This is a genomic window from Enhygromyxa salina (assembly GCF_000737335.2).
Classification (GTDB): domain Bacteria; phylum Myxococcota_A; class Polyangia; order Nannocystales; family Nannocystaceae; genus Plesiocystis; species Plesiocystis salina_C.
In genome coordinates, this window is sequence record NZ_JMCC02000004.1 from 1 (window position 1) to 115343 (window position 115343).

General features: G+C 67.6%; 89 protein-coding genes and 1 pseudogene (1 of these 90 running past the window's edge). 51 read left to right on the forward strand and 39 right to left on the reverse strand.

The genetic code is table 11. The features are described 5' to 3' along the window. Nucleotides 1-47: 47 nt before the first annotated feature. A complete protein-coding gene (locus tag DB30_RS02130; protein WP_052546266.1) occupies nt 48-608 on the reverse strand; it encodes a hypothetical protein in 561 nt (186 codons plus the stop codon). Nucleotides 609-1201: 593 nt separating this feature from the next. Here DB30_RS02130 and DB30_RS02135 point away from each other — a divergent pair. The 3 genes from DB30_RS02135 to DB30_RS02145 are packed head-to-tail and all read left to right on the forward strand — an operon-like array spanning nt 1202 to nt 4616. Continuing rightward, nucleotides 1202-3496 (forward strand): xanthine dehydrogenase family protein molybdopterin-binding subunit, encoded by a 2295-nt coding sequence (locus DB30_RS02135; RefSeq protein ID WP_240480147.1) that lies wholly within the window; start codon nt 1202-1204, stop codon nt 3494-3496. Next, nucleotides 3493-3996 (forward strand): (2Fe-2S)-binding protein, encoded by a 504-nt coding sequence (locus DB30_RS02140; protein WP_052546268.1) that lies wholly within the window; start codon nt 3493-3495, stop codon nt 3994-3996. The genes DB30_RS02135 and DB30_RS02140 overlap by 4 nt, the downstream gene beginning before the upstream one ends. Continuing rightward, nucleotides 3993-4616 (forward strand): hypothetical protein, encoded by a 624-nt coding sequence (locus DB30_RS02145; protein ID WP_052546269.1) that lies wholly within the window; start codon nt 3993-3995, stop codon nt 4614-4616. Before DB30_RS02140 ends, DB30_RS02145 begins: the two co-directional genes overlap by 4 nt. A gap of 192 nt (nt 4617-4808) precedes the next feature. Here DB30_RS02145 and DB30_RS02150 read toward each other — a convergent pair whose 3' ends face one another. After that, nucleotides 4809-5447, reverse strand: coding sequence for a hypothetical protein (locus DB30_RS02150; protein WP_052546270.1), 639 nt, complete (start codon nt 5445-5447; stop codon nt 4809-4811). Between the two features lie 164 nt (nt 5448-5611). Beyond that, nucleotides 5612-6232 carry a hypothetical protein gene (locus DB30_RS02155; protein WP_052546271.1) on the reverse strand — a complete coding sequence of 207 codons (621 nt, stop codon included), beginning with the start codon at nt 6230-6232 and terminating at the stop codon, nt 5612-5614. Nucleotides 6233-6623: 391 nt separating this feature from the next. Here DB30_RS02155 and DB30_RS02160 point away from each other — a divergent pair, with 391 nt between their 5' ends. From DB30_RS02160 to DB30_RS02170, 3 genes are all read left to right on the forward strand, one after another. Then, on the forward strand, nt 6624-7013 hold the full coding sequence (locus DB30_RS02160; protein ID WP_146657864.1) for a hypothetical protein: 390 nt from the start codon (nt 6624-6626) through the stop codon (nt 7011-7013). Between the two features lie 421 nt (nt 7014-7434). Beyond that, nucleotides 7435-11130, forward strand: coding sequence for a transcription-repair coupling factor (mfd, locus tag DB30_RS02165; RefSeq protein ID WP_052546273.1), 3696 nt, complete (start codon nt 7435-7437; stop codon nt 11128-11130). Nucleotides 11131-11423: 293 nt separating this feature from the next. Beyond that, the gene (locus tag DB30_RS02170; RefSeq protein WP_052546274.1) at nt 11424-15548 is read left to right on the forward strand and encodes a serine/threonine-protein kinase; all 4125 of its coding nucleotides are present in this window, start codon (nt 11424-11426) and stop codon (nt 15546-15548) included. Nucleotides 15549-15551: 3 nt separating this feature from the next. Here the strand turns inward: DB30_RS02170 and DB30_RS02175 are convergent, their stop codons facing one another. Further along, nucleotides 15552-16229 (reverse strand): hypothetical protein, encoded by a 678-nt coding sequence (locus DB30_RS02175; RefSeq protein WP_146657865.1) that lies wholly within the window; start codon nt 16227-16229, stop codon nt 15552-15554. 77 nt (nt 16230-16306) lie between these two features. Further along, nucleotides 16307-17263, reverse strand: a complete 957-nt coding sequence (locus DB30_RS02180; protein ID WP_240480148.1) for a DUF1152 domain-containing protein — start codon at nt 17261-17263, stop codon at nt 16307-16309. A gap of 172 nt (nt 17264-17435) precedes the next feature. On the opposite strand from DB30_RS02180, the gene DB30_RS02185 reads away from it, so the two are divergent. Beyond that, nucleotides 17436-19088: an IgGFc-binding protein gene (locus DB30_RS02185; protein WP_146657866.1), complete on the forward strand. Its 1653-nt coding sequence runs from the start codon at nt 17436-17438 to the stop codon at nt 19086-19088. 96 nt (nt 19089-19184) lie between these two features. Next, on the forward strand, nt 19185-20351 hold the full coding sequence (locus tag DB30_RS02190; RefSeq protein ID WP_146657867.1) for a hypothetical protein: 1167 nt from the start codon (nt 19185-19187) through the stop codon (nt 20349-20351). A gap of 34 nt (nt 20352-20385) precedes the next feature. On the opposite strand, the gene DB30_RS02195 is transcribed toward DB30_RS02190, so the two are convergent. From DB30_RS02195 to DB30_RS02215, 5 genes are all read right to left on the reverse strand, one after another. Next, the gene (locus DB30_RS02195; protein WP_146657868.1) at nt 20386-20880 is read right to left on the reverse strand and encodes a hypothetical protein; all 495 of its coding nucleotides are present in this window, start codon (nt 20878-20880) and stop codon (nt 20386-20388) included. A 167-nt stretch (nt 20881-21047) separates the two neighbouring features. After that, entirely contained in the window at nt 21048-21863 is an 816-nt protein-coding gene (locus tag DB30_RS02200; protein WP_052546279.1) for a hypothetical protein, read from the reverse strand. Between the two features lie 31 nt (nt 21864-21894). Beyond that, the gene (locus DB30_RS02205) at nt 21895-22737 is read right to left on the reverse strand and encodes a hypothetical protein (RefSeq protein WP_052546280.1); all 843 of its coding nucleotides are present in this window, start codon (nt 22735-22737) and stop codon (nt 21895-21897) included. Then, on the reverse strand, nt 22734-23261 hold the full coding sequence (locus tag DB30_RS02210; protein WP_052546281.1) for an RNA polymerase sigma factor: 528 nt from the start codon (nt 23259-23261) through the stop codon (nt 22734-22736). Before DB30_RS02210 ends, DB30_RS02205 begins: the two co-directional genes overlap by 4 nt. 46 nt (nt 23262-23307) lie before the next feature. Then, nucleotides 23308-24372 (reverse strand): hypothetical protein, encoded by a 1065-nt coding sequence (locus DB30_RS02215; protein WP_052546282.1) that lies wholly within the window; start codon nt 24370-24372, stop codon nt 23308-23310. Between the two features lie 76 nt (nt 24373-24448). Here DB30_RS02215 and DB30_RS02220 point away from each other — a divergent pair, with 76 nt between their 5' ends. After that, a complete protein-coding gene (locus tag DB30_RS02220; RefSeq protein WP_052546283.1) occupies nt 24449-26263 on the forward strand; it encodes a M20/M25/M40 family metallo-hydrolase in 1815 nt (604 codons plus the stop codon). 16 nt (nt 26264-26279) lie between these two features. Here DB30_RS02220 and DB30_RS02225 read toward each other — a convergent pair whose 3' ends face one another. Continuing rightward, a complete protein-coding gene (locus tag DB30_RS02225) occupies nt 26280-27959 on the reverse strand; it encodes an FG-GAP repeat domain-containing protein (RefSeq protein ID WP_153258178.1) in 1680 nt (559 codons plus the stop codon). 161 nt (nt 27960-28120) lie between these two features. On the opposite strand from DB30_RS02225, the gene DB30_RS02230 reads away from it, so the two are divergent. After that, entirely contained in the window at nt 28121-28573 is a 453-nt protein-coding gene (locus DB30_RS02230) for a hypothetical protein (RefSeq protein WP_146657870.1), read from the forward strand. Nucleotides 28574-28666: 93 nt separating this feature from the next. After that, nucleotides 28667-29260, forward strand: coding sequence for a uracil-DNA glycosylase family protein (locus DB30_RS02235; RefSeq protein WP_052546286.1), 594 nt, complete (start codon nt 28667-28669; stop codon nt 29258-29260). A gap of 129 nt (nt 29261-29389) precedes the next feature. Here the strand turns inward: DB30_RS02235 and DB30_RS02240 are convergent, their stop codons facing one another. Next, a complete protein-coding gene (locus DB30_RS02240; RefSeq protein ID WP_052546287.1) occupies nt 29390-29665 on the reverse strand; it encodes a hypothetical protein in 276 nt (91 codons plus the stop codon). A 466-nt stretch (nt 29666-30131) separates the two neighbouring features. Between DB30_RS02240 and DB30_RS02245 the strand changes: the two genes are divergently transcribed. The 11 genes and pseudogenes from DB30_RS02245 (at nt 30132) to DB30_RS02295 (ending at nt 39640) form a co-directional block, all read left to right on the forward strand. Next, nucleotides 30132-30671: a PAAR-like domain-containing protein gene (locus DB30_RS02245; RefSeq protein WP_146657871.1), complete on the forward strand. Its 540-nt coding sequence runs from the start codon at nt 30132-30134 to the stop codon at nt 30669-30671. A 67-nt stretch (nt 30672-30738) separates the two neighbouring features. Continuing rightward, a complete protein-coding gene (locus tag DB30_RS02250; protein WP_146657872.1) occupies nt 30739-31494 on the forward strand; it encodes a hypothetical protein in 756 nt (251 codons plus the stop codon). 112 nt (nt 31495-31606) lie between these two features. After that, on the forward strand, nt 31607-32362 hold the full coding sequence (locus DB30_RS02255; RefSeq protein ID WP_052546289.1) for a hypothetical protein: 756 nt from the start codon (nt 31607-31609) through the stop codon (nt 32360-32362). Further along, nucleotides 32359-33345 (forward strand): DUF2169 family type VI secretion system accessory protein, encoded by a 987-nt coding sequence (locus DB30_RS02260; RefSeq protein ID WP_052546290.1) that lies wholly within the window; start codon nt 32359-32361, stop codon nt 33343-33345. Before DB30_RS02255 ends, DB30_RS02260 begins: the two co-directional genes overlap by 4 nt. Next, nucleotides 33342-35597: a hypothetical protein gene (locus DB30_RS02265; protein WP_052546291.1), complete on the forward strand. Its 2256-nt coding sequence runs from the start codon at nt 33342-33344 to the stop codon at nt 35595-35597. The genes DB30_RS02260 and DB30_RS02265 overlap by 4 nt, the downstream gene beginning before the upstream one ends. A gap of 137 nt (nt 35598-35734) precedes the next feature. After that, nucleotides 35735-36361 carry a hypothetical protein gene (locus DB30_RS02270; protein ID WP_052546292.1) on the forward strand — a complete coding sequence of 209 codons (627 nt, stop codon included), beginning with the start codon at nt 35735-35737 and terminating at the stop codon, nt 36359-36361. Between the two features lie 94 nt (nt 36362-36455). Continuing rightward, nucleotides 36456-36758, forward strand: a complete 303-nt coding sequence (locus DB30_RS02275) for a hypothetical protein (protein ID WP_153258180.1) — start codon at nt 36456-36458, stop codon at nt 36756-36758. Between the two features lie 466 nt (nt 36759-37224). After that, complete coding sequence (locus DB30_RS02280) at nt 37225-38346, forward strand: cytochrome P450 (protein ID WP_052546294.1); 1122 nt, start codon at nt 37225-37227, stop codon at nt 38344-38346. Between the two features lie 77 nt (nt 38347-38423). Next, a pseudogene (locus DB30_RS02285) lies at nt 38424-38552 on the forward strand (ferritin-like domain-containing protein); the annotation flags it as partial. Nucleotides 38553-38804: 252 nt separating this feature from the next. After that, complete coding sequence (locus DB30_RS02290; RefSeq protein ID WP_052546295.1) at nt 38805-39149, forward strand: hypothetical protein; 345 nt, start codon at nt 38805-38807, stop codon at nt 39147-39149. Further along, entirely contained in the window at nt 39149-39640 is a 492-nt protein-coding gene (locus tag DB30_RS02295) for a hypothetical protein (RefSeq protein ID WP_052546296.1), read from the forward strand. The genes DB30_RS02290 and DB30_RS02295 overlap by 1 nt, the downstream gene beginning before the upstream one ends. Nucleotides 39641-39848: 208 nt before the next feature. On the opposite strand, the gene gltB is transcribed toward DB30_RS02295, so the two are convergent. Both gltB and DB30_RS02305 read right to left on the reverse strand, forming a co-directional pair. Further along, on the reverse strand, nt 39849-44312 hold the full coding sequence (gene gltB, locus DB30_RS02300) for a glutamate synthase large subunit (protein WP_146657875.1): 4464 nt from the start codon (nt 44310-44312) through the stop codon (nt 39849-39851). Continuing rightward, nucleotides 44309-45583, reverse strand: coding sequence for an ammonium transporter (locus tag DB30_RS02305; RefSeq protein WP_052546298.1), 1275 nt, complete (start codon nt 45581-45583; stop codon nt 44309-44311). Before DB30_RS02305 ends, gltB begins: the two co-directional genes overlap by 4 nt. Nucleotides 45584-45709: 126 nt before the next feature. Between DB30_RS02305 and DB30_RS02310 the strand changes: the two genes are divergently transcribed. Next, the gene (locus DB30_RS02310) at nt 45710-47233 is read left to right on the forward strand and encodes a sigma-54 interaction domain-containing protein (protein ID WP_052546299.1); all 1524 of its coding nucleotides are present in this window, start codon (nt 45710-45712) and stop codon (nt 47231-47233) included. Between the two features lie 33 nt (nt 47234-47266). Here DB30_RS02310 and DB30_RS02315 read toward each other — a convergent pair whose 3' ends face one another. From DB30_RS02315 to exaC, 4 genes are all read right to left on the reverse strand, one after another. Next, nucleotides 47267-47590: a hypothetical protein gene (locus tag DB30_RS02315; RefSeq protein ID WP_146657876.1), complete on the reverse strand. Its 324-nt coding sequence runs from the start codon at nt 47588-47590 to the stop codon at nt 47267-47269. Between the two features lie 138 nt (nt 47591-47728). After that, on the reverse strand, nt 47729-49081 hold the full coding sequence (locus DB30_RS02320; protein WP_146657877.1) for a leucine-rich repeat domain-containing protein: 1353 nt from the start codon (nt 49079-49081) through the stop codon (nt 47729-47731). Nucleotides 49082-49661: 580 nt separating this feature from the next. Continuing rightward, on the reverse strand, nt 49662-50087 hold the full coding sequence (locus DB30_RS02325; protein ID WP_052546302.1) for a DUF779 domain-containing protein: 426 nt from the start codon (nt 50085-50087) through the stop codon (nt 49662-49664). 6 nt (nt 50088-50093) lie between these two features. After that, nucleotides 50094-51620, reverse strand: coding sequence for an acetaldehyde dehydrogenase ExaC (gene exaC / locus DB30_RS02330; protein WP_052546303.1), 1527 nt, complete (start codon nt 51618-51620; stop codon nt 50094-50096). 410 nt (nt 51621-52030) lie between these two features. Between exaC and DB30_RS02335 the strand changes: the two genes are divergently transcribed. Together DB30_RS02335 and DB30_RS02340 are read left to right on the forward strand one after the other, a co-directional pair. After that, nucleotides 52031-54187, forward strand: coding sequence for a peptidase domain-containing ABC transporter (locus DB30_RS02335; RefSeq protein WP_146657878.1), 2157 nt, complete (start codon nt 52031-52033; stop codon nt 54185-54187). A 1-nt stretch (nt 54188) separates the two neighbouring features. Then, nucleotides 54189-55511, forward strand: coding sequence for a beta-barrel domain-containing protein (locus DB30_RS02340; protein ID WP_052546304.1), 1323 nt, complete (start codon nt 54189-54191; stop codon nt 55509-55511). 53 nt (nt 55512-55564) lie between these two features. Here the strand turns inward: DB30_RS02340 and DB30_RS02345 are convergent, their stop codons facing one another. After that, complete coding sequence (locus DB30_RS02345) at nt 55565-56707, reverse strand: glycosyltransferase (RefSeq protein WP_052546305.1); 1143 nt, start codon at nt 56705-56707, stop codon at nt 55565-55567. Nucleotides 56708-56779: 72 nt separating this feature from the next. Between DB30_RS02345 and DB30_RS02350 the strand changes: the two genes are divergently transcribed. Together DB30_RS02350 and DB30_RS02355 are read left to right on the forward strand one after the other, a co-directional pair. Further along, nucleotides 56780-58894, forward strand: a complete 2115-nt coding sequence (locus tag DB30_RS02350; protein WP_052546306.1) for a B12-binding domain-containing radical SAM protein — start codon at nt 56780-56782, stop codon at nt 58892-58894. A 12-nt stretch (nt 58895-58906) separates the two neighbouring features. Next, nucleotides 58907-59758 (forward strand): radical SAM protein, encoded by an 852-nt coding sequence (locus DB30_RS02355; protein ID WP_052546307.1) that lies wholly within the window; start codon nt 58907-58909, stop codon nt 59756-59758. On the opposite strand, the gene DB30_RS02360 is transcribed toward DB30_RS02355, so the two are convergent. Continuing rightward, nucleotides 59745-61511: a DUF6817 domain-containing protein gene (locus DB30_RS02360; protein ID WP_052546308.1), complete on the reverse strand. Its 1767-nt coding sequence runs from the start codon at nt 61509-61511 to the stop codon at nt 59745-59747. The two genes, DB30_RS02355 and DB30_RS02360, sit on opposite strands and share 14 nt — an antisense overlap. 101 nt (nt 61512-61612) lie before the next feature. Between DB30_RS02360 and DB30_RS02365 the strand changes: the two genes are divergently transcribed. The 9 genes from DB30_RS02365 (at nt 61613) to DB30_RS02405 (ending at nt 72021) form a co-directional block, all read left to right on the forward strand. Further along, nucleotides 61613-62527, forward strand: a complete 915-nt coding sequence (locus tag DB30_RS02365) for a cupin-like domain-containing protein (protein WP_052546309.1) — start codon at nt 61613-61615, stop codon at nt 62525-62527. After that, nucleotides 62524-63708, forward strand: a complete 1185-nt coding sequence (locus tag DB30_RS02370) for a JmjC domain-containing protein (protein WP_052546310.1) — start codon at nt 62524-62526, stop codon at nt 63706-63708. Before DB30_RS02365 ends, DB30_RS02370 begins: the two co-directional genes overlap by 4 nt. A gap of 92 nt (nt 63709-63800) precedes the next feature. After that, entirely contained in the window at nt 63801-63956 is a 156-nt protein-coding gene (locus tag DB30_RS02375; RefSeq protein WP_153258183.1) for a hypothetical protein, read from the forward strand. A gap of 127 nt (nt 63957-64083) precedes the next feature. Then, nucleotides 64084-64926: a DUF6445 family protein gene (locus DB30_RS02380; RefSeq protein WP_276204321.1), complete on the forward strand. Its 843-nt coding sequence runs from the start codon at nt 64084-64086 to the stop codon at nt 64924-64926. 9 nt (nt 64927-64935) lie between these two features. Beyond that, entirely contained in the window at nt 64936-66111 is a 1176-nt protein-coding gene (locus tag DB30_RS02385) for a SagB family peptide dehydrogenase (protein WP_052546312.1), read from the forward strand. Then, nucleotides 66072-68648: a TOMM precursor leader peptide-binding protein gene (locus tag DB30_RS02390; protein WP_052546313.1), complete on the forward strand. Its 2577-nt coding sequence runs from the start codon at nt 66072-66074 to the stop codon at nt 68646-68648. Before DB30_RS02385 ends, DB30_RS02390 begins: the two co-directional genes overlap by 40 nt. A gap of 12 nt (nt 68649-68660) precedes the next feature. Beyond that, nucleotides 68661-69905: a JmjC domain-containing protein gene (locus tag DB30_RS02395; RefSeq protein ID WP_146657879.1), complete on the forward strand. Its 1245-nt coding sequence runs from the start codon at nt 68661-68663 to the stop codon at nt 69903-69905. Between the two features lie 5 nt (nt 69906-69910). Next, nucleotides 69911-70633, forward strand: coding sequence for a TIGR02466 family protein (locus DB30_RS02400; protein ID WP_146657880.1), 723 nt, complete (start codon nt 69911-69913; stop codon nt 70631-70633). After that, on the forward strand, nt 70633-72021 hold the full coding sequence (locus DB30_RS02405) for a JmjC domain-containing protein (protein ID WP_052546316.1): 1389 nt from the start codon (nt 70633-70635) through the stop codon (nt 72019-72021). Before DB30_RS02400 ends, DB30_RS02405 begins: the two co-directional genes overlap by 1 nt. On the opposite strand, the gene DB30_RS02410 is transcribed toward DB30_RS02405, so the two are convergent. Both DB30_RS02410 and DB30_RS02415 read right to left on the reverse strand, forming a co-directional pair. Further along, complete coding sequence (locus DB30_RS02410) at nt 72005-73156, reverse strand: DUF2931 family protein (protein WP_052546317.1); 1152 nt, start codon at nt 73154-73156, stop codon at nt 72005-72007. The genes DB30_RS02405 and DB30_RS02410 overlap by 17 nt on opposite strands. A gap of 357 nt (nt 73157-73513) precedes the next feature. Then, on the reverse strand, nt 73514-73855 hold the full coding sequence (locus DB30_RS02415) for a hypothetical protein (RefSeq protein WP_146657881.1): 342 nt from the start codon (nt 73853-73855) through the stop codon (nt 73514-73516). A gap of 353 nt (nt 73856-74208) precedes the next feature. On the opposite strand from DB30_RS02415, the gene DB30_RS02420 reads away from it, so the two are divergent. Then, nucleotides 74209-75822 carry a hypothetical protein gene (locus tag DB30_RS02420; RefSeq protein WP_052546319.1) on the forward strand — a complete coding sequence of 538 codons (1614 nt, stop codon included), beginning with the start codon at nt 74209-74211 and terminating at the stop codon, nt 75820-75822. 521 nt (nt 75823-76343) lie between these two features. Here the strand turns inward: DB30_RS02420 and DB30_RS02425 are convergent. Then, complete coding sequence (locus tag DB30_RS02425) at nt 76344-78098, reverse strand: hypothetical protein (RefSeq protein WP_052546320.1); 1755 nt, start codon at nt 78096-78098, stop codon at nt 76344-76346. Continuing rightward, nucleotides 78098-78247 carry a hypothetical protein gene (locus DB30_RS02430; RefSeq protein ID WP_153258185.1) on the reverse strand — a complete coding sequence of 50 codons (150 nt, stop codon included), beginning with the start codon at nt 78245-78247 and terminating at the stop codon, nt 78098-78100. The genes DB30_RS02425 and DB30_RS02430 overlap by 1 nt, the downstream gene beginning before the upstream one ends. Before the next feature lie 60 nt (nt 78248-78307). Between DB30_RS02430 and DB30_RS02435 the strand changes: the two genes are divergently transcribed. Both DB30_RS02435 and DB30_RS02440 read left to right on the forward strand, forming a co-directional pair. After that, complete coding sequence (locus DB30_RS02435; RefSeq protein WP_153258187.1) at nt 78308-78457, forward strand: hypothetical protein; 150 nt, start codon at nt 78308-78310, stop codon at nt 78455-78457. 347 nt (nt 78458-78804) lie between these two features. Further along, nucleotides 78805-79524 carry a helix-turn-helix transcriptional regulator gene (locus DB30_RS02440; protein WP_052546397.1) on the forward strand — a complete coding sequence of 240 codons (720 nt, stop codon included), beginning with the start codon at nt 78805-78807 and terminating at the stop codon, nt 79522-79524. Nucleotides 79525-79543: 19 nt separating this feature from the next. On the opposite strand, the gene DB30_RS02445 is transcribed toward DB30_RS02440, so the two are convergent. After that, on the reverse strand, nt 79544-80656 hold the full coding sequence (locus DB30_RS02445; RefSeq protein WP_146657884.1) for an NAD(P)/FAD-dependent oxidoreductase: 1113 nt from the start codon (nt 80654-80656) through the stop codon (nt 79544-79546). A gap of 122 nt (nt 80657-80778) precedes the next feature. On the opposite strand from DB30_RS02445, the gene DB30_RS02450 reads away from it, so the two are divergent. Further along, nucleotides 80779-81636: a metal-dependent hydrolase gene (locus DB30_RS02450; RefSeq protein WP_052546321.1), complete on the forward strand. Its 858-nt coding sequence runs from the start codon at nt 80779-80781 to the stop codon at nt 81634-81636. 215 nt (nt 81637-81851) lie between these two features. Further along, nucleotides 81852-83696: a hypothetical protein gene (locus tag DB30_RS41180; protein ID WP_153258189.1), complete on the forward strand. Its 1845-nt coding sequence runs from the start codon at nt 81852-81854 to the stop codon at nt 83694-83696. Nucleotides 83697-83732: 36 nt separating this feature from the next. Here the strand turns inward: DB30_RS41180 and DB30_RS02460 are convergent, their stop codons facing one another. Together DB30_RS02460 and DB30_RS02465 are read right to left on the reverse strand one after the other, a co-directional pair. After that, a complete protein-coding gene (locus tag DB30_RS02460) occupies nt 83733-84296 on the reverse strand; it encodes a hypothetical protein (RefSeq protein ID WP_146657885.1) in 564 nt (187 codons plus the stop codon). A gap of 119 nt (nt 84297-84415) precedes the next feature. After that, a complete protein-coding gene (locus tag DB30_RS02465; protein WP_052546324.1) occupies nt 84416-85276 on the reverse strand; it encodes a DUF3616 domain-containing protein in 861 nt (286 codons plus the stop codon). A 571-nt stretch (nt 85277-85847) separates the two neighbouring features. Here DB30_RS02465 and DB30_RS02470 point away from each other — a divergent pair. Together DB30_RS02470 and DB30_RS02475 are read left to right on the forward strand one after the other, a co-directional pair. Continuing rightward, nucleotides 85848-86543, forward strand: a complete 696-nt coding sequence (locus DB30_RS02470; RefSeq protein ID WP_052546325.1) for a jacalin family lectin — start codon at nt 85848-85850, stop codon at nt 86541-86543. Nucleotides 86544-87344: 801 nt separating this feature from the next. Further along, on the forward strand, nt 87345-88241 hold the full coding sequence (locus tag DB30_RS02475; protein ID WP_052546328.1) for a hypothetical protein: 897 nt from the start codon (nt 87345-87347) through the stop codon (nt 88239-88241). Between the two features lie 120 nt (nt 88242-88361). Here the strand turns inward: DB30_RS02475 and DB30_RS02480 are convergent, their stop codons facing one another. After that, a complete protein-coding gene (locus tag DB30_RS02480) occupies nt 88362-88847 on the reverse strand; it encodes a hypothetical protein (RefSeq protein ID WP_146657887.1) in 486 nt (161 codons plus the stop codon). A gap of 37 nt (nt 88848-88884) precedes the next feature. Between DB30_RS02480 and DB30_RS02485 the strand changes: the two genes are divergently transcribed. The 4 genes from DB30_RS02485 to DB30_RS02500 all read left to right on the forward strand — a co-directional run bounded on the left by DB30_RS02485 (nt 88885) and on the right by DB30_RS02500 (nt 95905). Beyond that, the gene (locus tag DB30_RS02485) at nt 88885-90246 is read left to right on the forward strand and encodes a hypothetical protein (RefSeq protein ID WP_052546331.1); all 1362 of its coding nucleotides are present in this window, start codon (nt 88885-88887) and stop codon (nt 90244-90246) included. 248 nt (nt 90247-90494) lie between these two features. Beyond that, nucleotides 90495-91466 (forward strand): hypothetical protein, encoded by a 972-nt coding sequence (locus tag DB30_RS02490; RefSeq protein ID WP_052546333.1) that lies wholly within the window; start codon nt 90495-90497, stop codon nt 91464-91466. A 282-nt stretch (nt 91467-91748) separates the two neighbouring features. Then, complete coding sequence (locus DB30_RS02495) at nt 91749-93692, forward strand: c-type cytochrome (RefSeq protein WP_146657888.1); 1944 nt, start codon at nt 91749-91751, stop codon at nt 93690-93692. Continuing rightward, nucleotides 93689-95905 carry a WD40 repeat domain-containing protein gene (locus DB30_RS02500; RefSeq protein ID WP_052546340.1) on the forward strand — a complete coding sequence of 739 codons (2217 nt, stop codon included), beginning with the start codon at nt 93689-93691 and terminating at the stop codon, nt 95903-95905. The genes DB30_RS02495 and DB30_RS02500 overlap by 4 nt, the downstream gene beginning before the upstream one ends. An 18-nt stretch (nt 95906-95923) precedes the next feature. Here the strand turns inward: DB30_RS02500 and DB30_RS02505 are convergent, their stop codons facing one another. After that, nucleotides 95924-99049, reverse strand: a complete 3126-nt coding sequence (locus tag DB30_RS02505) for an Ig-like domain-containing protein (RefSeq protein ID WP_146657889.1) — start codon at nt 99047-99049, stop codon at nt 95924-95926. Nucleotides 99050-99278: 229 nt separating this feature from the next. Beyond that, complete coding sequence (locus tag DB30_RS02510; RefSeq protein WP_052546346.1) at nt 99279-100124, reverse strand: GGDEF domain-containing protein; 846 nt, start codon at nt 100122-100124, stop codon at nt 99279-99281. Nucleotides 100125-100262: 138 nt separating this feature from the next. Between DB30_RS02510 and DB30_RS02515 the strand changes: the two genes are divergently transcribed. Next, a complete protein-coding gene (locus tag DB30_RS02515) occupies nt 100263-101495 on the forward strand; it encodes an SPL family radical SAM protein (RefSeq protein WP_146657890.1) in 1233 nt (410 codons plus the stop codon). 940 nt (nt 101496-102435) lie between these two features. Continuing rightward, nucleotides 102436-104643: a hypothetical protein gene (locus DB30_RS02520; protein ID WP_276204324.1), complete on the forward strand. Its 2208-nt coding sequence runs from the start codon at nt 102436-102438 to the stop codon at nt 104641-104643. Between the two features lie 75 nt (nt 104644-104718). On the opposite strand, the gene DB30_RS02525 is transcribed toward DB30_RS02520, so the two are convergent. Then, nucleotides 104719-105237: a hypothetical protein gene (locus DB30_RS02525; RefSeq protein ID WP_052546349.1), complete on the reverse strand. Its 519-nt coding sequence runs from the start codon at nt 105235-105237 to the stop codon at nt 104719-104721. A 36-nt stretch (nt 105238-105273) separates the two neighbouring features. After that, nucleotides 105274-106167, reverse strand: a complete 894-nt coding sequence (locus DB30_RS02530) for an STAS domain-containing protein (RefSeq protein WP_052546350.1) — start codon at nt 106165-106167, stop codon at nt 105274-105276. A 242-nt stretch (nt 106168-106409) separates the two neighbouring features. Here DB30_RS02530 and rlmN point away from each other — a divergent pair, with 242 nt between their 5' ends. Further along, nucleotides 106410-107495, forward strand: coding sequence for a 23S rRNA (adenine(2503)-C(2))-methyltransferase RlmN (gene rlmN / locus DB30_RS02535; RefSeq protein ID WP_165703598.1), 1086 nt, complete (start codon nt 106410-106412; stop codon nt 107493-107495). 28 nt (nt 107496-107523) lie between these two features. Here the strand turns inward: rlmN and DB30_RS02540 are convergent, their stop codons facing one another. The 7 genes from DB30_RS02540 to DB30_RS02570 form a co-directional block, all read right to left on the reverse strand. Continuing rightward, a complete protein-coding gene (locus tag DB30_RS02540; RefSeq protein WP_052546352.1) occupies nt 107524-109566 on the reverse strand; it encodes a DUF2079 domain-containing protein in 2043 nt (680 codons plus the stop codon). 2 nt (nt 109567-109568) lie between these two features. Beyond that, nucleotides 109569-111032 carry a 4-hydroxyphenylacetate 3-hydroxylase family protein gene (locus DB30_RS02545; RefSeq protein WP_240480149.1) on the reverse strand — a complete coding sequence of 488 codons (1464 nt, stop codon included), beginning with the start codon at nt 111030-111032 and terminating at the stop codon, nt 109569-109571. Nucleotides 111033-111042: 10 nt separating this feature from the next. Continuing rightward, entirely contained in the window at nt 111043-111390 is a 348-nt protein-coding gene (locus DB30_RS02550) for a hypothetical protein (protein WP_146657891.1), read from the reverse strand. Between the two features lie 66 nt (nt 111391-111456). Further along, nucleotides 111457-113511 (reverse strand): vWA domain-containing protein, encoded by a 2055-nt coding sequence (locus tag DB30_RS02555; protein ID WP_052546354.1) that lies wholly within the window; start codon nt 113509-113511, stop codon nt 111457-111459. Between the two features lie 76 nt (nt 113512-113587). After that, nucleotides 113588-113947, reverse strand: a complete 360-nt coding sequence (locus DB30_RS02560; RefSeq protein WP_146657892.1) for a hypothetical protein — start codon at nt 113945-113947, stop codon at nt 113588-113590. Between the two features lie 351 nt (nt 113948-114298). Beyond that, nucleotides 114299-114478 carry a DUF1328 domain-containing protein gene (locus tag DB30_RS02565; protein ID WP_052546356.1) on the reverse strand — a complete coding sequence of 60 codons (180 nt, stop codon included), beginning with the start codon at nt 114476-114478 and terminating at the stop codon, nt 114299-114301. 64 nt (nt 114479-114542) lie between these two features. After that, nucleotides 114543-114983, reverse strand: a complete 441-nt coding sequence (locus DB30_RS02570) for a DUF2383 domain-containing protein (RefSeq protein WP_165703599.1) — start codon at nt 114981-114983, stop codon at nt 114543-114545. 188 nt (nt 114984-115171) lie between these two features. Between DB30_RS02570 and DB30_RS02575 the strand changes: the two genes are divergently transcribed. Then, a protein-coding gene (locus DB30_RS02575; protein WP_052546358.1) for a sigma-54-dependent transcriptional regulator crosses the window boundary here: on the forward strand, nt 115172-115343 show its 5' end (the start). 1235 nt of this gene lie beyond the right edge of the window; 172 of the gene's 1407 nt are visible here — the first part of the coding sequence; the start codon lies at nt 115172-115174; its stop codon lies off the right edge, out of view.

A 115343-nucleotide genomic window follows, 5' to 3' on the forward strand; every position in this document is an offset into this window, starting at 1 on the left:
CGTCCAGGACGTCACCATGAGCAACGGCAACGGCTGGGGGTTGGCCTTCATGTAGGGTCGCCGAGCCCGAGCGCGGTCAGCCCCTGAGCGACCGCGCTGTGTGCACGGCGTGAGTCGGCGAGGCCGCCCTCCCGCAAGCGAGGGCGGCCCAGATCCCCGAGACCTGGCCCTACATCGCCAGCTTGGACGAGATCACGGTGGAGCTCGACGCCCACGCGTGACTCGGAGCAGAGCTTGTGAACCCGAGCACGCAGCGCTTTCGCATGAAGAAGCTGGGGAGAGCGACGCCAGTGAATTTGGCAACGAGCGCGACGCGATCGCGCGGGTTCTCGCGACACTCGGGCTCGGGCCGCGGCCACAACCTCCCGCACGGTCACGACCACCGTCCCTTGCTCGGGCACCCGCGGATCATTGACCACCCGAATGATCAAGGCGTTGACGTTGGCCGCGGTGCCGGGTCCGCTGCGGTAGCGGACCCGGAACTTGGTCTCGTCGCCGGGGATCTGGCCGAACTCGCCATCACCGAAGCGCAGGGTGTCGCCAGCGTTGGCCGCCCAGTCGCGGTGAACCCGATCGCTGTGAACAATGCTGTTTTGCTCTGCGAGCATACTTCGTCTCGAATACCCTGACATTCAAAACTCTGCATTATCCTAATATTACGATCTCGCATCTGCACAGAGTCTCCAGCCTCGACATCCAGCCTCGACATCCAGCCACGACATTTGGTTCAATGGTGGATACGCGTCACGGCCTGTCGTTCAGCTCGAACCTTCACGTAGCCGCGCGGTTGCGCGGCCATGGATAGGGCGAGGACGGCGCCGGCCATGGTTGCGCGTGCGTGCAGGGCGCCCTGTTATCAGGAGGGATACAGTGCTAAGGCACACACTGTGGTGACGCGCCGGCACCGGATCGCACTTGCGAGGATTGAGCATCTTCTTGCCAGGAATCATGCGCATGCGCCCCAGATGACCGGAATGTACTCGCTGGATTCGAGTGTCAACAGTGAGCGTTGGGCTCTGCTTTGGGTTCAGCGCGCGCCGATGACAATGGCCACGGCCACGGCCACCCGAGAGTGCCACGCACGAGCCGGGGCCTGAGCGGCCTGGAAGGACGCAATGGACAGCAACGCCTGCTCTCTTCTCTCTCTCGGCGCCGCCGGGTGGACCCCTGTGCCCAAGGAGCCGCGCACATGCCGGTGACGATGCAACGCCGCGCCTTCTTGGCGGGCTTGGCTGCGGGGGGAAGCTTTGTGCTCGGTCTGACACTCGGGGCAGACGCAGACGCGGCCTCGCCGTCCCTGACCAAGGTCCGAGGTGGCGACGCGACGCCCTCCTTGTTCATCGGGATCACCGCGGCGGGCACGATCGAGCTGACGTGTCACCGATCGGAGATGGGTCAGCAGATCTGGAACGCCATCGCGCAGATCCTCGCGGAGGAGCTGGCCGCCGACTGGGATCGGATCGAGATCATTCAGGCGGAGGGCCACCCCCGCTACGGCGACCAGAACACTGACGGCTCGCGCTCGGTCCGCAACAATTTTCATCGCCTGCGCGTCGCCGGGGCGGCCATGCGCCTGATGCTGATCCGCGCGGCGGCCAAGCAGTGGAAGGTCGGGGCCAAGGGCTGTCGCGCCGAGCTCGGGGAGGTGATCCACGACGCCAGCGGGCGACGCCTGGGCTACGGCGAGCTGGCGGCGGGTGCCGCCGAGCAGCCGATCCCAAGCCTGAAGCAGAGCGAGGCCGCGCTCGTGCCCCGGGACCAGTGGCGCTACATCGGGGCGCCGGTGCCCTCGCTGACGGTCCCCAAGATCGTCCGCGGTCAGGGCACCTTCGGGGTCGACGTGCGCGTGCCGGGCATGCTCTACGCCGTCGTCGCCCGGCCGCCACAGGTGCTCGGCCGCCTGCGCAGCTGCGACGACGCGGCGAGCAAGCAGATCCCCGGCGTGGTCGCCAGCGTCGAGCTCCCGGTGCTCGAGCCACCGGTGCGCTTCAAGCCCTTGGGCGGGGTGGCGATCGTCGCCCGCGACACCTGGGCGGCGATCCGCGGGCGCGCGGCCCTCGAGCTCGAGTGGGAGCCGGGGGAAAACGCCGACTACAACTCGAAGGCATACGCCGAGCTGCTCTTCGAGCAGGTCCGCGAGCCCGGTGAGGTCCGTCGCAAGCGCGGTGACGTCGACGCGGCGCTCGCTGGCGCGGCCACGCGGATCACGGCCGAGTACTACGTCCCCCACCTCGCCCACTCGGTCATGGAGCCGCCGGCCGCGACCGCGCGCTGGAGCGAGTCGGGGGACGCGGTCGAGTGCTGGGCCGCGGTCCAGTCGCCCCAGTCGGCGCGCTCGGCCGTGGCAGCGAGCTGCGGCCTGCCCGAGGACAAGGTGACGATCCACGTGACCTGGCTCGGTGGCGGCTTTGGGCGCAAGGCCAAGCCGGACTTCGTGGTCGAGGCGGCGCTCGTCGCCCGGGCCGTGGGCGCGCCGGTCAAGCTGATGTGGACGCGCGAGGACGAGCTCCAGCACGGCTACTATCACACGGTCAGCGCCCAGCGGCTCGAGGGCGGGCTCGACCAGCAGGGCCGCTGCGTCGCCTTCTTGCATCGGACCGTGTTCCCGCCGATCGGCTCCACGTTCACGGCGGGGGCGAGCAAGCCCGCCTGGGGAGAGCTCCGCCTGGGGGCCTCGGACACGCCCTTCGACGTGCCCAACCTCCAGCTCGAATCTGGTGAGGTCCCGGCCAAGGTCCGCATCGGCTGGCTGCGCTCGGTTGCGAACATCTACCACGCCTTCGCGGTCCAGAGCTTCGCTGCCGAGCTCGCTGCCGCCGCGGGCCGCGATCAAAAAGACTACTTGCTCGAGCTCATCGGTCCACCGCGGACCATCGACCCCAACACCGAGGGTGCCGAATACGACAACTATGGCAGCCCGATGTCCGACTACCCGATCGACGCGGGCCGCCTCGCCCACGTCGTCGAGCTCGCCGCCGACATGGCCGGCTGGGGACGCACGCTGCCGGCCGGCCACGGCCTGGGTATCGCTGCGCACCGCTCCTTCGTGTCCTACGTCGCCACGGTCATCGAGGTCGCCGTCGACGACCAGGGCACGCTGGCGATCCCCGGGGTCTGGTCGGTGATGGACGCGGGGACCGTGGTCAACGTCAACCACGCCGCCTCGCAGCTCGAGGGCGGGACCTTGTTTGGGCTGTCCAACGCGCTCTATGGCGAGATCACGGCCAAAGACGGGGCGATCGAGCAAGACAATTTCCCGCGCTGGCGGGTCATGCGAATGCCCGAGGCGCCGCGTCATATGGAGGTGAAGATCGTCGCCTCCAACGCGCCCCCGGGTGGCGTTGGAGAGCCGCCCACGCCACCCGCCGCGCCGGCCCTGGCCAACGCGATCTTCGCGGCCACTGGCCAGCGAATTCGCCGCTTGCCGGTGTTCGATACGAGCCGCCGCGATCGTCTCGCGGTCGCCGGCTCACGACACGAAGGAGACGAAGGATGAGCGTGAAGCTGCGAGTCAATGGCCAGGCGCACGAGCTCGAGGTCGATCCCGAGACCCCGCTGCTGTGGGTCCTGCGCGATCACCTGGGCCTGAGCGGGACCAAGTACGGCTGCGGCGTCGCGCAGTGTGGCGCGTGCACGGTCCACGTCGACGGCGCGCCGCGGCGGGCCTGCGTGGCCCCGATCGGCTCCCTCGCCGGCCGCCAGGTCACCACCATCGAGGGCGCCTCCGGGCCCCATGCCGAGGCCGTGCGCGCCACCTGGGAGGGCCTCGACGTCCCGCAGTGTGGCTACTGCCAGGCGGGGCAAGTGATGAGCGCCATCGCCTTGCTCGAGCGCGTGCCCACGCCGAGCGACCAGGACATCGACCACGCGATGAGCGGAAACATCTGCCGCTGTGCCACCTACGTCCGCATCCGCCGAGCGATCCACTCGGCCGCCGCGTCGATCGGCGGACAGGCCGGGCAGGCCGAGGCCAGCGAGGCGGAGGAGGAACGATGAGTCGCGCGACCCTGCTCGCGCTCACGCTCGCGCTCACGGCCGGCTGCCGCGAGTCCAGGACGGTCACGAGTCCCTCGCAGGAGCAGGTCCTGCCGGGCGAACGTGGGCTGCGATCGGTCGCCGACTTTGCGGGGATCAGCGAAGAGCGTGAGCGCTCCTTGGCCCTCTTCGGCGAGCTCGGCCAGGTCATCACGCACCCGCGCTGCGTCAACTGCCACCCCGCCGGTGAGCGCCCGCTGCAAGGTGAGGAAGGCTTCCCTCACCAACCCTTGGTGGTGCGCGGCGAGGACAACCACGGGGCCGCGGCGATGCAGTGCGCCACCTGCCACGGCGAGAGCAATTTCCGCAGCATCCCCGGCAACCCCGATTGGCACCTCGCTCCCGCCGAGATGGCCTGGGAAGGCAAGACGCTCGCGGAGATCTGCGCGCAGATCAAAGACCCTGCGCGCAACGGGGACATGAGCCTCGAGCAGCTCGCGGAGCACATGGCTCATGACGATCTCGTGGCCTACGGCTGGAAGCCACCGGCTCAGCTCGAGCCCGCGCCCGGGAACCAGGCGCTCTTCGGTCAGCTGGTCCGGGCCTGGATCGCCTCCGGGGCCCACTGCCCCGAGTCCTGAGTCGCCGAGCTCACTGGTGGGCCAGCCAGATCAACGGCCCACAGGGGCCGGCGGGATCAGCTCGCTCATTCCCTCATCGAGCTGGGCGCGGCCGGGCTCGGCATCGACACCCACGCCAACGCGACCTTGCATGTCATCTCCTTCGGCCTGGCGCTGACGATCGTGACCCTGCTGCACATGGTGCGCGGGCCGCTAAGGCGTCGGGTCGGGGTTGAGCAAGACGGGGAAGGAGTCGATGCGTGCCAGGACGGGGCCCGGGTTGGCCGGATCCTCGAACTCGGTCGCCGCGGCGAGCTGATAGACCTGGCTCACGGGCGGGAACGTGGGGGTCTCGGCGCTCAACTGTGCGAGCCCCTTGCTTCGCAGCGTCTTGCCCGGGAAGAGGCCCGGCGCCCGCAAGGTGAGGTACATGTTCACCTCATGGCGCCCGCCCATGCTGCCGGGGCTCATGCGGTAGGTGCTGGCGGGGGCCGCTTCCTGGCGGGCGTCATCCATCTCCACCCTGAGCTCTCCGATGACGTGCTGGGCCACGGCGACATAATTCCTGACGAGCATCTCGACGAGTGTCGTTCCGTCCGCCAGGATCCTGGGAGCCTGGGACTCGAGAGCAATGTTCCCGTTGAAGGTGACAATGTAGTTGGCCCCCGAAGCGACCAGCTTCACCTCTGCGGCACGGCACGTACAGTTGTTGACTTGATTAAACATGGTGTTGGAAATCTCCCCAGGAAGGCAGGCCCTGTCAACGCTTGTCCCCCCTTCCTCGCGGACGATCTGCCATGATTCGGGGTCGAGTTGGTGCGCTACTACTCCATACTCGTACGGCTCTTTCATCCGTGACGTCGCTCCAGCCTTGCCTGGCGCTTCAGCAGTGGTGCAATCCCTCGACTGCGCCGCACCAAGCTGCCGCGTTGCGCGTCTTCCCCCTCAGTCGGGAAGTTTAGAGCGGCGTGGGGACGGGGCACTTTCGTGTCCGGAAGCTTGATCTCCGTGATGGGTTAGCGTTGGTCTGGCAGCAGCTCGCGCCTGCCAGCGAGGCGCTCCGCGAGCGCCCGCGCGAGCTGGAGCGCGGCCGGAAGCTCGTCCAGTAGGTCGACGCCAGGCCGCCACACCAAAACACGGCCGTCGCTGCGAATTTCTCCGCTGGCGACGACGCCAGCCAGCCGAGCCAGCTCGGCTTGCATCGGCTCGGACAGGATGGAACGGACGATGTCGTGCTCGCTTGTGGGGACCGTGAAGCGCTGTTCGAAGGCGGCGTTGAACCCGGGGGTGCGCGAGCTGTTGGACAACCCCACGCGGGCGGAGAACTTGGGCAGTCCTCCGGGCGCAGCGATCTCGAAGAACTGGGGCAGCCTGGCTGCGTCGTCCGAATTGAAGCGTCGGAGACAGAAGCGAATCGTGACTCCCCAGTGGGTCCACACCATCTGCCAGCCCTGCTCTTGGGGCCACGGGAGCAGCTCGGCCCCGTGCTCGGTCGCCTTGGTTTGAACCTTGCGGTTCCAGGCCGCTTTCCGCACGCCTCGAATCTTGTACACCGCCAGCCCGGCTCCGAGCATGGTCGCCACGCTGAGCAGGAGTCCGAGGTCGTCGTAGGTGAAGGTTGTTAGCGAGCTGAACATCGCGGCACTAGCGAGACCGGACTGGGCCGTCTTCTGGACGATAGCATCGGGCCGAGCATTTTGGTGATATCTCAGGTCTAGATTACTTCTCGGCGTCCTCGAGGTCGCAGCCGGTTCGGGACTTCGGACCTGGGACTTCGGGCGACGCTGGCATGCGTGCGGGTGAGATCCGCGGGCTGCACTGGACCTCGGTGGATCTCTCGTGCCGGACCGGGCTCGGCGTGAGACCCCGCAGGTGGTGCAGGGACCGGAGGGAAGATCGTCGAAGGCCAGCCAATCGGACATCGACCGATGCTACTGTCCTTCGCCGCATCGGGACGCCCCAATGTCGAGTTCCACGAGCACACATCGAGTCCGCCCCGCGCTGCTCTTCCGCGGGACCTTCGCCCTCGTGGTGCTCGCCAGCGCGGGCCTCGGCTTCGGTGTTCTCACCCTCATGGGTGAGCTGGAGCCCTTCACCCTCCTCTTCAGCGGCCTGCTCCTCGCGTTGGCCGGCCTGGCCGCGAGGCACCTCCCCGGGGACTGGAGCCGGACCGTCACGCTGACCCCGGACGGCCTTCGAATGCAATGCCGGGGGGAGCTCACCGAGGTTCGTTGGGAGGACGTGACGAAGCTCAGCTTCGTGAAGCCTCGGGACGAGGTCGTGGGAATGGTCCTCCAGACCACCTCTGGCAAACAGCTCACTTTGGGCGAGGACCTCACCGATTGGGACTCGGTCCAGTCAACCGTCTCGAAGAGGCTCGGGGTCAGCCCGCCTGCTTCGTCGAATGCGTCTACTTGAGATCCCGGGCTGAGATCCCGGGCTGAGACCCCGGGCTGAGACCCCGGGCTGAGACCCCGGGCTGAGTTCGTCGTGGGCTCCGTCACCGCGACATGCTCAGCGCAGCGCCGCGACGGCTACGAGCGCCGACAGCCAGAGCAGACGCTGCTCTACATACGTTGCCTGAGTTCGGATCACGGGCGCGGTGAAACCGGCGCTGTCGGAACTCACCATGCAACCCACCTCGGGCGAAGCGCGCGGAGCACTGACTCGTAGTGCACTGGGTCGCGCCCGTCGTGGGCGCTCGCATCGGCTCAACCCGCGCTGTTGTTAATATTTGAAATTATTGTCCAATTTCGGTTCCAGGAAGCACGAGGTCACGCTCGCAGCCGACCGCGCCCATTGTTCGTGCGCCGCGGGTGGGTTAAGCCCGCCCCGTCGCATGGCACATCAAGCGCTAGAGGCGATCGCGCCGATTCTCTCTGCTCTTCGCAGCGGTCGACGCACGCGGGTGCTTGGCGCCGACGGTGGCTATCGCGGCCTGCTGCTCGCGCGGGCGATGGCCGATCCCGACACGACCGCGCCGCTTTGCTACCTCGCAGCCGACGACGCCAGCGCGCGCGCGGTCGCGGCCGACGTGGGCTTCTTCGCTGGGGTATCCCCGGGCGAGCAGGACCACAGCTCGCGGATTCTGCTGATCCCCGAGATCGACGTCTCGCCCTACGGCGACGTCTCACCCGATCCGCGCGCGGTCGGCAGTCGCCTCGCGGCGCTCGAGCGCCTGCGCGCTGGCGAGGCCGAGCTGATCGTCACCAGCTTGCGAAGCATGCTGCGCATGACGATCCCGGCCGAGGGATTTGCGAGCTTGTGCCAGCAATGGCAGACCGAGGGTGAGCTGGGCCGCGAAGAGGCGGCGGCGTTCTTGCTCGCGGCCGGCTACGAGCGCGTCGACGTCGTCGGTGATCCGGGCAGCTTTGCGATCCGCGGCGGGATCTTGGACGTGTGGGTGCCGATCGAGCGGTTCCCGGCTCGGCTCGAGTGGTGGGGCGATGAGATCGAGCGGATCCGCATGTTCGATCCAGACACCCAGCGCAGCCTTCGAGAAGTGCGAGCGCTGCGGGTCCACCCGGTCCGCGAGACGATCGCCACCAGTGATCGGGATCTGCGGCTCGCGGTGCTCGAGCTCGGCGACAGCATCGAGGTTCCCAGTAGCAAGACCCGGCAGGTGATCGACAACCTTGGGTCGGGCGTGGACTTCTTTGGGATCGACGCGCTCACCCCGATCTTCCACGATCAACTGGTCCCCCTGTGGGAGCACCTGCCGGCGGGCACCCGCTGGTACCTCGACGAACCCGAGGCGCTGATCGGCCTGGGCGAGCGCATGCTCGACGAGATCGACTTCGAGCACCGCCGCGCGCTCGAGGCCAAGCACCTGGTCGCCGCGCCCAGCCAGTTCTTTGTCGAGCGTGAGCGCATGCGGGCCAGGATCCGCGAGACGGCGGTGGTCAGTCAGCGCCTGGATCTCTACGAGCCCGAGGCCAGCGGCAAGGCCCCTGATCGCAAGCTGCTGCGGGTGGATCTGGGCCACAACCTCGAGCTCGAGACCAAGCTCGAGGCCGCGCGTGGGCAAAAAGGGGGGGAGCTGCTGCGGCCGGTGGTCGAGCACATTCGGGCGCTGGGGATCCACGAAGACGCGGTGCTGGGTGGGCAGCTCGATCCAGCGGACCGGGATCCCTGGGATGTGATCCTCGTCGCGCCCAACCTGACCCACGCCGAGCGGCTCACGGCGATGTTGCGCAGCTACGGCGTCCCCGGCCTGTCGCTGGACAAGCCCGAGGCCACCAGCGATCGCGGACCGCTGCAGCAGCTTGGCGGGCACGCGCTCACGCAGCCGCGGGTCCGCGTGCTGCCGGGGCGCCTGAGCAAGGGGTTCACCAGCGTCGGCGATCGCCTGCTGATCGTCTCGGAGTCCGAGATCTTCGGCTCGGTCGCGCGTCGCAAGCAGCAGCGGCGCAAGCGTGGGGCCGGGCTGGCCTCGCTCACCCAGCTGAACGTGGGCGACTATGTCGTGCACCTGCTGCACGGCGTGGGCCGCTACATGGGCCTGACCCAGCTTGCGATGCCGATGCCCAGCGGCGCGAGCGGTCCGACCGGCCTGGACCCGCGCGCCAAGCTAGCCAAGCCGATCACCGGTGACTTCGTGATCGTCGAGTACGCCGGCAAGGACAAGCTGTACCTGCCCGTCCATCGGATCGGCGAGATCGATCGCTTCGTCGCCGCCGACGCCAAGCCGCCCAAGCTCGACAAGATGGGCGGCCAATCGTTCGAGAAGAAGGCCAGCAAGATCCGGGCGGACGTCCGCCAAATGGCCGAGGAGCTGCTGCAGATCTATGCCCAGCGCGAGGCGCTGACCGGCCACGCGTTCCCGGCCAGCGACGAGATGTACGAGGAGTTCGAGCAGACCTTCCCGTTCGAGGAGACCGCCGATCAGGCCGACGCGATCGACAACGTCCAGCGTGATCTGTCCAAGCCCCAGCCAATGGACCGCCTGGTCTGCGGCGACGTTGGATTTGGCAAGACCGAGGTCGCGCTGCGGGCCGCGTTTCGGGTCGCGGCCGCCGGCAAGCAAGTCGCCGTCTTGGCCCCGACCACCGTGTTGGTTCAGCAGCACTTCTTGACCTTCTCCGAGCGCATGGAGTCGTTTCCCATGCGCGTGGGCGTGCTCAACCGCTTCGCCACAGCAGCCGATCGCAAGGACACGATCAAGGCCCTGCGCAGCGGCGAGATCGACGTGGTCGTGGGCACCCACCGCCTGCTTGGCCGCGACGTCCGCTTCAAGGATCTCGGCCTGGTCGTGATCGACGAAGAGCAGCGGTTTGGCGTCAAGCAAAAAGAGCGCTTCAAGCAGCTCAAGACCTCGGTCGACGTGCTGACCCTAACGGCCACGCCGATCCCCCGGACCCTGCACATGTCGCTGCTTGGGCTGCGCGAGGTCAGCATGATCAACACGGCGCCAAGCGACCGGCTCGCGGTGCGGACCTACCTGACCCGGCACTCCGACGTGGTGCTCGACGAGGGCATCCGCCGCGAGCTCGCCCGGGGTGGGCAGATCTTTTATGTGGTCCCGCGGATCATGGGGATCGAGGAGCACGCCGTACGGATCCGCGAGCTGTGCCCCGAGGCCCGGGTGTTGGTCGCCCACGGCCAGATGCCGCCCGAGATGCTCGAGCAGACCATGCTGGACTTCGTCGAGCATCGGGCCGATGTGTTGATCTCGACCACGATCATCGAGAGCGGGCTCGACATTCCTCGGGCCAACACCATGTTCGTTGCCAACGCGGATCAGTTCGGGTTGGCCCAGCTCTACCAGCTGCGCGGGCGGATCGGTCGCTCGAAGCTGCGGGCCTATTGCTACTTGATGGTCAGCTCGCTCGAGCGCCTGTCCGACGACGCGCGGCGCAGGCTCGAGGCGATCCAGCGTCACTCCGAGCTGGGCTCGGGCTTCAACGTTGCCAGCCAGGACCTCGAGATTCGGGGCGCTGGTGATCTGCTGGGTCGGCGCCAAAGTGGCAGCATTCAGGCGATCGGGTTTGAAGCCTACGCCCGGATCCTGGGCGAAGCCGTGGCCGAGCTGCGCGGTGATCCGATCTCGTACGAGACCGACCCCGAGCTGGTCTTTGACGTGCCAGCGTTCCTTCCAGATACCTACGTGGAGGACGTTGGCCAGCGCCTGGATTTCTATCGGCGGCTGAGCACCGCCCGCGACGCCGACGAGGTCCGCGAGGTCATGGAGGAGCTGCACGATCGCTACGGCGAGCTGCCCGTCGAGGCCACCCACTTTGGCCTGATGATGGCGTGCAAGAGCTACGGCCGGCGGCTGCGGGCGATGAGCCTCGAGCTGGGTGGCATGCGCCTCTCGATCCGCCTGGGACCCGAGACCCCGCTTGCGACCGCGGTCGCGCTGGGGCTGGCGGACGCAACTGACGGGCGGGTGCGGCTTGCGAGCGGGGGCGAGCGGATCATTGCGACGATCCCCAATCGCACGGGCAAGGACTGCTCGCGGCAGCTCGAGGTGTGCGAGAACGTGCTCTCGGAGCTGCTGACCTTCGCGCGCCTTGACGCCGCGATCGCCGGTTAGCCGCGTGAGGCCCGCTCGAGCGTGGGCCATGTCAGTCGCCTTCTTTTGGTCTTCGCCAGGTCGCTCGAGTAGATCCTCTGCTTCGTACCGCTCCATCGCTCGCTGAACAGCCGCGAATCATGCGGAGAACAGCTCGCAGATCGTTGGCAAGCGAGCTAACTCGAACAACACGTCGAGCTATCACGAACAGCCTCGCTCGGGCGCGAGGCGCACAGCTCACTGCGCTACCGGCCTCAGGATCGAGGTTGACGAGTTTTACCGCACTCCCCGCGCGCAGCTGATACCCTCTCCCGGTGTCTCTGAGTGACCTCGATGACGCGCGGGCCAATGAGACCCTGGGCTCGCTGGCCGCGCTGGGCGGGGTCGCCAACGTCGACACTGACGAGGCGTTGCCCAAGCAGATCGGCAGGTTTGCCGTGCTCGGAAAGCTGGGCGAGGGCAGCATGGGCGTGGTGTTTCTCGGCCGCGACGCGGAGCTCGAGCGCAAGATCGCGATCAAGCTGATCCGCGCGAACGCGATCGCTATCGCCGGCGTACGTCGGCTGGTCCGGGAGGCCCAGGGGCTGGCAAGACTCTCGCATCCCAACGTCATCCAGGTCCACGAGATCGGTGAACATCGCGGCTCGATGTTCGTGGCAATGGAGTATGTCGAAGGAGCTACGCTGCGGGACTGGATGGACCCCAATCGCCGGTCGTGGCGCGAGACGCTGGACATCTTGCGGCAAGCTGGGCGTGGGCTGGAGGCGGCGCACATTGCCGGACTCGTGCATCGTGACTTCAAGCCGGCCAATATCATGGTTGGGATCGACGGTCGCGCTCGCGTGCTCGACTTTGGCCTGGCGCGCGACTGTCGGGTGATCGACGGCGTCGGCCTCGACACGCTCCGCAGCCTCGACAAGCTCGATGACGACTATGGCCATGGCTCGAGCGATGATCTCGACGGTCCGTCCGACGAAGAATTGGGCGACACCTACGCCGACTGCGGTGGCGCGCTCGACTCGTCGCTGACTCGCAGCGGGGCGATGGTGGGCACGCCAGCCTACATGGCGCCCGAGCAAATGTGGGGAAGCCGGGGGGATCCGCTCTCGGACCAATTCTCGTTTTGTGTGTCCGCCCATGAGGCGCTCGTTGGTCGCCGGCCCTTCGATGGCACGACCTTGACGCAGCTGTCAGACAACATCGCCCGCGGCCTGACGGCGCCGATCTCAGCCGGCAACCCCGGTTCGGGGGTGCCCGAGCGGGTCCAACAGATCTTGGTCCGTGGGCTCGCGTCCGATCCGGCGCAGCGCTGGCCAAGCATGACCGCGCTGCTAGACGAGCTCGACGCGGTGGTGAGCATCGCCGAGATTCACGACTATCTCGCGCGGATCCGCGAGTCCGGGGCCAGCGAGCTGTTCGAACCTCGAGGTCGGGCGCGGCCAGCCACGTTTCGAGTCTCGGAGCGCCTGGTCGGCCGCGAGGCCCAGCTCGAAGCGTTGCAGGCGGCGTTCGAGCGGGCGCGCGGCGTGGGTACGCGCGCGCAGCTGCTGCTGGTGGGCGGGCTCGCGGGGATCGGAAAGTCGTCGCTGGTCAGCGGCCTCAAACCCCACGTTGAAGCGCGCGCGGGCCTGATGATCTCGGGCAGCTTCGACCAGCGCCGGGCGACGCCGCTGGCGGGCATCAACCAGGCGCTCACGGATCTGGTCGCGCAGGTCGATCGACGCGGCCCGGCTGCCCAGACCAAGCTGCGTCAGCGGCTGGTCGCGGCCGCGGGACGCAACGGGCAATTGCTGATCGATCTCGCGCCGGAGCTCGTGCGCCTGCTCGGTCGGCAGCCGCCAGTGCCTGATCTGCCTGGGCCCGAGCGCCTCAACCGTCTGCACTTGGTGGTCGAGCGGTTCATGGCGGCGCTCGCTGGTCCCAAGCGTCCATTGGTGGTGTTCATGGACGACCTGCAGTGGGCGGACCCCGCCTCGCTGGCGCTGCTCGAGCACCTGTTGTCGAGCCCCGCGTTGGGGGCGGTGTTGGTCGTTGGTGCGTGTCGAACCAACGAGCTGGGTCCCGAGCACCCGCTTCGGCACGCGGTCGAGCGGCTCCGGGTCGCGGGCGCAGATGTCTCGAGCGTCGAGGTCGAGGCACTGTCAATTACCGACGTCGAGGCGCTGCTCGTGGCCACGCTTGGGGGGGAGCCAGCCACGGTCCACGAGCTCGCCGCGCTCGCGCTCAACAAGACCGAGGGCAACCCTTTCCATCTGCGCCAGCTGCTGCGCACGATGTATGACGAGGGCCTGTTTCACTACGACGACGAGGCGCAGCGCTGGCGCTGGGAGTTTGAGCGGATCGTGCGGTGCGCGGCGTTTGGTGACCTTGGCGACGTGTTGTTGCGCAACCTCGAGACCCTGCCTCCGGTCGCGCTCGAGCTGATGCAGATCGCGGCCTACGTGGGTCCCCGGGTCGATCTGCTGGTCCTCGCGGCCGTCGCTGATCTCGACCCGGTCGACGTGTTCTCGTACTTGTGGCCAACCTTCGAGCAGGGCTTGTTGGTGCTCGGCGGTGACCTGCTCGACAACTTTGCGCTGATCGAGAGCACCGCCCAAGCCCACAGCCCGGTCGAGGTCGTGGTGAGCTTTCGCCACGCTCGGATCCAGCAGGCAGCGGCGGCCTCGCTAGACGAGCACGAGCGCGCGCAGATGCACCTGAAGATCGGGCGGGTGCTTCGCCGTCGCATGGAGAGCGAAGATCCGGGCCCGGGCGCGTTCGAGCTCGTCAACCACCTGAACACGGCGCGGGCGCTGCTCGATGAGCTCGAGCGGTCGGAGCTGGTCGAGCTCAACATTCGGTGTGGACGTAAAGCGCTGACCTCGGCGGCGTACGCCTCGGCGATCGACTATCTCGTGGTCGCGGCCGAGCTGCTCGCGCCCCACGCAGCCACGACCGAGCACGCGCGCTGGTTCCAAGTCGAGATCGCGCGGGGCCGCGCGCTCTCGCTGGATGGCCGCTACGCCGCGGCTGCGGCCTGCTACGCGCACGCGAGCACCCACGCTGAGTCCGTCGCCGAGCGCCTGCTCGTCAACACGGCGCAGGTCGAGCACGCGCTCTTGGTGGCCGACTTCGAGCAGGGCTACGCGGCGTGCCAGCGGGCGTTCGCGCTCTATGGGATCGCGCTGCCCAAGCACGACGGGGACGCCGAAGCGATGCTCGCGGCCGAGTCTGCGGCGCTAGAGGAGGAGCTTCACACCCGCCCTGTCAGCAGCCTGTTCGAGCTGCCAGAGTTTGGCGACGAGGGGGTTCGGCCGATGTTGGGGCTGCTGCATGGGCTTGGCGCAATCTCGTACTTCTCGGGTCGCCGCAATACCTATGCGTGGGCGACCGCGCGAATGACCAACATCTTCGTGCGCTCGGGCAATTCAAAGCTGTCGAGCGTTGCCTATGCACGCATGGCCCTGCATCTGGCCGAGCGGGGCGAGTACGAGCGCGCGCGGGGCTTTGGCGAGCTGGTCGGCGCGCTGTGTGAACGCTACGATGATCCTTCCGCGGCCGGGCGAGCGCTCATCGTGTATTTGGGCCACGCGGCCTACTACAATTACCCGTTGCGCGAGATCCTACCCAAGTTCCAGGCGGCGTTTGCCAAGAGCCTAGAGGGCGGTGACTTGCTCTACGCTGGCCATCACTTGCTGTTTCCGCAGCACTTTCGGCTGGTCGCGGGGGTCCCGCTGCCCGAGGTTCTCGCGGAGATCCAGGGGCACCTCCCGTTTCTTCAGCGCTCGGTGCCGCGCTTGCTGTCAACGTTTTATGTGCCGCACATCGCCTACCTCTGCTGCACGCTGATGGACATTCCGCTCGCCTCGCTTGGGCTGAGCTTCGATCACGAGTCCCACATTGAGAAGCTCGGGGGATCTACCTTTGCAATGGGTTGGTACTATCCCGCGCTGACCAAGCTCGAGTACCTGCTTGGGCAGCGGCAGGACCCCGCAGAGCTGACGCGGCGGGTCGACATGTTCGAGACCTGCCTGCCCGGCAACTTGCAGGTCCGCGAAATTCGCTACTACGCGATGCTGAGCTTGCTCGATTCGCAGGGGGCGGCGGCGCAACCGTTAATCGCGGGCTGGCGGGCCGACCTCGCCCGTTGTGCGGACCGCTGCCCCGCGAACTTCGAGCACATGCACTTGCTCGTTGGGGCCGAGCTCGAGCACGCCTGCGGGGGCCCGCTCGAGCGGGCGATTGAGCTGTATGAGCAGGCGATCGAGCACGCACGGCAGCAACAGGCCCTGGATCAAGAGGCGCTCGCGTGTCTGCGCTTCGCTAATTTCTGGCGGGCCCGCGGCAGCACGCGGACCGCCAAGGCCTACGTCGAGGACGCCCGCGAGCTGTATCAGACCTGGGGCGCGGCTCGACTCGTGCGCGAGATCGACGAGCGCTACCCCAAGTGGGTCCGCTGACGACTACCAGAGCGCGGCCGGGTCCGTGAGCTTCGAGTCCCAGAAGCTCGAGCCATCCTCGGCGATGAACAGCGTGGTGTCGTTGCCCTCGAAGCACGGGAGTCGGACCGACACGGAGTTCTCGACGGCGCTGACCACGTAGTTCAGCTCGAACGACTGCTGGGTTGTGAACAGCGCGGGTTGGCCACACAGCGCCGGCCCCGGATGCACGACGACCTTGATCGGCGTCAGCACCCCCGAGCCGCCCTTGGCGAACATGCCGCCGCTGGGGTGACGGCCCAAGAAGCTGGTGTTGATGCCGCAGTTGCCCTGTTCGGCGGGGCAGATCGTGATGGAGTAGCAGTTCTGGCGGATCGCGTTGAACTCTGGGGCGCCGTTCATCTCCATGCCCTCGATCCCGTCGAGCTCCAGGACGGCGTAGGGGCCGTTCGGCTCCTCGAGGACGCACGCTTCGGGATCGCCGTCGCCGTCGCCGTCGCCGGTGTCGGTGTCGGTGTTGTCGCCGTCGCCATCGCCGCTATCACCGTCGCCGGTATCTTCAGGATCTCCATCGCCAGGGTCCCCGTCGCCAGGCTCGCCAGAGGTGGAGTCGTCGGCGGCCGTGTCTGGCTCGTTGAAGGCTGGGTTCGGCAGCGTGCACGCCGTCACCAAGACACACGCGAGTGGCAGTGAACGTCGCACGCGGCCATCATACGCAACGCCCGCCAGGCCGTGGGTGGTTTTCACCACAGCCCTTGCTCACGCTTTTCGACCCGGTTCTAGAGCGGAATGGTTCGGCGCGGGCGGCCGCCGTTGGCACCGCGCACCCGCTCGAGCACGGCGCTGATCTCATAGATCGTCTGGGTGTGCTCGAGCGCGTCGAGGTACATGATGCGGAGCGCGAGCGGGGCGAGCTCGAACGCAAACATCAGGCTCATCAGCGGGTTGATGAACAGCTCGCTGCCGCGGGTCCGGGCGGTCCGATGGTGGTCGCCAAATTCGCCATCGATCGCGCTGAGGATCGAGAGGTTGACGATGCTCGGGCGGTCGGGCGTGGCGCTGCACACGTAGTCGCACGCTTCGCGGTAGCGCTGAACCTCGGGCATGCCGCGCAGCAGCGGGAACACGCCCAGGTACCCGCCGGCCTTGTCGATCGCGGCGATGGCCTCGAGCACGTCGGCGTGCGCGACCCCGTGGAAGCTGTCGACGCCAAACCCAACGCTGACCAGCAAGCGGATCGGGGCCAGCGCGCTGTCGAGGCCATGCACGGCGGCGATCGTCGACATGTCCTCGGCGGGGGTCCCCAGACCACACTCATCGCCGCGCATGAGGCTGTCGGTTCCCCCATCGATCAGCACGATCGCGTCGGCGCCCGTCTCGCCAAGGACCCGCTCGTAGGCGCGGCGCAGCGGCTGGACGCCGGACTTGGCGAACGACCAGATCGGGACATCTTCGCCGTGCTCGTTGGCGAACCACTCGCTGAGGCCGCGCTCGGGAAAATAGTCTGGGTTGCCCGCGGTCGTGGGCACCACTTTGTAGACGGGGCAGGGATCCTCGTGATCCAGCGGCAGGCGCGAGAAGCTGAGGTTGGCGAGGTCGACTTTGCAGCCACGTCGACGCAGCGCGAAGTACAGCGGCAGGCCGCAGAAGATGTCGAAGCCCCCGCCAGCGCCAGCGAGAAGGACGCGCTTGCAGTCGCGAAGACGTTCGAAGAAGGGCATGCCGTCGAGCTGCACGGTCCCGATTGTATTGGAAAAACCCGAGGCAACGGTGTCGTGGGACCGCGCGCGCGCGTGCATTCGCGTTATTGCCGCGAAGCTGGAACATGGCGCAGGATCCACCCCAATAATCTGGCCAAGCACAGCCCCTTTGCTGCGCCCGCGCGGGCAGGGCTGGTAGAGTCCCGTCATGCGTCGCGTCTCCGTCCTTGCTTGTGTGACCTTGTCTCTCGCCGCCTGTGCCTCGCCAACGGACACGGCAGAGGTCGACACGGGGGTTGGCCTGACCACCCTCCAACCCGAGACAAGCGGGCCCGACGAGAGCTCGAGCGGCCCGGGCACGATGACCATGGGCGACGGGGACGGCGACGGGGACGACGGCGACAGCGGGGATGGGGACGGCGACCCAACCACCGGCGGCAGCGGCCCCAAGTTCGATCTCAACCCAGTCCCCGACAGCAACGGGGAGACCGGCGGCGGCTTCATGGGGATCCCCGAGGACTGCGACACGGCGGCCCAGGTCGAGAGCGCGGTTGGCTGCCTGTTCTTTGGGCTCGACCTCGACAACCTCTCGTCGGGCGAGACCTCGCAATACGGCATCATCGTCTCGAACGTGCAAGAGGACCAGGTCGCCTCGGCCTTCGTCGAGCAGAAGGTTGGCGGCAACTGGAACATGATCGCCGGGCCCCAAGACATTCAGCCGCTCGACTCGTTCGCGTTCTTCTTGCCCGACAATCACCAAGAGGGCAGCGGGCTCAAGGTCGGCGGCGCCTATCGGGTGACCACGGACGTGCCCACGGTGGCCTACGAATTCAACCCCTACGACGGCCAGGTCTCGTACACCTCCGACGCCTCGCTGCTGTATCCGGTCGCGAGCTGGGATTACATCTACGACATCGTTGGCTATCACGTGACGATTGGCTACGGCAGCTACATCAACGTGGTCGGGGCGGTCGACGGTACCCAGCTCGAGGTCACGGTCTCGGTCCCCACCGTGGCCGGGCCCGGGATCCCCGCTGGGCAGCCAAACGTGCCCTTCATCCTTCAACTCGACGAAGGCGACGTCGCCCAGATCTCAACCGAGGTCGCCAACAGCAGCATGACCGGCACCCGGCTGTTGACCGACGAAGATCACCCGGTTGGCGTGTTCACCGGGACCGAGTGCACGAACACGGGGCAGGGCGCCTGCGATCACATGGAAGAGATGCTGACCGGGCTGCGCCTGTGGGGCACGCAGTTCGTGGCCTCGCGCATGCCGATCCGCCAGGTCAACGACCCCGAGGCGACGATCTGGCAGATCTATGCTTCAGAGGACGACACCACCGTCACCCTCGACGCGAGCGTTGAGGTCACCGGGCTGCCGCCGGGGCCGATCATGCTCAACGCTGGCGACAAGGTCGAGTTCTCGGCGACCGGCTCAATTGCCAACCCCGGTGACTTCTTCGTCGAGGCCGACAAGCCGATCGCCGTGATGTCGTACTTGATTGGGATCAACTCCGGCGACGGCGACCCGGCGATGTTGCAGATGAGCCCGGTCGAGCAGTACTTGCCCCGGTATGTCGTGTTGGTGCCCGAGACTTGGATCAATGACTATCTGGTGATCACCCGGCTCGAGGGCGCGCAGGTCGAGGTCGACGGGGTCGTCGTTCCCGACATGGAATTCATCCCCGTTGGAAATGGGGAGTATGAGGTCGCGCGCTTGTTGACGCCCGATGGGGTCCACGCTGTTGATGGGTTGGGGGATCCAGTCAGCGTGGCGGTGGTCGGGTTTGATTCGTACGACAGCTACGCGTACCTGGGCGGGGTCGGGACCTCGGTCATCAACCCCAGTCCGCAAGGGTAGGGGGCGTCGCACGGCCCGGCGGCGTCAGGCCGGGGAATCTGGTTACCGTCGACACCGCTTGACGCCGGGCCCGGCCGGTGCGCACACTGGTCGGCGATGAGAAACCTGTTCCCGCCGCGCGTCGTGTTCCTGGCAGCCATCTTGCTGTCATCCTGCGTACAAGACGACGAACCGGCCGATAGTCCGGCCCGTGGTCCGGACTTTGAAGTACGCTACCACACCAAATATTTAGACATCGCGCCAGGGTTTAGCCAGCCTGTTTGCCGGGGTTCCCTCGACGAGATGGATCGATATATGGAGGGGGTAGCTGATCTTTTGGGCATCGAGATACAACAGCCCACAACTGTGTTTTTGTACAACGAATTCGCGACGGGGTCCCTGGCAGGACGGGCTGAACTCTGCGACTGGTGTGTCTCGAACTGTGCCGGCTGCTACAAAGGCGTCATTCATTCTGATTTTCCGAGCCTTCATCACGAACTCGTTCATGCGGTAGTGGCGCCTGCGTGGGGTTGGAGTGACACCCTATTTTCGGAAGGGATCGCGGGTGGCCTCGATTGGTACTTGCCGGGCGGGCCGTGGATCTATCCTTTTATGACCAACGAGAATCTCATGGAGATTGTTGGATCCGGCTCACATAACAACGGCCACTTCTCGCGGTGGCTGATCGATCGATTCGGTTCAGAGAAGTTTAGCCAGTTGTTCGAGCCGCGGCTGGACCAGCACTCGACCAAAGAAGAGGTGCTAGATGCCGTCGAGGACATCTACGGGTTGTCGCTTGAGGAGCTCGAAGCCGAGTATGCCGCAACGGCGGCGACCACATATCCGCTTCCGGCTCTGTGCGATGGGCTCCTCGAGGTGCCCCGCAACGGCGATAGGTGGGAGCTCAACGTCACCGCGGACTGCGACGCGCCGCACACCTTCGGGCCGAGCGCGGACGGGACGATGTTCGTCGCCTTCACAATCGACGTCCCCGTCGAGCTCGAGGATGTACCCCTAGCCGCCTGGATTCCGTCTGACATGACAGCCGCGGTAGCGCCGTGCCTCGATGAGGCGCTTTATGGCGCCGAGTTTGAGACCGTCCACAGCACGGTGATGGACAACAACGGACCGACGACGTTGCGCAGGACGGGTCGACACCGAGTCGAGCTTCCGGTGGTCGACTCTGGAGACGTCTACATGCGCCTGTGCCCCGCGAACGACAAGTTCCCAGGCTCCTACCCCGCCGACAAGTCCGTGGACCCGGAGAACTGCGTCGGCGATTGACGAGCGCGCGCGATGTAGCGGGGTAGGGCGTTGCTCACGGGCAGGCGCCCGTGATCTCGCCGGGCGACTCGCAGATCTCCACGTTGTCCGGCACGCAGCCGATTGAGCTCCAGACCGCGTCCTCACTGCACAGGATATTGGGCAGCATCGGACACAGGTCGCCCGCGAACACGCAGCCGATGTACGTCTTTTCGCTCTGCGTGCAGTAGTTGCCCTCGCCATCCTCGACCACCGGGTTGCCAAAGATGGCGCCGCAGCCCGCTTCGGCCATGCAGGCGGCCTGGCTCTCGTGCACGGCGCAACCGGTGAGCTCGCCCGTGGTCTCGGACTCGCTGGTGTCGCCGTCGCCGTCGAGCTTACCGGTGTCGCCATCGCCGTCGCCATCGCCATCGCCGTCGCCGTCGCCGTCGCCCTCGGTCTCGGCCGCCTGCTCGTCGTCGCCATCGTCGCCGTCGTCACAACCGGGGGCGACGAAGAGGGCAAGGCACAGGGACAAGAAGGTGTTCGCTCGTAGTGCTCGATGGGTCATCACGAACACTTGGTCCCACCGCCGGGTCTGCTTGCTTCGAGGGCGCGTCAATGCGCGCGTGAGCTCCAGTCAAAACCACGACGAAACCCCCAACCCCGCGAACGAGTCAACGCCTGCGCGAGCTGGCTTCCCAGCTGCGCAGGCGCTCTTTTTGGTTGCGGCGAGGCTCAACCGGCGTCGACGATCAACATCCGATACCAACTCGCCGGCGTGTCGGTGCAGATCATGTTTGGGTGTTGCTCGAGGGCCTGGGCCCCCTCGACCCACACGTTGGCGCCCGGATCCCCATTGATGCTGCCGTAGTCACCGTCACGCACGATCTGCGTGGGCTCGCCCTCAACGTCGAAGGTCAGCGCGAGGCGGTCGATGATGCCACACTCGGTATCAATCGCGCCGCACTGGGCAGACGCTGCAGTCACCCCAAAGGGATAGTCGAAGGGTCCGTCGGGGGGCGTCAAGCTGGAGCTGTCGACCAACGTGAGCAGGTGGCCGTAGCCGACCAGGTCCAGGCGCAGGTAGGTGTTGGTCCAAAACGGCGTGTGGTTGACGTAGCGGACCCGAACCGAGTCGTTGACGGCAAGCGGGAGCGAGAACACCGGGTTGGCGGTGATGTCGATCGGCACGAGGTTCTCGGTCTCTGGGCACTCGAGCTCGAGGGCCAGGCCGTTGAGGCTGTCGACGCTCGCGACCGTACAGGTCCAGTCGATCTCGGTGTCGAACGGCTCTAAGAGGCCGAAGTCGAACGGTTCGTACCTGAACTCGATGACGTCATCGGGGGGCGCGCAGGCGACGTCGCCGTCGCCGTCGCCGTCGCCGTCACCGTCACCGTCACCGGTGGTGTCGCCATCGCCGTCGCCGTCGCCGGTGGTGTCGGTCTCGCCAGACTCGCCGATGTCCTTGTTGTCGAGATCGCAGCCGGGAGCCGTCACGCCAAGCACGGTCGCGCCGAGCAAGATGAGTAGTTTGTGCAAGTTGTCGTTCATGAGGTTAGTGACCCGTGCGCCGGGTTCAAACTCAGCGATTGCCGGCCGGCTTGGGTTCCGTGGTTGGCAACGAAATTTTGTTGCCACACGCCGCCTGAACCCGCTGGATCAGCAGCGCACCCGGTGAGCGGACCATGAACTGCGCGCCTGCATGCTGGGCGTCGGCGTCTCGCTCGAGCTGGCACAGCGCGATGACCCGCAGACCCTCGCGCTCGCTGCCCAGCTCGCCGTTGGGGAATTGCGTGGCGTGCTGGTCGAGCAGCTCGAGGGCCCGGGCTGGATCCCGGGCGCTGCGTGCTGCGCGAATCAACTTCAGCTCGGCGGCGAGGGCCGGGCCTGGGTTGTCTGGCGGAAGACTGAGGTTTGAGCTCGCGTCCGTCGGTGGGAGCGCGACGGCTGGGGCTTTGGCGCTGACCGGGCCCGAGCTGGATCCCGGGCGCGCGCCGGGTTCGGTGGGGCTCCCGGACTCGGCGTCCGCGGCTGTGTCTGCGGGTGGCCCGGCGAGCTGATCCCCACCGACGAACCCAGCGGCGGACCGCGGCGGCTGTGGGTCTGCGGGCGCGGTGATCGCTGGCACCTCTGCCGCTCGACCGCCCTGCACGGCCTTGCCCACGACCGCCACACCGCCCAACCCGGCCGCGGTCAGACCGACCACCGCGACGACGATCTTGATCGCGTGAACCACCTGGCCGCTCGCTGCCAGCGAGGGCCCAGCCCCCGCGTCAGCGCCCCCCGTGCCGCCATCGGGTGGACCACCCAGCCCCGCGTGAAACTGGGCCAACATGCGATCTTCGGCGCCAGGCGGCGGGCTGTGGCTTCCGTGCCTGAGGCTGCGCCCGATCGAGGCGTGGATCCGCGGATCGAGTTCGGTCATGACGGGCACTCCTGCTGGGCCATCGCCCCGTTGACGTGGGCGCGGGCGGTTCGCAACCGCCAGTAGACAGTGTTGAGCTTGGTATCGAGCTCTTTGGCGATCTCGGGCGCGGTCATGCCCTCGATCTCGGCAAGCACGAACACGGCGGCGAGCTTGGTATCCAACTGCGAGAGGACTTCGGCCAGGCGGCGCAGCGTCTCGCGGTCGGCGGCCTGTTCATCGAGGGCGGCCGTCGGCGCAGGCTCGGGGATCGCCGCGAGCTTTCGTTCGTGCCGGGTGGTCCCGCGGCGGCGGGTCGCGGCGACCCGACGGGCGATGCCAAACAGCCACGAGCGGATCGACTGTTGGTGATCCCAGGCGTCCCAGCGCCGGTGGACGACCATGAACACGTCTTGGACCGCGTCCTCGATCGCCTCGGCGGCCACGCCGTGATAGCGAAGCACCCGCCACACGAACCCGAGCTCGCGCCGGTAGACGAGGTCGAACTCGTCGTTTGGAGCGCGCGCGAGGCCGGGCGAGGTCATTCGAACCACAGCGATTGCCGGAAGCGCCGGTTTCCGTGGTTGCGGATCATGGAAATCGGATCTCGACCCCTGCGAGGGCGCGCACGCCCACTGGGGTCGCGTTGAGGGCCGCGAGGTCGTCGAGCGCGAAGCCCCCGGACGCGAGCCGGACCTGCGCTTGGAGCTCGAGGCCGAGCGCGACCCGCTCGATCGGGGCCCAGCTCAGGCCGGGGCCAAGCATCACGCCAACGTACGGTTGGGCGGCGACTTCGGCGTTTGGAATTGGCGCAAGCGCGCGGCCCCGGATCGCGCCCGCCTCGATCCCGGCGCAGAGCGGGAACTCGACGGGGCCGGCCTGCAGCACGCCGCAGCCCAGCGCGCCGATCAGGAACCCATCGACGCGGGCGCGACCTCGATCACCGAGCGCGGGCCGGACGGGCGGCAGCCAGGCGCCGCGCAGCTCGACGCGCCAGTGTGGGCCGAACGCAGCCAAGCGGCCCATGACCGTTGCGGACCCTGCTTGCAGTGGACCGTAGCCGCCGCCAGCGAGGGCCGCGAGGCCAAAGCCCACGGGTCCCCGCGGTTCGAATTCCACGGTCGTTCGGTCCGCTCGCGTTTCGTTGCTGACGTGCACGCTGGGTTCGCGCCGCACGTCGCTGGTGGTCGCGGGCTCGCTTGGGCGCTCGTCGGTCACCGGTGGTGCTGAGGGCGGCTGTGGGTCTGGCTGTGGGTCTGGCTCGGGCGCCGCCGCCTCTCGGTTGACCCGCGTCGAGACGCCGATTGGATCAATCGACACCGCCAGCACCAGCGCCGTCGCGTCGATCGCCACCGCGCAGGTCTCGGCCACGAAGCTGCGCCGCTCCACACCGAGCGGCCCGACGAGCTCGAGCCCCACCGACCACTGCTGCGCAGGGTCACGGCGAATCGTCACGGTCGCGGTCACGTTGGCTGGGGTGTCCGCTCGCGTGACCGAGATCTCGGGCGCCAGCAGCTCGAGCCGCTCGACCACGCGCTGGCCACCTTGGCACTGCGCCTCCCCAACCCAACGCACCCGCAAGTCGTGGATGACCGGGGCGCTCGCCAGCAGCGAGGCGATCAAGAGCTCCGTGACCACGAACTCGCGCGGTAGCACGCCGGATTTTGCGGATCAAGGTCGCCACAAACCACGCGGCTGGTCTGGGGTGAAGGTGTGGGAGTAAGGTCCGGCCATGCGCGGACGCCTGATCCCTCTGCTCGCTCTGTCATCGCTGCTCGCCTCGTTCACGGGTTGCGCCGAGCCAACCCCGGCGCCCGTCGATCCCGGCCAAGTTGCGATCGACCTGCCCAGCGCCAAGCCGACCGCGCCCTCGCTCTCGGCCGACAGCATCCTCGCTAGCGTTGGGTTCTTGGCCGACGACGCCCAGCAGGGCCGGGCGCCGGGGACGGAAGCCGACGCGCGCGTGCAAGCCTGGATCATCGAGCGCATGCAGGCCGCCGGGCTCGAGCCTGGCGGCGACGATGGGTTCGTGCAGCGCTTCGAGGTTGGCGACGGCGCGCGGCTGCGCGAAGGCCAGACCAGTCGCTTCGTCGCCACCCGCGGCCGGGTCCCCGGGATCACCCACGAGATCGTGCCGTTCGGTCACGACACGGGCGAGTCGGGGGCGATCGGTCGGCTGGTGTTCGTTGGCCACGGCCTGCCGGGCGAGGGCGACGACCCCGGTGACTTCGCGGGGCTCGAGCTCGAGGGGGCGATCGCGGTCGCGCTGCTCGGCGCGGCGGATCCCCACGCGGCCCCGGCCAAGACCCGTCCGCAGAGCAAGCTGATCGCCGCCCGGGATCGCGGCGCCGTTGGCCTGGTCCTGTGGGATCCCGACACCGACACGCCGTGGGCCAACCACGGACAATTCAGCGAGCTCGAGATCCCCGCGGTGTTCGTCGGCAAGGCCGGGACCGAGGCGCTGCGGGTCGCGCTGCGACTTGGCAAGGACGCGGCCCCGAAGCTCGGCGCGAGCAGCCGCGCGCCGCTCGAGCTGCACACGCCGATCGAGCCGGTTGTGCTGACCACGGCCAACCTGCTGGGTGTGCTGCCCGGCAGCGATCCGGCCGAGACCCGCAAGCGCGTGATCATTGGCGCCCACATGGATCACCTTGGGCTTGGGACCTCGAGCTCGCTCGCGCCCGGCGAGCACGCGATCCACAACGGCGCCGACGACAACGCCTCGGGCGTCGCGGTCGTGCTCGAGCTCGCGGCCGGGCTGGCCAAGCTCAGCCCCGAGCAGCGGCCTCACGATCTGGTGTTCGTGACCTTTGGCGCCGAAGAGATGGGCCTGCTCGGCAGCAAGCACATGGTCGAGGCGCTGCCCAAGTCCGAGCGGGCCCGCGTCCTCGCGATGCTCAACTTCGACATGGTGGGGCGCCTGCGCGATCAAGACGCGCTCGCGCTCAACGGCACGGGCAGCGCGAAGGAGTGGCCAGCGCTGGTCGAGATCGCCAACCCAACCGGCGACGCGCAGCTGAAGCTCGCCGGTACCAGCGACGGCTGGGGCCCCTCGGATCACGCCTCGTTCTACGGCGAGGGCGTCCCGGTGCTGCACTTCTTCACGGGCGCCCACGACGACTATCACAAGCCTAGCGACGATCTGGACAAGTTCGACAGCGAGGGCGCGGCCGCGGTCGGCGAGCTCGCGGGGCGCATCGTGTTGGCGCTGCTCGACCGCAGCGAGCCACTGACCTACGTCAAGGTCGAGCGCGCGAGCATGGGCCGGACCGTGTTTCGTGTGTCGCTCGGCACGATGCCCGACTATGGGCGCGAGGTTGATGGCATGGCGCTCTCGGGCGTCAGCGAGGGCGGGCCGGCGGCCGCGGCGGGGCTGCAAAAGGGCGACGTGATCACCCGCATCGGGGATCGGGCGGTTCACAACATTGACGACTACATGGCCTGCTTCGGCGAGCTCGAGCCTGGGGTCGCGGTCGAGATCGAGTGGACCCGCGACGGCGCCACGCAGACGGGCGAGCTGACCCCAGCCGCGCCGCGCACCAAGTAGGCGGAGCGCGGCCGCGCTATCCGGGCGGCGGCGGGATGCAGGCCCCGCCGCCCTCGATCTGCGCGTTGGTCCGGAACGTGTTGAAGGTCTCCCAGTTGGGCGTCTCCCACTGCGGGATTACCCCGTCTTCGCGCACGTTGGTCACGTGGTAGGCGTGCTGGTTCCAGATCCGGCGGGCCTGGATCCAGCGATCTTCGATGTCGCCGATCGCCTGGACCATCGGCGACGCGTTTTGGCCGAAGTTGTTTGAGACGACCACGATCTCGGCCGAGCCGTCGTTGTCGATGTCCGCGACCACGGGATACTCGGTCCCGGTCGCGCTCGAGCGCGGCGTCTGCAGCAGGACCTGGCCGTCGCCGTCGTAGATGTACATGTTGGTCTCGTCGGCGTACATCGCCTCGGCGATGCCGTCGCCCAGGAAGTCGAACGCGGTGCCGGCCGCGACCCCGCTGCTGTCGAGCACTGGCGCGCTCCAGACGATCGACGCGTCGGCCTCGTAGACCGTGTAGTTGGCGCGCGAGCTCATCGCGTACTCGGCCATGAGGTCGCCGTCCATGTCGTGGACCGCGGCCGGCCGGTGCCAGTTGAGCCCGGAGGCCGGGTCGCCGGTTGGGGTCAAGCCGGTATAGACAACGGTTCCGTCGGTCTCGAGCATGCTCAGGCCCGCCGGCGAGGTGATGAGGATCTCGGGCTCACCGTCGTCGTCGAAGTCGGCGACCTGGGGGAACCCTGGCGAGGCCGATGGCGCATACCACATGAGCGCGCCGTCGTGATGATAGGCCGAGTTGCCAAGGATGATCTCGAGGTCGCCGTCGTCATCGAGGTCGGCGGCGGTCGTGACCGGATACTGGGCGATCGGGCTGTTGCTCTCCCACAGCTTGGTGCCGGTGTGATCGTAGACGGCGTTGTCACCGTAGATCTCGACGTCCCCGTCGTTGTCGAGATCCGCGAGGCCGACCCCGCCGATGTACGAGCCGTTCCACTGGCCGCCCGTCCAGAGCAAGGTTCCGTCGCTGTCGAGCGCCACCAGCGCGCCGTTGCTCGAGGTGACGAGCTCCATCTCACCGTCGCCGTCGATGTCGCCGAGGGCAGGGGCCACGGAGAAGTCGACCGTGGTCGGCGAGATGTAGTGCGGCAGCCCGGTCGCGCCGTCGAGCACGTGGATGTGGGCTGGCGCGTTGAGGCCGGTGTAGGCGACGACGACGACGTCGGGGATGTCGCACAGATCGATCACGCCGTTGTCGTCGTCATCGGTCAGGTTGCCGACCATCGGCGTGACCACGCTCTGGGTCTCGTTGCCGTTGCCCATGTACATCCACTCGACGTTGGGCTCGAACGAATCGGGCAGCGCCTGGGCCTCGCACTCGCCCACCGCGTTGCCGTCGTCGTTGACCTTGCACATGTCGACAGGCATCCCCTCGCCAAAGTCGATGTCCTGGCCGATGTCGAACTTGACGCCGCCGGGGTCGCCGTCGCCATCACCACTTGGGTCGCCATCGCCGGCCGGGTCGCCGTCGCCATCGCCGGTTGGGTCACCGTCGCCATCACCGGTCGGATCCCCATCGCCGTCTCCGGTGCTGATCGAGGTCTCGCCCGGGTCGTCGCTGGCTTCGCCGCTGCCCGCGTCGCCGCAACCACCGAGGGCCAAGCTGAACAGCATGACCCCCACACCCCGCGCAATCGCATCATGTTTCACGCGGCTACGATAACAGCTCGGGTGGAGCGTGGGTATGCCGGGCGCTCAGCTCGGACAACGCCGACGCAGGCCCGGGACCAGCAGCAACAACGGGCGCGCGAGCATGCCCCATGGCGGGGGCCCGGGGCCTTCATGGTCCATTGTGGTATCTGCTGACAACCGTGCTCCCCCCGATCGAAGACCGATCGCTGGCCCAGTGGATCGAGGCTACCCTGCTTGGCCTGCTGCAGCCCGAGGGGGCCCCGATCGCGCGGGCGTGCGGCCCCGATCGATCCCTCGAGCTGGTGTGCACGGAGCTCGGCGTCGGGCGCCAGTTCGAGGGCTTCGCAGTGGTCGCAGGCGCGCTCCGCCTCATTGTTCGTCTGCCCGATGAGACCATCTCGGACATCGTCGAACACGAGCTGCTGCTCGGGCGCGACGACCTGGTCGACTGGCGACTCCAACGCGACACAGTGATCCCTGGCGCCGTGTTCTGGCGGTCCGGGATCTACGGGCACACAGCGCAGCGCCAGGCCGAGCTGGCCGCCGGCGTCGAGACCTGGCACCGCTTCTTGCGGGAGGTGATCGACCCGAACTTCGTGGGTCGAACGCCCGACGCTGGCGAGTCGAGCTAGCGCGAAACCGCCGGGGCGGGCTCGGTGGCGCTCGCGCAACTTGGTCGCTGGTGGTGGGGCCACACATGCCGACGGTCCTGATAGTCTGGTGAGGTGGCGTCGAAGCGCGCACTCTCGAAGTTGCTGGCCGAGGTTCGAGCCTGCGAGGTCTGCCGCGAGCACCTGCCCCTGGGCCCGCGACCCGTCCTCTCCGTCGGCTCGAGCGCCCGCCTGGCGATCGTCGGTCAAGCGCCAGGGACCCGCGTGCACGAGAGCGGCACGCCCTGGGACGACGACTCGGGCGATCACCTACGCGCTTGGCTGGGGGTCGACCGTGAGCTGTTCTCGAGCGTCGACCTGTTCGCCATCGTGCCCATGGGGTTTTGCTATCCGGGCAAGCGAGCTGGCGGCGACGCGCCGCCACGACCAGAGTGCGCCCCCTTGTGGCACGCGCGCTTGTTCGAGCAGCTGCCGCAGCTGTCCACGGTCTTGCTCGTCGGCCAGTACGCCCAGGCATACTATCTGGGGAAGTCGCGCAAGAAGACCCTGACCGCGACCGTCCGCGCCTTTGAAGATTACCTGCCGCGCTACTTGCCCTTGCCCCACCCGAGCTGGCGCAGCCGGATCTGGATGAAGAAAAACCCCTGGTTCGAGGCCGAGGTGCTCCCTGCGCTGCGTGAGCGTGTGCAGTTGGCCAGGGGTCTTTAGGAGCCCTTGGTGCAATGCCTCGCGCCGCCTCGCCTTTTTGGCGAGGGCAGCGTTGCCGAAACTTGCGGTGCGCCTGGTACAGCTGCGTCTCGGTGACTTGTGAACCTGGAGCTCGGCCGCTGGCTCAAGTCAGCGGTAGGGCGAGCTCGCGGACGCGCTATCGTGGCGCAGCATCGGCGCCTGCTGGTCGCCGCGGCCCTCGAGCTCGATCGGGGACTCGAGCTCGATCCGCTGGATCTCCAGGACCCAGTCGCCCTCGTGGCTGAAGCAACCGCGCGCGCGCAGGAAGCGGGCGACTCGCTCGCGCGCTTCGGGCTCGAGCTCGGACAGGCGGGTGTGCTCGACCGGGGCGTCGATCTCGACCGCGTCGGCCCCGAAGCTGTGACCGCCAAGCTCGAACGCCACGCTGCGCGAGTCGTCGATGACCAGCTGCTCGTGGCCCGCGTCGATCAGCCGCGCACGAATTCGCCAGGCGAGGCAGGGGCGATCTTCGACCGGTGAGCGCAGCTCCGACTCGGGGTTGACCTGCCCGCGGACGCGGCCGACGAGGCCCTCGGCGGGCGGCAGGGCCAGCCGGCGCCGGGCGGGGTGCTGTGGTCGCTACGTGTTGTTCGGCGAGGGTTTCAGCGTTCGACGGGTGGCCGAGCGCTACCTCGAGCTTCTCGGCACCGGCCCTCACGAAGTCGTGATGAAGCCGCTCATGCGCCGACGCTTCGAAGCGGCGACAAGTTCCGGGAGTTGGTGTTCGGCGCGATGACCCCTGGCTGGCGACGGGCCCGCGCGACGGGCAGGAGCTACTACCGCTCGCTCACCGAGCTCGCGCAGGCCAACGCCAACGCGCGGCTTGGGAGCATTTGAGACCCATTGCGCGGTGAGTGAAGATCGCGGAGGATCTTCATTGATGCCCGACAAGGTCTACGCCAACGGCCGAAGAGTCATCCACGCCGGCGATCGGCAAACCTTCGTGGCGGCGACACCCGATGCCTGCAAGACGCCCAGTCCCAGCGGGCCGGTTCCGGTGCCGTACCCGAACACCGCCAAGAGCAGCGATCTTGGCGGCGGGACCAAGAAGGTGACGATCGGCGGCAGCTCCGTGGCGATTCGTGGCGCCAAGCTCAGGACCAGCACGGGCGACGAAGCCGGGACCGCGGGCGGCGGGTTGATGTCGGCCAAGACCAAGGGCGCGGTGAGCTGGGGGTCATGCAGCCTCGACGTCTGCTTTGAGGGCCAGGGGGTGATCCGGTTCTTCGAGCCGACGCTCCACAACGGCAACATGGCCAACGCCAGCAGCTCGAGCCCCGGCGACAGCTACATGGTGGCGCCGGAGGATCCCGAGACGAAGTGCCTGCATTGTGGGAAACCGTTTGAAGATCATGAGTTTCCGGAATTGAACTCAAGAAAAAGATGCTAGCTCCCTGCTATACCTGCCGTGAAGTCATGATGGCCATGCTGTGCCAGAACGATCCGAAGAAGTGACGATGCGACTCTCAGAACATCGAGCAACACAGGTCCTGGCGCTGCTGGCGGAATTCGCCCCGCAGCAGCACAAAATGGTTCGAGGTCTACCTGACGCAGCGATTTCCGCCGTTCAACGGGATTTGGGGTGTGTGTTGTGCGCGGGGCACATCACCTTCCTCCGGGTGTTTGGCGCAACTCCCAAAGGTGCGATGAACCCCTTCATTTATGATCACGATTTCTCCGTCGACGCCATGCGGGACTACTATCGCAGGTATGAAGAAACGCCTGTCAACCAAATCATGTTCTGGGCGTATACTCATCAATATTGGACCCCGGGCTATCTATTCGCCAGCGGTCCTGATGTCCAGGATCCGGCTACCGGCGCCACGACAGTTCAAATATCAGTGGAATCCTTCTGGAACGTTCTGCTATTCGATGCCTATGTGTTCCTGATCTCTGTTCGCTACGAGCACGAGAGCGTCAGCGGCTGGCTTTGGGAGGGCCACACCATCCCGCTCGATCGCGCCGCCGAGCCCTTCGCAGAGGTCGAGGCTATCCTCACCCAACTTGGCTTCGAGCCGTGGATGGACATGGCGAACGCCAAGACCATGATGCGCCGCGGCGACACGATCGCGTGCTTCGGACGCAGCGGCATGATGCCGAATCCGGATGACTGGTACATGAACCTGAGCGCACCCACCCCCCGGGAGCAACGCGAGCTGTGGGAAGTCTTCGCTGATCACGTTGGCCTCGTCGAACACCCGCGCTACCGATGACCCTCGACAACCTCACCCCGTGGCCCGTCGAGGCGTTCCCGAGCTACGACACCCACGGTCCGGTTCCACGTCATGAGCCCATGCTGTGCCAGAACGACCCGAAGAAGTGACGATGCAACTCTCAGAACATCGAGCAACACAGGTCCTGGCGCTGCTGGCGGAGTTCGGCCCGGAGCAGCGCAAGGTGGTTCGAGGACTACCTGACGCAACGATTGCCGCCGTGCAGCGTGATTTGGGGTGTGTGTTATGCGGGGGGCACATCACCTTCCTCCGGGTGTTTGGCGCTACCCCAAAAGGGGCGATGAACCCGTTCCTGTATGATTACGATTTTTCAGTCGGCGCCATGCGGGACTACTATCGTCGGTTTGAGGAGACGCCCGTCAACCAAGTCATGTTCTGGGCGTATACACACCAACGATGGACGCCCGGATACTTGTTTGCCAGTAGCTCCGATGTCCAAGATCCTGGATCAGGCGCTACGACCGTCAGGGTGTCGGAGGAATCATTCTGGAACACCCTCATGCTCCATTGCTATGTGTTTCTGATATCCGGTCGTTACGAGCACAAGGGCATCAGCGGCTGGCTTTGGGAGGGCCGCACCATCCCGGTCGATCGCGGCGCCGAGCCCTTCGCCAAAGTCGAGGCTATCCTCACCCAACTTGGCTTCGAGCCGTGGATGGACATGGCGAACGCCAAGACCATGATGCGCCGCGGCGACACGATCGCGTGCTTCGGACGCAGCGGCATGATGCCGAATCCGGATGACTGGTACATGAACCTGAGCGCACCCACCCCCCGGGAGCAACGCGAGCTGTGGGAAGTCTTCGCTGATCACGTTGGCCTCGTCGAACACCCGCGCTACCGATGACCCTCGACAACCTCACCCCGTGGCCCGTCGAGGCGTTCCCGAGCTACGACACCGACGGCCGCGACATCCTGGTGATCGTCGCGGCAGCCAGCTTCGACATCCCGGCCCCAGGCAGCACCGCGCTGCGCCCCAGCGCCGAGCAACCCCCGGTTCCGCTCGAGGACCGGTATCATGGCGAGCCAGGCATCTCCGGCCCGGTCCAAGCCGCTCAGACCGCCCCGTTCCGCCCCGGCGCCGACATCCATGTCCGCGGCTGTGTTCGCTGCGCCGTGCCTACCGGCGCGGTCGAGGTCAGCCTCGAAGTCGCGGAGCTCCGGCGCGCCGCGTGGGTTGTCGGCGACCGCCAGTGGCGTCGTCGCGTCGGCGGCTGGGAGGCCAGCGAGGCCGAGCCCTTCGTGACCATGCCGATCGCGTGGGAACGTTGCCACGGCGGCCCCGACGAGGCCCGCAATCGCGTCGGCTGTCACCCGCCGCGCGGGACTTTGGAGGGCTTCGCGCTGCCCAATTTCGAACACCCTGGCGCACTGGTTCAGCACCCACAGACTCGTCTCGCGCCCCTCGGCTTCGGCCCGGTTCCACCGCAATGGTCGCCGCGGCTCGAACACGCCGGCACGTACGACGAAGAATGGCAGCGCGCGCGTGCTCCCTATTGGCCCGAGGACTTCAACCCACGGTTTTTTCATGCTGCGCCCGAAGGCCTTCGCCGCGCTCACTTCATCGGCGATGAGCCGATCACGCTCGTCGGCTTTCTGCCCGGCCAGGCCCGACACTTTCGCTTGCCAAGCTTGCGGTTGCTGCTGAAGTCCCGCTCGAGCAGCGGCGCGGTCGCTCGACAGCTGCTGCGAATCGACGGCGTCGAGCTCGACCTCGACGCCGAGCGCTTGACCCTGTACGCCCGCGCGACGATCGACCTCGCCGATGGCCTTGGTCGCTTTGCTGGCGCGACCCTTCGATCACTGCACGGCTGGGAGTCCTCGCCGTGAGTGGTCTCGTGATCGCCACGATCGGCGCGTGCGCAGCCTTGGCGACCCGCGCGAGCGAGCTGCAGGCGGAGCTAGCGACAGGCGCCGTCGCGTTCGAACAGCAGCCCAGTCCGCGGGGCTTGGTGACTGTCGCCGCGCTCGATTCCCTCGACCGCGATCTCGACCGTCAGCAACGTCGCCGCGCGTTGCTCGACCATGCGCTCGCCGACTTTTTGGCGCGAGCGCCCAAGCTCGACCAGCCGGTCTTGGTCGTCGTGGTCTCGGGCATGGACCAGACGGCTGACACCACCGCGCAGGACCTCGCCCAGCTCGCCGTCGGGAAGCTCCAGCTTGGTCAGATGGAGGCGGTCAGCCACGGTCGCGGGGGCTGGTTTGCCGCCCTGTCCCGAGCCGAAGCGTTGCTGCGAGACATCCGCGTCGAGGCTGTGCTCGTCGTCGCTACCGATAGCCACTGTGACCGCGCCTCGGTCGCGGCACTGGCCAGGGCCAGCGCGATCCTGGGCGAGGACAACCGCGATGGCCTGATCCCGGGCGAAGGTGCCTGCGTCGCGCTGTGCTGCCGCGGTGACTCGCCGCTCGCTCAGCTTGGCGGCGCGACGCGGTGCGAGGTCGTGGGCGTCAGTCGCGAGCCGGCGCCCTTCACCGGCCCGCGGCCCAACCTGTCGCAGGGGTTGAGCGCGCTGTTCGAACAGCTCGGCGCGCGTTCACCCGGCGCGACGGAGCTGGTCGTCGATTGTCAGACAGGCGAATCGCGCTTTACCAAAGAATTCCACGCGGCGTATCTCCGCAACGGCCCGGTGATGCCCGAGCCGCTCGTGACCCAGTCGACCGCGGCGCCCTTTGGTGACGCTGGCGTCGCCACACCTGGCCTCGCGCTGCTCGTCGCCCAACAGTTCACGGGCCCACACGAGCGCGCGCTGATGTATGCCAGCGATGACGCCGGTCACCTCGGCGCGGCGATCATCGTGAGCCCCGCGCGCTCGGTGTTGCGTCAACGGCTGAGCGAGCTGTGGTCCGATCCGGGCCAACGGGACCGGGCGGGCTACGGCGGGCGCGAAGACAGCCTCGACCGTCACCTCGAGGAACTCGGTTATCTGCAGCTCGCCCGCCTCGATGATCTTGGCAGTGGCCAGACACCGTGGCTCGAGCTGTCCCCGATCGAAGCACGCATTGCGGCGCACCTCGACGCGCTCGCGCTCGGTGGGGCGAACACGATCGAGCGCGCGACCCTGGCGTGTAGTGAGGCCACCTTCGATCAGCTTCAAGGTGCGTTGGTGGTGGCCGCATCGTGGTTCACCGCGGCACCCCTGTTGGACGCGGTGTGTCGGCGCGCGGCGGAGATGGACGCCGTGGACCTCGACGAGCTCGCTGGCGCCATCGAGCTCGGCACGAATCCACGCCCCCTGGTATCGGCGCTGCTCGCTCACGAGTCGTCCGATGTGAGGCGCTGCGGCGTCGAGCTGGCGGCCGCGGTGACGGATGTTCCCGAGCCGGAGCTCGCCGCGTTGCTGCATGACAAGTCTGATTGCGTGCGCGCGGAGGCGGCGATTGCTCTGGCTCGTCGCGGCGCCAAGCAACGCACCGAGGACTTGGTCGCGGCAGCGACACGCGCGCCCGAGACCGTGGGCTACGTGGCTGCCCTGGTCTGGCTGGGCCACGCTGGCGCCATGGACCGACTACGCTGGCTGCTACACCAAGGTCCCCAGCTCGCCGAGCAGGCCGCGCGCTGGCTGTCGATGGCGGGCGATCCGGGAGACATGCGGGCGATCCACGATCGCCTGACGCAGCTCGAGGCGACCCCAGCCACCCTCGAAGCGCTCGGCAACGCCGGGTTGGCCGAAAGCCTGCCCGTCTTGCTCGATGGTCTCGACCACGATGACGCCGCTGTCGTCGAAGCGGCCGCCCGCGCCCTCGATCGCATCACCGGCGCCGGGTTGCGCGAAGACCTGCTCGATGAGGATGGCCTGCTCGAAGTTCGTCGCTGTGTGGACGCGACGACCTGGCGAGCGTGGCTCGAGGGTCGACAGTGGCCGCCCGGGCGCTTGCGCGATGGTCATCCATTTAGCGTGGCGGCGTGTTGGAACGAGCTGACCGCAGGCTCGAGTGAGCGTATGCGACGACGATGGGCGGCCGATGAGCTCGCGCTGCGGGGGGGCGCCGCGACGCAGTTTGTTGTGCGGTGGTCGGTCGAGCGGCAACGGAGGACGCTCGAGCGTTGGGGTAGTGAGCTCAGGCGGCTGGGCGTGATCTAGTACCGCACACCCGAAGTCCGTTCGGGCGGCGGTCATGTCGTTCTTGGCTTCGTGGCCTCGGCTTGGGCGACGTTGGTGCGTGCGGCGGGCCGCTTCGATGCTGACGCGCTCGAGCGCGCTACGAGAATGTCGGGTGGGTGTGGCAAGATGGCGGGACCGAAATGATGGACCAGCGCAGGCGATTCTCTTGGTCGGGCGTGCTGCCCACGCTGCTGATGCTGATGCTGTCGGCGAGCGCCTGCAGTGTTAGCGACAGCTCAGCCAAGCCGCCTGATCAACCCGAGACAAAAACCGTGACCAAGCCGCCAACGCCAACCACATCGACCGAGTCGAGCGAAGCGACTGAATCATCGCAGCTGCCCGGGAGCCTGCACGTCGTCGTGTTCTTCGAGGGCCCGCGCGGGCGTGAGCACATCGACGTGCAGCTGCGCTCCGACGACCACGTCACGACGGTGGCGGGCGTGCATGCAGACGAGAGTCGCAGCAACCCTCCTCGCCAGCGGTTTGAGCTCAGCGATGTAGAGCGGCGCGAGTACCAGGCCCGCGTCGCCGCACTCGCCGAGATCCCGCGCTGCGAGCCGCTCGCGCAGCTCGCCGACGAGCCGACCTGGAGCGTGGACTCCGAGCGCTACAACGATCGCGGGCCCTCGCTGTGGTTCCGCGCCGATGGGGCCGAGCTGTTGGCCAGCGCAGATCCTTGCTTGGGCTACGTGCGCCTGACGCACTTCGTGTACACGGCGTGGGTCAGCCACATTGGGCTCTGACCCGCATCCGTCATTCCGCTCGAGGCCGACAAGTCCGGCGAAGGTCAATGGTTGACGGAGCTCGGACGCCAGCCGTTTGGTAGAGTCTAGATCGATGCCCGTCGCTACCGAGCGCTTCAGCCCCCTGCCTGTGTTCTTGCTTGGCCTGCTCGGGCTGCCTTTGCTCGCCTGTGGCGATGAGGGCTCGCAGGACAGCGCCGCGGCGAGCGAGGCCTCGTCGGCCGCGGACGCCGACACGACCAGCACCGACAGCACGGACAGCACCGACGGCACCGCGGACACGGCCACAGACGGCTCGACCGCGCCCGACACTCATGATCCCGCAGCACAAGGGCGGAACACGAGATCGGCCGGTCTCCGAAATCGGCAGCCCATACCCAACGGACTGCTAGGCTAGGGGTCTGGTGGAACCCGCCCCCGTGGGTCGGCGCGGCTGTCGGTTGGGCGGCGACCTGACTCCTGATCGCGGTCCTCGAGGCCTTTGAGCGGCGCAAGTAGGCACGGCCTAGTACTGCCCAGAGGGTCCGGGTTTTTAACGTGCCGAGACGAAGCGGGGAGGAGGGGAGCCGCGGCCGCGATCGCCTCTGGGTAGATCGAGGATAGTCGCGGTGAGCCCTGGATAACGACGTACGAGCATGGCGCTGTCCACAGGGGTCTCGCCACGTCCCGACCCGCGCTCGTCAGCGCGTAGCTGCCCTCCACGGACCCCACCCCCACCAGCGCGTCGAGCAGCGCTGTGGTCGCGCGCTCGCCGACCCCGGCAGGGCGTTGAACACACCGAGCTTGGTCGCGGTACCCGCGTTCGAGGCCTCAACAGGCCCAACCAATTCTCAAACACGGGGTGCATCATGCGATCGTATCGCATGCACCTCAGCGATCCCGATACCTACATCCAGGGCATGCCCCACGATCACTTCGAGTGGCTGCGAACCCGGGATCCGGTCTCCTGGCAGCCAGAGGGCTACTGGGCGGTCACTCGTCACGCCGACGTCGCGGCGGTTCTGCGTACCCCATCTATCTTCTCCTCATGGCGAGGTGGCGTGCGATTCGAGGACCCCGCTGCCGAGTTTCTCGACCGTCTACGTGAGAGCATGCTGAACCAGGATCCCCCTGGCCACACGCGGCTCCGTCAACTCGTGAGCCGGGCGTTCACACCTCGCCGGCTGCGCGAGCTTGATACGCAGATCCAGAATTATGCGCGCAATCTCGTCCAACGAGCGCAGGGAGAGTGTGACTTCGCGCAGATGATTGCAGGAGAGATGCCCCTGACAGTGATCTGCGATGTTCTGGGTGTACCCAAAGAAGATCGCCACGAGCTCTACGGGCTCACGGAACAATTGCTGTCGAGTGAAGAGAGCCCTGAGACGGTTCGGGCCGCGGCCATGACCATGCGCGCGTATTCGGTCAAACTCGCCGGCCAGCGCGGTCGCTCGGAACTCGTCGATGAGCTGCTTGGTGCCGGGCTCACCGACGGAGAATTCCAGGCCTTTTTCATGCTGCTGTTCCTCAGCGGGAGTGATACCACCCGGAGCCTGCTGTGCTACGGGCTCGACCTCCTGCTCGATCGACCCAAAGACATCGAGCGCCTGCGGGCCGACCGGTCGCTCCTCCCCGCCGCTATCGAGGAGATGTTGCGTTACGAACCACCAGTCATTCACTTCCGACGAACCGCCGCCTGTGACACGGTGCTCGGTGGAAAGAGCATCGCCGAGGGCGACAAGGTGCTCGTATTCTTCCCTGCGGCCAATCGTGACGAGGAGGTGTTCCCCCACGCCGAACGTTTTGACATCACACGTTCGCCCAACCCCCAGCTCAGCTTTGGCATGGGTCCCCACCACTGTCTTGGGGCCGCGCTCGCACGGATGGAGGCTCGGCATGTGCTCGACCAGATGTTGAATCGACGTTGGGAGCGACGGGGAAATATCGAGTCGCTGCGCTCCAACTTCGTTCGAGGGGTGCGCAGCCTCACAATTCACATTGCCTAGCACGCTAGCAGCCCGTGGTGCAATTCAGCGCTTGATTTGGGGCTAGGATCCGGCTGCGCTTGCCCGAGCAGACCAGCGCCCGAACCTCGCGCGAGGTGTTCCGCGTCGCCGAGGCTGCCAGCGACCAGCCGACCTGCGACCTGCTCACGCAGCGCATGCAGGTCCACGAGAAGACCGCGTGGATGCTGCGCAGCTTGCTCGAGTAGATCCCCGTCGGGTCTGACTCGGGCTCAGCTGAAGAGGCCCGGGCAGTCGTCATCGGTGCAGATCGACCGCTCGCAGTCGACGGAGATCGACGGCGTCGACCATGTCCTGTGGACCGCCGCATCCCCGGCCCCGCCCTCCCGCGCCTCGCCGGATCTGTCTTTGGTATCGCCATTGGCCATGCTAGGTCACCGGGCAGGCGCGAGATGAAGTCTCGCCGCCCATCCCGCGGCGCGACCGGAGGCGGAGACGGAATGAGCGAGAGCATCGAGGAGATTCAGGCGGCCTATATCGACGAGGTGCGCGCCATCGCGCCCCAGCTCGAGGCCTGGCTGGAGCAGCGGATCGCGGAGGAGGACGAGGACACCGTCCTGCTGCGCTGGGCGACCGGGCTGGGCGGCCATCCGCGGTTCATCGAGATCTACCGTCGCTACTACCTGAAGATCGAAGAGCTGAACGAGGCCGCTCGGCAGGAGCTGCACGATCAGGCCGACGTGTTGATCAGCCAGGTCGAAGAGCTGGCCCCCGACATCGCCGAGATCGTGATCGGCCTCTTCTTCAATCCCATCGGCGTCGACGCCAACGAGGAGACCGTCTGATGGCGGTGATCACCTACTTCGAAGTCGAGGACGGCAAGAGGCGGCTGCTGGAGCAGCCCGGCGACGTGGTGGCCCGCACCCCCGGCGGGATGGCGCGCGAGCTGGACGACGCCGTCGCCCCGGCGCATCGCGCGTTGTTCGACGAATACCTGGGCGACCTCCAGACCGCCCATGACATCGCCGAGCCCTGGTGGGCGGGGACGATCGAGGCGCAGCGGGCGCAGGGCTTGGATGAAGACGACGCGCTGGAGGCCGCCTTCACCAGGCGCGCCGCCGGTGCGGCCTCGCATCCCAAGGTGGTGTGGATCGTCCGCTCGTACTGGCTGCAGTGCGAAGAGGTGAACGGCGCCCTGCCGCCGGAGCAGCGGGTGTACCCGGAGGTCTTCCTGCTGAAGTGGCTGATCGACGCCGGCAAGGACGACCTGGTGACCCTCATCGCCTGCATGCCCTACTGGCCCATGGGGCTGGACGCCGACGGCAACTGGGTCTGAGGCCTCAGGCCGAGGTGGTCGCGGTGAGGAGCAGGGCAGGGCGCGAGCGTCGGCCGCTTCGCGCTGCCAGCCCCGCTCGCGGTGCTGGTCCCGCTGCGCGAGCTGCTTGGCCGAGCAGCTCGCCAAGCAGCTCGCGCTCCCGGTCCTGCTCGACGCTTCGGAGCCGGAACCCGCCCCAAAGACTCGTGTCGGCGGTGCGCTTGCGAACTCAGCCGCGAGCTTCGCAGACGGATCCCGCCCGTAGAAATTCGTGCCGGCTGTCCGCCCAAGCCGACAGCAGCGCGCGCGCGGTCGCGGAGTCGGTACAGGCCAGGTGGCGCTCGAGCATGCCGCGCAGCTCGGCCTCGTCGGCGCCCTCGAGCGGCGCGAGCACGATGTAGTCGGTGTTGATCTGCTCGGCCTGGCTGCGGCGCAGGTACACGGTCCCGCCGGTCATGCCAGCGCCGACGTTGTCGCCGACCTCGCCGAGCAGCGCCACGCGGCCACCGGTCATGTACTCACACGCGTGCAGCCCGGCGCCCTCGACCACGGCCTCGGCCCCGGAGTTGCGCACGGCGAAGCGATCGCCCGCGCGGCCGCGCAGGTACAGCGCGCCGCCGGTCGCTCCGTACAGCGCACCGTTGCCGATCAGCACGTTGTCCTCGGCGATGAAGCGCGCGCGCGCGCTCGGCCGGATCGCCACACACCCGCCGCTCATGCCCTTCGCCACGGCGTCGTTGGCCTCACCGACCAGGCTGACATCGAGGCCACGCACCAAGAAGCACGCGAAGCCCTGCCCAGCGCTGCCCTCGAAGCGCAGGCGCACGCTGCCGGGCTCGGGCAGATACGACTCACGGTTGGGATCGTCGATGCTGCGCGGCCGCTCTTGCACCGCCTGCATGCGCTCGGCGTGGGCACGTCCGGCCAGCTCGCCGGACAGCCGGGCAAGCACGGCCCGGTCGCTGGTGGTGATCGCGTAGCTCAGGACCTCTCGCGGCTCATGAACGCGATCGCCCGTGAGCCGGGGCATCACGTCTTCGACCAGCCGCCGATCGAGTTCACTGAAGCGCTCGCGCCCGGCCAGCAGCGAGGTGCCAACCGGCCACGCGCTGCCAGCGAGCAAGCGCGAGAGATCGATCCCGCGATCGTTGATCAACGCGCGGTGGCGGCGGGCCGGGTGCAGGACGTCGCTGCGTCCGATCAGCTCGGTCAGCGAGCCAGCGCCAAGCGCTGCGAGCTGCTCGCGGACGTCCTCGGCCAGCGCGGTCATGGTTGCGACGATCATGTCCGGCGAGCCGCGATACTTGGCGAGAAATTTGGGGTCGTGGGTGGCGATGCCGCGCGGGCAACGGTTGGTCTCGCACACGCGCGCCATCACGCAGCCCTGGGCGATCAGCATCAGCTTGCCGAAGCCGAACTCCTCAGCCCCGAGCGCCGCCGCAACGACGATGTCGAACCCGCGCCGCAGCCCGCCGTCGACGCGCAGCGTCACGCGCTCGCGTAGACCGTGAGCCGCGAGGGTCTGGTGGACCTCGGCGAGCCCGAGCTCCCACGGCAACCCGGCGTGTTTCATCGAGCTGATCGGCGCGGCCCCGGTCCCGCCGTCGCCACCCGCGACGTGGATGATATCGGCCCCGGCCTTGGTCACGCCCACGGCGATCGTGCCGATGTCGACGCCAGCGACCAACTTCACGCAGATCCGCGCCGACGGGTTGACCGCCCGCAGCTCGTAGATCAGCTGCTTGAGATCCTCGATCGAGTAGATATCGTGCAGCGGCGGCGGTGAGATCAGCGAGACGCCGACGTTGGCGTGGCGCGCCCGAGCGATCGCAGCGTCGACCTTCACACCCATCAGCTGCCCGCCCTCGCCCGGCTTGGCGCCCTGGGCCAGCTTGATCTCCAGCTCCTGGGCGCTGACGAGGTACTCGGCGTCGACGCCAAACCGCCCGGACGCGACCTGCTTGATCGTCGCGGTGGTCCCGTCGACGAAGTACCAGGGGTTCTCGCCGCCCTCGCCCGAATTGCTGCGCCCGCCGATCTGCCGCATGGCCAAGAAGATGTCGCGCTGGGCCTCGGCGCTGATCGCCCCAAACGACATCGCGCCCGCGCCGAAGCGAGCGAGGATCGCCGCGCGATCGCTGACCTCGTCCAGCGCTCGCGCGGGGCCGATCGGGCGCAGCTCGAACAGGTCGCGCAGGTTGATCGGCTCGGCTTGCTCACTCGCGTCGAGCATGGTCCGCCACCCGCTGTGCGAGCCCGAGCCCGAGCCCGTGTCCGACGCTCCTATCTGTGTCAGGCGATGGATCTGCAACGCCTGCGCGGCCGTCATCGAGTGCAGCTCGCCCTGGCTGCCGCGCGGGTGCTCCTTGAGCAGCCAGGTGCTGGGCAGCCGCGCGCCGACGTGCTCGCCCGCGAGCGCGAGTCGAGCCACGAGGTCGCGCCCCAGCTCTGGCAGATCGAGGCCGCCGATCGGGCTCTCCAGCCCGGAGAACAGGCGCGTGAGCAGCCGCTGCGACAGCCCGAGGCTGCTGAACAGCTTCGCGCTCTGGTAGCTGCGCGCGACCGAGATGCCCATCTTGCTCATGATCTTGAGTAGCCCGGCCTCGAGCGCGTCGAGCAGACGTGCCTCATGGGCGTCGGCCTGCTCGGGCGAGTCGGCGGCTTCGCGGGCCAGCGCGCAGGCCAAGTGGGGACACACGGCGGTGGCCCCAAACCCGATCGCGCAGGCGAGCTGATGGGTGGTGCGCACGTCACCGCTGTCGAGCACGATCGACGACTCGAGCCGCAGGCCCTCGCGGTTGAGCGCGACGACGGCCGCGCGCAGGGCCAGCAGGCTGGGGATCGGCGGGCGTGTGTGGCTGGCGGCTCGATCGCTGAGGATCACGATCGCACGCCCGGCCGCGGCTGCGTCCAGGGTCTGGCGCGCGATCGCGTCGAGGGCCGCGTCGAGGGTCGCGCCCGGATCGTCGCGCAGCGCGTCGGCGTCGACACAGATGTCGATCGCGTGCGCGCGGATCCGAGGCTCCTTGGGTCGACGCTCGCGCGTCGCGTCGCTCAGCAACTGCACAAACGCCATGTGCGCTGGGCTCAGCAGCGGGCTGGCCAGGCGCAGGCCCGGCGCAGGCGGCAGCAGCTCCTTGGCCGCGAAGATGTTGGGCCGCTTGCCTAGGTAGGTCGAGAGGTCCGTGACGCTGCGCTCGCGGATGTAGTCGAGCGGTGGGTTGGTGACCTGCGCGAAGGTCTGAAAGAAGTAGTCGTAGAAGCTGCGCGGCACCCGAGACAAGAGCGCCGGGCGGGCCGTGTCGCCCATCGAGCTGATCGGCTCGCGCCCGGTGTCGATCATCGGGCGCAGGACCTTGGCGTACTCCTCTTGGGTCACGCCGAACAGCCCAGACAGGGCGCTCGCGTCGACGCTGGGCGCCGGGGGCAGCTGCGGAAACGCGACCAGGCGCGCGTCGAATTGTGCGTCGAAGTTCTCGCGCGAGACCGAGGGATCACGAAAGTGCACCTCGCCCGTCGCCAGCTCGACCTTGACGCCGGTGCCGGCCGCGAGCGTGCCTTGCTGCTCGATCTCAGCGGGGTCGAGCCCGAAGCTGCCGGCCTCGGAGCCGAGCACAAACAGCGACTCGCTCATGGCCCAGCGCGCGGGACGAAACCCATTGCGATCGAGCCGGGCCCCGAGCGCGCGGCCGTCGGACCAGGCGATCAACGCCGGCCCATCCCACGGCTCCATGGCCCGGCCCCAGAAGCTGTAGAACGAGTTGCGCAGGCCGGCGGTCGGCAGCGTGATAGCGAGGATATCCTCGATCTGCGGGATCGAGCCGCGCACCCGCAGCGCCTCGACGTGCTCGTTGAGGTTGCCCGAGTCCGAGACGTCGCGGTGGCTGAGCAGCTCGTTGGGCGCGAGCCCAAGCGCCTGCTCGCGCGCGTAGGCCCAGCTGCGGTTGCCGGCGATGGTGTTGATCTCGCCGTTGTGGGCGACCAGACGAAAGGGCTGGGCCTTGTCCCAGCTGGTGCGTGTGTTGGTCGAGAATCGGCGATGGACCAGGGCGAAGCGGGTCACGAAGCGCGGGTTGACGAGGTCCGGGTAGAAGCGCGCGAGCTCGTCGGCCACGGTCAGGGCCTTGTAGACGACGGTCCGGCACGACAGCGAAGTGAAGAACAGCGGCTCGCGGGCGTGCGGTCCCACGAGCTCGCGCAGGCGCGTACGCGTGGTCTGCTTGGCCTGGTACAGCCGGGCCTCGAAGCTGACCTCGGTCCGACACGCTCGCGGGCGGCGGATCACGGCCTGGACGATGTGCGGGCGCGTGGCCGTGGCCATCGGGCCGAGCACGCCGAGCCGCAGCGGGACCTCGCGGTAGCGCACCAGCTCGAGGTCGAACACCGCGAAGGTGCGCTCGAACATCCCGAGCACGTCGACGTCGGCCGCGGCGTCGACAAACAAGCTCGCCAGCGCGACCGACTGCGGGGCCTCGCCGAGCAAGGCCCACGGGATGTCGAGCATGATCCCGGCGCCGTCGCTGCTGCGTCCGTCGGCGGCCCCCGCCCCGCGGTGCTCGACCGCGCCCAGAGCCTCGAGTGCGCGCTCGAGGTGCTCGTGACGAGCGACGCCATCGCGGGCAGCGAGCAAGCCGACGCCGCAGCTGGCGTGCTCGCGCGCAGGTCCCAAGCAGAACGGCCGCGCGCCGGTCAACCCAAGCCCCCGAGCCCAACGTACGCCTGCGCTCCGTGCTCCTCGATGTCGAGCCCGCGCTGCTCCTCGTCTGCGCTCACGCGCATGCCGGGCCCGCGATCGAGCGCCTTCATGATCAACATCGCCGAGGGAAACGCGAGCACCGCCACCGCACCCACGCCGATCAGCTGCTCGACAAAGGAGACGTCCGATACAAACAAGCCGAGCGCGAGGGTCCCCCACGCACCACACACGAGGTGGACCGAGATCGCACCCACCGGATCATCGAGCCTCAGGCGGTCGAGTAGCATCACCGAGAACACCACCAGCATCCCGGCCGCGAGCCCGATCCCCAGCGCCGCGCCGATCTCGAGCAGATCGGCGCCGGCCGTGACCGCGACCAGACCCGCGAGCGCGCCGTTGAGCGACATCGACAGATCCGGCTTGCCCTGCACCAACCACGAGGCCCCGACCGCCGTCACGATCCCGCCAGCGGCGGCGATGCACGTGGCCACGAGCACACGCGAGATGACCCCCGGATCGGCCGACAGCACCGAGCCACCGTTGAAGCCGAACCACCCAAACCACAGCAGGAACACGCCGATCGTCGCGAGCGGCATGCTGTGACCGCGCATCGGGATCGTCTTGGTCACCAGCCGAGTCTCGCCGGTCTCATCGCGGACCTGCGTGGTCCGGTACTTGCCGATCCGCGGACCGAGCACGAGCACGCCAGCCAGCGCCCCCCACCCTCCGACGCCGTGGACGATCGTCGAGCCGGCGAAGTCGTGAAAGCCTCGCGCCGCCAGCCAGCCTCCGCCCCACAGCCACATGCCGGCGATCGGATAGACCAGCGCCACGAACACCGTCGAGAACAGCAAGAAGCTGCCCAGCCGCACGCGCTCCGCGACCGCCCCCGACACGATCGTCGCCGCCGTCGCCGCGAACATTCCCTGAAACAGAAAATCCGTCCAGTAAGTATAAGCTCCATTCGCGTAGGAAATCGACTCGGCGTTCGCAGGCGGGTGGAGACCAAATCCCGCAAATCCCCCCAACTGGCCGGCAAATTCGGCACCGGGGTACATCAGCGAGAAACCTACGCCCGCGTAGGTCAACAGCCCGATGGCAACCACGCACAGGTTCTTGAACAGGACGTTGACCGTGTTCTTGGCCTGGCTGAGACCGGCTTCCAGGGTCGCAAACCCGAGGTGCATCGCAAACACCAAGATGGTTGCGAGGATCATCCACACGTTGTTCACGAAAAATAGGGCCTGTTCGCCAGCAGATGGCTCCATGCCCACGTGTCTCGCAAGCTGCGTTCCGGTCGAAGTTAATAAAATATACAATAAAATCAAATACTTACGCTAAGTCTTCTTCCTACATTTGCGTAGGCTCGTTGTGACCGGCTACATTTTTGTAGGATGACCGACGGTCGCGCAGCCCCGAGCGGGCGAGAGTTGTCGGCGGCCCTGGCCGAGCGAATGGAGCTGCGGGCCGTGTTCGACGGGGTCTTGCGCATGCTCGCGGACCGCCCGGGCGTCGCCAACCCCTACCTGACACTCGCGGACCCGCACACGGGAGAGATCCGGATCGAGGAGTCGGCGGGTCTCACACCCGAGCAGCTGCGCACCAGCTACCACCGGTTCGGCGAGGGCATCGTCGGCCAGGTGATCGAGAGCGGTCAGACCTGCGTGGTGCATGGATCGAGTCCGACCTTCCTCAATCGCCTGCGTCGCAGCGAGCCCGAGGGCATCTCGTTTGTGTGTGCGCCAATCAAGCTCTCGGGCGGGCAGGTCGTCGGCACGCTGTCGGTCGATCGTCAGGCTGCCGAGCCGCGCGAGCTGCAAGTCGATGTCGAGCTGGTCGAGGTCGTGGCCGAGATCTTTGGTCGCGCGATCGAGCTGCGTCGCGCGGCGGCCGAGCTGCGCCTGCGCACCGAGGCCGAGAACCGGCGGCTGCAATCCGAGCTGCGCGAGCGCTTCCACATCGCCAACCTGGTCGGGACCGACAAGTCGATGCTCGCTGTCTACGACAAGGTCGCCCGGGTCGCGCCGTCGAACACGACCGTGCTGCTGCGTGGTGAGAGCGGCACGGGCAAGGAGCTGGTTGCGCGCGCGATCCACTTTGCCTCGACCCGGGCGGCCGCGCCCTTTGTGGCGATCAACTGCGCCGCGCTGCCCGAGGCCATGCTCGAGAGCGAGCTGTTCGGCCACGAGCGCGGCGCGTTCACGGGCGCGGTCGTGGCTCGCAAGGGTCGCTTCGAGCTCGCAAGCGGCGGATCGGTGTTCCTCGACGAGATCGGCGAGCTCAGCCCGACCACCCAGGTCAAGCTGTTGCGCGTGCTGCAAGAGCGCAGCTTCGAGCGGCTCGGCGGGACCAAGACGATCGTCTGCGACGTGCGCGTGCTCGCGGCCACCCACGCCAACCTCGAGCAGTCGATCGCCGACGGCCGGTTTCGCGAAGACCTCTACTATCGGCTCAACGTATTCGACATCGTGCTACCGGCGCTGCGAGACCGCCGCTCCGACATCCTCGAGCTCGCCAACTTCTTCGTCGATCGCTACGGTCGCGACTGTCGCCCGCCCGTCACCCGGATCTCGCGTCAGGCCGCCGAGCTGCTGCGCACCTGGGACTGGCCCGGCAACGTCCGCGAGCTGCAAAACTGCATCGAGCGCGCGGTGCTGCTGGCGATCGACGGCGTCATTCGGGTCGAGCACCTGCCGCCGACCCTGCGCGGGCACGAGCCTGCCCTCGGCGTGGACGAGGACACCTCGGTAATCGAGCTCGGCCAGACCAAGCTCGACGCCGCGCTCGAGCTTGTCGAGTCGCGCATGCTCGCCGCCGCGCTCGCTACCCACGGCGGCAACCGGGCCGCGGCCGCGCGCGCGCTCGGGATCAGCGAGCGTCGCATGGGCCTGCGCGTGCGCAAGTACAAGCTCGAGTGAATGCCGTGCCGATCCGGTAGTGCCGGGCCGCGATCAACCGCCGAAGGTCCAGCTGCGCGTCACGTTGGCGTCGCCGCCGTCGCTTGGCTTGGGCCAGCCGCTGGTCGGCACCGCCGCGCGAATACACTTGTCGAGCGGAGCCGAGGCCCCCTTCAGCTTGATGCTGTTGGCGCTGCCGCTCCACCGGATCACCAAGCTGAGCTCGACCTCCATCGGGGCCTTCGCGCCAGCCGTGACCGCTTCGGTCCAGCAGCTCGGCAGCACCGCGTCGACCAGCCCGAGACGAGTCGCCACCGCGTTGCGCGAGACCTTGCCTCGCACCTCCGTCGCCGTGGCCTGGATGTTGGTGCCGGCCACCACCGGGTCGAGCGCTCAGTCGAACTCGGGGCGCGCAGGCGGCAGCTCGCCCAGCCAGCCGATCTTTCGCAGGCACCGCTCGCACAGGTGCGTCTCGCGGTCGATCGTCACCACGCTCCCTTGCGGATCCTCCGCCGCTCACCCAACGAGCGTGAGCGAAGGGAACGCCTCGCGCAGCTCCGGCGTGGCCGTTCCCGGCTGGCAGAACAGGGTAGCGACACCCGCCCACGGCGCCGCCGCCAATGCCTCCAGCGCCTCGTGGCTCGGCGCAACGCCGTGGAGTTCCACCTTCCGTGCCGAACGAATCGAGGCGATCGAACGGTAGCCCGCCGGGGTCAACCCGGAAGCGTCGGCGACACCAAGGTTCTCGAGGTCCGCCACGGAGGGGATCGCCGTGAGCACCTCGTCCGTGACGGGCCCCGTGAGCCGGAGAGTTCGGACGCCCGGGAGGCGAGACACGAGGCCCGCAAGCCCTTGCGGGGTGACCTTGTTCTTCATGGCGAGGAGCTCGAACGACGTCAGGCTCGTCAGGCCATGGAGCGCCTCGAGGCCCGCGTCGGTCAGCTGCTCGGCGCCATGGATCCCAAGGTGCTCGAGCTGGGTCATGACCCCGAGCGGAGCGATCGACTTGTCGGTCATGCGCCGGCCGTTGCGGCCGCCTTCGCCGACATCGAGGTGTGTCAGCGAGAGCTTTGCGATGGCCTTGATGGCGGGCGTCTTCACTGCCTCGCAGTCCACCACGCCGAGCTCGCGCAGGGTCGTCCAGCCCTCGAGGCTCGCGGTGAGCCCCTTGGGGGTGATGACGTGCGGGGGGCTGGCCAGCGGCTGCCCGAGGGAGAGCGCCTGCAGCGTCGGTGACGTCCGGAGGACGGCGAGGTGCGCGTCGGACATCCACTGATCGTTGTCTCGGACGTCGACCGCGCGGAGCCGCGGCATCGACACCAGCGACCGTAGCGCCTCGGGTGCGAGGCTCCACCCGTTCGACAGGTGCACAATCTCCAGCGAGGCTGACGTGGCGAGCTCCGCCAGCGCGGCCTCGGCCTCCTCGCCTTCCGAGAACCCCTCGAGTGAGACGAAGCGGAGCCTGGACGCGCGAGCCAGCGGCCGCAGCCCCTCCACGGTCAATGGCTTGCCCGGGGTCTGCATCGCGAAGTCGACCGCGACCGCTTCGAGGTGGGGGAGGTGCTCGAGTCCGTCGAGCGAGCGGGCCGGATGGTCGTGGCCCGGGTCGACACGAAGTCGGAGCATGCGAAGAGACGGTAGGTCAGCGAGCGCTCCAAGCCCCACCCTCCAGTCAAACAGCGCAAGCGTCGTCACCTGCTTCAGGCGCGACAGCTCGGCCACGCGCGTCTCGGTCAGGGGCTCGTGGAGTTGGACGAACGGGACGTCGGGGATCGGGTCAGCTGCTCGGACATCTCCCGTGGAGGAGAGCGCGTAGGGGATGAACATCCGCGTGAGCTCGGTATGTGCGCTCGACGTTCGGTACAGCATGGGGCCTCATAACACCGCAAGCGCCGGCGCCATAATGGCCGTCGATCGGGACCGACACTGTCTCCGAGCCGGAGGCCGATGAACTCGAACCCCAGGCGGGCTTCGTAGCGGGGACGACGACCGACGAAGAGGACGGACGCGATAGTCTGTACTCCCGACCTCGCAGTCGGCGCTTCGCTCGGGGGTGATCGGCCGATGGCGATGGTCTCGACGTCCTGTCGCGCGCGCGCGAGCAGGGGCATTGATGACGATCACGACCGACCCCGAGCAACAGCGGGACCGGGGGAGGCCGGCGACGACGACGAGCCCATCGGGTCGGGCCGCCCCCCACACAGATCCGAGGGAGCAGAATTACGGCGCTCGGCTCCTACTTCGGGTGTCGGCGGCGACGCGCTCGTCAGGCCAAGGATGAAGGACCGTCTCGCCTCGCACGCGGAGTGGGTGCCGAAGTTCTACATGGCGATGCGTGAGCACTACGTGACCGTGACGAGCGGCTCGTAGCAGACTGGCTGTGAGCGAGTCAGCGGCCCGCCAACGAGCCACCGTGGGTGGCTCGCTAGCGGACCGTCGAGCACCGACATCAACCGGTGCTGGTCTGCGGACCCCGAGCGGGCTCGTCGAGCTCGTTGATCTCCGCCTCACTCAACAGCCGCGAGCTAATCACGAACCGAATCCCGCTTGGGGCCTCGAGCGAGAAGCCAGAGCCGCGCCCCTCGACGACGTCGAGGGTCAGGTGGGTGTGCTTCCACGGCTCGTACTGCTTGCCGCCGATGTACCAGGCAGTCCCGCAGACGTGACCGAGCAGCACGTCACGCTGACCGATCATGAACTCGCCGAGCGGGTAGCACATCGGCGCGCTGCCATCACAGCAGCCACCGCTTTGATGTAACAACAGCGGCCCGTGCTCGGCTTGCAGCCGGCCCAACCACACGGCTGCGGCCGGCGTGACGCTCACGCGCGAGGGGCTGGCGCCATCGCTGACACCGTTACCGTCAACATCGTTCATGGCGGCCTAGAAGAACCCCATCGGGTTCTCGTCGTAGCTCACCAGCAGGTTTTTGACGTTCTGATAGTGCCCGAGCATCATCTTATGGTTCTCGCGTCCGACACCGGATTGTTTGTAGCCCCCAAAGGCCGCATGCGCGGGGTAGAGGTGGTAGCAATTGGTCCACACCCGCCCGGCCTCGATCGCGCGACCGGCCCTGAATGCGGTGTGCATGTTGCGGGTCCAGACCCCGGCGCCGAGCCCATAGAGGGTGTCGTTGGCGATCTTGATGGCGTCGTCGTAGTCCTCGAAGCTGGTACACGAGACGACCGGACCAAAGATCTCCTCTTGGAAGACACGCATGGCGTTGTCACCAGAGAAGATCGTGGGCTGCATGTACCAGCCCTTGGCGAGCGGTCCGCCGAGCTCGGCCCGGGCACCACCGAGCAGCACCTTGGCGCCCTCCTGCTTGCCGATCTCGACGTAGCGCAGGATCTTCTCGAGTTGATCGTTGGACGCCTGCGCGCCGACGGTGGTCGCGGTGTCGAGCGGGTTGCCGGGCTGCGACTTTTGCTTGGCGCGCTCGACCGCCATCTCCATGAATTGCGAGAAGATGCTCGCTTGGATCAGCGCGCGCGACGGGCACGTGCAGACCTCACCCTGGTTGAGCGCAAACAAGCCAAAACCCTCGAGGCTCTTTTGCCGAAACGCGTCATCCTGGTCGAGCACGTCCGCGAAGAACAGGTTGGGGCTCTTGCCGCCGAGCTCGAGCGTGACCGGGATGATGTTCTCCGACGCGTACTGCATGATCAGCCGGCCGGTGGTGGTCTCGCCCGTGAACGCGATCTTGGCCACGCGGTCGCTCGACGCGAGCGGCTTGCCGGCCTCGAAGCCAAACCCCTGGACAATATTGAGCACACCTGGGGGCAGCAGATCTCCGATCAGCTCCATCAATACGCAGATGCTGGCGGGGGTCTGCTCGGCGGGCTTGAGGACCACGGCGTTGCCGGCCGCGAGCGCGGGCGCTAGCTTCCACACGGCCATCAAGATCGGGAAGTTCCAGGGGATGATCTGGCCGACGACGCCGAGCGGCTCATGCAGGTGATACGCGACGGTGTTGGCGTCGATCTCGGCCATCGAGCCCTCTTGCGCACGGATACACCCGGCGAAGTAGCGGAAGTGGTCGATTGCGAGGGGCAGATCCGCGGCCAGGGTCTCGCGCACGGGCTTGCCGTTGTCCCACGCCTCGGCAACGGCGAGCATCTCGATGTTGGCCTCCATGCGATCGGCGATCTTGTTGAGGATCAGCGCTCGCTCAGCCACGCTGGTCTTGCCCCACGCGGACTTGGCCGCATGCGCAGCGTCGAGCGCGAGCTCGATGTCCTCGGCGCTCGAGCGGGCGATCTCGCAGAAGGACTCGCCCGTGACCGGCGATGGGTTCTCGAAGTACTGGCCCTTGCGTGGCTCGGTCCACTTGCCGCCGATGTAGTTGAGGTAGCGTGACGCGAACTTGACGTTGGCGCCGTCGGTGTTGGGGAATTTGTAGATCGTCATCGGGTTCCTATCGGTGACAGGATGATTGCCCAGATCGCGACCGGCTTGGGCCGAGTCGCTTGGCCCAGGCGGTGCGATGGCCAAGCGCTGCCCCGGACCGGCTTCGATGACGCCGCTGGCTCACTTCGCCCTGGGCCAGTGTTCAGCGCTGCCGTTGGCCTGTTTGGGGACCAAGCCGCGCGGCCGGGATGGAGCGACGGATGCGCGAGCCTGGCTCTGCGGCCCTGGGCTGCGCCAACCTCCGGAGCCGAGATGGGCGCGGGGAAAGGGGGACACGCGGCGTCTGATCTCGCTAGCATCTGGGCCACGGCTGCGAGGCCGGAGGTTCGGCCGTCGCCGAGCGGCGCGTCTCGTCGGGCGAGCTCACGATGGTCGACCGCACGCCAAGCTTCCGCTCTTCGTTTCGCGCCATGCGTCAGCACGACGCGATGGACTGCGGGCCGACTTGCCTGCGGATGATCGCCCGGCACTACGGCTGCGACTGGTCGCTGGGGACCCTGCGCGAGCGCTGTGACATCGCCCGAGACGGGGTCTCGCTCGACGGTGTGGCCGCGGCGGCCGAGTCGATCGGCCTGCGCAGCCTCGCGGTCATGGCGAGCTACGACCAGCTCGCGAGCGCGCTGCCGCTGCCGTGCATCCTCCACTGGAATCAAAACCACTTCGTGGTCGTGGTGGCGGCCGACGAGCGACGCGTCCGCGTGGCCGACCCGGCCGCAGGCCTGGTGATTCTCTCGCGCGAGGAGGTCCTGCGCCGCTGGACCGCGGGCGAGGGCCAGGGCGTCGCGCTGGTGCTCGAGCCAACGCCCGCGTTCTTCACCCACGAAGGCGAGCAGCACGCGACCCGCGGGTTCGCCTCGCGCTGGCCCTACTTTCGCCCCTACCGTCGGCTGATCGTCCAGCTGATGCTCGGGATGAGCGTCGCCAGCTTGCTCGGCCTGGTGTTCCCGTTCTTGACCCAAGCGCTGGTCGACGTCGGCATCGGGACCCGCGACATCGGCTTCGTCTACGCGGTGCTCCTCGCCCAGCTGATGTTGTTCGCCGGGCGCACCGCGATCGAGATGATCCGCGCGTGGATCCTGCTCCACGTCGGCCAGCGCGTGTTCATCGCGATGCTGACCGGCTTCCTCGCCCAGCTGCTGCGGCTGCCGATGAGCTTCTTCGACACCCGCACGCTCGGCGACGTGCTCCAGCGGGTCGCCGACCACGATCGCGTCGAGACCTTCCTGACCGCGGGTCCGCTCGAGATCCTGTTCTCGTTCGTCAACGTCGCGGTGCTCTCGGTCGTGATCGCCATCTATAGCCCGACGGTGCTCGCGGTCTTCCTGATCGGGACCGCGCTCGCGGCCGGTTGGATCGTCGCGCTGATGGGCCGGCGCCAGCGCCTCGATCAGGAGCACTTCGAGCACCGCACCGCCAGCCAAAACGCGCTCGTCGAGCTCGTCGAGGGCATCTCCGAGCTGAAGCTCAACGACTGCGAGCGACGCAAGCGCTGGGACTGGGAGAGGATCCAGGTCCGCCTGTTTCGCGTCAACAAGCGCCGGCTCGCGCTCGAGCAGGTGCAGAGCGCGGGCAGCATGGCGATCAACGAGACCAAGAACATCTTCATCACGTTCATCGCCGCGCGCGAGGTCATCGCGGGCGAGATGACCCTCGGCATGATGCTCGCGCTGTCATGGGTCGTCGGTCAGGTCGCCCGCCCGCTCGAGCGCATGCTGGCCTTCGTGTCCGCGGCCCAGGACGCCAAGTTCAGCATCGATCGCCTCGACGAGATCCACGAGTTCCCCGCGGAGCAGCCGGCGGATCGCCCGGCGCTGCGCGAGCTCGGCAGCGCGCGCTCGCTGGTGGCCGAGGGCGTGTCGTTTCGCTACCCCGGCAGCTCGCGCTGGGTCCTGCACGATGTCGACCTCGAGATCCCTGCCGGCAAGACCACCGCGCTGGTCGGCGCGAGCGGCAGCGGCAAGACTACGCTGCTCAAGCTGCTGCTCGGGTTCTATACCGTCGAAGAAGGCCAGCTGACGGTTGGTTCCCTGGCCCTCGACAACCTCGATCGCGGGTTTTGGCGCCGGCAGTGTGGCGTGGTCATGCAAGATGGTCACATCTTCGCGGACACCATCGCCGGCAACGTCGCCGTCGGCTTCGAGGTCGTCGACGTTCCGCGCCTGCTCGACGCGCTCGAGACCGCCAACTTGCGCGAGTTCGTCGAGAGCCTGCCGCTGGCGTGGAAGACCCGGATCGGCAGCGACGGCGTCGGGCTCAGCCAGGGCCAGCGCCAGCGGATCCTGATCGCGCGGGCGGTCTACGCCGATCCCGAGTTCTTGTTCTTCGACGAGGCGACCTCGGCCCTCGACGCGACCAACGAGCGCCAGATCATGGATCGCCTGCGCGAGTTTCAGCGCGGGCGGACCTCTCTGGTTATCGCCCACCGGCTCAGCACCGTGCGCGACGCCGACCAGATCATCGTCCTCGACCGCGGCAAGGTCGTCGAGCGTGGCACTCACGAGCAGCTCACGGCGCTCGCGGGCACCTACTACCAGCTGGTCAAAAACCAGCTCGAGCTCGGGAGCTGAGATGGCGGACGAGAGCCAGGGTGAGACCTCGGAGCGCACGCGCGAGCGGATCGGTGGGGCGGCGTTCGAGGACTTCATCGGCACCGTCCCCGGGGCGGTGCTGCGCTGGGGCAACACGGTGCTGCTCGCCGTGTTCCTCGCCCTGGTCGTCGCCGCGTGGTTGCTCGAGTATCCCGACGTTGTCGCGGCCCCGGTCACGGTCACGAGCCAGACCCCGCCCGCACCCGTGGTCGCGCGGACCAGCGGACGGCTCGCGCAGCTGTGGGTCGAAGACGGCGAGCTCGTCCAGCGCGGGCAGTGGCTGGCGGTGATCGACAACCCGGCGCGGAGTGAAGATCTCCGCGTCGTCGCCGAGCTGCTCGAGGCCCTCGCCGATCAGCTCGAGGCGCCCGAGCGCTTCGACGCCGCCGCCCACTCGCTCGGCGCCCCGCTCGAGCTCGGCGAGCTCGACGTCGAGTACGCCGAGCTCGTGTCCGCCTGGCTCGAGCTGCGCGCGTTCGTCGACGACCCCTACTTCGACGACAGCGACGCGGGCCTGGTCGATCAGCTCGACACCAGCGACGCGCTCGCGGGCCGGATCCGGCGGCAGCGTGGGGCCCTGGTCGAGGACCTCGAGCAGGCCCGACGCGAGGCCAAAGCCGCGACCCGGCTGGCGGAGGAGGGCGTGGTCGCGAGCCGTGAGGTCGAGGCCGCCGAGGCGACCGTGCGCGCGCGCGAGCGAGCGCTCGAGGCCGCCGACGTCGAGATCCTGCGCAGCAAGATCGATCAGGTCGGCTTTGGTCGCAACCGCGCCGAGCTCGGCTTTCACCTCCGCGACCGTCGCCGCGCGCTGATCCGCGAGGTCCACGACAGCTACGCGAACCTGGCCCGGGCTCACGAGCGCTGGCGTCGCGCCTATCTGCTGGTCGCGCCGACGGCGGGCCGGGTCAGCCTCGCGCGGATCTGGGCCACCCAGCAGTGGGTCAGCGCCGACGAAGCGGTGATCAACGTATTGCCCGAGGCCGAGACCCTCGTCGGCCGCGCGACCATGCCTCAGCTCAACTCCGGCAAGGTCGCTGTTGGTCAGCGCGTGTTGCTCAAGCTCGACGGCTATCCCTACCGCGAGCACGGCGTGGTCGAGGGGCGGGTCGGCTCGGTCTCTGCGGTCGCCAGCGAGGGGGTCTACCTCGTCAACGTGGAGCTGCCCGATGGGCTGCGTACGACGCACGGGCAGACGCTCGAGCTGCGCCACGGGATGGGCGGGACGGCCGAGATCGTGACCGCGGAGCGACGCCTGCTCGAGCGCATGTTCATCCAGCTCTACGGCCTGGTGCGATCGGGTTGAGCTTGTGCTCGCGCCGGTGATCAAGAACCGCTCGACGGTTGTGAGACGATCGCTCACGCGAGCAGCTGGTCGAGGGTTCGTGCGGCTGTGCGCGCGCGGTCGAGCTCTCGAAAGCGCTCGCGCAGCGCCTCGACCCGCTCGTCGAACTCGCCGGCTCGGACCCGCCGCAGCGCGGACCCAAGCTGCTCGACCTGGCCGCGCAGATCGAGCCCGAGACCGTGATACGCGACGCGCCTCGCGTTGTCCGGTTGATCGCGCACAAACGGGGTGACGATCGGCGCGAGGCGCCCGGCGATCGCGTCGCGGATGCCCCCGAGCCCGCCGTGGATGACGGTCGCCCGGGCGCTGCGCATGAGCTCGCGCTGGGCGAACCACTGCCGAAGCTCGACGTTGGGGGGGACCTCGCCCGGCGGCGCGCCGGTGACCAAGAACCGCGTGGACGGGTTGGCCCGGGCCTCGTCGAGCAGCGCGTGCAGCAGCGCTCGGGCAGGCGCCGTCTCGCGGACCCGCGTCGAGCCCAGCGAGACGTACACGGTCTCGGTCTCACCGCGCTCCGCAAGCTGCTTGGCCGCGTCGTAGTCGCGCAGGCACGGTCCGACGTAGTGCGCATGGGCGTCGGTGTAGACCAGCTCGGGCAGCTCGAACTCGCGGGCGCACAGGATCAACGCTGGCCAGCGCGCGAGCGCGGCCTCGAGGTCGTCGGGGGTCAGCTGCAGCAGCTCGATGATCCGCCGCTGCAGGGCCGCCGGCTGCAGCTCGAGGTGCATCTTTGCGAGTGGCCCCGGCTCGGAGCCCATCATGGGCAACGCGAAGATCGCCGGTGCCCCGACCAGCTCGGCGGCGATCGCCGTCTCGAGCCCGAGGAAGGGGTTGGCGATCAGCGCGTCGAGCCGAAGCTGGCGCAGCTGGTCGCGCAGGCCAGGGTCGAGCAGACGCTCGAGGTGGGCGTCGAAGCCCCAGTAGCAAGGAAAGTCGAGCGGGGCCTGTTGCCGAATGGCGCGAATGGTCGCGGCTTCGTAGACACCGTCGAGGACCGACACGTAAGCCGACCGCAAGCTCGGGGGCAGGAGCTGGATGCTCTGCGCCAAACCGATGAACACGACCTCGTGGCCGTGCTCCATCAACTGAAGCCCCAGATCCACGAATGGGATCGTGTGGCCGGCCTCGGTGTCGATGATCAGCCCGATGCGCCGCATTGTCACACTTATACCCTCGTCCCGATCCACGCAGAGCGCGAGGTCGGACCTGCCGCGTGATAGGATGGTCGCGTGAGTGGAGCCGTCGACGCGATCTTTGTGTTCCCGCCGCCCGCGTTGACTTCGCTAGCCTGGCCATACCCGGCGCCGCATCACCTCAGCACCTTCGCCAAGGCCCGCGGGTTTCGGGCGGACGTCCTCGACCTCAACCGCGAGGCCGCGCACGCCTATCTCGACAGCCCGCAGTTCGCCGCGCGCCGAGCCCGGGCGCACGCGACCATTGAGAGGCTTGGTGAGAGGCTTGGTGAGAGACTTGGTGAGCACCACGGCGAGCACCACGGCGAACAAGTTGGCGAGCACGTCGGCGGCAGGGCGAGCCTCGACGAGGATCCGCGCGCGAGCTACCGCCGGGCGGTGTTCGACGCGATGCGCGGTGACTACTTCGCGAGCGCCGACGGCCGCCAGGCGCTGCTCGACGGCTCGCGCGAGACCGACTTCGAGTGGCTGCTCAGCGAGGTGTTCCTCTACCAGGGGCGAGACCTCGCCGCGCCGACCCTCGCCCAGCTGCGGGCCAGCCTCGCCGCCGGGGTCGGGGCCGATCTGCTGGCGATCATCGGCCCGCTGTTGCAGCGCGCGGTGGTTGACCCGCGCCCGCGCCTGGTCGGGTTCTCGATCCCGTTCTCGGCCCAGCTGCTGCCGGCGCTGCTGATCGCCCGCGCGCTCGCCGAGCAGCTGCCCGACACCCACCTGTGCTTCGGGGGTCCGGTCGTCTCGCTGCTCGATCAGCGCTTCGTCGAGGGGCTGCTCGGGTTCGAGTTCCTCGACAGCGTCGTGATCAACGAGGGCGAGCGCGTGGTCTGCCAGATGCTCGAGCGGCTCCGCGTCGACGAGCGCGAGATGGCCGGGATCGACAACGTCGTGCACCGTGGCCCGGCCGGGGTCGAGCTGCGCCGATCGCCGCGCTCGGCCGCGCTGCGCCTGCGCAAAGAGGACCACTTTCGCTATGAGCTGCCCGCCGACCAGCGCGAGTCGACGGTGCTCTCGGTCCTCCACAGCAAGGGCTGCTACTGGGGAAAGTGCACGTTCTGCGACTACATCAACCTCAGCGACGATCCGCGCTATCGCCCGCGCAGCAGCGACGACGTCGCCGACGACCTCGCGTATTTTCGTGATCGGGGCTTTCGCCAGTTCGACCTGATCACCGACGCGCTCCCGCCCCGCCACGCGGCCGAGCTCGGCGCCGCGCTCGGCGAGCGCGGGATCGAAGACATCTCGATCTGGTGCTACGCGTACATCGACGAGCGCTTCACCCTCGAGGTCCTGCGCACGATGATCCGCAGCGCCAAGTGGGCGCTGACGATCGGGATGGAGAGCGCCAACGATCGCCTGCTCGACTACATCGCCAAGGGCTACCGGCGCGCCGACATCGAGCGCTTCTTTGCGACCGTGCGCGAGCTCGACGCGGGCGATCGCCTGCAGCTCGTGGTCAACGTCATCATCGACATTCCCACGACGACGCTCGCCGAGGCCGAAGAGGTGCTCGCGTTTTGTAGCCGCTACACCGACGTGGTCAGCTACTTCAACGTCTCGTACTTCACGCTGACGAGCTCGTCCGAGATGGGCCGCGAGCCGGCGCGCTTCGGGCTCACGATCCTCTACGATCGCAGCCCGACCAGCGACAACGACTCGGCCTCGCACCAACAGGTGAACACCGTCGCGTTCACGGCGGCCGGGGGTTTTGGGACCGAGGATCGGGCTCGCCTGACCCGCGGCTACGGCCAGCTCAACGACGAGATCCGCCGTCGTCGGCAGCTCGGCGGCTGGTACGGCCGGATCCTCGCGGGCGACGTGCCCGCGAGCGCCCGGGTGCGCTTTCATCCGCGCGAGGCCTACGAGGTCCACCCGCTGCCCGCGTCGGTCGGGCGCGGCTGCCTGCTGTGGATCCGCGGTCAGGCCAGCGCCAAGCAGGTCAGCGAAGGGTTCGCGGCGATCTACGCCGCGCTCGCTGGGCGCGAGCTGAGCTTGACCGAGCTCGACGCTGCGCTCGCCGAGCTCGTCGATGACAGCGTCGACGCCCTCGGGGTCGTCCAGCAATGCTGCCGGGCGGGTCTCGTCGCCAGCGTCGAGGGCAGCGTCGACACGGCAATTTTTCTCGGACCCAACGAAGAGCCTCACCCGCGTGCCTGAGCGCGAGCCGTCATGACTTCAGCGCCCTTCCTCCGCGTCGCGTCGGTCGAGTTCAACCTCACCGAGCACTGCAACCTCAGCTGCTATGGCTGCGACCACGCCTCGCCGCTGATGGCCAAGGCGTTCCTGGACCACGCCAGCTTCTGCCGCGATCTCGACGCGCTCGCCGGGGTCATGCGGACCCACGAGCTCAAGCTGCTCGGCGGCGAGCCGCTGCTGCACCCAGACCTGCTCGAGTTCATCGCCACCGCCAAGGCCTCGCCGATCGCCGAGTGCGTGACGGTGGTGACCAACGGGGTGCTGCTCGACCGCGTCCCCGAGCCGTTTTGGGCCTTGATCGATCGGCTGTGGTGGAGCGTGTATCCGGGCGTCAAGTATCGGATGAGCCGGGCGCAGGTCGAGGCCCGGGCCGAGGCCCACGGCTTCGAGCTGTTCGTCAAGGACACCCCGAACATGCGGGTCACGCTGCTCAATCACGCGATCGACGACGACGCGAGCGTGCAGATGATCTACGACAATTGCCCCCAGACCCACGAGTGGTCGTGCCACACGGTCCACGCCGGGCGCTACTACAAGTGCTCACCCGCGCCGTGGATGCAGCCACGCCTGCGCCGATCTGGCGTCGAGTTCGACAACCGCGAGGCCGACTCGATCCCGCTCCACGCCAACCCCAGGCTGCGCGAGCAGCTCGAGGCCTACCTGCGCTCGCCCAAGCCGCTGCAGGCGTGCCGCTATTGCCTGTCAAACTTCGGCCGCGAGGTCCCCGGTCGCCAGCTCAACAAGAAGGGCCTGAGGCTGTGGGTCGAGGAGGACCACCGCGACTGGCTCGATCTCGTCCACCCCGAGTTCATCACGACGGAGTAGGATCTCGCCGCAGCGCGTGGGCCAGGGCCCGCCACTGGGTCTCGCCGTAGCGCTTGTCCCACGCGAGCGGCCAGCTCGCGAGCCGCGACTTGGCGGCGTCGAGCAGCTGCGCGCGCGCAGCCAGGTCCGCGCGGCGATCGGCGAGCAGGGCCTGGAGCAGCCACGGCTCGGCGACCCAGGGGTTGTGCTCGGCGCAGCGAATCAGCGCGGACTGGGCCGCGTCGGCGTCGCGCTGGAGGACCTGGATCGCGACGCGGTAGGCCTCGATCGCCGCGCGCTCGTCGGTCTCGGACAGCCGCGCTGTGCCGCGATCGAAGATCGGCAGCGCGGGGCTGAGCCACGGCGTCGCCAATTGGGTCCAGCGCGAGGCCCGGGCCATCCACGCGCTCGGCATGCCGTCGTCGCCACCGGACTGCTCGGCGAGGTTGGCGATCTCGATCAGCAGCAGCGCGACGACGACCCGGGTCGGGACCCACGCACGCTCGCCCGTGTGGCGGTTGCGGACCGGCGTGGCGGCTGCGGGCAGCTCGTCGAGCGCGTCGAGATCGTCGTGGAGGGCGGGGCGATCGATCGTGCAAAACAAGTGGACCAGCGTCGTCGCTTCGAGGCCGATGGCGCGGGCGAGGGCGCGCTGCTCCCACGGTCGGTAGAGCGCGCGCTCGTAGTAGCTGGTCGCGAGGCAGCTGTGAAACAGGCCCGCGCGACAGACGATCCGCGGCTGTCGCCAATGAACCAGCGCGCGCCAGGTGCCCTCGAGGTGGGCGCGGAAGCTTCCGGTCGCGTGGTCGAGATCGTCGGCGTGGCGGACGACCAGCTCGCGCAGCATCGCGGGCACGTCCGGGTCGAGGCGCTCGAGCGGATCTCGGTGATCGGGGCCCGCGAGCGCGAGCTCGAGCGCCTGCAGCCGCGGCGAGAGTTCGGCCCAGGCCAGGCTCGGCTCGACGCTCGCGGACCGGGTGGACGCGGCGTGAGTCGTTGGATCGGTCGCCGCGCGGGCCGGGCGGCAGCTGCAGGCGATGTGGTGACGCTGGCGCTCACCGGTCCACGCGAGCTCGATGACGGTCTCGTCGGACTCGCGGGCCCGGCCCTCGAGCTCGCGCACGGCGAGCGCCGCCGCGGCGCAGGCGACCATCTGCGCCGCGGCGCTGTCGTCGAGGGTGTGGGTGTGCAGCTGCGGCAGCAGCTCGGGGGCGAGCTGCGCGGGGCTCGGCAGCAGCGCGCTGCGACTGCACGCCAGGCACCCGCGCGAGCCAGGGAACACGCGCGGGCCAAAGCTCAAGGCCTGGGCGCCGACGGTGAGGAACACCAGCGGCGAGCTCCCGCGGGCGGCCGCGCGCTCGATCGCAAGCAGGCGCTCGTGAGACGCACCCTCGAGGCAGCAAAACACCAGGTCGACGTCGAGCTCGAGGCTCGCTGGTTCGGGCTCCGCGTCGGGGCTGGTCAGCACCCGAGCGCCCGCGCGGGCGAGCTCGTCAGCCACGCAGCGGGCGAGCCGTCCGTCACCGAGCACGGCGACGCGAGCGGCGTGCAGGACCCCGCGGCGAGCCCCAACCCAGGGCGCGCTGCCCTCGGCGTGCTGCTTGGCCGACACCTCGAACACCGCTCGCAGATCGGGGTCGAGCTCGGCTTCGGGTCGTCGCAGCGCCCGCCGCAGCGCGTCGGCCGATACCCCTTCGACGACGAGCACGCGATCGTCGAAGACGAGGTAGCAGACCCCGTCAATGGAGCAGACTTGCAAGGTGGGATCGAGCATGTGCCGACGACGAGAGTCGACCGAGAGTAGCGGAGAAGCACCGATCGTCGTCGTCGAGTTTGACTCTCCCGACTCGATGCTCGATCATCCGATCAGCTGGCATGCGAGCGTTTCGTGAAACCCGCGCGGTCTCGATCCTCGACATCGAGCAAGCTGGCGAGCGACACGAAGCGTTCGCCGTCGCGGGCGAGCCCTACGTCGTCGAGGTCTCGCGCCGCGACAAAGCGGCGCTGGAATTCGCCCACCTCGAGGCCTGGCTGCGTGACTGGCGAGAAGAGTGCTGGGTCAGCCCGAGCGGCGCCTTCTTGTACCTCAACGACGCGCGCCTCGATCCCCACCGCGCGCCGTCGGAGCGCTCGCAGCCCGAGGGTCGCTACCACTCGTTCGTGCTCCCGCTGCCCGAGATCATCGATCGGATCACCAACCCGGGCGCGCGGGCGCCCCTCGTCGCGGCCGGTGAGGTCGTCTATTGGTATTGCGGTCGGGTCCACGCTGAGCTCCGCGCCCAGCTCGGGTCACTGCCCGCGCCAATGGACGGCTGCGAAGATCAGGGCGCTTGGCTGTCGCAAGCCGGCGCGATCACGACGCTGCACTACGACCAGACCCCGGGTTTCCTGGTCCAGCTCCAGGGTCGCAAGCGGGTCGTGCTCGCGCCGATCACCGCCGATCTCTACCCCTTCCCGGTCACCGACTGGCGCACGCGCAGCTCCCAGGTCATCGACCTGCCGGGCGTCGACCTCGAGCAGTATCCCAACTTCGCGCGCTCGCACTGCTGGGAGGTCGAGCTCGAGCCGGGGCAGGTGCTGTTCGTGCCCAACCCGATCTGGCACTGGGTCGAGAGCCTCGAGGCCTCGCTCAGCCTCACGCTCAAGCAGCGGGCGCCCGCGCTGGCGGCGACGTGGCGGAGCATCGAGTATGCGTTTGGCGACGAGGCGTACCTGCGCCAGCTATCGGCCCCGCAGCGCGCCGCGGTCCTGGCGATCTTCGAGCGCGACTACCTCGGATCGCTGCGATGAGCACCCGCGGCGTGTTCGGGGTCGATCCCGCCGCCCCCGGCTGGCCGACGCAGGTCGTTCGCGCCGACTGCCAAGACGACCCCATGTTCGCCGAGCTCGCCGCGCTGCTGCCCGACGTCGAGGCCGTGTGTGCGTTGTTCGAGCGCCAGACTCCCGCCGCGCGCGTGTCGGTCTGGCACACCGACGGCCAGCGGATGCAGGGCGCACAAAAGCTCGAGCCGCGGGCTGCCCTCGCTGCCCACCGCGCTGGCGCGACGCTGTATTTCCACGAATGTCACCGAGTCATTCCCGCGCTCGGGCGATATCTCAACTGCGTCCGCGAGGCCGTCGGGGACTTCATGCCCTCGGCGTCACGGGTCGAGATCTTCGCGGGTGTGCGAGGCTCCGGGGCACATCTGCACTTTGATCGTGACTGCGGCCTCAACGTGCAACTGCACGGCGAGAAGCGCTGGCAGATCCACCCGCCAACGAACACCAACGTGATCGAGTGGCGCGACCCTGTCTGGCAGCGCTTCGCGTGGCGACCCGACGGGACCGCGCGGGATCCCCAGGTCGAGCCGAGTCCCACGCTCGGACCGTCCGACGCCGTCGAGACCGTGGTCGCCGGCCAGTCCCTGTGGCTCCCGCGCGGCCTGTGGCACACCACCCAGGTCAGCTCGGAGCGCAGCCTCGCGCTCGTGTTCGTGATCAGCCCGGCGAGCTTGGCCGCCCGGCTCTCGTCGCTGATCGAGTGGGAGATCGTTCGCGACCCGCGACTGCGGGAGCTGTGCTTTGCGAGCCTTGCGCACGCTTCGCTCGCCGATCTCCGCGCCCTCGGTCCAAGGATCGCACAGCTGATCACTTGTCTCGCGGTCGACCAACTGGTGTATGGGCCGTTCCCCGATGCGCTGGCGGGGTCGTGGGCGCTTCACGAAGACGTAACATTGAGCGTGGACTCTGATGGTAGGTTCCACATCCGTAGTGGCGGCGATCATATGAGCTATTCAATCGGTTCCGCCATTGAGGACTTGCCGTGGTTTGATCGCCTGCTCGAGCGCCTGACACAAACCCAGTCGTCAGGTCCGGCCCCGGTCGGCGCGCTGCTCTGGGACTGTCCCGATTCGCTCTGGCCCTGGCTCGAGGACTTGTTCGCGGCCCTGTCCGAGGCCGGGGTCCTCGAGCGGGTCCAAGGCGAGGTCTGAGACGAGAAATGCCTTGCGCGCTAGTTTGGCAGTCGAGTAGCCTGCAAATCGAAATTGCCCAGATAGCAGGCACGAGGATAGAGGGAACGAAAATGACGAACGACAACAAGCCCAAACGCAAGCTGAACATCAAAGACCTCGAGATCCGTGAGCTCGATCGCGAGACCATGGAGAAGCTAAAGGGCGGTAAGGTCGAGGCCGGTTGGTCGCGCTCTGGCAACCACGGCTCCGTGGGCGTCGACCGCTAGCCTGGGGTGCTCACTTGCCGAGGTCTGCGCCCCCAGGGAACCCAGTGAGCCCAATGGGTTTCCACGGGCTCGCAGGCCGGCGCTCCGCTTCGATTGACGAGCCTCATCCAATCCATTGGGCATTCGGATGAGGCTCGAGCTCAATTCTAACCGTCGCGTCAAAGTCCAGCGCGTGGCGGGATCCGTGATCGCCGTGATCGACGACACCTTCGTCGATATCGAGCAGGTCCGCGAGGCCGCGCTCGAGCACGGCTACACGATCCCGGACTCGGGCTACCCTGGGTTGCGCGCGCGCGTGTCTCCGATCGGGGGCCGGGCCTTCGTCGAGCTGCTCGCGCGGGTGATCCTCGATCAGCTGTGGCCCGAGGGCTACCCGAAGGCGATCGATCTCGACGTGATTGCTGCGGACTTCTACGCGTCGGCGCTCGGCCTGCGCGAGCGTCCGCCAGACCTGATCGATCAGCACGCGGATCACGACGTGTGGCTGGCGGCCGTCACCTATTTGTCGGACACCGACCACGATGACGAGGGCACGGCGTTTTGGCGCCACCGAGCGACCGGGCTCACCTGCTGGATGAGCGACAAGGATCCGGTCGAGCTGCTGTGGTTACAGGAGCTGCTCGGGTTGGAGTTCCTCGCGCAGCTGCCGGCCGCGATCGAGGCCTTGCCGCGACCCGACCTTCAGCAGTTGCGCGCGGAGATCTGGCGGCAGCGGGTCGGCGCTGCGGTTGCTGCCGACGCCTGGGAGCAGCTGGCCCTCGTGCGCCAACGCTGCAATCGCACGGTCGTGTACCCCGGCTGGCAATTCCACTCGGCGATCAGTCGCGCGGTGGTGCCAGCGCCGAGCCGTCGAGAGCAACTGCGCTTGTCGCTCGGCACCTTCATGACGGTCCCCTTCGCGTTCGCCAACAAGCCCAGCTATCGGCGCGAGGTCTACCCCACGGCCGCCGAGCTTGGGCTGCCCGAATGAGCGAGCAAGATGGATCTTGATCCAACCGAGCCGCTGCGGATCTCTCGCTTCACCACGGTGACATGGGAGGCCGGCGAGCTGGTCGTCCGCAACCTTCGCTCGGGCAGGGCGCTGGTCTGTGACGACGCCGCGCTCGTGCAAGTGCTGCATTGGTTTCGCGTGCCCACGAGCCCCGCACAGGTCGACGCTCGCGGCGGCGCGCGTGAGCTCGGGGTCGACGTGATCGCGGCCTGTCGGACGCTCGCGGCGGCGGGGATCTTGGTCCGACCCGAGCAGGAGTCACGGCCGCCCGATGTCCACGGCCCTCTCGATCCGTCGAGCTACTGGGCCGCGCCCGAGCTCGCGCTGCAGCAGTACAGTCGAGAGTGTCGGCCCCAGACCCTCGCGCGCTATCGCTTCGAAGGTCTGACGCGCTCCGAGCCTCACGCCAAGCCACCCATGAGCGGGACCGGGAGCGGGAACGGGAGCGGGAACGGGAGCGCGACCGCGATCGCGCTTCCGGTCCCCGAGCCCGCGGCCATCGATTTTTGGCAGGTGCTTCTGCGCCGCCGATCGTTCAGTCCGCCGAGCGCGACGATCAGCCTGGACCAGCTCGGCGAGTTCTTTCACTGGACGGCGCGCAGCTGGGACGCACGCGAGCTCGACGACGGCCGCGTCCTCCAGCACCGCCTCTATCCCTCGGCGGGCGGGCTCTACGCTCACGAGATCTATCCGGTCGTGTCGCCGGGCGCGGTCGAGGGGCTCGCGCCCGACGTCTATCACTACTGTCCCCAGCGCCACGCGCTCGAGCCCCTCGGGGCCGAGGCCTCGCTCGTCGCCGAGCTCATCGAGCGCGGTGCCTCGGTCTCGGCCGCAAAGGGCGGCGCCGAGCTGCCGCTGATCGTGTTGCTCGTGACCAGCCGGATCGCGCGGGTCGCCTACAAGTACGATCACATCGCCTACGTCAGCCAGCTCAAGGATGTCGGCTGCCTGTATGCGTACTTTTATCTGGTCGCGACGGCGCTAGGGCTGGCCCCATGTGCCTACGGCGGTGGGTTTGAGACCGAGCTGCTCGCCGGGCTCACGGGCGTCGATCCGCTCAGCGAGCCGATCGTCGGTGAGTTCGGCCTTGGTGGGCTGGATCCGGCGGCGACGCCCGAGCCGCCGTGGCCGATCCTGTCGGCGCCGCGATCGGGGGACGGGTGAGCGCGTCGATGCAGACGCCCGCGCTCGAGTTTGCCGAAGTCCTGGCCGACGACGCTGGTCGCGTGCTGGTCCACGCTGGCGGCCGCCTCCACCAGATCGCGGGGCTGCCAGCCGAGGTCGTCATCGAGCTACTCACCGCGCTGCACAGCGCGGGCTCGCGCGACGCCGCCGTCGAGGCGCTGGCCCACCGCTACGAGCGGGGCGACGTCGAGGTGGTGCTCGACCGGCTGGTCGAGTGCCTCGCTCGTGAGCGTCCTCGCAGCACGCCGGGGCTGGGATCGCTGCGGGTCGCTGGGGTCCGCTCGGGCCGGCTCGGCGCGGAGCTGTTCGCGGAGCTCGGCGCCCACCTCAGGCTCGTGCGCGAGTCCACGGAGCTCGCGTTGCCCGTTCGCGCGGGAGACCGCCCGGAGCTGAGCCTGGTGATCCTCGACGGTTGCCCGCTGCGCGACGCCCTCGCGCTGACCGACGCGCTACTGGCTGCCGAGCGCGAGGCGCTGTTCGTCAGCTGTACCGGTGACGAGGTCGTGCTCGGCCCGCTGATGATCCCCGGGCGCACGCCCTGCCTGATGTGCGGGCTGGCTCGCTACTACTTCCCCGAGCGACCACATGAGGCCGTGGGCTTGCTCGATCAGCTCACGCTCCCGGTCTGGCCCGTCGATGGCGCGCTCGCCCAGCGCCTGACCCTCGTCGGCGCGATCGCGGCGGCCCTCGACGCCTACGCAGACGACCGCGCGCCGGAGCCCGCGACGGCGCTGACGGTCGTCGACCGGCGCGGGCGCGTGCGTCGGCAAGCGATCGGGCCGATGACCCGCTGCCCCCACTGTCGCGGGCTCGCGCGCACGATCTCGACGATCGCAGGCTCGACGATCGCAGGCTCGACCACGGCGACCACCAGCGAGCTCGAGCGCGCCGGAGGCTCGCGCTCGACGGAGGTCGTCGATGTCCTCACGGGCCTGCGCAGCGTCCCGCCGAGCGTCGCGCGAGCGCTCGCCGAGCGTGCGCTGGCCAAGCTCGGAGCCGAGCTCGACATTCGCCACGCCCGCGGGCCAGCGGACTTGATCGCCCGCCACCCGGCGCTCGCCGAGATCGAGTTCGTGAAGGTCTCCGCGACGCTGCCGTTTCGCCGCGACCCCAGGCTGTGCTCGGGCGACGAGCCGCGCGGGCTCGGCAAGGGCTTGAGCGCCGACCAGGCGTGGTGCTCGGCGGTCTACGAGTGGTTCGAGGAGAGCTTCGCCCGCCGCGTGGGTCCCCTCGATCTCGTTCGTGGGCCCGCTGACGCGCTCGGCGTTCCGACCCTCGATCTCGATTTCTTCTGCGCGGGTCAGGTGCCGCAGGTCCAGCCGCGCGGTCGCGTGCCCCGGCCGGCCGACGCGATGCTCGACTGGGTCGAGGCCGTCGACCTCGCTGACTTCGCTGACTTCGCCGACCTCGCCGACCTCGCCGATCATCGGCCGATCTGGCTGCCCGCCGCCAGCGCCCACGGGCTCGCGCGTGCGGACTTCGCCGGCAGTGAATTCGTGCTTCCCGAGCGTGGATCGTCGGGCATCGCCGCCGGCACCGCGTGGAACGAGGCCGTGCTCGAGGGGTTGCTCGAGGTCGTCGAGCACGACGCGAGCTTCGCCGCGGCGGCGACCGGGCTGGGCTTCGCCGCCGTCGAGCTCGACAGCGTCGACGACGTCCACGCGCACGCCGTGCTCGAGGCCCTCGACGCGGCTGGCTACGAGATCCAGCTGCGCGACCTGACCAACGACATCGGTGTCCCCGTGGTCGAGGCCGCCGTGCGGGCGCGCGACGACCACGTGAACTACTGGGCGACCGGGCTCGGCTGTCACCTCTCTCCCGTGCTCGCCCTGCGTCGGGCCTTGACCGAGGCGTTCCAGGGTCTGTGCTACGACGCGATCATCGACCGCGGCGATCCGCTTCGCAGCCGCGGGAGCGTGCTCAACAGCTACGAGCACCGCGCGCGGGTCTGGGGGCGGATCGAGGGGTCACGCAGGCTCGCCGAGCTCCCTAGGAGCCCGTGGTGGAACCCATCGTGTCGCCTCGCGCCGGAATTTTCGGCGAGGGCGAGGAGCCGAAACGCAGCTGTACCGGGCGTACTGCAAGTTTCGGCGACACTGCCCTCGGCGAAAAGGCCAAGCGAGGCGGCGCGAGGGGTTCCACCACGGGCTCCTAGCAGCCCGTGGTGCAATGCATCGAGGGCGCGAAGCCAAAACGCCGCTGTGGTGGGCCCACCACGGGCTGCTAGCTCGCTGCCCGACACGGCCGCGCCCGGGAACACGATCGACCGCTGCATCGGCGTCGTGGTCCAGCGGATCCTCGCCGCCAGCCCGCGCACGCAGGCCTGCGCGTTCGCCTATCCGGTGCCGCCGGGGCTCGGCGTCCACGTGGTCAGCGTCGTCGTCACGGGCATGTTCGACGCGCTCCCGCATCCCGTCCACGTCCCGGACCGGGTGCTCGACTACCGCGCGCGCCTCGGTCGCGTGGGCGGGCGCTTCACAATCGCTGATCTCCGCCTCGGGCGGATGCCCCCCTGACCGGTGCTCGCCATGGCCGAAGCGCTCGATCCTCCATCGATCCTCGGGGCCCTGCTGGGCTCCCCCGCGCGCAGCGAGACCTTCGTGCGCGAGCACTGGCCGGGCCGTCCGTTCGTGGCTGAAGGCGCGGTCGCGGACTGGGCCGCGCTGTTCGAGGTCGAGCAGCTCGTCGACCCGAGCGCGGCGCTGACCACAGGCGAGGCCGAGCTCGCGCGCCTGCAGCTCGGCCGCGACGAGGTCACGTTCACCCCCGAGCGGGTTGGCGGCGGGCGGCGGCTGAGCGAGCGCCAGGTCAGCGGCGCGCTGTCCCTGTATCAGGCCGGGATGCAGCTCTACCTCGAAAAGATCGTCGGGTTCCCGCGCCTGGCCACGACGCTCCGCCGCCTCGCCGACGAGCTCGGGATCGCCCGGACCCGGGTCGCCTGCAACCTGTTCGCGGTCCGCGAGGGCTCGCCCCACACCCCGCCGCTGCACTGGGACAACAGCGAGGGCCTGGTCGTGCAGCTCGCGGGCCGCAAGCGCTGGCAGTTCGCGCCCAACACCTGCGTGCCGAACCCGCCCTTCAACCACTTCGGTGGCGCCAGCCCGAGCCTCGACCAGGTCTTGCTGTTCGACCACGCGCGGGAGCCAGAGGCGCTCGACAGCGTGGTGCTCGAGCCCGGCTCGGTCCTGTTCTTGCCGCGGGGCTACTGGCACACGACGACGCCGCTGAGCGACTCGGTCCACCTCGACATCATGCTCGAGGCGCCGACCTGGGGCGGGCTGCTGCGTGCGATCGTGGAGCGCGTGTCGCTCGAGCAGCCGCAGCTGCGCGCACCGATCGAGACCGGGTCACTGACCAGCGCGACGCTGCTCGCCGAGCTCGCGGCCCACCGTCGCTCGCTCGCGGCCGAGCTCGCCGGGCTACGGCCGATCGATCTCGTGCTCGGCGGGCTCGGCCGCGACGCCGGGCTGCTCGCCGACGTCGTGGCCTTCGAGCTCCGCGCGGGCGCTCGGTTCGAGTGGCGCGACGACGGGGGCGGGGCGACGCTCGTCGTCTGCGAGCAGGACGCGGTGCTGCTGTCGATCCGCGTCTCGTCCTCGGCCCCGCGCGAGGTCCTCGCTTGGATCGGCGCGCGCGCCTCGGCCTTCGACCTCGCGCAGCTACGTGCGTGCTTCTCGGATCGCAGCGACAGCGAGCTGTGTGCGATCTTGCGGGTGCTGTGGACCGCCGAGATCCTCGAGGTCGTCGCGCCCCCGTCGTCTGCAAGTCGGTGAACGTCATGTCCCTGCGCCCCGAGCTGATCGAACTCGACACCTTCGGCATCCCCTGCTTCTTGGTCCGCATGCACGGGCACGAGCCGCTCACGGCGGCGCTCGTGGCCCGGGCCAAGGCCGAGCGCCGGGCTGATCCGCGCGGGCGCAACTACCAGGGCGAGAGCACCTGGCACAGTCAGGACGAGCTGCATCGTGACCCGGACTACGCCGACCTCCGCTCGGCGTTCGACCTCGCGATCGAAGCGCTGTGGGCACGAGTCGGGTGGCGAGCACAGGCGCACCCGTGGGAGCACGTGGGGCTGTGGGTCAACATCAGCGGGCCCGGCTGCGCGACGCACACTCACGAGCACTGGGGCCACGGGGGCTCGACCTTCAGCGGGACCTACTACGCTCAGGTGCCGCCGGGCTCGGGCGGGTTTCGGGTCGAGAACCCCGACGCCTACCTGACCCGGGTCGAGCGCGAGTGCGTGCTCGACCTGGAGCCGTTTAGCGTGCCCCGGTGGTTCGAGCTTCAGCCGGCCGCCGGAGACCTCGCGCTGTTCCCCTCGTGGGTCGAGCACTGTGTGATGCCCAACCGCAGCGACGTTGAGCGCATCTCGTGGACGGGCCTGTTCACCACGTCAGGGCTGGCGGCGAAGCCCCGCGGCGGCGCCGAGCGGGGCTGGTCGCGGCCCGAGCGGGGGTGGCTCGAGCACCCCAACCCCGACCCGCTCGCGGCGGTCGACTGATGCGCACGCGAGCCATCGACTTCTCGGCCCTGTTCGCTGCGCTCGCCAGCGAGCGCGGCGCGTCGACCCCGGCGCCGAGCGTGACAACGCGCCGCGAGATCGGACCGGACGCGTTCGCGCGGCTGATCGAGCCCGTCAGTCTCGAGGACTTCGCCCGCGCCTGTGGCCGCGCGCCGCTGCACATCCCCGGCGCGGCGGCCAAGGTCGAGGGGTTGTTCTCGCTCGCGGACTTGCGCGCCGCGCTGCTGGCCGATCGCGAGGCCGCGGCCACCGACAAAGGGCTGCTGGAAGGGCTGCTGATCGAGGCGAGCTTCGATCGCGCCGCGGACCCTCGCTCGATCCCGATGGTTCGCGTCAAGCATGAGGCGATCGGTCCGATCCTCGACGCGGGCGCCACGATCTGCGTCAGCCGGGTCGAGCGACGCGACGCGCAGCTGGCCGAGCTCGCGCGGGTGACCCGGGCGCAGCTCGGTTACACCGGGGTCGTCGGGGTCAACTGCTACCTGTCGCACGATGGCTGCGGGTTCGGGACTCACTTCGACGCCCGCACGGCAATCTCGATCCAGCTCGAGGGCAGCAAGACCTGGCGCTACGGGCAGGCGCCGGCGGTCGAGCACCCGCGGGCCAACTGCAACATCGACGGCGACGGCGTCCCGGTGTTGCGCCGCGCTCACGGCCGGACCCCGGAGGCGTGGGAGCAACCCGCGGCGCCCGACGAGCGCGCGTTCGTGTCGGTCACGCTCGAGCCTGGGGATCTCCTGTGCCTCCCGCCCGGGACCTGGCACCGCGCCGAGGCGCACGGCTACTCGCTGGCGCTCAACCTGTTCCTCGAGGATCGCAGCGTGCTCGATCTCCTGCACGTATGGCTCGAGCGTGAGCTGCGAGGCGAGCTCGAGTGGCGTCGGCCGCCGCCGTTGGTGCCCGCGGGGGCAGGGGGGACGACCACCGACGAGCTGTGGGCCTACATGCGCGGGCGACTCGGGGCGCTCGCCGAGCTGCTCGCTGATCCCGACCGCCACGAGGACACGCTGACGCAGCTGTGGTCGGCCTCGACCTGCGCGTCAGCCCAACCACCGCCGTGGCCGTCTGGGTCCGTGCCCGAGCTCGCGCGCGACGAGCTGCTCGAGGTCGATCGTCGACCTCCGATCCGACTGCGCTCGGCTCGTGATCACGCGCCCACGATCACGCTCCACGCCGGGGCCAAGTCGCTGTCGTTGCCGGTCTCGGCGGTTCCGCTGGTCCGCGAGCTGCTCGCCCGCAAGCGCTTCGTCGCCGCCGACGCCCTCGCGTGGACCGACGCAGACGAGCGCTTCGTCTGGGCCGAGGTCGAGCCGTTGCTGCGGGTCATGGTCGAGCACGGCCTGCTGCGGATCACGCGACGGGGTTGAGGACACTGGTCTCGACCAGACGCTGCAAGAACCCGCGCAGCTCGCCGATCTCGAAGGGGGTTCGGGTCGCCAGCTCGGCCGCCGACAGCCGCGGCCGCGCGCACAGCTCGTCGACGACTTCGCACGCGTCGGCGCCACCAAAGCGCGCGACCCGGCCGTTGTGGTGGATCTCGATCGCTCGGTCCGTGGCGCGCAGATCTTCGACCAGCCGCAGCCGGGTCTCGAAGAAGCTCAGCTCGGTCGCGTCGGCGATCCGCGTAGAGGGGGCGCCGAGCTGCGGCGAGGGCAGCCGCGCGGGCGGGCGCAGGTCGAGCTTGCTCTTCCACTCGGTGTCCCAGCTTCCGCCGTGTCGAAGGTCGCGCAGGTACTTGCCCGGCGGCCGGGCGTAGGTCGCGTCGAAGTCGCTCCAGCGCAGCGGATCGACGAGCACCTCGCGCTGCCGCTGATCGAAGGGGACGATCTCGAGCTCGGTTCGTGGGCCGAGGATCATCGCCTTGGTGAACGGCTCGGTGGATGAGACTGGGACCCACGTGTCCTGTTCGTAGCTGCGGATCACGGCGCCGACCCAGCCGTGCCAGCGCGAGCTCTCGATGATCGCGTCGAGGACCTCGTAGCGGTTGCGCTGGTAGAGGTTGGGCACGCCCTTGATCAGCAGCTTGTCGTCGCCCTCGGTGTAGAGCGTTCCGCCCAGCCAGACGATGACCATCCCGCCTGGGGCGTCGGGCTCGGAGATCGCCGACAGCAGCCGGTCATTGATGCGGTAGCTGGGATCGTCGGTGAGATCGTCGGGAAACTCTGCGCCCCTCGCGATTGCGCGGAACCTGGCCTGGAGCTCGCGCGAGCGCTCGGGGAACAGATCGCTGACGAGCAGATCGGCGCGCGCCGTGACGCCGAAGTGGCGGATCGCCGTGTGACGGAGATCGCCGACCGTGGTTCGCAGCCACATGGTCTGGCGGTTGTGGCGAAATTCGAACTCGATCGGCGCGTGAAGATAGACGCCGGAGCGGACCTCGTCGGTCATCGGCTTGCAGAACGAGCGCGCCCGCTTGGGCAGCGTGGTCGGACCGAGGACCTGCTCGCCGGAGACCGGCAGCTTCATGTCCGGGTACATGCTGTGGAAGACCAGCCGGCTCATCGATTGACATCGTAACGAATCGCGGCGCTGGCCTGTCGTCCCCCGGCGGTGTTCGGTGCTGAGTGCAGCGAGGCCGTGCGCGTCCGCACTGAGCAGGAGCCCGTGGTGCAATGCATCGCGTCGCCTCGCGCAGGAATTTTCGTCGAGGGCGAGGCGCTGAAACGCAGCTGTACCGGGCGTACTGCAAGTTTCGGCAACACTGCCCTCGGCGAAAAGGCCAAGCGAGGCGGTGCACCACGGGCTCCTAGCCTCTCATAGCGCTCGGAGCATCCTCATCGCCTCGGCATCCAATCCGCGGGAGTGGAGCCGTGGGTTAAGACCGGAGCCGGGCTGGGCCATGGCACGTGCCGCAATCGCTCAGGGCAGCATGTCGCAGCGGTAAGGAAAGCTGTCAGGCAGCGCCGCGGGCGACGGAACCCTAATCGCCGCAAAGTTGCTGCCCGAGAGGTCAGCCTCGAGCGGACTGGTCAGCGCCCCCTCCATGTCGCCGCACCACGCGTCGCTACCGACGAAGTGACCAATCAACGCCCCGTTGAACGCAATGTCACTACCAGCGATCGGGTTGGCCTCACCCGGCAGCTCGCCGACCGCCCGCCGTTCCTGGTAACGCCACGGGAGCCGAGCAAGGCGACCTGGACGCCTGATTTCACCTTGTCCGGGCCACTGGGGGAGACGATCACGGAGGTCGACCTCGCTCATGTGACGACGGACGACGACGGCTACTTCCAGCTGACCTCCGCGTCTGCGCCCTCTGTGTGGTTTCTGCAATACCCCATATCGTCGAAGCGTGGCGGCTCGTCGGTGGCGAACGCGATCGCCAAGAGCGGGGAGGGATCCCGGGGACACGCGGCGCCACAGTCGCTGCCGACGCGACCGGTGAGCAGCGCTGCGCAGCCGGATTTCGAGGGAGGGGAGAAGGGTGACTGGGACGTGCTCACGAGCGCGGAGCGGATCGCCCGAACGGAGCAGGGGCTCGGCTTGAGCGGGCGCGCGAACTTTGCAACTCTGCGCCGGTGTCGGTCCCAACCATGCGCTATTTGGTAACAGCTGTTTTGCTCACTTGTGCCTGCTCCGACGACGGCGCGACCGCTGACGAGCACGGGACCACGGATAGCAGCGGGTCCACGGGTGACGAGACCGAGAGTTCATCCGGCACGATGTCCGAGACCGGCGACGGCGATGGCGACGGCGATGGTGATGGTGATGGAGATGGAGATGGCGACGGCGATGGAGATGGCGACGGCGAGTTCTGCGGCAACGGCAACGTCGAGGTCGGCGAAGATTGCGACGACCAAAACCAGAACGACATCGACGGCTGCAACCAGGACTGCCGCTTTAGTCCGACGAGCCTGCTCTCGCTCGAGTACAACACCTGCGTCACCGTTGGAGACTCGGGGGTGCGCTGCTGGGGCAACGACGGCGCGCTGCTGGGCTACGGCCAGCTGTCGTCATCGGCGATCGGCGACGACGAGACACCTGCGGCGTTCTACGCGAACGCCCCCAACGACGGCGACATCGAGCTGGGCTTGGACGCGGCCGTGCGCGAGCTCACCGGAGGCACCTATCACGTCTGCGCGCGGTTCGAGGGCGGCGCCGTGCGTTGCTGGGGTGTCGGCAACTGGGGTCAGCTTGGATACGAGACGAGCGAACACGTCGGCGGCAGCCAGACGCCGTTCGAGTACTACGCAGGCCTCGACGGCGAAGGCTCGGTCGAGCTCGGCGGCGCGGCGACGCGATTGGTGTCGGGTGCGGGCCACAACTGTGTGCTGACCGGCGGCGCGGTGCGCTGCTGGGGCAGCAACGCCAACGGCGTGCTCGGCTACGCCAACACGACTAACCTCGGCCTCGCGCCGGGTGACATGCCGCCGAGCGACGTGCAGCTCGGCGGCGACGTAGATGAGATCGACGCTGGCTACGCCCACACCTGCGCCGTGATGGCCACGGGGGCGGTGCGCTGTTGGGGCAACTGCGCGGTCTGGAATTGTGGCTATGGCCAGTCCGTCGACAACGACGGAAACATCGGCGGCGACGAGACGCCGGCCAATTTCTACGCGATCGAGGCCAACGGCGGCGACATCCAGATCGGCGCGGGCGAGGTCGAACAGCTCGCGTCTGGCAACTTCTTCACCTGCGCGCGCTTCGTTGATGGAGCGGTGCGATGCTGGGGCATGGGTGACGACGGCCAGCTTGGCTATGGCGCCACCGCGGACGTCGGCGACGACGAGACCCCGGCCGACTACTACGCTGGGGTCCCCGATGATGGCAACGTCGAGATCGGCGGCGCCGCGCTCGAGATCTCCGCCGGCACCGCTCACGTCTGTGCCTTGATCGAGGGCGGCGCGGTCCGGTGCTGGGGCCTCAATGATGTCGGCCAGCTCGGCTATGGCACGACCGACTCGGTCGGCGACGACGAGACGCCCGCCGAGTACTACGCTGGCCTGGACAATGGTGGCGATGTGCCGCTGAGCGACGAGGCGGTGGCGATCGCGGTCGGAGGCAAACACAGCTGCGCGCTGCTCGTCGATGGCAGCATCGAGTGCTGGGGCCGCGGCCGCTTCGTCGAGCTGGGGCACGGCGACTGCGTGTCGAGTGCTCCGTGGACCCAGTGTGACATCGGCGACGAGGCGCTCGAGCTGCCCCCGCTCGAGACCTTGGTGATTCCGTAGCGGATGCCCACGCGGGGCTGCGACCAGAGCAAGTCTGAACTTCGCGCTGCGTTCCTACCGACGAGAGTCAATGTCGCGCCCCTCGAAGGCGGCGCAAGTGCGCGCGCAACAGCCGAGGTCGAAAAGATCGACTACGACCCGCTCGCGGCCAGCCGCCTGAGCTTCCACCAGTTCGCCCAGGCCCAGCTCTCCGCGCTCTCGGGCGGCATCTACTTCAACATCGAATACAAGATCCCCTGGCCGCTGTGCTGGTCTGACTGCAAGGGCAGCCACAATCACACCATCGCCAGCTGGAACGGGCTCAACGCCAGCACGACCTTCTGGGACCAGACTACGAACGACAACCTCGGCGACCAAAGGCCTGCCAACAACGGCACGTGGTGTGAGCACTCGAACTCCGAGCTACACACCGGCGACTTTAACGGTGACGGCGCTGAAGACTACCTCTGTCACGACTGGAGCAACGGCAACAAGTCTATCGACTACAATGTCGGCGGCCAGTTTGGCGGCACCGACTGGAGTCAAAACGGCGGATTGCCCTCGAGGGCACTAGTGCCCTCGAGGGCGGGTGTCAGGGACGTCGTCCAGACGCGACGCTCGCCCTCGGCCGGCGCCCAGCGGGTCAACGTCGCTCCGTCAAACCCCAACACCACGACCTCGTCGAGATCGTCGTCAAAGTGCACACGTATCTGCGTCGGTCGCTGGTCGGCGCCGACGGCGACGACCTCGGCCCACGCGCGCTCGAGCCCGATCTGATCGCCAGGGTTGAAGCCACGCACGCTCCAGTCCCGCGATAGTTGATCGACGCGCGATGCGGCCCAGCCGTGCTGTGTCTCGAGCGCGAGCGTGTGCGCGTCGACCCGCTCGACGCTCACGGCCCCGAGCCCGGCGAACAGCAAGTAGCAGTGCTCTGGCCAGGTCTCGTTGTCGAGCTCGCGGATGGCCTTTGGATACAACGCGTTGATCTCGGACGGCGGGTTGAGCACGACGACGACGCGCCCGTCGTCCGGCACCATGGTCGCTAGCGCGCGGTGTGGCGGCTCGATCACGAGCGGGGCGAAGCTCAGGGGCACAAACAACAGCGGCGCGATCACCAGCTGGCAGACCAACAGGCCCCCGAGGCCAAGCCTGCGCAGACGCCCGGCGAACGCTGGTGTGTAGCGACGTTCCCACGCGATCGCAGCGAGCCCGGCGCTGCCGATACTGAGCATCAACATCGTGCGTGAGGTCGGGGCCGTCAGCGTCAGGGGCAGCGCGGCCGCGAGCATGCCCAGGCCCAGCAGCCGTGCGTTGGGGTCGTCGCGCAATGGCGCGAGCACCCAGGCGAGTGCGACAAATCCCAGCGCCGGCAGCCCCAACCAAGCGGGCCCGACGAGGGTGGTGAGCGCGTCGGCGACGGGCAGCGAGAGCGCGACGAAGCCCAACGCCGGGGTCTGCAAGACCAGCGCGGTGAGCAGCCCGAGAGGGTCCTGGCCAGGGTCGATGTACAGACCGCTGGCTTTGGCGCCAAAGCCCATTTGTATGTAGCTCAGGCGCCAGACCGCGGTGATGGCCAGATAGGGCAGCAGCGGCGCGAGTCGAGCCCACCAGCCGCCACGCTCACGGGTGAGCGAATAGGCCAGCAGATAGCCCAGGCCCGCGACGCCGATCTCCGCCGACATCAACCCGAGCGCGAAGCACAGCGGCCCCGCGAGCGCGAACGGCCAGCGTCGAGACTCGCCGACCTTTGGCGCCCGCCAGCGGATGTGAGCCGCGAGCGCGAGCACTCCGAACAGCGCGGCCAAGATGGTGTTGCGGGCGCTGATCCACATCACCGTCGTGGCGTGCAGTTCGTCGATCGCAAACATCAAACAGGCGAGCCCGGCGACGCGGCCGGGGCCGAACAGCCGCTGCAACACCCAACCGACGACCAGGATCAACGCGGCGTAGAGCAGCACGTTCTCGAGGTGCATCAACCACAGCGCCTCAGGCCAGACCCGAAAGTCGAAGGTGTGGCTCAGCGAGGCGAGCGGGCGCATGAACGACAGCTGCAGCTCGTCGCCGGCCCACCAGCCCAGGACACCTGTCTCTCGCAATTGTGCGGCCGGGCCGTCGAGCAGCTCGAAGCGCCAAGCTGCGTCGCCCCGAAGCGCAGCCGCGTGCCACAGGTGATCGTCGAGCAGCTTGCCCTGGAGCACGCTTGGGAGGGCGAGCAGCACCCCGACAGCCGCTGCGTAGCGGGGGGCGTGCGGCGAGCACAGCAATTTGTCGATGTGGCGTCGCAGCTGTGCGCTCACTATCCCCATCCGTGCGCCTTGTTGAAGGGCTGGCCGCCGAGCAGCGCGATCGTGAAGTCGACCGGACCGAGCTCAAACACGACGAGCCCAAGCAGGCGCATCAGGTTGGGATGCCCGATGTCGGCGAGGGGCTCCGTCTTGCCACGCACATCTCAAGCTACCCTGCTTCGCCGATCCGAGTCCACGCCCCCGACGACGAGGTGTCTGCGATGACGGTCGCGGTCGGGGGCGCGGGCGAGAGCGGCGATCAGCACGAAGGACTCGAGGATGTCATGGACTGTGTCCGACAGCTTGGGCGTGACGTCCAGGGGTTGGCGGCGCCGGACTACATTGAACTCGATCCATGGTTGGGCGGATAGGACATACCGGCGGCCGCCACGGATCCGAGGGCGCCCGGGCCATTCGTCGGGGTTGCGATCTCTGGAGCGTCGATGAACCGGGGCCGCTCAGGGCCAGAGTGCGACACAGCAAGAACCACCGATCGGAGCGAAAGGTTCACCCTACCTCGCAACCTGGACGCTGTGCACACTTCGTCTCGAGGCGCCCGCGATCACCGCTCGAGTGGGCGTCGAGGCGCGGCGCGAGGTAGAACACAGGCATGGGCGAGCGAGCACACGCGCGGCCGATTTGGGCGGAGCGCCGCGCGAACAAAGACAGCTCTCGCGCATCACCTCTCGCCGTTCACGACTTCGCCGTGCTCGGGTTCATGACGAGCGGCCACGCGGTCGTCGAACAACGAGAGCGATTCGCTCTTCGAGCAGGTGATGTCCTGCTCGTTCCGGCCGGAGAGGCCCATCGTTGGGTGTCCTCGAAGAACGCGGTGTTCTGGGGCGTCGGCTTTTGCGGGGCCTGCTACGCGCCGTCGGAGCTTGCGACCTTGCTCGACCCGTTCGAGCGGGCTCGCGCAGGTTCGTCCGCGGTGATCCACATCCCGAGTGAGCGACAAGACCACCTGGCGAGCTTGTGCGCCACGCTACTGGAAGAGACCACGGTGGCGGGACCACAGCGCGCACATACCGAGCTGGTGGCGAGGAGCTTGCTCGCGTTGATCCTCGCCGAAGTCGCCCGTGCCGCGCACACGACACCGTCGACGGGCGTGCAAACCAGCATGGTCGGCGACGCCCTTCGTTTTATCGAGAGGAACTGCTTGCGCCCGCTCTCGTTGGGCGACGTCTCGGCGGCGGTCAACAAGTCGCCGTCTTACGTGACCACGGCCTTGAAGCGGGCGACCGGCAAGAGCGCCGTGGAGTGGATCATCGCCGGGCGACTCTCGGAGGCGCGCAATCGTCTGCTGCACACCGATGAGTTCGTGGACGTGATCGCGGAGCGGGTTGGCTACGCGGACGCGACTCACTTCATCCGCTTGTTTCGTCGCGCACACGGGGTGACCCCCGCGGCTTGGCGGGCTGCGCGACGCCGGCCATGAAGTCCAACCAATTGACGCGCTAGGAGAGCAGCTGGCTCGCTGCTAGCTCGGCCGTCAGGGCATGGTTGAGCATGGCCGCGGTGCGTACTCCGGAGGCCGCGGCGAGGACCGCCGCCTGCATGGGCGTGACGAGGTCTCCGCTCGCGTAGATGCCCGGGGTCGACGTCTCACAGTGGATGTCGTCGACCTGCACGTAGCCCGCTGGAGTGAGCGCCAACCCGAGCGAGCGAACGAACTCGACCTGGACTTGGGGCGGATGGGCAAACAAGGCGTCACAAGCTGTCGTGGCGCCGTCCGTGAACTCGACGCGCTCGATCTGGCTGTCGTTCGAGCTGTTGGCCACGAGCCGGGTGATCACGCGCTCCTCGATTTGAACGTTCGCGGCGGTCAGGCGCGCGCGTACATCCGCGGGGATCTCGAATCGCTGCTCGGTGAACACGGTGACGTGGCGCGTCCACCCGCGCAAGAGCACGGGGAACGCGAGCATGTCGACGTCTGTGGCGAGGTAGCCGAAGCGCTGATCCTGGACCTCCCAGGCGTGGCAGTAGGGGCACTGGAAGATCGAGTGGCCCCACATCGCGCGAAACCCCTCGAGCGCTGGCGGCTGGTCGACCATGCCGGGGCACAGGAGGATGCGGCGGGCCTCGACCTCGCCCGTTGCCAGGCGCACGTTGAAGCCGCCGATGTCTCCGTGGATCGCCTGGACCTGCACGTGACGCACCTCGACATTTGGGTACGTCCCGAGCTGCTCGTGACCGATCTCGCGGAACGTTGATGGCGTCACGCCGTCGCGTGTGACGAACCCGTGGATGTGCGCAGCGGCAGCGTTGCGCCGCTCCCCCGCATCACAGAGCAGGACACGCTTGCGCGCGCGGCCGAGGGTGAGCGCTGCGGAGAGGCCGGCGGGGCCGCCTCCCACGATGACGACATCGTAGGGCATGGTGGTTGGTTTCCTGGGTGGGGTCAGAGGCCGAGGCGCCGCGCAGCCAGGAGCGAGCAGGAGCGCGCTCGCGTGCAACAGCGTACGTCGGGTCATGAACACGCTTGCATCGTAGTGTTCGACGTCTCCGCCCTGAAGGGCGTGGATCTCGCTGAGATCGGCGGTGTTTTCGATCCCCAGCGGAAAGGACATCGATCGGGGATCGGGGGGAGCGTGAACGTCGCGCCGCTCTTCCTCGGCGAACAGCCCCCCAATTTCACCCCGTTCGGCGTGGTCTCGCGCCGGGCGACCAGACAGAGATATATATAGCAGGCATGTCGAACCTCGAGATTCGAACGATCGCGTGGGACCTGGACGGCGTACCCTTCCTGTGGAACCCGGACCAGCCGCGCTTCGCGATCTTGCTGAACCAGATCAGCTTCTTGGCGATCGGCTTCGAGCGATACATCTGCCGGGCGACCCGCAAGGCCGAGACGCAGATCACCGACCCCGAGATCGCCGCCGAGTCCATGCTCTTTCGCAAGCAGGAGGCCGTACACTCGGCCGCCCACAAGACGCACGTCAAAGCGCTGATCAAGCAATACCCGGGGCTGCAGTCCACCCTCACCAAGGTCATCCAGATCTACGATGACCTATACGACGCCCATCCGCTCGAGTTCGCGCTGGCCCACTCTGGCGGACTCGAGGCCATCTTCACCCCCTTCTTCAAGATGGTCCTCGACAATCGCGCCGTCTTGTTCGGCGGCGGGGACCCCCGCGTGGTCTCGCTGTTTTTGTGGCACTTTTGCGAAGAGATCGAGCACCGCAGCTCAGCGCTCGCCATCTACAACCACCTCGTGGGTGACTACGGCTATCGGCTGCGCAACACCCGTCGCTTCATGAAGTTCAGCAAATCGCTGGTAGACATGTTGCTCGAGGACTTCAAGGTCCACGTTCCTGACGTGCCAGAGTCTTGCTTCAAAGGCGACCCCTTCGCGAGCGTGCCGCTCTCGTCCAAGCTCCGGTCGACGTTTGGCATCTTCGCCTCGCAGGCCCCCTGGCACAACCCCGAGCGCCAGCCGCTGCCCGACTACTATCAGGAGTGGCTCGGTCACTGGAACAATGGTGACGATGTGACGCGCCTGTACGGGAACGCCGCCTTGCTCCCGGAGCCCCCTGTGCCGGCAGGGTGAGACAGCGACGCCCCGAGATTCGAACCGACACAGCGGCGAACACCCCCTGACATGCGGCGGACAGGTCGTTGCAGCGGCCGCGTCGAAGGCCTCGAGGGCAAGACTCGAACCATCACTCGTCACGCATTCGGCTTTCACTCGTCAGGAATGAGTCAGAGTCGACGTGCAAAGATCGACTTTCCTTTCGTCATACTTTTTCATAATATCTTCTCGTCATGTCAATGTACAAGCCTGGAATTCCCGTGGTCGCGCTGGCAGGCGCATTGTGCACTGCTTGCCCTGCTGACGACGACGCTACGACGAGCCACGACGACGACTCCATGGACGCCAGCGCTGGCGAGATGTCGGTCTCGGGGGACATGCCGAGCTCGGACACGGACCCGAACGCCGAGAGCGAGTCCGGCGCGGGCGAGACCGGCGAGGGCGAGACCGGCGAGGGCGAGACCGGCGCGGGCGAGACCGGCGAGGGCGAGACCGGCGAGGGCGAGACCGGCGAGGGCGAGACCGAGAGCGGTGTGTGTCCCAGTTCTCCCACACTCCCCCACTTGCGGCTGACGGGCTCGATCAACACCCTCGAGGGTTGGGTCCCGATCGACGAGACCTCGTGCGATCTCCCCGCGGTCGCGTCGTTCAACTTCGAGTACGAGGGCGGAACTCCCAACGCTCACAGCTGCAACATCGAGGACAGTCCCCAGATCGGGTTTCAACTCCAGTTCGGCCTCCCCAACAACAACTGGGAGCCCGAGTGGAATGAGGACTCGCTCTACATGATGAAGTGTATGGACATATACTTCTTCACCGAGCCTGCGGGCAATGACACCTGCCGGCTCGCTCGCGTCGACATCGTGGATCCCGACAACCCCGAGCTCCCGATCTACTCGGTCGGCTCGACGCTCACCCACCTCGACGAAAATGGCCTCGCGCTCTCGGCCATCAATCCGGTCCCCTGCGAGTCCAATTGCGCCGAAGGCGAGCTCTACGATCTGCGCTTCGCCACGGCGGACGGCGAGGCCGTCATCGATGCCCAAGGCTTCCCGTGGACCCACCTGGAGTCCGGGGGCAAGAAGTACCGCGCGATCCGCTTCGACGCGATGGCGGTCGAGACGAGCGAGCTGCAGAACCACTCGATTGGCGCCGAAGACGGCGAAGGCGGCGAAGACGGCGAAGACGGCGAAGAGGACAACCCATGCGAGGACGCCGTCGGCGCGGAGTTGGTGTCTTGGGCCATGGTCCTCGAGAGCAATCCCGACCTCGAAGCGAGTGACTCGGGCGGGGCCGGCAATCCCGAGCCGCCCGGCTCCTGTCTCGGCGAGGTCGACAATCCTCAGCCCGATCTCTTCGTCGGCGACGGCGTCGCCGATATGGAGCTGCGCCTGTGGACGATCGACTCCGAGCCGCCCGTCGAGCTGCAAGTCGGCGCACACGTCCACGTGCAAGGCAGCTTTGAAGACTGCTGTGATGACGACATCGTCGTCAAAGAGTCGGTGGTGGTCCGTGCCTACCCGAGCGAGCGCTTCATCCTTGGGCTTGTCGACTCGCACTGGCACGTCCCGCCCACACTCTCCGGGGGTGTCCTCGCCGCGATCGGCGAGACCTTCGACAGCTGGCTGTATCCCTTCGAACTCAGCGCCCGCGACGACCTGCTATGCAGCAAGAAGCTGTCGTACGGCGCGGTCAGGACTCGCATGAGCCTCCAAGTCGACGCGGGGGAGTGCGAGAGCGCCAAGATCGTCGATGAGGACGAGGGCGCCATCGCAGACGTGTTCTTTGTCGCTGCCGGCGACATGGACTCATGGTTCCCCAACGGCGACAACGTCGACAGCATCAGCCACAGCGCGGTGTTCATCTCTCGTCAGAGCTGCGAGCCCGGCGAGTGCCCCGAGACCGCCAATTCCTACGTCTGTCCGCCCGACTCTCAGGTCCAAGACCGCGCCTACATGAGCTTTGCTGGCTACGACTACGAGCCGGATGCCGTGGGCTACGACCACGTCTGCGAGATCCTCGCGATCGGCGACGATGGTCAGCGCATCGACTATGAACTCGACTGCGGGGAGCTGTGAACGTGTCCTGACCTCGAAGTTCGCGGGTTCCGTGGGTCAGACGATGTCGAAGGTGAGCATCTGGGGATGCTCCTGAAAGTAGGCCTCGGCCAACTGGAGGTGCGGCGGACATGCCGGGCGATCTTCAGACGCGAACAGCCAGCTCTCCTCGTCCTGGGTCAAGGCGGCGGCTTGCCCGTCGCGTTCGATCAGCAGGCTCCCGGCCCCGTCGCCGTCCACCATGATCGAGTACCAGGCGGTGGAGCCCCACTCGCACGCGCAGTGGATCGTGCGCAGCAGTAGATCGAGGGTCACGAGCTGCCGAAGCGGTCCGTAAACACGATAGTTCGCCGCGGCCCACGGTTGCTGATCACCGGTCGGGTCCTCGATCGGCTCGAAGTCCACGGGGATTTCGTCGAGCTTGGCGCCCGCTCGCTCGTCGGCCCGCGGGCGTGGATGAGACAGGTGCGCGCGCAGCTGGTCGCGCTCGTGGGTGAGTGAGCGCTGCGCCGCATGCAGCTGCGCGAGCTCCTGGTTCGCGCGCTCGAGCGCCTGCTCGCTCGCCGCCAAGGCTCGCTCGAGCTCGTCAATCTTTTGGATCTTGGCCTTGCTGCCGAACACGACCGCAGTGTGCGTCAGACGCTGCCCGGGCTCAATCCACTGTCCAATCCAACGAACTCGCGCCGCATCGTCGTTGCGCTTGTTCGCCATGGCGACTGCCCGCAGCCGCTCGAGCAGCTCTAAAATCCACGCACCCAACGACCACGGAAGGACTTCTTCCCGGGGTCGTCCAGCTTCTTGCACGCTGCGCCGTCGACCTCGACGGTCCCGTCGTCGCTCAGGAGCATGATCTGCTCGCGGTCTTCCGGCGTGAAGAAGCCTTCGGGGTTGAGGTCCCCGAGATCGAGGTCGACCCGTTGCGGCTGTTCGCTCTGGCCGTCCCACGTGTAGAGACGAGACTCCCCCGTCCCGGCGTAGTCGCCTGCAACGATCAAGTAGTGCCCACGCCACGCCGAGAGACCACGGATACCGAGACCATCGAGATCCAGCACGACGGGATCGCCGAAGCGTGCGGCCTCGCCGTTGATCACACCGGGGGGATTCTCGAGCACAGCCAACAAGGCCCTCCCGCGCGGGGTCGGGTTGCGAAAGCCGATGAAGACACCGCCCGCCGCTCGGTCGGTCATCCCCTCGATGTTGAGGCCGCCGGGCTCCTTGGGCGCGATCTGGGCGGCCTTGCGCAGACCAAAAGGCTGATATCGGGGGTCCGCGTCGAGATCCACCAACAGGTTCATGTACGCGCTCCCCACCATCACCAGCGGCTCGCCGTCGTTGGGCGACGTGGTGGCGAACAAGCGCAGGCGCTCGGGCTTGTGCTTACCCTTGCTGTTCGTGCCATGGGAGGTCAGCCAGTAGGCATGGCCTTGGTGCACGGTCGCAGCTTCGATGTCCGCCTCCGCGGGGGGCTTGGGCGGGCGGCTTGGATCTTTGGCCGGTCGGGGGAAGATGTTCACACCAGCCGAGATGTCCTTGCTGTACAGCGGCTCCCCACCACGGTCTGCGTCGTAAACCCTCAGCAGATTGTCTTCGTCGTCGGCCACCGCGAATAGGTGAGTATCGAGCGGAACTGCGCCCGAGGCGTCGCACATGCCGACGAAGCGAACGTCTGCTGGGCTCGCGGGCGACGGCCTGGCCCTTCCTTGGCAGCAGGCACAGCACAGCGCAACTATCGTCAAGATGGGAACGCAGACACGCACGGCGCGACGAGCATAGCGCCAATGGTGTCGCGGACCAGGTCGCGGCCCACTGGGGGCGAGAGCGGCCCGAAGCGCGCGCGTTTGTGGAATCTCGTGTCCCGCCCTGCTCCATCATGTTTCGACCGGCGAGTCTGGGAAGCCAGCGCGCGGTTGACGACGCCGAGCAGCCACAGATCACTCCGTTGCGCCACTGCGTTGTCGCCAGCGTCGGTCGACTCGGTGCGCGGCGCAGCGATCGCGTGGGCAACGCTCGGACGGATCACAACATTAGCGCGGTGGTCGATGCGCGCGCTGCTTTGCCGCGTCAGAGAATAGCCGCTTCACTGATGCAGAGCGGCGCTACCTCTCTGCCCACGCAGGCAGCGACTGGCCACGTTCACCGACAACTCGCAGCTTGATCACAGGAGGACGACCAATGAAGAATCCACCGAGCGCGAACCTCAAGTTGCTCGCTACCGCCACCTGTCTCACAGGGTTGCTCACCGCCTCGCTGGCGATCTCTCGCGCAGCGACCGCGAATACACCCGACGACTGGGGCATCGAGCCGGCAATGGTCGAAGCGACGAGCGGCGCCGACACCCGCTCGAATGACGTCGAAGCTCCACACCCGATTTGGGCGCTGGCCGCCTCGAACCTCTATTATACGCTTCCGGCCCGCGGCGGCAGCGGTGGCGGTCCTGGAACCCTCTCGTGCGGGCAGGGCGACGTGGCGGTTGGAATCTATGGCAGGTCAGGCATCTACATCGACCAGCTTGGCCTCACATGCGCGCATCTGAATGACGACGGCTCCCTGGGCCCCAGCTACGACATTGGCACCTACGGGGGGCCAGGAGGAGGCTTCTTCAGGATCATCTGTCCTGTGGGTCAAGCGATCGTCGGCTTTCATGGCGGTAGCGGAGCGCTCGTCGATCGGCTTGGCCTGTATTGCTCTGGGGTGGGCAATTGGCGCACGAATGGAAGCGTCCAACACATAACGGGGACCGTCGGTGGTGGCGGCGGCGGGCCCTTTGTCGATCTGTGCCCCAGCGACTACGTGGCGGCTCGCATCAACGTACGAACGGGTTTGTACGTTGATCGAGAAGAGTTGCTCTGCGCGTATATCTATCCGTAGCTATTAATGACCCACAGAGGCCTTGGATTCGCCGGCTGCAGCCGCTGGCGCGTCTGTCGCTTTGCTCCTCGGGGCCACTTGTTGGTGTCCGCATGTGTGGCCCCGTGCGGATAGTACATACGACGAGGGGTCGGGTAGAGCGTGAGCGTCGCGCCGCTCATTCTCGGTGCCTGGTTCGGCAGGCGAAGTGGGCCCGGGCCGGGTCGGGCGGCAAACAGTTCACGACGTCGTCCGCGAACCGTGTTGGTCACTGATCGCTAGTGCCGCACACCCTAAGTTCGTTCCGGGTTAGGTGCGGAGCTGAGGCCCAAGGGCGAGGAGCGGCGACGACGCTGTACCGGGCGTACTGCTAGGAGCTGCGACACTGCCATTGGGCCTCAGTGCCGTGCATAACCCGGAACGAACTTAGGGTGTGCGGCATTAGTGTTCTCCACCGCTTCGAATTTTGCCTGCGGAAAGGACATCCGACCCTGGACACCTCGCTGCCTCACGCATGAGTTCTGCAAAGTGAGACCACGACGGCCGGGTAGGTGGTCAAAGCCGCCGCCCAGCCCGTGGGCCCGCTTCACCGAGGCGGTCGATTCTCCCTCGAAGCGCGCGTCTGGGTGCTCGGGCGCCGGAGCTCGCTCGAGGATTGCGCCGAGTGCCTTCTGGCTGCTATGACGCGTAATGCAAATCGACCGGCTTTTTTTCGTCATCGCAGGCATTTCGACTGGCCTGGCCATCTCGGCTTGCAACTCTGACTCCTCGGGAACGATGACACCCTGCGCAGGCGCGTGTCCCGATGGCTACGAATGCGTGATGGATGCGTGTGTCGCCGCTGACTCGGGGACCAGCGGCGACGGGGACCCCACCGGAGATGGCGACGGCGACGGGGACCCCACTGGCGACGGGGACCCCACTGGCGACGGGGATCCCACCGGCGACGGGGACCCCACTGGCGACGGGGATCCCACTGGCGACGGCGACGGCGATCCCAGTGGAGACGACGATGCGGACGGCATCACCAACGGCGAGGACAACTGCCCCAACATCTACAACCCAAACCAACGGGATTTCGATGGTGACGGCGAAGGCAACGTCTGTGACGTGCTCGAGTTCACCACGGTCACAGGGGGCTTGGACGTCCAAATCCTCGCGGGTATTGACGGTTTCGGAGACCCCCCCGTCTGCGGGGTCGATTTGACCTGGAACGTGACTGATGGGGTCGTGCTCGTCCAACTCGACGATGACGCGAGCATCGTGAAATTTCAGATCGACGAGCTCGAGATCGCAAATCTCTCAACCTCGTGCATGGACAACAATCCGCCCGCGACCCTGGAAACCACGTTCACCGACGTGCATCTGCTCTACGATAATATCGTTCCTTTTTCGAACTTTCTGGAACCCTACAACCCTCAGGACCACTCGGCCGGCATCATCATGGGATATGCAGAGCCCAACTTCAGCTACACCCGAATGGAAGCTAACGTGGAGTTCGCCCTCGACAACGAGATGCCAGTCGACTCTGCGGTGGAGTGGCCGGGGCGCATACCCCCCTACTACGTGAACATCACTGGTAAGGGTGCAAGCGGAACGTTGACCTGGGAGGATGCTCCCGCTTTCATCCTGTTCAATTTGGACGACTTCGACCATGGCAATCCAGATGCCCTCATTCAGATCGGAAGCATCGAAGGGTCCGTGAACCTCGCGCCCTGAGATCTGAGCGCGCTCAGCCGACCGGGAGACGCGAGATGTAGTGACGAAGGTGTACTCGTTCTCCTCGAGCGCACCGCGCTCGGGATCGATGACGCCCTCGGCGTCGCGGTGTTCCTCGAGCTAGCTGTCGCAGGGCCTGATGCGGGCGAGCTTCCAGCCCATGCCCGCGCCAGGCCCGGCGACCGTCGCTTCTAGCTGGTCGCCCTGCAGTCCGTAGTGGATCTCTTGCGGGAAGTCGTGCTCGTAGTTGGCCCACACCCAGACTAGCGTCGCCGCCGGGACCTGCACTGGGTAGCGCGCGGCGCTGGGGTCGATCGGCGAGAAGCTGGTTGGCGCGGCCTCGCCGGGCTGGGCGATGTAGACGTGCCCCCGCTTGCCGTGCCGCAACACCAAGCGCTCGCTGAGCTCGAGCTCGCCTTGGTCGGTCTGCGTGTGCCCTTCACCTCGCAGATCCCGACCCTCGATCCACCACCGCTCGCGCGTGCCCTCGCCCTCCCAGGTCCCGCACAGCAGCTTGGCGTCTGGGGGGGCGGTCGCTCGGGGCGACCCACAGGCCCCGATCAACAAGGCGCCAGCGAGGAACGAGAGCGCGGGGTTTCGTGACACCCAGCGATGGTACCCAATCCGGTATGCTGGCGCCGCCATGCTCGTGGTCATCAGTGACATGCACCTCGCCGACGGCTCGGCGGGCGATCACAACCTCGCGCCGCAGGTCTACCACGACCTGCTCGATCAGCTCGCCGAAGCGCACGCCAAGGTCCGCCGCTTCAACCCGCACAGCCGGGTCGAGATCATCTACGCCGGCAACGTGTTCGAGCTGCGTCGCACGCATTTTTGGTTCGAGCAGGGCGACCATAAGCCGTGGCGGCACTTTGACACGGCCAAGGACGCCGCCCAGGCCAAGCCGCCGCGCAGCGGTGAGTACCTGCAGCGGGCCGTGCAGCTGTTCACGCGGATCATGACGCACCAGAACGTCGCGCCGATCAAGGGCATCCTTGGCGACAAGCTCGCGGATCGGTTTGGCGGGGTCGAGCCGATCCGTGGCTACCTGCCCGGCGACGCCGATCGCATGATCAACATGAGCCCGGACCTACGCGCGCGCGTGATCGACTTCTTGGGCCTGGACCTTGGCCGCGATCAACCCTGGAACCCGGATCAGCGGTTCCCCAACGCCTGGTACGACGCCAACCACGGCGTGTTCATCCGCCACGGTCACGAGTGGGACGTGTACTCGTTCGAGGGCGACGCGGCCAAGCCCGAGGACTACGACAACATCCCCATGTCGGATCTGATCACGACCGAGCTGTTTGCCCGCCTGACCTACGAGGCCAGCGTGATGCAGGGCGGGGCCGATGCCCCGGCCGAGCTGGTTGCCCAGTTCAATCACAAGCTGCAGCAGATCGACAACGTGCGCCCGGTGTCGTCACTGGTCAGCTGGCTGGCCTATCACTTTGCGAGCCCGAGCGAGCAAAAGATGCTCGCAACCTGCATCGAGCGCGCGCTCAACAACTTCAAGAATCAAGAGTACGTCAAGTGGTGGCTGTCGGCCGCGGGGCACGACAAGATCTGGACCCCCGTCGACGAGGCCGACCGCATCGAGTGGCTGCTCGAGGGGCTCAAGCACCTGTGGATGGGCAAGGCCAAGCTGGCGCTGGCGATCTACGACAAGGTCGCCAACTACGATCCCTTCGAGCGCTTCGTCGACCACGCCTCCAAAGAACCGGTCCTGCATCAAGCCGGCTCGCCGATTCACTATATTGTGTATGGCCACACCCACCAGGCCGTGCACACGCCGCTGGGCATGGTCGGTGACGGGCCGACCCGGCGCATGGCCCACTACATCAACAATGGCAGCTTGCGGCCGACCCACACGGTCACCCGTGACGGCCGCGACTTCTTCGTGTCGGAGACGCTCGATTTCTCGATCTTCTATCGCGCCGACGAAAAGCCCGGCGCGACCGGGCCAACCTTCGAGCTGCGCACGCTGACCCGCTCGCGCCAGTAGCCGCGCGGCGAAGGCTCAATCGTGAGAGTCCGATCGTGGCGTCGGGGTGGGGGAGGGGACCGCTTGGATCACGAACTCGTGGTCACCCGCGAGCGTCACCCGGACGCTCCGGGTGTCGAGGTCCTCAGCGCACAGTCTGAACGCTGCTGGTCTCCGCGCCGAGCCCCGCCAGCGCCGCGAGTGAGAGTGCACGGCCGCGCGACCCTCAGCGCGAGACCTCACCAACGAGATCGGGTAGGCTCCCGTGCGTGCGCACGCTGATCTTCGCATCGTGTCTGGTGCCCTTGCTGCTTGGCTGCAAGGACACCCCCAAGCCCCCCTCGAAGATCGTCGCGCAGGAGGCCAAGCCGGCGCGAAAGAAGCGGGCGAAGCCCAAGCAGCCGCCGCCGACTGGCGTTCACGTCGAGATCCGCAACGCCAAGAACCGCGAGTGCCAGCGCACCTTGTGCATCGCGGGGCCGGGCGAGCTCTACAGCGAGTCCAACCGCGATCTTGGTGAGCTGTGCGCGCGCGGGCGCGGCGTGGTCCAGCGTTGCGAGGGCGAGCGCTGCGACAACGTGTGGGCCGTCGAGATGTGGCGCGAAGGGCTTGCCGGGCTGATCTCCAGCCTAGATCGCAACGGCGACGGCAAGCTCGACTCGGGCGATCCGCCGTGCGCGATCAACCTGGCCGGGTGGTCGACGGGCGGCGTCGTCGTCAGCCAGGACCTGCCGATCGCGCTCGCCGATGATCCCAACGTGGACGCCGCGCACGCCAAGATCCAACACCTGGTTGCGATCACGCCGTACTCGAACGCGTTTGGGCCAGAGTCCAAGGGCGAGCCCCTGGAGATCCCCGACAACGTGGGCAAGGCGTTCATCTATCGCCACACCAAGTCGCCCCCCGACGACTGCTCGGCCGCGTTCGAAGAGGGTCCGTGGCGCAGCCCCGCGCCCGCGTGCGGTGAGCAGACCACGTGCTTCGACTACGACTATTCGCAGGAGCCCGAGCTCGCCTACCTTGGCCGCCGGGGTGCCCGGTCGGGCGCGATGGTGGGGCACTGCAACGTGGTCGCCCTGGTCGCCAAGATCGGGCTCGACAACCTGATCCGCGGCGAAGAGAGCTTCCAGCAGCTGCTCCCACCCTACAGCGACGGGACTCAGGGTGGCCGGATCTTCGAGGGTGGGCCCGACAAGCCCGATCCGATCGTCGTGCTGCCCAACCCGATCGAGCCCGATTAGGCCAGACGTGAGCGCGAATCAGTCGACGAAGGTGTCCGCAAGCGGGCGAGGAGCCCTCGCCCGAGCTGAAAATAGCCCTGGCGCCGTCGGCAGCCCTTCCCGGATCGCGGCGGTCGATTTCTAGCCTGCCGAGGAAGCGATCGCAGTGGTGGTGCGTCGGGGTCTGGGCTTTCCGCCCTCCGCGGCTCGCCCAGATCTGTTTCAATGGAGCGCATCATGTCTCGTACGCGTCGCTGGACCCACAGGCCTCACCTTCCGCTGATGGTGTCCGGACTCGGGGCGATGGTCCTCATCGGCGTCGCGGCTCGGGCCGAGCTGCCCAAGCTCGCGCTGAAGACCGCGCCCGTGGTCGAGACCTCGCACCTCGATGGTCCGCCACGAACACCGCTTCGTCCGCCCGCTCGGACCACGCACATCGGCAGCCACGGCGGCGTGATGATCGTCGACAGCCACGGGCTGTTGGTGGTGGAGCGAAGCGCCGGCAAGCTGGTCCGGGCGGATCGCAACGCCAAGCCGGTCGCCGAGCTCGCGCTGACGCCAGGGCTTGGTGAGATCGTCCACGATGGCGCTGGCGCGGTGTTCGTGGCGGATCGCGCGGCCGGTCGGGTGGTTCGGATCAACCCCGGGGACGCGAGCGGCCAGGGCCTGGGCGTGGCCACGGCGGTCGAGCTAGGCGAGCCGCACGGCCTCGCGCTGACGCCCGATGGCGCCACGCTGTTGGTCACCGATGTCTCCGAGCACGCGCTGGTGGCCCTGCGCACCGCGGATCTCAGCCAGCGTTGGCGCGTCGAGCTGGGCCCCGAGCCGCGCGCTGTCGCGGTCTCGCGCGACGGCCTGACGGCGGCGGTTGGGTTCTTGTCCAGCGGGTCGCTGGCCTTCGTCGAGCTCGACTCGGCCGGCGAGCGCGTGCACTGGCGCGGCCTCGATCCTCGGGATCACGTGGCGATCACCGAAGAGGAGCATGGCTACGAAAGCATGGTCACCGTCGCGCGCCGCAAGGAGATGCGCAGCAAGTATCAGACGCCGGTCGAGACCGGTCGCCGCTACGCTCGAAATTTCTTCGCGCTGGCGTTTGTCGGGCACGACATGTTGATCGCCCCCCACGAGCTCGCAACCCCGCAGCTCGAGCGAATCCCCAGCCGTGATCGCGCAGACACCTACGGCGGTGGGGCCGAGTCGATCCCACCCCTCATGCATCAGCTCGCGATCATCGAGCAGCCTGGCGGGTTGGATTCTCGGGCGAGCTTCATGGATCTCGACGTGCACCAGCCCAAGGCCGTCGCCTACGATCTAGCGACCGACACCTTGTATGTCGCCGGCTATGGTGACGACGTCGTGCTAGCGATCGCCGACGTCACCCAGCAGATGCCCTACGTGGATTGGCGGGCGCAGGTCGGCGACGGGCGCTCGTGTGGGGTCGATGGCATCACCCTCGAGCAGTCCGGCAGCTTGTGGATCCACTGCGAGTTTCGCCGCCAAGCCCTGCGCTTGAACATCAACGATCCCTCGACCACCAAGGACGACGAGTGGCTGCGCGGAGCCGAGCTGACTGCCCGGGTCCGCTCCGAGCAGATCGAGCATGGCGCCGAGCTGTTCCGTCGGGGCGGCGACCCGAAGATCTCGTCCAACGGCATGATGGCCTGCGCCAACTGCCACCCCGAGGGCCGCACGGATGGTCTGACCTGGCGGCTCGGCGACTCGATCTTGCAAACCCCGATCTTGGCCGGGCGCGTGGGCGACACGGCCCCCTACAAATGGGACGGGCAAGATCCAACCCTGAGCCGCAGCCTTCGCCACACCATGGAGCGGCTTGGTGGTGGTGAACTCGTTGGCTGGACCATGCCGCTGAAGCTGTTGAGCGACGCCGAGGTCGACGCGATGATCGCCTATATCAAGAGCCTCGAACCTCCGCGGCCGCGCAAGCCCAAGGACGAGCAGGCGGTCGCCCGCGGCCGGGCCGTGTTCGAGGCCGAGGCATGCGATGGTTGCCACGCGGGCGCCAAGCTGGTCGACGGCAGCCAGCACGCGCTCGACACCACGCTTGGCCAGGTCGACACGCCTTCGCTGTTGGGGCTGTCGAATTCTCGGCCCTACTACCACGACGGCAGCGCCAAGGATCTCTGGACCCTGCTGACCGACCGCGGAACGATTCACGAGATGGCCGACACCTCCAAGCTGTCGGACGCACAATTGCGCGATCTCAACGCCTACTTGGAGTCGCTATGAACAGGCTCATCTACATTCCACTGTCGATCTTGCTGGTGGCTGGCGCCTGTCACAAGGCCGAGAACATCAACATCGTCCCAGACGACCATGGCGACAATGGCGACGTCGTCGAGGTCCGTGAAGCTCCAGTCGCCGCGCCGCGGGATCGCAGCCTCACGATCTCGCGTGGGCCGGGACACGCACCCCACGAGGTCGAGCTCGATCCGCGCGGGCAGGCAGCGTTGACGATCGACGCGCACGGCAGCGTGTGCCTGTGGCCGGCGGTTCGCTCGACGGATCCCGAGCTCGCCAGGCCCTACGTACTGCCGATGCAAGAGCCGCTGTGGATGTCGCTCGCGCAGGCCCAAGATGGCTCGTTCGTGGTCGCGCTGATCGACACCACCAACGCCGGGCAGGTCGTGGCTGTGGCGCCTGGCAAGGACGGGCGCGAGGCCAAGTTGACCCCGCTGTTTGCGATCCCGCCCGATGACCCGCTGCTCGAGCTGCACGCCCTCGACGGCGGTGAGCGGGTGTTGGCGCTGGGGGTGGATCATCGCGTGCGGCTGTATGACGCCAAGTCCGGCGCGCTGCTCTCGGTCATCGATGAGCGCAGCTTTGGCCCCTGGCAGCTGCGGGTGGCTCACGGCGCGCCCGGCCAGCCGCCGCAGCTGGCCGCGATCTTGGCCCAGCCCGTGCGGGTGCAGGCGCTCGAGCTGCGTGATGATCAGCTGAGCATCGCCAGCGAGGCCCGCGGCGTCGCGCTGGATCGGGGACCCAACCGCAACGACTTGTTGCTGAGCCCCGATGGCCAGGTCATGGCCGCGCTGCGCCGGCCCAGGTCGCGCGGGCGTGAATTTGCGATCGAGCTGATCGATCTGCGAAGCGGTGAGCGCCGGCTCGTCGCTGGCAAGACGGACTCCGTGATCCGCACGCGCATGCACTTCGCAGAGGCCGGCCGGATCCTGCTCGAGACCGGCAGCACCAGCGGCAAGGGCCTGTGGGTCGAGCTCGCCAAGGCCGAGCTGCTCGCGGATCCGGCCGACGCCGACCCCACGTCCAAGCTGGCCGAGCGCCTGTACAAGACCGCTCACGACTCGATCCCGCTGGCGGCCTCGGCCGAGCGCCGGCCCGAGTACTTCGAGCCCGAGTTTGACCCGCCGTGGGACCGCGGCGTTCGGTTTCACGCTTCGGTCGTCGCCGGGGTCCGGGTCAACGTCGATCGGGCGCCGGGCTTCGGGCGCGACTCGAACCTGGGCATCGCGTTGATCGTCGACCCGCTCGATAGCGATCAACACTTGGTGATCCGACCCGGTGTGCGATACAGCTACGCGGTCAAAGGTGCCCTCGATCACGCGGGCGCGCGGCTGGCTGTGGCCAGCGACACCACGCTCAGCGTCACCAACCTCGAAGACGGCGCGTCGGTGCTCGACGAGACCGAGCACGGGGCGGGCAGCATCCTGTCGCTGGACTTCGCAGACCGCGACCACGTGCTGCTCGTCGATGACAAGGGCCGCTTGAAGCTGTTCGACGTGGGCTCGGGCGCGCTCGTGGCCTCGACCAAGCTCGACTTCACGTGGTCGATTCAGGGCCTGGCCTATCACGCCAACGAGGCTGGCGGCGGCGTGCTGGGCTGGCGCAGCGGTCGGCCCCGCGACCCCGAGCGCCTGCTCGAGATCCGTGACGGTCAGCTGGGCAGCGTGATCGAATTGCCCCGGGACCAGCGCCCGCTGTGGCTCGAGACCCTGGATCTGAGCGACGCCGAAGCCGGGGCGCTGTTCGGCATGAGCGAGTTCCAAGCGGACGATGTCGTCGACGAGTACACCAGCGCCCGCGATGGGCGGATGTTCTACACAGAGAAGTCCGCGCGCACGCCGTTGGTGGTTCGCAGCGGCAGCGAGGACACCAGCTTTCGCCTGCCCGCTGGGCAAGGGCGCCGGCTGTTGGTCAGCCCCGAAGGCAGCAGGATCGCCGTCGTGCAGTTTCGCGACCGGCACCCGTGGGGCGAGGACCATTTGCTGTCCGTGCTGAACACCGAGACCGGCGAGCGCCTGTGGACGCTGGGATCCGATCGCCCGATTCAACACTTGGGTTGGTCCGGGGATGGGCGGCGGATGGCGATCGGGGCGACCGTCCACGACGCGGGGACGGGGGAGGTGGTCTACGCGGCGCCCGATCCCGCGCCGGTGGTCGAGCAACGCAGCGACGCCAAATTTTCCCACTACCGCGACGAGTGACCTGAAGGGCCCGGCGCCTCAGGGCACCACGAAGGTCACGCTGCCCTGACCGAACGCCGTCGTGGTCACCGCCGCCTTCACGCACTGGCCCGGGCTCAGCGTCGCTGGCCCGTCGCCGCCGCCGACGTTCGCCGTGTCGTCGATCGCCCCGTCGGGCACGACACCGTAGGTCACCGGCCCCGCGAAGCCATTGGGGAAGTCGGCCACTTGCACGACCCAATGGGCGTCGCCACCGGTGACCGGCTGCCCCGGCCCCGCGGGCGGCTGCGCGTCCGGGCCAATGAAGTACACGCCAAGTCCGTCGGGCATGTCCGAGCCCCAATCCACGATTGGACCCTCGGCGCCAAACTCCACGGTCACCGGGAGCGCCCCGGTGCTGCCCTCGTTGCACTCGCCGATCACGGTGGGTCGCGTCAGTCGCCAGGTGACGCCAGACTCCAAGAACCCCGGCCCGGCGATCGTCAAGCTGCCCTCGGCGTAGTCGGCGATACCGTCGTCGTCTTCATCGATCAGCGTGGCCTGAATCCCGGTGGTGTCGGCGAAGCTCGGGCCGATCGGGATCGGCAGGGCCGGGGTCACCAGCAAACCACCGACAACCACCGCGACGCGCTCGAGCGTGAGGTCCTCACCATAATCCAGCAGCATCTCGCCACCGCTCTGGGTCTCGACCACGCTCAGCGGCACGGCCGTGGCGATCGTATTGTCCAAGTCGAATTCCGTCGCCTCGAGGTCGGCGGTTGGCATGTCGACCGTCCACACATAGTCGCCCGCAAGCCGCAGCTGCGGCGCCGCCCCGGTCTGCAGCGGGATCTCCCAGGCGCTCGGCGCCGCGGGGTCCGGGGTCCACAAGGTCTGCTCGCCAAAGCTCTCGAAGCTGGGATCAATGATCACCGTATAGTCCTGCTCGAACGCCAGCGCGGCCTTGGGCGTGAGCTCGAGGTGGCGGGCGTCGGCGCTGAGCTGGCGGGTGACCTCGACCTCGGCCCCGCTCGCGTCGATGAGGGTGACCTTGGCGAGGTTGCCCGCGTCGTTGAACACCGGATGCGAGAACACCACGCCGATCGGCTGATCAACCGCCATTGTCGTGTTGCCGGCCCGGGGCGAGCTGGTCAAGACCATGAAGTCGCGCGCGGTGAGCTCGAGCAAGAAGCGGTCGAGGGCCGCCCGCTGATCTTCGTCTAGACCGGGATCGCCAAGGCTGCCAAACACGCGTTCGACCGCGTCGTGCAGGGTGGTCGCTTCGCCGCGCTTGAGCCAGACCCCCAAGCGATAGCTGCCAACCAAGCCGGGCACGTCGGTCACGCCCTCGGTGATGCCCTGCGCCAAGGTTGCGCGTGAGGTGGTCAGCGGCAGGGGATGGCAGGTCGCGCAGCCAGCCTCGTTCTCGTAGATGCGCTTGCCGGCCTCGCCAAGCTCGGACAAGGTCCCGTCGCGGCGCGTGAACTCGTTGGCGGCTGGCGGCGGCATGATCGACGCCAGATAGGCCGAGAGCGCGCGGTGCTCTTCGGTGGTTGGCCGCACGCCCACGTTGATGTTGACGGTGAATGCGTAGTTTTCGACGCTGCTCAAGTAGCCGTCCCAGCCGAGCGGGTAGGTGCCCTCGAGCCAGTAAAATGGCCGGCTGACCCTGCGACCAGCGAACGGACCGGCGTTCCACACCAAGGTGTCCGAGAGCCCGTCGACGTGACACGAATTGCAGGTCCAGTTCTGGGCATAGTCGCGGCCGGCACCGGTGAAGAAATACTGGCCAGCGGCGACCTCGGCGGGCCGTGGATCGGTGGTCAGCGCCAACACCTGCGGCGCGGCGTTGGCCGGCGAGATCGCGGTGAGCGAGCTGGCCTGGGCGCCATGGGCATACACCGTGTCGCCGATCGCCGTCAGGCTGCGTGGACGACCCAGGACCTCGACGCGGTCGAGCTCGGCCAAGGTCTCTGGGTCGAGCGCGATCGCCAGATCAGAGGACTCGGCGACGACCCACAGTTGGTTGGCGGCCAGCGTGATCGCGTGCAGGGCGACCGCGTAGCCGCCCGAGCTTGGCTGTCGGCTCAGATCGGCGCGCTGCAGCTCGTCGCCGGAGGCGGCGTCGAACATGGCGATCTCGTACATGAAGCTGGGCTCGTCGATCGCCGAGAGGTTCGCCTCTGTGTCGTTGCGCAGCCGGCTCATGTACAGGCGCTCGCCGTCGGGTGCGAGCGCGAGCGCGGTGATCGTGGTGCCAACATCGAGCCACCAGTCAACGACCTCGCCAGCGGCGGTGTCGATCACGGCGACGTCGCGCTCGTCCTCGACCGAGTCCGCCTCGTAGGGGAACCGACCTGGCTGACCCGAGCGATGGCTAGCGACCCACAGCATGCCTTCATCGGCCGACAGCGCCATCGCGAGCGGGCTGCTGCCGACCTCGATCCGAGCGGTGCGAACGCGGGCCTCGAGGTCGACCACCGCGACCGCGTTCTCGCTCTGCAGCGCGACATAGGCCTGCTTGCCGTCTGCGGTCACGATCACGTTGGCGGGCTCGTCACCGACCCAGATCGCGTCGACCAAGCGCTTGGTCTCCACATCGATCAGCCCCAGCGTGTCGGCCCCGCGCTGGGCCACGACCGCGAACGTCATCCCCTCCACCCACGCGATCGAGACCGGCCACGGGCCCACGTCGATCTCATCGAGGACCGCCAGCGTGCTGGGCTCGACTCGCGAGACTGTGGGTGACTGCGCATTGGCGACCCACAGCTCGTCACCGACCGCGGTCAGCGAGTTGGCCGGATAATAATTGAGGTTGTAGAAGGCGCGGTCGCTGGCAGGAACGACCTCGAGGTCCAGGGTCTCATCGCCGCCCGGCGCCTCGGCCAGGCTGAAGCGGTAGTGGCCCGCAACCGTGGGCGTGATCCGCCAGATCCCGTCCTTGCCCTCGACGATCGGATCGGTGCTGGACTCGGGGCGCTCGACGACCGTCCAGCGCAGCTTGGCGCAGCTCGGGCTGGCGTCAATCACGGGGAGGTAGAAGGTCTCGCCGGCCACGAAGCGCGCGGTCGCTTGGGCCTCGAATCGCTGGGTCAGGCACAGATCCGCGCTGGGCTCGAAGCACGCGAACAGGCCGACGGAGCTGGCGAGAGCAAGTATAGATAGATTGTTCAATGTTTGCTTCATGTCGATGGCCTGTGACCTTCACGCACCCGTACACGTTCGGGGGCGGTCTATGGCACAATGTATACAATGTTCAAACAGAGTTTGTAAGCCTGCCCGCGGGTGCTGGCTCACAGACAGCTTTGTACAAGGTTTGCCCGAGTGCGCGACGTGGGCCCAAGGACGAGCGCCCGCAGCTGCGCATATATCGCCTGCGAGGGTGTTCCGCGCAGTGGTAGTGTGGTCATTCGACTCAGCGCGAGGCGAGGCGCACTTCGCCCTTGCCCGCGCGCTTGACCTCGTACATCAGTGCGTCGGCCTGGTGGAGCATGGCGTCGGCGGACTCGGGCGGGGTGTCGAAGCAGGCCACGCCGATGCTGAATCCGATCGGGTACGAGGTCTGTGCGGGGATCGTGGCGAGCGCACGGTCGAGCTTCGCTACGACCAGCTGGGCCGCCTCGACGCCTGCGCCGGGTAGCAGGACCGCAAACTCGTCGCCGCCGAGGCGCGCCGCGACATCGGTGGCGCGCAGGTCCTGGCCCAAGCACTGACCGATGCGGACCAGCAGGGCATCGCCAGCGCTGTGTCCGAACTGGTCGTTGACCGCCTTGAAGTTGTCGACGTCGACATAGATGACGCTCAGCGCCTCGGCTTGGCGTCGGGCACGGAAGATCTCGCGCTCGGCGGCTTCGTGAAACGCGCGGGAGTTCGAGAGGCCGGTGAGCGAGTCGACGCGGGCAAGCTCGCTCGCGGCCCGCAGCGCATCTTGAAGGCTGGATAGGATCAGGACGAGGGTGACGAACACGCCCAGCCGCGTGAGGGTGTTGAAGGCCAAGATCCAGTCGGCCGAGTACGCCATCCCGCCCAACGCCTCGGCCACCAGCCACGCCCCGCCCGACAAGCTGGCGACGAAGAGGCCCAAGCTCCGACCCGCACACCAGGTGACCAAGACGATCGGCAGAAAGTAGAAGATCGAGAACGACAGCTCGGCGCCTGTCAGGTAGTCGGCGGCGCACACCCCGATCGTCAGCCCGATGCCTGCGACGAGCGCGGGGCCCGGGGAGAGGGCGAGGCCCTTGCTGGTTGGCGGTGACGGCACGTGGCGGTGATCTTGGGTTCGAGCGCTGCGGCCAGCAAGCCTATCCCAACCCGTGATGAGGCGCCTGCGTGCGGGCAAAAAACCTCGTGAGCTGTTGCAGCGCGCGCGAGCCGTTTTCCCGGCTCTTGGGTGGCATTCGTGGGCAAGTGCACCCGGAACTGCAGCGTCGCCGGAATTGCGGCATGCTCGGCCAACGTGGATCTGCGTGACTACCTGTTGGCGCTGATGCAGCCGCTCGCGCCAGGCGACGAGCTCGAGTCTGGTCTGCGCTTCACCAGCGCGTCTACGGAGCTCGGTCTGCGCCTGACCTTCCTCGTTGACGAGCGCGACGAGGTCCACGTCGAGGTGGGACCGCGCGAGCTCGGGCTGAAGTACGCGGCTCGCAGCGAGCGCTTGTCGTTTGCGTACCGCGACGGTGGTGCGGATCACGTCGACCAAAAGCTGGGCTTTCGCGTGTGTCAGACGGTGGCTCGCCACGTTGGCGCGCGCGAGGCCGAGGTGCTCGAGCGCCTGTCGGTCCACACCGAGACCACGGACACCCAGAGCGCCGCGCGGATCCGGGAGATCAACAGCACGCGGCTGCTCGAGCTCGCGGGGCTGCCAACCGAGCGCTTCTACACGCTCAGCCCCTACCTTGGCTGCCTGATCGGGTGTCGATTTTGCTACGCACAGTCGCGCCTCGATCCAATGCGTGCGCTGCTCCGACTTCCGCAGATCCCCTGGGGGTCCTACGTCGACGTGCGGATCAACGCTCCAGAGCTGCTTGAGCGCGAGCTGCGAGAGCTGCCGCGTCACGTCATCAAGTTCTGTCCGATCGTCTCGGATCCCTATCAGGCCGTAGAGAAGCGGTTTGAGCTCACGCGCCGCTGCCTGCAGGTGATTGCGAGCGCCGAAGATCCGCCGCCAACCCTCATCATGACCCGCTCAACCCTGATCCTGCGCGATCTAGAGCTGCTGCGCGAGGTCCCGCATGCGTGGGTGGGTGCGTCAATTCCAACCCTCGACGACGAGGTCCGCAAGCACTTCGAGCCCCGGGCCGCGAGCGTTCCAGAGCGACTGGACATGCTGCGCCAGTTCAAGCAGGCCGGGGTCCAGCGCTGCGTGGTCGTACAGCCGATGCTCCCCGGCGATCCCATCGCGCTCGCCAACGCCCTCGCCGAGGTCGTCGACTCGGTGAGCATCGGGGTGTTGCGCGGCGAGATGGGGGCAAAGCAAGACTTCGCGGATCCGCGGTTTTCGCATGCGCGCGATGAGGACTGGCAGCGGCAAAAGGCGTTTGCCCTGCGCGACGCGCTCGAGGATCGCGGCGTGAACGTGTGGGTCAGCGAGCTCCCCCCCGCGATCAGCGATTGGAAACCGGCCACCGCTTGATTGAGTGGTGTGGTCACCAGTAGCGTGTTTGGGATTGGGTCGTGACGCGGGCGGGTCCGCGCTGCGTGGATTGAGCAGAGTTGCTGGAATGCGACAGAAGTGAAGGTATTGAGAATCAAACTGGTCGTTTTGCCAGTGGGTGTTTTGACCACATGTGCTGAAGGTTGCGAGCGGCAGAAACCCGAGTTTGGCTGCGGGCTTCACGTTCTAGTCGTTTTTGTCCAGCACGGCATGTGTCGTTCCCGCTGGTCGAATCCGCACAAAACCGCGAATTCGCGCAGCGTGCTCCGCCCATCCCAATGCCAGTGCGCGCGGGCGGTGAGTGGTACGAATTAGCCGAAAATGGAGCTAGTCAGTCCAACTGTTAATCGGTACACTTCGCGGGATGGTACATCGCCCGCTGTTGCTCCCGATCCTGTCGGCTACGTTGCTCTTCGCAGCGACCTCCACTGTGGCTCGAGCAGCGCCCCCGGCATTTACCGCATTCGAGAGCGGCCAGGTACGTCCGCTGGCGCTCTCACCCAATGGCAAGCGCCTGTTCGTGGTCAATACCCCGGACAATCGACTCGAGATATATAAGGTAAAGAAAAGCGGTCTTCAGCACCAGGCGTCCGTGCCCGTCGGGCTCGAGCCGGTCGCGGTCGCGGTTCGATCAAACAATGAAGTCTGGGTCGTCAACCATTTATCCGACAGCGTGAGTGTGGTCGCCGTGAATGGGGCGGTTCCGCACGTGCAGCGCACCTTATATGTAGGCGATGAGCCAAACGATATCGTGTTTGCTGGCCCTGGCGGGTCACGTGCATTCATCAGCGCAGCACACCGCGGCCAAAACGCGCCTTTCGATCCACAGCTGACCACGCCCAGCGTCGGTCGAGCCGACGTGTGGGTGTTTGACGCCAACAACCTGGGTGCCGGGCCAGGCGGTACGCCGCTGTCGATCGTGAACCTCTTTAGTGACGTGCCGCGTGCGCTCGCCGTTGATGCTTCCGGTACCAAGGTCTACGCGGCCGCCCTGAACTCGGGCAACCAAACCGCGATTGTCCCGCTGGCGCTGGTTCCCGACACGGGTGAAGCCAACGGGGGGGTCCCGCTGCCCAACGTCAACCACGCCGGGGCCCCCGAGCCGGACATGAGCCTGATCGTCAAGTTTGATGGTGACCACTGGGTCGACGAGCTCGGGCGGGTCTGGGACGACCAGATCAGGTTCAACCTGCCCGACAAGGACGTGTTCGTGATCAACGCCAGCGCGCCCGTGCCCGCGCTGCTGCCGGGCGACGCTGGATTCTTCGCCCATGTTGGCACCACCTTGTTCAACATGATCGTCAACCCGGTCAACGGGAAGGTCTACGTCACCAACACCGAAGCGCGCAATCATGTCCGGTTCGAGGGGGTGGGCACCTTCGCCGACACCACAGTGCGCGGTCACCTCGTCGACAACCGGATCACGGTGCTCGATGGCGACGGCGCCCACCCGCGCCTGCTCAACAAGCACCTCGACTACGACAGCGGCTTTGAGCCAATCGGCAACGCGGATTCGCAGCTAAGCGTGTCGCAGCCGTTGGGCATGGCGATCACGGGTGACGGCGAAGTGCTCTACACGGCGGTGCTCGGCAACGACAAGGTCGCCGTCTACTACACCGCCGAGATCGAGGACGACATGTTCTACCCGGACGCCGTCGACCAGATCCCGGTCAGCGGCGGCGGGCCAACGGGCGTGGTCCTCGACGAGGCCAACGATCGGCTCTACGTCATGACCCGGTTCGACAACGGCATCTCGATCGTCGACACGGAGTTGATGGAGGAGGTCGACCACCTCTCCATGCACAACCCCGAGCCGGACTCAATCACTATCGGGCGCCGCATGCTCTACGACGCCGCGTTGACCTCGAGCCGGGGCGATCAGTCTTGCGCCTCCTGCCACATCTTTGGCGACAAGGACGAGCTCGCGTGGGACCTTGGCGACCCGGACGGCGACGTCACCCCGACGCCCAGCAACGCCTTGACCACGCTTGGGGTTGGCGACGTCGACTATCACCCAATGAAGGGGCCGATGACGACCCAGAGCCTGCGCGGGCTCGACAATCACGGGCCCATGCACTGGCGCGGCGACCGAAACGGGAAGGACCTTGGCCCGTCTGTGCAGCCCGATGGGGGCGCGTTCAGCGAGGTGGCGGCGTTCAACACGTTCAATGTGGCGTTTGTCGGCCTGGTCGGGCGTGACGAGGAGCTGACCCCGGCCCAGATGCAGGCGTTCACGGATTTTCAGCTGCAGGTGATGTACCCGCCCAACCCGATCCGCGCGCTCGACAACACGCTCAACGCCGATCAGCTCGAGGGCGAGGAGTTCTTCAACAACGCCCTGGCGTTTAACAACGCCTTCGTCGACGGCGTGGACTTCACCTGCTCGGACTGCCACGTCATCGATCCGCAGGGCAACGCGGAGTATGGGGTCGAGCGACCCGGGTTCTTCGGTGGCGACGGCCAGCTCATCCACGCCGAGTTCTCGCAGACCTTCAAGACCCCCCAGCTGCGCAACCTCTACACCAAGGTCGGCACCTTCGGGTTCCCGGACGGCGACCCGGTCTTCAACTCGCCTGGCACGGTGTACTACGACCCGAGCCATCAGGGCGATCAAATCCGTTCGTTTGGCTTCACCCACGACGGCTCGAAGGACACGCCCATGCGCTTCTTCAACGCCTTCGCGCTGACCCCCACCGGGTTCCTGGACTTCGAGAAGATGCGCAAGGTCGCCGAGTTCATCTTTGCGATGGACTCGAACCTCAAGCCGATCGTCGGCCAGCAGGTCACGCGCACCAAGCACAACGGCGCACAAGTGGCGGCGCGGATCGATCTGCTCACGGCGCGGGCGGACGCGGGCGAGTGCGAGCTGATCGCCAAGACCCGCCTGGGCCCGATCGAGCTCGGCCTCTACTACAGCGGCGGCGGCTACACGACGAGCTTCGCGGCGCTGCCGGATCTGTTTGAGGCCCAGGTCTTGGCCATGGCCAAGTGGACGCCGGTCACCTTTACCTGCGTACCGCCTGGCTCGGGTGAGCGGCTTGGGGTCGATCGTGACGGTGATGGCCACCGTGACGGCGACGAGCTGATCGCCGGCAGCGATCCGGCCGACGCCTGGGACACCCCGTAGGCTCTGGCGGTCCGGCGATCGTGTTCGCAGCTCGGGCGAGGCGTCTCGCCCGAGCTGAAACACCCAATCACCAGGTCACCAGCTCACATAGTAGGTGCAGGCTGGGTCGCCATTGTCGATGCAGCCGTCGGCGTGCTCGATCAGGGCCCGGGCGCCGTAGCGTGAGCAGGAGCCCTCGATGATCCCGATGTGGAGCGCACACGGGAACTTGGGGCTGAACTCCAGCATCGCGCTGTGATCGTCGTCGATCGTGCAGCTGATCTTGCCAACGTTGGGCCCGCGGGCGTTGAGCCGGTAGGCGTGGTCCAGGCTCATCAGCAGGGTCTGGATACCGTCGATGTTGGGCGGGAACTCGGCGGTCTCGACCATCTTCTTGCCGACCTCCATGATCGCCCCGCGGCCCACTTCGGCCTCGATCTTGAAGTACAGCGCGCTCGCCCAGCCAAAGTCGTACCAGCGCTCTGGATCGATTTGATCCACGCCAGCATCGGACAACAACTTATTGATGATGGCCTCCGAGTGCCCGAGGGCGAGGATGAACGAGTTGAGCGCGGCCCCGTTGTATTCCTGTTTGTCCATGGTCATCTCGGTCATCTCGGTTCTCCTGGTTCTCTTGGTTCTGGCGAGCATCTAGCTGGTTGGAAGCGGCGTGATCTTCAAGCGTTGGAGCTTCAGCGCCCGCGCCAAGCCGTCTTGCAAGGTGGCGAGGGTCGGGATACCGGTCAGATCGACGCCGAGCTGGACGATCGTCCTCGCGTTCTGTGGTGACATGCCAACCAAGATCGCGGCGGTGCCCAGCAGCCGGATTGTTCGAGCGAGGCGGATGATCAGCTGCGCCGCCGCGGTGTCGAACACCGGCACACCCGAGATGTCCAAGATCGCGGCTCGGGTATGCAGCCGAGCGATCTCAAGCAACAGCTTCTCTGTCAGCATCTCGGCCCGAAGCGTGTCGAAGGTGCCGATCAGCGGTACGACGAGGATGCCCTGCACGACCGGAGCGATCGGCGTGGACGCCTGACGAATGAGCTCGAGCAGCTGGGTCTTCTCTTCGAGCGCGACCTCGAGCTCGGCGAGCTGTGACTCGAGCCGCTGAACGCCGAGCTGGGCGGCCTCACGCTGAATCTTTTCGTCGCGCCACGCCATGAAGCACGTGGTGCAGACCACGATCAGCTCGAAGAACCAATCTTCGACCCCCAGGCGAAGCTCGGTTGCTTCGGGGGTGGCACTCGAGGTCTCGCGCACCTGGGCGCGAAAGGTCTGGGCGAAGAAGCGCAGATCCGCGAACGTGAGCCCGTTGGGCGCGAGCTCGAGGACCAGCGCGTGCACGAACGCGCGAACGCCCTCGCGCTGGTTCGCGGCAAGATCCTGCACGAGCGCGGTCATGGCTGACTCCACGTGGGCGCGGCAGACCTTCGGGCCGACCCGACGGAACGCGCTCGCGGCCCGCTTGCCCAGCCGCTCGCTCACTGCTTCGATGATCTGCGCGTGCGCAGCGGTGAGCGGAGTGAGCGAGGGGATCTGCATGGGAGGCTCACCAGCTGACGGCTGGGTGCATCGTGGTTCCAAATACCGCGTACTTCATATCGTAGGCGCGGGTCGGGGGTCCAGCGTTCTCGCGCGCCGTCGCCGTGGCGTCCGGCCCGCGAGCCTCGAGTCTCACCCAGCTTGCGGGCTCGTGAGCGTTTGTTAACTCTGGGCGCCGCGCGATGATCCCAATTCGCAACTCAGCTCGCACCGAAGCCCAGCGCGTCGGTCCCTCGGGCTCGATGCTCGAGCTCCTCGGGCAAGTCGCGGAAGCGAGCGCCGCCACGACGCAAGCGGCGTTGCCAAGCGCGTTCGCGTTGCTGCCCGAGCAGCTCGAGGCCAGCGGCTGTCCCGGTTCGGCCACGAACGCGTTCCAGAAGCTGCAGCGCCCGTGGACGTGGAGTCACGTCGAGCCCCCACTTGGTCAGGCGGCAGCTCGGTGGTTGGTCGAGCACACCGATCTGCGGCTGCCGCAGGTCGAGCGCGAGGTGTCTGCGAGCGACGGCACGACGCGGGTGGTCTACCGCAGCGGCGGCCAGGCGTTCGAAGCCGTGCACATGCCTCGCGACGTTCGGGCGCCGCGGGTGACGATATGCATCTCGTCGCAGGTTGGCTGTGGCATGGGGTGCACGTTCTGCGCGACCGCGAGCATGGGCCTGATCCGCAACCTGAGCGCGGGTGAGATCGTCGGCCAGGTGTTGGCGACGATGCATCGGATCGGGCCCAAGACATCAAACCAGCTGTCGCTGGTGTTCATGGGCATGGGCGAGCCGCTGCACAACGTCACGGGCGTGGTCCAGGCCATCCAGACGCTGTGCCACCCCCGTGGGCTGGGGCTCTCGCCGAAGCGGATCACGGTGTCGACTTCGGGCGTGGTCAAGGGGATCGAGGCGCTCGCCCGCGCGCCGCGTCGGCCCCGGCTCGCGCTCAGCCTCAACGCCACGTCGGATCCAACCCGAAGCTCGATCATGCCGGTCAACCGCAAGTGGGATCTCGCCGAGCTCCGCGCGGCCTTGGACCGCTGGCCGTTCGAGGCCCGTGAGCGCGTCACGATCGAGTACGTGATGCTCGCCGGGGTCAACGATAGCGACGCTGACATCGAGCGACTCGTGGCGTGGCTCGACGGCCTGCCGCACATGCTCAACCTGATCCCCTTCAACCCCCACCACGCGGCGCCCGGCCTGCGGGCGAGCTCGCCCGCGCGCATCAGCGAGTTCTCGGCGGCGCTGCATGCCGCCGGTTGCCGGGTCACCGTTCGCGTCAACCGTGGCCGCGACGTGGCGGCGGCGTGCGGGCAGCTGGTGACCGGCGTCGGCTCTGATCGGTGATGGTGCCGGCCGGCCGACCCGGGACGGCTCAGCCCTGCTTGGACTTCTTGGTCTTCTTGGTCTTCTTGGACTTTTTGGGCTTCTCGACTGGCAGCGGCACGCTGGGGTCCCGCTTTAGCAGCACCAGCCCAGTTGGGTGCTCATCGATCACGATGTACGCGCCCGAGGTCTCGAGCGGCTTGACGTCGATCAGCGAGGGTCCGCTGCGCCGCCGCCGGGCCCGATCCACCAGCAGATAGTCGAGTCCGCGGGCGTCGGCGTCGGGGTACTTCTCGATCATCGCGCGCCCCGACAAGTGCGGGACCAGGTGATCCGTGGCCGCGACCGAGGCGTCGGGGGGGATCGCGTCGGCGGCCTGGCGAAGCCACTCGTAGCGGGCCGCGGCCTCCTCGTCGTAGGTGCGCACGAGCGTGTAGTAGCCAGCTTGGAAGCTGTCGTTCTCGACCAGGCCGCCGTACTTCCACGACACCAACACCGACATCATCGCGCAGCCCAGCGCGCCGGCCCGGGCGAACTGAACCTGCGTGGCGGCGAACCGAGCCAGCGCGGGGCTCTGGGCTGGATCGGCCAGCACCAGGGGCACCAGCACGAACGCAAACGGCGTGTGCAAGGTGACGTATTGAAAGTGCAGCGAGAACAGGGCCGGCTTGGTGCCGAGCAGGCAAAACCCAAGGCCGTAGACCAGCAGCACGCGCCCGGGCCGGGCGAAGAAGGGCAGCACCAACAGCGGGCCAAAGCAGCGCGCGAGGTACAGCAGCTTGTCTTCGGTCATGACGCTGCGCAGCACGAACACCGGGTTGCTGATCAGCGAAGCCAGCAGCTCGCTCACGCCGCTGCGGCCCTTGGGGATCAGGTAGCCAAAGTAGGTGCTGTAGCCGTAGCTGTGGTCGGTCGACTCCATCAACAGGCCGGCGTCGGGCATCATCGCCAGCTTGACCACGCCGAGGTACGCGATCGAGGCCAGGATCGTCAGCACGCCCACGCGCCCGCGCCCCGTCACCAGCGCGTAGACGCCCAGCGCCGCGCTGAGCAGCGACATGTCCTCGCGGACCAGCAACAACAGCAGCAGCGTGACGGCGTAGGACTTGCTCGCGCCGGTCTCGAGCAGCAGCACGGCGGTCATCAGCAGCGGGATCGCCAGGCTCAGCGAGTGAAAGTCGTAGAGGTTGGCGCCCTGGATGCCCGGATGCGCCAGGTAGCTCACGACCAACGCAAACCCGGCCCAGTGACTGCTCAGCTTGCGCACGACCAGCAGGTACAGCGGCACCGCACCCGCCGCGATCCACACCGTCTGCAGCACGATGATCGTGTGGGCGCCGGGGCTGATCCGGTAGAACGGGGACAGCAGGATCAGGATTGGATCAAAGTGCGCGGCGAGGTGGGTGTCGCCCTTGACCAAGGTCGAGCGCAGCCCGTTGCCGTGGCTCGCGTTCCAAAACAGGTTGTCGTAGATGCCAAGGTCATGGGTGGAGGTGGTGAGGTTGTAGTGGTGCAGCAGGGCCAGGCGCGAGATCTGGAAGATGTAGAATCCAACGGCCAGCGTGCTCAGCAGCGCGGGCGCGTGGACCTGCCACAGCTTGGCGGGGGGGCGCTCGCGGGTGGGGAGCCGGTAACACCAGACCACCAGCACGCCGGTTGCAAACCCTGCCAGCGCGAGGGTGAACCACGGGTTGCTGGTCTCGAGCTTTGGAGTGGTCAGCGCCGCGATCGCCGGGAGCATCAGCGCGAGCACACCGTGCCGCAAGCAGCGATCGATGGTCTCGCCCAGCCCCGGTGTGGCATCCGTGGTGTCGGCGGGCGCCTGGCGCTTGGCCCGAAGATGGACGGCGGCGATCCCCACCAGCGCCAGCGCGATCGAGACCACCACCGTCGCCACGATCGAGTTGGTGACCTCTGCCTTGACGCGATTGTCGGCCAGCGCGGTGAGCGTGTCGCGGTTCCGCAGCATCCACCACGCGTAGCCAGGGGCCGCGCCACAGGCCAGCACACCCCCAACCCGGGCCCGCTGATCCCACGACCACGAGCCCGCTTTCGCCAGGGCGTCGAGGACCGCCAGCGCGCGCGCCTTCACGGCTAGGGCTCCTCGATCTGCGCGAGCCGCTTGGCGAGCTGTTGCTTGAACTCTAGCTGCATGCCGCGGGCGATCTGGATGCGCTGGGCCTGCGGCGATCCTGCGCCGTGCATGGACTCGGTCAGGTAGCCGACCGCGTTGCGGCCAAGGGTCATGTTCTCGATCAAGCGCAGGATCTTCCAGCGGTCGCGCACGTCGACGTCGTCGCGGGTCTTGAGAAATTTTTCGAGCAGAGCCCCGACCGCATCGGACTCGAGATCCGCGGCCGAGGGCAGGGTTGCGACCAGACCCCCGGCCAGATCCTGGGCCAGCCGCCCCAGCTCGTAGGGCAGCTTGGTCACGTGGTGCTTGCACACGTTGGCCAGCATGTCGTCGTTGAGGTACGCGCCCGAGGCCGTAGGCTTGGCTTGGTGGGACGAGGCGATCCCGGTCCCGTAGATGGTCTCGTTGAGGTGGGTCATCTCGACCAGCTTGTCGCGGATGTGCGAGGCCTTGGCGACGCCGTTGTAGTCCGCGACCGTTGCCGCCGCGCCGATCAGCACGTCACCGACCCCGGTCTTGCACACGTAGCTGCGCCGGTGATAGCAGGTGAAGCGCTCGACCAGCATCGAGGCGAACTCGACCTCGCCGTTCATGAACACCCGCTCCCACGGAATGAACACGTCGTCGAAGATCACCAGCGCCTCTTGGCCCGCGTACTGCGGGTTGCCGCGGTCGAGGGTGCTGGGCTCCATGCTGCGGGTGTCGCAGGACTGACGCCCATAGATGTACGTGATCCCCGGGGCCTCGACTGGCAGCGCGCCGATCACCGCGTAGTCGCGGTCTTCGGGGCCCAGGCGCATGGTTGGCATCACGATCAGCCAGTGCGAATTAATGCACCCAGTCTGGTGGGCCTTGGCGCCGCGGATCACCACGCCTTCGTCATTGCGCGCGACCACCCGCAAGAACAGGTCGGGATCGGTCTGCTGATGCGGGGCCTTGCTGCGGTCGCCCTTGGGATCGGTCATCGCCCCACCGATCACGCAATTGCGCGACTGGACCATCTTGATGAACGCGCGCAGGCGGGCGTGATAGGGGGTCGCGTGGGCTTGGTCGATCTCGAAGGTCACCGAGTACAGCGCGTTGAGGGCGTCCATCCCCACGCAGCGCTGAAAGCAGGTGCCGGTCAGCTGGCCCAGCTTGCGCTGCATGTGGTTTTGGTCGACCAGGTCCTGGGCGCTGTGAGCGACGTGCAGGAACCGGTTGACCCGCTCGCCCGTCAACGAAGAGATCGCCGTGGCCAGCTCGGGCTCGCGCAGGGCCAGGTCATAGGTCTGCGCGACCGCGTTGATCGAGGGCCGAATGATCGGGTGGTCGACCGGCTCGTCGACCCGCTGACCGAGCAGGTAGACGTTGAGATCGCGGCCGCGGAGGCTGTTGATGTAGTCATCGCCGCTGCGCAGCGGCCAGCTCGCTTGCTCGGTCAAGGTCGAGCCTTCAGCCGCGACGGCGACGCAGCGCGAAGCCCGAGATCAGCAGCATGAGGCCAGCGAGGCCGATCACGCGGTCGTCGTTGTCGACCATCGAGCAGCTGCCGGCCTTCTTGGCGTCGTCTTGCTTGGCGTCGTCCTTCTTGGCGTCGTCTTGCTTGGCGTCGGGTGCGGTCTCGGCTTTGACCTCGGGCGCCGGAACTTCGGCTGTGACCTCGGGCGCCGGGACTTCGGCTTTGACCTCGGGCGCGGGCGTGGGCGCGGGCTCGGGGCTCGCGAGATCGGCGAGCGCGGTGGTGGAGGTCATGGCGACTGCGAACAGGGCAGCCAGAGCGAGAGCGCGTGGGCAGGACATCGCCGGGAGTATACCCGCGCGGCCACGAGCGCGCGTGAGTCGATGCGTGGCCCACTCCGGGCGCACTCAGGGCAGCTGGACTCGCCAGGTCTCGGCGTCGAAGAAGTGCGGGTTCAGGGCGAGGCTCCACGTGACCTGCTCCATGCACGTGCGAAGCGATGCGCTGGTCGCCGCGGTCGTGAGCGTGACGTCGAGGATCTCGACCGTCTGGGTCTCGAGGACGACCTGGCCGCCAAGCCCATCGCCGCCGCAGCGCCTCCAGCCCTCGCGCAGCTCGGCCTCGAGCCAGGCTCGCTTGTCGAAGGTCGGGCCCATGCCGCTCCCGCTACCCCCAAAGCCGCCGCCGCTGCCCATCAAGCCGATGCCGCCGATGCCCATCGAGCCCTCCCCGCCGCGCTCGAGCCCCTCGGTCGAGGGCCGCACGCCAGGCTCGATCGCGAGGTAGCTGGTGACCGGCGAGACCGCCCGGCCGCGCAGCGCCAGCTGCATCATCTCGATCTCGTCGAGCTCCCACAGCACCTGCGAGCCGAACACCAGGGCCGACCAGCGATCCCCAGCTTGGCGGCTGGGCTTGGCGCTGTGGTCGACGGGGATGTTCCAGGTCACCCCTTCAACGCTGAGCTCGCGGCCGGGTGTGGGCGAGAGCAGCAGATCCTCGTAGCCTTGTCCCTCGTCTAGGCTGCCTTCGAAGTTCGTCCAATAGTAGTCATCGTCGAGCGAGAGCCCGTCGACGCTGACGCGCAGGTCGTCGATCCGAACCGGCCGGGCCCACTCCTCGAGCACCGCGCGGCCGCGGGCATGGTCCTCGTCATCGGCCCACGCGCTTGGCACCGCCGCGTCCCACACCACGCCTTGGGTGCTCGCGGCCAGGGTTGACCAGGGGTGCAGATCATCGCGTCCAAGCCACGCGTCGCCCTCTACGATGTCGGCGAGATGCACGATCGCGTTGCTGTGCTTCACGACCGCTGCGTAGTGTTCGGGGGCGACGCGCGAGGCGGTCTCGAAGTCGGTCATCAGCAAGATCCGCCGGGGCCCACGCGGGGTTGCGCTGAGCAGCTCGTCGGCCTTGGCGAGCGCGAGCCCGACCTCGCTGCCGTTGCGTTGGTTGAGCGTTGCGCTGCCCAGCAGCTCGATCGCCTGGGCCGCCGTGACGAAGCCGGGCGAGATCGAGTGGACCTCACGATCGAAGCCCAGCAGGGCCACCTGGGTGCCGAGCGCCGGATCGGCGAGGTGCTCGAGATAGGTCTGGGCCGCGAGTCGCTGGGCCGCGACCGCGCCCGCGTCGAGCGACACCGACAGATCCAGGGCGATCACCACGCGCGCGCCCGTTGGCACCTTCGAGATCTCTGGCGCCAGAGTCAGGCGCCACGCCGCCAGGTGTTGCCTGCCGGTTCCAACCGACGCGAGCTCGAGCGAAATGGGTGCGGGGTCGCGTGGCGCCAGCGCGATCTCGACGCCGTGATCGAGGGTCAAGAGGTGCCCGCGCGCCACCACTTCCCCGTTGACGAACAGCTGGTCGAGCTGCTCGCTCGGCGAGACGACCAGCTCGGCCGGCAGGCTGGCGGTGCCGAGCTCGGGCAAGAACAGACGCCAGCGCCCGCCCTCCCAGCGGGCCGGCATACTCAGCGTGTACTCGATTGTCTTTTCAGTGTTGGGCGCGACCGGAAACACCTGAAGCGCCAGCAGCGTCTGGTCGCGCCACGACAGCAGCGCAGGGTCTTTGGGATAGTAGGCGCCCATTCCCGTCAGCTCTTCGTAGCGGGCGGCCGCGGCTTCGGCCTCGAGCAGGTCACCCGCGAACCAATGCGGCTTGCCGTGCAGCTCACCCAGGGTGCGCAGGCCCGTGGCGACCGATGTCTCGGGCACGTAGATCCAGAACATGGCCTCGTCGTGGCGCTCGATCCCGTTGTGCACCGTTCGTCGGACCCGCAAGCTGGCGTAGCCGCGATCCATGGTCAGCTCGATCTCGTGCCCGCGCTCGACGAGTTGATCGTAGCCGCGGGTGCCGTAGACAGAGTCGCCGCCGGCCTCGGCGTCGCGGGGGAGCGACGAGAGGGCGGCGGCGGTCAGGGCGATGCTCAGGGCAATGCGCGGCTTGAACCCAAGGGGGTAACTCGACATGCGCCCACCGACCGCGGCCAGCCGGCGAGGTTCCGCGACATGTTGGGTTTTGGCGTGAGCGTGCTGGGGGAGTGGCTCAGGGCCACCCCAGCGTCTGACGCAACAGCAGCCCGATCGCCACGCTCGCCGAGTTGGCGAACGCCGCCCAGGCGAGCGAGCGCTGCAGGCCAAACCCGCGCAGCCACGCGGCCTCGACCGTGATCGCAAACAGCTCGGCGACGATCACCATCGTCAGCCACGAGCCGGGGATCAGCTTGGGCATCACGAACCAGACGATCGGGTGGGTGACTGCGCTGGCCCCGAACGCGATCGCCAGCGCCGCCGGCCAGCGCTTGCACACCGGCTCGCGCTCGGGCAGCCGCTCGAGCAGGGCGCGGATGTAGATCGGCACCTCGATCAGCTGGGTAAAGGCGAACGCCAACAGCCACGCGCTCATGGTCGCGATGATTCCCAAGCTCGTGATCGAAGCGTCGAGGCCGACACGCCGGGAGCTTAGCAGTCGAGCGCATCTACATGAAGGTCCCTGAGCCGAGCGCGACAACCACCTTGCTTGGTATCCTGGGCTTGCTCGCGCTCAGCGCCTGCGGACCGGGTGATCCGCGCGCCTGATGGGGTCGTGCTGGATTCGGTGCCGGTCGGGTTGGAGCGGCATCCCGGGCGGCGGCTGACAGCGCTCGACTGCGTCGAGTGACCTTCGCGGGGGGGCGGCTACGTCGGGCGCCGTCGGCAAGCTCGTCGCTGCCATGCCAGCGTGTCCCCCCCCGCCACCGTCTGTCAATCTGCCGACCTACGCCGGGGTGGCACCTCCTCGCCTGACCAGGTGAATGAGCGCCGTCGCGACTGCAAAGACGATGAACACCCAGAATAGGATCTGCGCGATGGAGGCTGCGCCCGTGGCGATTCCTGTGAAGCCGAACACCGCGGCGATGATCGCAATGATGAAGAAGACGAGTGCGTAGTACAGCATGGTGATTGCTCCTGTTCGAGCGTCATTGGATGACGCCGGGTGATGACTGTGTGAAGAAAGACCGTCAGACCTGGCGGCGGAGCGCGGCCAGGGTGTCGTGGGTCCGACGCTGCTCTGGGATGATGTGCTCGACGATGAATGAGCGGGTGCCGGCCGTCAGTGAGTCGAGCTCATCGTCGTAGAGCTTCTTGCCGTGATCCTCGCCCTCCTCGATCACGTTGATCGCGGGGGACTTGCCAAGCAGCTTTGCGCCGCCTTCAACGAGCTTGGCAAACGATCCCCAAGCACCCGACGTCGAATCAGGCTTCCCGCCGAGCTCCGTGATCCGCGATTCGAGCTGGGCCACGCGTTTTTGATGGGATGAGCGCAGGGCTCGCAGCTGATCCTTCATCTGCGGCTCGTCGAATTTCTCGATGCATTGGTTGTAGGTCTCGACGGCGGATCGCTCGCCGCGCAGAAACTCGTTGAGCTGATCGATGTCCTTCTTCGTGGAGGTGGCATTCATGATGGCGGTAGTGTGCACCATGAAAACGGGAGACTCCGTGCCGATTCGCAGGGACGGTATCGATTAATTCGCGTGCCCCCGGGTGTCGGGGGCGTATAACTTTCGTGCATTGGTTGGCGACTGGTGCGGCCGCGTGTCCGCGACCTGGAAACTGGCTTGGGCGTCAATGCTTGCTAAGTTCACGCCCCGTGAAGAGCCGAATCCTGGTTGTCGACGACGATGTCGAGCCGCGCGAGCGACTCTGCGCCAGCCTCACGCGGCTTGGGCATGAGGCCCACGCCGCCAACTCCGGTGAGCAAGCGTTGGCGTTGTTGCAGAGCCAGTCGTTTGACGCGCTCATTACAGATGTTCACACCGGCG

Bases quoted from the DNA above. Each gene is read 5' to 3' on its own strand.
- DB30_RS02385 (WP_052546312.1), top strand. From the start codon at position 64,936: ATGGATCTTGATCCAACCGAGCCGCTGCGGATCTCTCGCTTCACCACG.
- DB30_RS02370 (WP_052546310.1), top strand. From the start codon at position 62,524: ATGAGCACCCGCGGCGTGTTCGGGGTCGATCCCGCCGCCCCCGGCTGG.
- exaC (WP_052546303.1), bottom strand. From the start codon at position 51,620: ATGACGATCTACAAATTCCCCAACACCGACGGCGCCAACGTCAAGTTC.
- DB30_RS02550 (WP_146657891.1), bottom strand. From the start codon at position 111,390: ATGTCCTGCCCACGCGCTCTCGCTCTGGCTGCCCTGTTCGCAGTCGCC.
- DB30_RS02155 (WP_052546271.1), bottom strand. From the start codon at position 6,232: ATGTTCAGCTCGCTAACAACCTTCACCTACGACGACCTCGGACTCCTG.
- DB30_RS02400 (WP_146657880.1), top strand. From the start codon at position 69,911: ATGTCCCTGCGCCCCGAGCTGATCGAACTCGACACCTTCGGCATCCCC.
- DB30_RS02310 (WP_052546299.1), top strand. From the start codon at position 45,710: ATGACCGACGGTCGCGCAGCCCCGAGCGGGCGAGAGTTGTCGGCGGCC.
- DB30_RS02210 (WP_052546281.1), bottom strand. From the start codon at position 23,261: ATGACCTCGCCCGGCCTCGCGCGCGCTCCAAACGACGAGTTCGACCTC.
- DB30_RS02145 (WP_052546269.1), top strand. From the start codon at position 3,993: ATGAGTCGCGCGACCCTGCTCGCGCTCACGCTCGCGCTCACGGCCGGC.
- DB30_RS02375 (WP_153258183.1), top strand. From the start codon at position 63,801: ATGACGAACGACAACAAGCCCAAACGCAAGCTGAACATCAAAGACCTC.
- DB30_RS02150 (WP_052546270.1), bottom strand. From the start codon at position 5,447: ATGAAAGAGCCGTACGAGTATGGAGTAGTAGCGCACCAACTCGACCCC.
- DB30_RS02505 (WP_146657889.1), bottom strand. From the start codon at position 99,049: ATGAAGCAAACATTGAACAATCTATCTATACTTGCTCTCGCCAGCTCC.
- DB30_RS02560 (WP_146657892.1), bottom strand. From the start codon at position 113,947: ATGAGCGCGTGGCTGTTGGCGTTCGCCTTTACCCAGCTGATCGAGGTG.
- DB30_RS02555 (WP_052546354.1), bottom strand. From the start codon at position 113,511: ATGTCGAGTTACCCCCTTGGGTTCAAGCCGCGCATTGCCCTGAGCATC.
- DB30_RS02570 (WP_165703599.1), bottom strand. From the start codon at position 114,983: ATGAATGCCACCTCCACGAAGAAGGACATCGATCAGCTCAACGAGTTT.
- DB30_RS02280 (WP_052546294.1), top strand. From the start codon at position 37,225: ATGCACCTCAGCGATCCCGATACCTACATCCAGGGCATGCCCCACGAT.
- DB30_RS02380 (WP_276204321.1), top strand. From the start codon at position 64,084: ATGAGGCTCGAGCTCAATTCTAACCGTCGCGTCAAAGTCCAGCGCGTG.
- DB30_RS02320 (WP_146657877.1), bottom strand. From the start codon at position 49,081: ATGCTGTACCGAACGTCGAGCGCACATACCGAGCTCACGCGGATGTTC.
- DB30_RS02410 (WP_052546317.1), bottom strand. From the start codon at position 73,156: ATGAGCCGGCTGGTCTTCCACAGCATGTACCCGGACATGAAGCTGCCG.
- DB30_RS02395 (WP_146657879.1), top strand. From the start codon at position 68,661: ATGGCCGAAGCGCTCGATCCTCCATCGATCCTCGGGGCCCTGCTGGGC.
- DB30_RS02195 (WP_146657868.1), bottom strand. From the start codon at position 20,880: ATGACCCATCGAGCACTACGAGCGAACACCTTCTTGTCCCTGTGCCTT.
- DB30_RS02435 (WP_153258187.1), top strand. From the start codon at position 78,308: ATGACGGTCGCGGTCGGGGGCGCGGGCGAGAGCGGCGATCAGCACGAA.
- DB30_RS02325 (WP_052546302.1), bottom strand. From the start codon at position 50,087: ATGAACGATGTTGACGGTAACGGTGTCAGCGATGGCGCCAGCCCCTCG.
- DB30_RS02250 (WP_146657872.1), top strand. From the start codon at position 30,739: ATGCGACTCTCAGAACATCGAGCAACACAGGTCCTGGCGCTGCTGGCG.
- DB30_RS02220 (WP_052546283.1), top strand. From the start codon at position 24,449: ATGCGCGGACGCCTGATCCCTCTGCTCGCTCTGTCATCGCTGCTCGCC.
- DB30_RS02495 (WP_146657888.1), top strand. From the start codon at position 91,749: ATGGTCCTCATCGGCGTCGCGGCTCGGGCCGAGCTGCCCAAGCTCGCG.
- DB30_RS02355 (WP_052546307.1), top strand. From the start codon at position 58,907: ATGACTTCAGCGCCCTTCCTCCGCGTCGCGTCGGTCGAGTTCAACCTC.
- DB30_RS02450 (WP_052546321.1), top strand. From the start codon at position 80,779: ATGTCGAACCTCGAGATTCGAACGATCGCGTGGGACCTGGACGGCGTA.
- DB30_RS02475 (WP_052546328.1), top strand. From the start codon at position 87,345: ATGGATGCGTGTGTCGCCGCTGACTCGGGGACCAGCGGCGACGGGGAC.
- DB30_RS02290 (WP_052546295.1), top strand. From the start codon at position 38,805: ATGAGCGAGAGCATCGAGGAGATTCAGGCGGCCTATATCGACGAGGTG.
- DB30_RS02275 (WP_153258180.1), top strand. From the start codon at position 36,456: ATGCCCGTCGCTACCGAGCGCTTCAGCCCCCTGCCTGTGTTCTTGCTT.
- DB30_RS02140 (WP_052546268.1), top strand. From the start codon at position 3,493: ATGAGCGTGAAGCTGCGAGTCAATGGCCAGGCGCACGAGCTCGAGGTC.
- DB30_RS02205 (WP_052546280.1), bottom strand. From the start codon at position 22,737: ATGACCGAACTCGATCCGCGGATCCACGCCTCGATCGGGCGCAGCCTC.
- DB30_RS02260 (WP_052546290.1), top strand. From the start codon at position 32,359: ATGACCCTCGACAACCTCACCCCGTGGCCCGTCGAGGCGTTCCCGAGC.
- DB30_RS02530 (WP_052546350.1), bottom strand. From the start codon at position 106,167: ATGCAGATCCCCTCGCTCACTCCGCTCACCGCTGCGCACGCGCAGATC.
- DB30_RS02335 (WP_146657878.1), top strand. From the start codon at position 52,031: ATGCGTCAGCACGACGCGATGGACTGCGGGCCGACTTGCCTGCGGATG.
- mfd (WP_052546273.1), top strand. From the start codon at position 7,435: ATGGCACATCAAGCGCTAGAGGCGATCGCGCCGATTCTCTCTGCTCTT.
- DB30_RS41180 (WP_153258189.1), top strand. From the start codon at position 81,852: ATGTCAATGTACAAGCCTGGAATTCCCGTGGTCGCGCTGGCAGGCGCA.
- DB30_RS02190 (WP_146657867.1), top strand. From the start codon at position 19,185: ATGAGAAACCTGTTCCCGCCGCGCGTCGTGTTCCTGGCAGCCATCTTG.
- DB30_RS02405 (WP_052546316.1), top strand. From the start codon at position 70,633: ATGCGCACGCGAGCCATCGACTTCTCGGCCCTGTTCGCTGCGCTCGCC.
- DB30_RS02200 (WP_052546279.1), bottom strand. From the start codon at position 21,863: ATGAACGACAACTTGCACAAACTACTCATCTTGCTCGGCGCGACCGTG.
- DB30_RS02135 (WP_240480147.1), top strand. From the start codon at position 1,202: ATGCAACGCCGCGCCTTCTTGGCGGGCTTGGCTGCGGGGGGAAGCTTT.
- DB30_RS02305 (WP_052546298.1), bottom strand. From the start codon at position 45,583: ATGGAGCCATCTGCTGGCGAACAGGCCCTATTTTTCGTGAACAACGTG.
- DB30_RS02565 (WP_052546356.1), bottom strand. From the start codon at position 114,478: ATGCTGTACTACGCACTCGTCTTCTTCATCATTGCGATCATCGCCGCG.
- DB30_RS02185 (WP_146657866.1), top strand. From the start codon at position 17,436: ATGCGTCGCGTCTCCGTCCTTGCTTGTGTGACCTTGTCTCTCGCCGCC.
- rlmN (WP_165703598.1), top strand. From the start codon at position 106,410: ATGCTCGAGCTCCTCGGGCAAGTCGCGGAAGCGAGCGCCGCCACGACG.
- DB30_RS02255 (WP_052546289.1), top strand. From the start codon at position 31,607: ATGCAACTCTCAGAACATCGAGCAACACAGGTCCTGGCGCTGCTGGCG.
- DB30_RS02500 (WP_052546340.1), top strand. From the start codon at position 93,689: ATGAACAGGCTCATCTACATTCCACTGTCGATCTTGCTGGTGGCTGGC.
- DB30_RS02365 (WP_052546309.1), top strand. From the start codon at position 61,613: ATGCGAGCGTTTCGTGAAACCCGCGCGGTCTCGATCCTCGACATCGAG.
- DB30_RS02295 (WP_052546296.1), top strand. From the start codon at position 39,149: ATGGCGGTGATCACCTACTTCGAAGTCGAGGACGGCAAGAGGCGGCTG.
- DB30_RS02470 (WP_052546325.1), top strand. From the start codon at position 85,848: ATGAAGAATCCACCGAGCGCGAACCTCAAGTTGCTCGCTACCGCCACC.
- DB30_RS02525 (WP_052546349.1), bottom strand. From the start codon at position 105,237: ATGACCGAGATGACCATGGACAAACAGGAATACAACGGGGCCGCGCTC.
- DB30_RS02485 (WP_052546331.1), top strand. From the start codon at position 88,885: ATGCTCGTGGTCATCAGTGACATGCACCTCGCCGACGGCTCGGCGGGC.
- DB30_RS02345 (WP_052546305.1), bottom strand. From the start codon at position 56,707: ATGCGGCGCATCGGGCTGATCATCGACACCGAGGCCGGCCACACGATC.
- DB30_RS02440 (WP_052546397.1), top strand. From the start codon at position 78,805: ATGACGAGCGGCCACGCGGTCGTCGAACAACGAGAGCGATTCGCTCTT.
- DB30_RS02445 (WP_146657884.1), bottom strand. From the start codon at position 80,656: ATGTCCTTTCCGCTGGGGATCGAAAACACCGCCGATCTCAGCGAGATC.
- DB30_RS02415 (WP_146657881.1), bottom strand. From the start codon at position 73,855: ATGAGCGAGGTCGACCTCCGTGATCGTCTCCCCCAGTGGCCCGGACAA.
- DB30_RS02340 (WP_052546304.1), top strand. From the start codon at position 54,189: ATGGCGGACGAGAGCCAGGGTGAGACCTCGGAGCGCACGCGCGAGCGG.
- DB30_RS02130 (WP_052546266.1), bottom strand. From the start codon at position 608: ATGCTCGCAGAGCAAAACAGCATTGTTCACAGCGATCGGGTTCACCGC.
- DB30_RS02360 (WP_052546308.1), bottom strand. From the start codon at position 61,511: ATGCTCGATCCCACCTTGCAAGTCTGCTCCATTGACGGGGTCTGCTAC.